Origin of the sequence: Kineococcus sp. NBC_00420 (assembly GCF_036021035.1) — a bacterium.
Classification (GTDB): domain Bacteria; phylum Actinomycetota; class Actinomycetes; order Actinomycetales; family Kineococcaceae; genus Kineococcus.
In genome coordinates this window covers 2758882-2871264 of sequence record NZ_CP107930.1, presented here as the reverse complement: position 1 = coordinate 2871264, position 112383 = coordinate 2758882, and the positions used below count along the sequence as shown (strand labels likewise).

At 71.6% G+C, this 112383-nt stretch carries 122 protein-coding genes and 1 pseudogene (2 of these 123 cut by a window edge); 70 read left to right on the top strand and 53 right to left on the bottom strand.

Features of this window, described 5'->3' with window-relative positions; genetic code table 11:
- The 4 genes from OG218_RS13980 to OG218_RS13965 all read left to right on the top strand — a co-directional run.
- Positions 1-293, top strand: partial view of a type II toxin-antitoxin system VapC family toxin gene (locus OG218_RS13980; protein ID WP_328293833.1) — the 3' portion only. It extends 142 nt beyond the left edge of the window; 293 of the gene's 435 nt are visible here — the last part of the coding sequence; the start codon falls outside the window, past its left edge; the stop codon is at positions 291-293.
- 153 nt (positions 294-446) lie between these two features.
- A complete protein-coding gene (locus tag OG218_RS13975) occupies positions 447-956 on the top strand; it encodes a mycothiol transferase (protein WP_328293832.1) in 510 nt (169 codons plus the stop codon).
- Between the two features lie 106 nt (positions 957-1062).
- Positions 1063-1539, top strand: coding sequence for a hypothetical protein (locus OG218_RS13970; protein ID WP_328293831.1), 477 nt, complete (start codon positions 1063-1065; stop codon positions 1537-1539).
- Between the two features lie 373 nt (positions 1540-1912).
- Complete coding sequence (locus OG218_RS13965) at positions 1913-2419, top strand: putative immunity protein (protein WP_328293830.1); 507 nt, start codon at positions 1913-1915, stop codon at positions 2417-2419.
- Between the two features lie 134 nt (positions 2420-2553).
- On the opposite strand, the gene OG218_RS13960 is transcribed toward OG218_RS13965, so the two are convergent.
- Positions 2554-3639, bottom strand: a complete 1086-nt coding sequence (locus OG218_RS13960) for a CDP-glycerol glycerophosphotransferase family protein (protein ID WP_328293829.1) — start codon at positions 3637-3639, stop codon at positions 2554-2556.
- A gap of 409 nt (positions 3640-4048) precedes the next feature.
- On the opposite strand from OG218_RS13960, the gene OG218_RS13955 reads away from it, so the two are divergent.
- Together OG218_RS13955 and OG218_RS13950 are read left to right on the top strand one after the other, a co-directional pair.
- The gene (locus OG218_RS13955; protein WP_328293828.1) at positions 4049-4279 is read left to right on the top strand and encodes a FitA-like ribbon-helix-helix domain-containing protein; all 231 of its coding nucleotides are present in this window, start codon (positions 4049-4051) and stop codon (positions 4277-4279) included.
- A complete protein-coding gene (locus tag OG218_RS13950; RefSeq protein ID WP_328293827.1) occupies positions 4266-4658 on the top strand; it encodes a type II toxin-antitoxin system VapC family toxin in 393 nt (130 codons plus the stop codon). Before OG218_RS13955 ends, OG218_RS13950 begins: the two co-directional genes overlap by 14 nt.
- A 287-nt stretch (positions 4659-4945) precedes the next feature.
- Here OG218_RS13950 and OG218_RS13945 read toward each other — a convergent pair whose 3' ends face one another.
- Positions 4946-5725, bottom strand: coding sequence for a TSUP family transporter (locus OG218_RS13945; RefSeq protein ID WP_328293826.1), 780 nt, complete (start codon positions 5723-5725; stop codon positions 4946-4948).
- 177 nt (positions 5726-5902) lie between these two features.
- Between OG218_RS13945 and OG218_RS13940 the strand changes: the two genes are divergently transcribed.
- Positions 5903-6187, top strand: coding sequence for a hypothetical protein (locus tag OG218_RS13940; protein WP_328293825.1), 285 nt, complete (start codon positions 5903-5905; stop codon positions 6185-6187).
- 101 nt (positions 6188-6288) lie between these two features.
- On the opposite strand, the gene OG218_RS13935 is transcribed toward OG218_RS13940, so the two are convergent.
- A complete protein-coding gene (locus OG218_RS13935; protein ID WP_328293824.1) occupies positions 6289-6663 on the bottom strand; it encodes a nuclear transport factor 2 family protein in 375 nt (124 codons plus the stop codon).
- A gap of 228 nt (positions 6664-6891) precedes the next feature.
- On the opposite strand from OG218_RS13935, the gene OG218_RS13930 reads away from it, so the two are divergent.
- On the top strand, positions 6892-7263 hold the full coding sequence (locus tag OG218_RS13930; RefSeq protein ID WP_328293823.1) for a PadR family transcriptional regulator: 372 nt from the start codon (positions 6892-6894) through the stop codon (positions 7261-7263).
- Positions 7260-8390, top strand: a complete 1131-nt coding sequence (locus OG218_RS13925; protein ID WP_328293822.1) for a hypothetical protein — start codon at positions 7260-7262, stop codon at positions 8388-8390. Before OG218_RS13930 ends, OG218_RS13925 begins: the two co-directional genes overlap by 4 nt.
- A gap of 261 nt (positions 8391-8651) precedes the next feature.
- Here the strand turns inward: OG218_RS13925 and OG218_RS13920 are convergent, their stop codons facing one another.
- The 3 genes from OG218_RS13920 to OG218_RS13910 all read right to left on the bottom strand — a co-directional run bounded on the left by OG218_RS13920 (position 8652) and on the right by OG218_RS13910 (position 9847).
- Positions 8652-8831 (bottom strand): hypothetical protein, encoded by a 180-nt coding sequence (locus OG218_RS13920; protein WP_328293821.1) that lies wholly within the window; start codon positions 8829-8831, stop codon positions 8652-8654.
- A 294-nt stretch (positions 8832-9125) separates the two neighbouring features.
- On the bottom strand, positions 9126-9368 hold the full coding sequence (locus tag OG218_RS13915; protein WP_328293820.1) for a helix-turn-helix domain-containing protein: 243 nt from the start codon (positions 9366-9368) through the stop codon (positions 9126-9128).
- Positions 9368-9847, bottom strand: a complete 480-nt coding sequence (locus tag OG218_RS13910; RefSeq protein WP_328293819.1) for a DUF2975 domain-containing protein — start codon at positions 9845-9847, stop codon at positions 9368-9370. The genes OG218_RS13915 and OG218_RS13910 overlap by 1 nt, the downstream gene beginning before the upstream one ends.
- A 127-nt stretch (positions 9848-9974) precedes the next feature.
- On the opposite strand from OG218_RS13910, the gene OG218_RS13905 reads away from it, so the two are divergent.
- A complete protein-coding gene (locus OG218_RS13905) occupies positions 9975-10370 on the top strand; it encodes a hypothetical protein (RefSeq protein WP_328293818.1) in 396 nt (131 codons plus the stop codon).
- A gap of 82 nt (positions 10371-10452) precedes the next feature.
- Here OG218_RS13905 and OG218_RS13900 read toward each other — a convergent pair whose 3' ends face one another.
- The 3 genes from OG218_RS13900 to OG218_RS13890 all read right to left on the bottom strand — a co-directional run bounded on the left by OG218_RS13900 (position 10453) and on the right by OG218_RS13890 (position 13059).
- Entirely contained in the window at positions 10453-11577 is a 1125-nt protein-coding gene (locus OG218_RS13900) for a baeRF2 domain-containing protein (RefSeq protein WP_328293817.1), read from the bottom strand.
- Positions 11578-11647: 70 nt separating this feature from the next.
- On the bottom strand, positions 11648-12043 hold the full coding sequence (locus tag OG218_RS13895; RefSeq protein WP_328293816.1) for a YchJ family protein: 396 nt from the start codon (positions 12041-12043) through the stop codon (positions 11648-11650).
- Entirely contained in the window at positions 12040-13059 is a 1020-nt protein-coding gene (locus OG218_RS13890) for a LacI family DNA-binding transcriptional regulator (protein ID WP_328293815.1), read from the bottom strand. Before OG218_RS13890 ends, OG218_RS13895 begins: the two co-directional genes overlap by 4 nt.
- Positions 13060-13151: 92 nt before the next feature.
- Between OG218_RS13890 and OG218_RS13885 the strand changes: the two genes are divergently transcribed.
- The gene (locus OG218_RS13885) at positions 13152-14147 is read left to right on the top strand and encodes a Gfo/Idh/MocA family protein (protein ID WP_328293814.1); all 996 of its coding nucleotides are present in this window, start codon (positions 13152-13154) and stop codon (positions 14145-14147) included.
- A 288-nt stretch (positions 14148-14435) separates the two neighbouring features.
- Here the strand turns inward: OG218_RS13885 and OG218_RS13880 are convergent, their stop codons facing one another.
- Positions 14436-14690: a GNAT family N-acetyltransferase gene (locus OG218_RS13880; protein WP_328293813.1), complete on the bottom strand. Its 255-nt coding sequence runs from the start codon at positions 14688-14690 to the stop codon at positions 14436-14438.
- Between the two features lie 245 nt (positions 14691-14935).
- On the opposite strand from OG218_RS13880, the gene OG218_RS13875 reads away from it, so the two are divergent.
- Both OG218_RS13875 and OG218_RS13870 read left to right on the top strand, forming a co-directional pair.
- Positions 14936-15418: an SRPBCC family protein gene (locus OG218_RS13875; RefSeq protein ID WP_328293812.1), complete on the top strand. Its 483-nt coding sequence runs from the start codon at positions 14936-14938 to the stop codon at positions 15416-15418.
- A gap of 76 nt (positions 15419-15494) precedes the next feature.
- Complete coding sequence (locus OG218_RS13870) at positions 15495-17888, top strand: diguanylate cyclase domain-containing protein (protein ID WP_328293811.1); 2394 nt, start codon at positions 15495-15497, stop codon at positions 17886-17888.
- A gap of 14 nt (positions 17889-17902) precedes the next feature.
- On the opposite strand, the gene proS is transcribed toward OG218_RS13870, so the two are convergent.
- From proS to OG218_RS13855, 3 genes are all read right to left on the bottom strand, one after another.
- Positions 17903-19330, bottom strand: a complete 1428-nt coding sequence (proS, locus tag OG218_RS13865; RefSeq protein WP_328293810.1) for a proline--tRNA ligase — start codon at positions 19328-19330, stop codon at positions 17903-17905.
- 175 nt (positions 19331-19505) lie between these two features.
- Positions 19506-20246, bottom strand: coding sequence for a hypothetical protein (locus tag OG218_RS13860; protein ID WP_328293809.1), 741 nt, complete (start codon positions 20244-20246; stop codon positions 19506-19508).
- 537 nt (positions 20247-20783) lie between these two features.
- Positions 20784-21158, bottom strand: coding sequence for a VOC family protein (locus OG218_RS13855; RefSeq protein WP_328293808.1), 375 nt, complete (start codon positions 21156-21158; stop codon positions 20784-20786).
- A 374-nt stretch (positions 21159-21532) separates the two neighbouring features.
- On the opposite strand from OG218_RS13855, the gene OG218_RS13850 reads away from it, so the two are divergent.
- Together OG218_RS13850 and OG218_RS13845 are read left to right on the top strand one after the other, a co-directional pair.
- The gene (locus OG218_RS13850; protein ID WP_328293807.1) at positions 21533-24136 is read left to right on the top strand and encodes a SpoIIE family protein phosphatase; all 2604 of its coding nucleotides are present in this window, start codon (positions 21533-21535) and stop codon (positions 24134-24136) included.
- Positions 24137-24279: 143 nt separating this feature from the next.
- On the top strand, positions 24280-24738 hold the full coding sequence (locus OG218_RS13845) for an arsenate reductase ArsC (protein WP_328293806.1): 459 nt from the start codon (positions 24280-24282) through the stop codon (positions 24736-24738).
- Here OG218_RS13845 and OG218_RS13840 read toward each other — a convergent pair.
- On the bottom strand, positions 24720-25472 hold the full coding sequence (locus OG218_RS13840; RefSeq protein WP_328293805.1) for a hypothetical protein: 753 nt from the start codon (positions 25470-25472) through the stop codon (positions 24720-24722). The genes OG218_RS13845 and OG218_RS13840 overlap by 19 nt on opposite strands.
- Positions 25473-25587: 115 nt before the next feature.
- Between OG218_RS13840 and OG218_RS13835 the strand changes: the two genes are divergently transcribed.
- The gene (locus tag OG218_RS13835; RefSeq protein ID WP_328293804.1) at positions 25588-26772 is read left to right on the top strand and encodes a hypothetical protein; all 1185 of its coding nucleotides are present in this window, start codon (positions 25588-25590) and stop codon (positions 26770-26772) included.
- A gap of 157 nt (positions 26773-26929) precedes the next feature.
- Here OG218_RS13835 and OG218_RS13830 read toward each other — a convergent pair whose 3' ends face one another.
- The 5 genes from OG218_RS13830 to OG218_RS13810 all read right to left on the bottom strand — a co-directional run bounded on the left by OG218_RS13830 (position 26930) and on the right by OG218_RS13810 (position 30671).
- Positions 26930-27466 carry a DUF1440 domain-containing protein gene (locus OG218_RS13830; RefSeq protein WP_328293803.1) on the bottom strand — a complete coding sequence of 179 codons (537 nt, stop codon included), beginning with the start codon at positions 27464-27466 and terminating at the stop codon, positions 26930-26932.
- Positions 27467-28332: 866 nt separating this feature from the next.
- Entirely contained in the window at positions 28333-28860 is a 528-nt protein-coding gene (locus OG218_RS13825) for a GNAT family N-acetyltransferase (protein ID WP_328293802.1), read from the bottom strand.
- Positions 28861-28937: 77 nt separating this feature from the next.
- Positions 28938-29549 (bottom strand): hypothetical protein, encoded by a 612-nt coding sequence (locus OG218_RS13820; protein ID WP_328293801.1) that lies wholly within the window; start codon positions 29547-29549, stop codon positions 28938-28940.
- Entirely contained in the window at positions 29546-29878 is a 333-nt protein-coding gene (locus OG218_RS13815) for an RNA polymerase sigma factor (protein WP_442906391.1), read from the bottom strand. Before OG218_RS13815 ends, OG218_RS13820 begins: the two co-directional genes overlap by 4 nt.
- A 472-nt stretch (positions 29879-30350) precedes the next feature.
- The gene (locus OG218_RS13810; RefSeq protein WP_328293800.1) at positions 30351-30671 is read right to left on the bottom strand and encodes a hypothetical protein; all 321 of its coding nucleotides are present in this window, start codon (positions 30669-30671) and stop codon (positions 30351-30353) included.
- A gap of 180 nt (positions 30672-30851) precedes the next feature.
- Here OG218_RS13810 and OG218_RS13805 point away from each other — a divergent pair, with 180 nt between their 5' ends.
- The 5 genes from OG218_RS13805 (at position 30852) to OG218_RS13785 (ending at position 34566) form a co-directional block, all read left to right on the top strand.
- Positions 30852-31127: a hypothetical protein gene (locus OG218_RS13805; RefSeq protein WP_328293799.1), complete on the top strand. Its 276-nt coding sequence runs from the start codon at positions 30852-30854 to the stop codon at positions 31125-31127.
- A 109-nt stretch (positions 31128-31236) separates the two neighbouring features.
- A complete protein-coding gene (locus tag OG218_RS13800; protein WP_328293798.1) occupies positions 31237-31902 on the top strand; it encodes an HAD family hydrolase in 666 nt (221 codons plus the stop codon).
- Positions 31903-32046: 144 nt separating this feature from the next.
- A complete protein-coding gene (locus OG218_RS13795) occupies positions 32047-33702 on the top strand; it encodes a hypothetical protein (protein ID WP_328293797.1) in 1656 nt (551 codons plus the stop codon).
- Between the two features lie 193 nt (positions 33703-33895).
- Positions 33896-34288 (top strand): hypothetical protein, encoded by a 393-nt coding sequence (locus tag OG218_RS13790; RefSeq protein WP_328293796.1) that lies wholly within the window; start codon positions 33896-33898, stop codon positions 34286-34288.
- Entirely contained in the window at positions 34285-34566 is a 282-nt protein-coding gene (locus OG218_RS13785) for a hypothetical protein (RefSeq protein ID WP_328293795.1), read from the top strand. Before OG218_RS13790 ends, OG218_RS13785 begins: the two co-directional genes overlap by 4 nt.
- A 21-nt stretch (positions 34567-34587) precedes the next feature.
- On the opposite strand, the gene OG218_RS13780 is transcribed toward OG218_RS13785, so the two are convergent.
- Positions 34588-34749, bottom strand: a complete 162-nt coding sequence (locus OG218_RS13780; RefSeq protein ID WP_328293794.1) for a hypothetical protein — start codon at positions 34747-34749, stop codon at positions 34588-34590.
- Between the two features lie 138 nt (positions 34750-34887).
- Here OG218_RS13780 and OG218_RS13775 point away from each other — a divergent pair, with 138 nt between their 5' ends.
- Positions 34888-36093, top strand: coding sequence for a Gfo/Idh/MocA family protein (locus OG218_RS13775; protein WP_328293793.1), 1206 nt, complete (start codon positions 34888-34890; stop codon positions 36091-36093).
- Positions 36094-36153: 60 nt separating this feature from the next.
- On the opposite strand, the gene OG218_RS13770 is transcribed toward OG218_RS13775, so the two are convergent.
- Together OG218_RS13770 and OG218_RS13765 are read right to left on the bottom strand one after the other, a co-directional pair.
- Positions 36154-39309, bottom strand: a complete 3156-nt coding sequence (locus OG218_RS13770; RefSeq protein ID WP_328293792.1) for a PAS domain S-box protein — start codon at positions 39307-39309, stop codon at positions 36154-36156.
- Positions 39310-39453: 144 nt separating this feature from the next.
- Entirely contained in the window at positions 39454-41613 is a 2160-nt protein-coding gene (locus tag OG218_RS13765; RefSeq protein ID WP_328293791.1) for a sensor domain-containing diguanylate cyclase, read from the bottom strand.
- A 168-nt stretch (positions 41614-41781) separates the two neighbouring features.
- On the opposite strand from OG218_RS13765, the gene OG218_RS13760 reads away from it, so the two are divergent.
- The 4 genes from OG218_RS13760 to OG218_RS13745 all read left to right on the top strand — a co-directional run bounded on the left by OG218_RS13760 (position 41782) and on the right by OG218_RS13745 (position 45127).
- Positions 41782-42468, top strand: a complete 687-nt coding sequence (locus OG218_RS13760) for a MerR family transcriptional regulator (protein WP_328293790.1) — start codon at positions 41782-41784, stop codon at positions 42466-42468.
- On the top strand, positions 42465-43436 hold the full coding sequence (locus OG218_RS13755) for an NAD-dependent epimerase/dehydratase family protein (RefSeq protein WP_328293789.1): 972 nt from the start codon (positions 42465-42467) through the stop codon (positions 43434-43436). Before OG218_RS13760 ends, OG218_RS13755 begins: the two co-directional genes overlap by 4 nt.
- Positions 43437-43447: 11 nt before the next feature.
- The gene (locus OG218_RS13750; RefSeq protein ID WP_328293788.1) at positions 43448-44446 is read left to right on the top strand and encodes a hypothetical protein; all 999 of its coding nucleotides are present in this window, start codon (positions 43448-43450) and stop codon (positions 44444-44446) included.
- A 150-nt stretch (positions 44447-44596) separates the two neighbouring features.
- Positions 44597-45127, top strand: a complete 531-nt coding sequence (locus OG218_RS13745) for a hypothetical protein (RefSeq protein WP_328293787.1) — start codon at positions 44597-44599, stop codon at positions 45125-45127.
- A gap of 468 nt (positions 45128-45595) precedes the next feature.
- On the opposite strand, the gene OG218_RS13740 is transcribed toward OG218_RS13745, so the two are convergent.
- From OG218_RS13740 to OG218_RS13730, 3 genes are all read right to left on the bottom strand, one after another.
- Entirely contained in the window at positions 45596-46324 is a 729-nt protein-coding gene (locus OG218_RS13740; RefSeq protein ID WP_328293786.1) for a hypothetical protein, read from the bottom strand.
- Between the two features lie 156 nt (positions 46325-46480).
- Positions 46481-47161: a TetR/AcrR family transcriptional regulator gene (locus tag OG218_RS13735; RefSeq protein ID WP_328293785.1), complete on the bottom strand. Its 681-nt coding sequence runs from the start codon at positions 47159-47161 to the stop codon at positions 46481-46483.
- A 134-nt stretch (positions 47162-47295) separates the two neighbouring features.
- Positions 47296-48792 carry an amidase gene (locus tag OG218_RS13730; RefSeq protein WP_328293784.1) on the bottom strand — a complete coding sequence of 499 codons (1497 nt, stop codon included), beginning with the start codon at positions 48790-48792 and terminating at the stop codon, positions 47296-47298.
- 408 nt (positions 48793-49200) lie between these two features.
- Between OG218_RS13730 and OG218_RS13725 the strand changes: the two genes are divergently transcribed.
- From OG218_RS13725 to OG218_RS13710, 5 genes are all read left to right on the top strand, one after another.
- Positions 49201-50016, top strand: coding sequence for a formate/nitrite transporter family protein (locus tag OG218_RS13725; RefSeq protein ID WP_328293783.1), 816 nt, complete (start codon positions 49201-49203; stop codon positions 50014-50016).
- Between the two features lie 287 nt (positions 50017-50303).
- A complete protein-coding gene (locus OG218_RS26650) occupies positions 50304-50627 on the top strand; it encodes a DUF6924 domain-containing protein (protein WP_442906390.1) in 324 nt (107 codons plus the stop codon).
- Between the two features lie 62 nt (positions 50628-50689).
- Positions 50690-50869 (top strand): hypothetical protein, encoded by a 180-nt coding sequence (locus OG218_RS13720; RefSeq protein WP_328293782.1) that lies wholly within the window; start codon positions 50690-50692, stop codon positions 50867-50869.
- 139 nt (positions 50870-51008) lie between these two features.
- Positions 51009-51233, top strand: a complete 225-nt coding sequence (locus OG218_RS13715) for a hypothetical protein (RefSeq protein ID WP_328293781.1) — start codon at positions 51009-51011, stop codon at positions 51231-51233.
- 219 nt (positions 51234-51452) lie between these two features.
- Positions 51453-51734 (top strand): hypothetical protein, encoded by a 282-nt coding sequence (locus OG218_RS13710; RefSeq protein ID WP_328293780.1) that lies wholly within the window; start codon positions 51453-51455, stop codon positions 51732-51734.
- Here OG218_RS13710 and OG218_RS13705 read toward each other — a convergent pair.
- Positions 51709-52977: pseudogene (locus OG218_RS13705) on the bottom strand (IS256 family transposase). The gene OG218_RS13710 and the pseudogene OG218_RS13705 overlap by 26 nt on opposite strands.
- On the opposite strand from OG218_RS13705, the gene OG218_RS13700 reads away from it, so the two are divergent.
- From OG218_RS13700 to OG218_RS13680, 5 genes are all read left to right on the top strand, one after another.
- Positions 52961-53479 carry a hypothetical protein gene (locus tag OG218_RS13700; protein WP_328293779.1) on the top strand — a complete coding sequence of 173 codons (519 nt, stop codon included), beginning with the start codon at positions 52961-52963 and terminating at the stop codon, positions 53477-53479. The pseudogene OG218_RS13705 and the gene OG218_RS13700 overlap by 17 nt on opposite strands.
- A 151-nt stretch (positions 53480-53630) precedes the next feature.
- Positions 53631-54326, top strand: a complete 696-nt coding sequence (locus OG218_RS13695) for a Type 1 glutamine amidotransferase-like domain-containing protein (protein ID WP_328293778.1) — start codon at positions 53631-53633, stop codon at positions 54324-54326.
- A gap of 176 nt (positions 54327-54502) precedes the next feature.
- Positions 54503-55084 carry a SigE family RNA polymerase sigma factor gene (locus OG218_RS13690; RefSeq protein WP_328293777.1) on the top strand — a complete coding sequence of 194 codons (582 nt, stop codon included), beginning with the start codon at positions 54503-54505 and terminating at the stop codon, positions 55082-55084.
- Entirely contained in the window at positions 55081-55914 is an 834-nt protein-coding gene (locus OG218_RS13685) for a hypothetical protein (protein ID WP_328293776.1), read from the top strand. The genes OG218_RS13690 and OG218_RS13685 overlap by 4 nt, the downstream gene beginning before the upstream one ends.
- Before the next feature lie 141 nt (positions 55915-56055).
- A complete protein-coding gene (locus tag OG218_RS13680; RefSeq protein ID WP_442906500.1) occupies positions 56056-56460 on the top strand; it encodes a nuclear transport factor 2 family protein in 405 nt (134 codons plus the stop codon).
- A 347-nt stretch (positions 56461-56807) separates the two neighbouring features.
- On the opposite strand, the gene OG218_RS13675 is transcribed toward OG218_RS13680, so the two are convergent.
- Positions 56808-57203: a hypothetical protein gene (locus OG218_RS13675; RefSeq protein ID WP_328293774.1), complete on the bottom strand. Its 396-nt coding sequence runs from the start codon at positions 57201-57203 to the stop codon at positions 56808-56810.
- 234 nt (positions 57204-57437) lie between these two features.
- On the opposite strand from OG218_RS13675, the gene OG218_RS13670 reads away from it, so the two are divergent.
- The 4 genes from OG218_RS13670 (at position 57438) to OG218_RS13655 (ending at position 58853) form a co-directional block, all read left to right on the top strand.
- Entirely contained in the window at positions 57438-57686 is a 249-nt protein-coding gene (locus OG218_RS13670) for a type II toxin-antitoxin system Phd/YefM family antitoxin (RefSeq protein ID WP_328293773.1), read from the top strand.
- A gap of 8 nt (positions 57687-57694) precedes the next feature.
- Entirely contained in the window at positions 57695-58063 is a 369-nt protein-coding gene (locus tag OG218_RS13665; protein WP_328293772.1) for a PIN domain-containing protein, read from the top strand.
- A gap of 89 nt (positions 58064-58152) precedes the next feature.
- Positions 58153-58560 (top strand): hypothetical protein, encoded by a 408-nt coding sequence (locus OG218_RS13660; RefSeq protein ID WP_328293771.1) that lies wholly within the window; start codon positions 58153-58155, stop codon positions 58558-58560.
- 113 nt (positions 58561-58673) lie between these two features.
- Complete coding sequence (locus OG218_RS13655) at positions 58674-58853, top strand: hypothetical protein (RefSeq protein WP_328293770.1); 180 nt, start codon at positions 58674-58676, stop codon at positions 58851-58853.
- 43 nt (positions 58854-58896) lie between these two features.
- On the opposite strand, the gene OG218_RS13650 is transcribed toward OG218_RS13655, so the two are convergent.
- On the bottom strand, positions 58897-59055 hold the full coding sequence (locus OG218_RS13650; protein ID WP_328293769.1) for a hypothetical protein: 159 nt from the start codon (positions 59053-59055) through the stop codon (positions 58897-58899).
- Between the two features lie 340 nt (positions 59056-59395).
- On the opposite strand from OG218_RS13650, the gene OG218_RS13645 reads away from it, so the two are divergent.
- The gene (locus OG218_RS13645; RefSeq protein ID WP_328293768.1) at positions 59396-59629 is read left to right on the top strand and encodes a hypothetical protein; all 234 of its coding nucleotides are present in this window, start codon (positions 59396-59398) and stop codon (positions 59627-59629) included.
- Positions 59630-59632: 3 nt separating this feature from the next.
- A complete protein-coding gene (locus OG218_RS13640) occupies positions 59633-60781 on the top strand; it encodes a flotillin family protein (RefSeq protein WP_328293767.1) in 1149 nt (382 codons plus the stop codon).
- Positions 60782-60806: 25 nt separating this feature from the next.
- Here OG218_RS13640 and OG218_RS13635 read toward each other — a convergent pair whose 3' ends face one another.
- Positions 60807-61829 (bottom strand): LacI family DNA-binding transcriptional regulator, encoded by a 1023-nt coding sequence (locus tag OG218_RS13635; RefSeq protein ID WP_328293766.1) that lies wholly within the window; start codon positions 61827-61829, stop codon positions 60807-60809.
- Positions 61830-61991: 162 nt separating this feature from the next.
- On the opposite strand from OG218_RS13635, the gene OG218_RS13630 reads away from it, so the two are divergent.
- From OG218_RS13630 to OG218_RS13610, 5 genes are all read left to right on the top strand, one after another.
- A complete protein-coding gene (locus tag OG218_RS13630; RefSeq protein WP_328293765.1) occupies positions 61992-62171 on the top strand; it encodes a hypothetical protein in 180 nt (59 codons plus the stop codon).
- A gap of 42 nt (positions 62172-62213) precedes the next feature.
- Positions 62214-63548 carry an MFS transporter gene (locus OG218_RS13625; protein WP_328293764.1) on the top strand — a complete coding sequence of 445 codons (1335 nt, stop codon included), beginning with the start codon at positions 62214-62216 and terminating at the stop codon, positions 63546-63548.
- Between the two features lie 251 nt (positions 63549-63799).
- Positions 63800-65350 (top strand): GAF domain-containing protein, encoded by a 1551-nt coding sequence (locus tag OG218_RS13620; RefSeq protein ID WP_328293763.1) that lies wholly within the window; start codon positions 63800-63802, stop codon positions 65348-65350.
- A gap of 530 nt (positions 65351-65880) precedes the next feature.
- Positions 65881-67461 (top strand): methyl-accepting chemotaxis protein, encoded by a 1581-nt coding sequence (locus tag OG218_RS13615; RefSeq protein ID WP_328293762.1) that lies wholly within the window; start codon positions 65881-65883, stop codon positions 67459-67461.
- A 166-nt stretch (positions 67462-67627) separates the two neighbouring features.
- Positions 67628-67777, top strand: a complete 150-nt coding sequence (locus OG218_RS13610; protein WP_328293761.1) for a hypothetical protein — start codon at positions 67628-67630, stop codon at positions 67775-67777.
- A gap of 194 nt (positions 67778-67971) precedes the next feature.
- On the opposite strand, the gene OG218_RS13605 is transcribed toward OG218_RS13610, so the two are convergent.
- Positions 67972-68535 carry a hypothetical protein gene (locus OG218_RS13605; protein ID WP_328293760.1) on the bottom strand — a complete coding sequence of 188 codons (564 nt, stop codon included), beginning with the start codon at positions 68533-68535 and terminating at the stop codon, positions 67972-67974.
- Entirely contained in the window at positions 68532-69074 is a 543-nt protein-coding gene (locus OG218_RS13600; RefSeq protein WP_328293759.1) for a hypothetical protein, read from the bottom strand. Before OG218_RS13600 ends, OG218_RS13605 begins: the two co-directional genes overlap by 4 nt.
- Positions 69075-69391: 317 nt before the next feature.
- On the opposite strand from OG218_RS13600, the gene OG218_RS13595 reads away from it, so the two are divergent.
- The 3 genes from OG218_RS13595 (at position 69392) to OG218_RS13585 (ending at position 72424) form a co-directional block, all read left to right on the top strand.
- Complete coding sequence (locus OG218_RS13595) at positions 69392-69775, top strand: hypothetical protein (protein ID WP_328293758.1); 384 nt, start codon at positions 69392-69394, stop codon at positions 69773-69775.
- A gap of 214 nt (positions 69776-69989) precedes the next feature.
- Entirely contained in the window at positions 69990-71141 is a 1152-nt protein-coding gene (locus OG218_RS13590; protein ID WP_328291581.1) for a tyrosine-type recombinase/integrase, read from the top strand.
- Complete coding sequence (locus tag OG218_RS13585) at positions 71138-72424, top strand: tyrosine-type recombinase/integrase (protein WP_328291582.1); 1287 nt, start codon at positions 71138-71140, stop codon at positions 72422-72424. The genes OG218_RS13590 and OG218_RS13585 overlap by 4 nt, the downstream gene beginning before the upstream one ends.
- A 58-nt stretch (positions 72425-72482) precedes the next feature.
- Here OG218_RS13585 and OG218_RS13580 read toward each other — a convergent pair whose 3' ends face one another.
- Entirely contained in the window at positions 72483-73394 is a 912-nt protein-coding gene (locus OG218_RS13580) for a cyclase family protein (protein WP_328293757.1), read from the bottom strand.
- 86 nt (positions 73395-73480) lie between these two features.
- Between OG218_RS13580 and OG218_RS13575 the strand changes: the two genes are divergently transcribed.
- Positions 73481-73933 (top strand): MarR family winged helix-turn-helix transcriptional regulator, encoded by a 453-nt coding sequence (locus OG218_RS13575; RefSeq protein WP_328293756.1) that lies wholly within the window; start codon positions 73481-73483, stop codon positions 73931-73933.
- Positions 73934-74218: 285 nt separating this feature from the next.
- Here the strand turns inward: OG218_RS13575 and OG218_RS13570 are convergent, their stop codons facing one another.
- On the bottom strand, positions 74219-75529 hold the full coding sequence (locus tag OG218_RS13570) for an MFS transporter (protein ID WP_328293755.1): 1311 nt from the start codon (positions 75527-75529) through the stop codon (positions 74219-74221).
- A gap of 258 nt (positions 75530-75787) precedes the next feature.
- On the opposite strand from OG218_RS13570, the gene OG218_RS13565 reads away from it, so the two are divergent.
- A complete protein-coding gene (locus OG218_RS13565) occupies positions 75788-76819 on the top strand; it encodes a GGDEF domain-containing protein (protein ID WP_328293754.1) in 1032 nt (343 codons plus the stop codon).
- A gap of 26 nt (positions 76820-76845) precedes the next feature.
- Here OG218_RS13565 and OG218_RS13560 read toward each other — a convergent pair whose 3' ends face one another.
- The 3 genes from OG218_RS13560 to OG218_RS13550 form a co-directional block, all read right to left on the bottom strand.
- On the bottom strand, positions 76846-77730 hold the full coding sequence (locus OG218_RS13560) for a MerR family transcriptional regulator (protein WP_328293753.1): 885 nt from the start codon (positions 77728-77730) through the stop codon (positions 76846-76848).
- A 530-nt stretch (positions 77731-78260) separates the two neighbouring features.
- Entirely contained in the window at positions 78261-78494 is a 234-nt protein-coding gene (locus OG218_RS13555; RefSeq protein ID WP_328293752.1) for a hypothetical protein, read from the bottom strand.
- A 72-nt stretch (positions 78495-78566) separates the two neighbouring features.
- Complete coding sequence (locus OG218_RS13550; protein WP_328293751.1) at positions 78567-79001, bottom strand: MarR family winged helix-turn-helix transcriptional regulator; 435 nt, start codon at positions 78999-79001, stop codon at positions 78567-78569.
- A gap of 71 nt (positions 79002-79072) precedes the next feature.
- Between OG218_RS13550 and OG218_RS13545 the strand changes: the two genes are divergently transcribed.
- Complete coding sequence (locus OG218_RS13545) at positions 79073-79999, top strand: NAD(P)H-binding protein (RefSeq protein WP_328293750.1); 927 nt, start codon at positions 79073-79075, stop codon at positions 79997-79999.
- A 19-nt stretch (positions 80000-80018) separates the two neighbouring features.
- Here the strand turns inward: OG218_RS13545 and OG218_RS13540 are convergent, their stop codons facing one another.
- Together OG218_RS13540 and OG218_RS13535 are read right to left on the bottom strand one after the other, a co-directional pair.
- Positions 80019-80639, bottom strand: coding sequence for a pyridoxamine 5'-phosphate oxidase family protein (locus OG218_RS13540; RefSeq protein ID WP_328293749.1), 621 nt, complete (start codon positions 80637-80639; stop codon positions 80019-80021).
- 38 nt (positions 80640-80677) lie between these two features.
- Entirely contained in the window at positions 80678-81922 is a 1245-nt protein-coding gene (locus OG218_RS13535; protein WP_328293748.1) for a multidrug effflux MFS transporter, read from the bottom strand.
- A 269-nt stretch (positions 81923-82191) separates the two neighbouring features.
- Between OG218_RS13535 and OG218_RS13530 the strand changes: the two genes are divergently transcribed.
- The 3 genes from OG218_RS13530 (at position 82192) to OG218_RS13520 (ending at position 84217) form a co-directional block, all read left to right on the top strand.
- The gene (locus OG218_RS13530) at positions 82192-82371 is read left to right on the top strand and encodes a hypothetical protein (protein ID WP_328293747.1); all 180 of its coding nucleotides are present in this window, start codon (positions 82192-82194) and stop codon (positions 82369-82371) included.
- 72 nt (positions 82372-82443) lie between these two features.
- On the top strand, positions 82444-83130 hold the full coding sequence (locus tag OG218_RS13525; RefSeq protein ID WP_328293746.1) for a hypothetical protein: 687 nt from the start codon (positions 82444-82446) through the stop codon (positions 83128-83130).
- Between the two features lie 88 nt (positions 83131-83218).
- A complete protein-coding gene (locus tag OG218_RS13520) occupies positions 83219-84217 on the top strand; it encodes a phosphotransferase family protein (RefSeq protein WP_328293745.1) in 999 nt (332 codons plus the stop codon).
- A 297-nt stretch (positions 84218-84514) separates the two neighbouring features.
- Here OG218_RS13520 and OG218_RS13515 read toward each other — a convergent pair whose 3' ends face one another.
- Complete coding sequence (locus tag OG218_RS13515; RefSeq protein ID WP_328293744.1) at positions 84515-84727, bottom strand: hypothetical protein; 213 nt, start codon at positions 84725-84727, stop codon at positions 84515-84517.
- A 333-nt stretch (positions 84728-85060) separates the two neighbouring features.
- On the bottom strand, positions 85061-85567 hold the full coding sequence (locus OG218_RS13510; RefSeq protein ID WP_328293743.1) for a TetR/AcrR family transcriptional regulator: 507 nt from the start codon (positions 85565-85567) through the stop codon (positions 85061-85063).
- A 174-nt stretch (positions 85568-85741) separates the two neighbouring features.
- On the opposite strand from OG218_RS13510, the gene OG218_RS13505 reads away from it, so the two are divergent.
- The gene (locus tag OG218_RS13505) at positions 85742-86416 is read left to right on the top strand and encodes an SDR family NAD(P)-dependent oxidoreductase (RefSeq protein ID WP_328293742.1); all 675 of its coding nucleotides are present in this window, start codon (positions 85742-85744) and stop codon (positions 86414-86416) included.
- Between the two features lie 74 nt (positions 86417-86490).
- Here the strand turns inward: OG218_RS13505 and OG218_RS13500 are convergent, their stop codons facing one another.
- Positions 86491-87114 (bottom strand): hypothetical protein, encoded by a 624-nt coding sequence (locus OG218_RS13500; RefSeq protein WP_328293741.1) that lies wholly within the window; start codon positions 87112-87114, stop codon positions 86491-86493.
- Positions 87115-87192: 78 nt separating this feature from the next.
- On the opposite strand from OG218_RS13500, the gene OG218_RS13495 reads away from it, so the two are divergent.
- The 3 genes from OG218_RS13495 to OG218_RS13485 are packed head-to-tail and all read left to right on the top strand — an operon-like array spanning position 87193 to position 89019.
- Complete coding sequence (locus OG218_RS13495; protein ID WP_328293740.1) at positions 87193-88359, top strand: hypothetical protein; 1167 nt, start codon at positions 87193-87195, stop codon at positions 88357-88359.
- Positions 88328-88600 carry a hypothetical protein gene (locus OG218_RS13490; protein ID WP_328293739.1) on the top strand — a complete coding sequence of 91 codons (273 nt, stop codon included), beginning with the start codon at positions 88328-88330 and terminating at the stop codon, positions 88598-88600. Before OG218_RS13495 ends, OG218_RS13490 begins: the two co-directional genes overlap by 32 nt.
- A 53-nt stretch (positions 88601-88653) precedes the next feature.
- Positions 88654-89019: a hypothetical protein gene (locus tag OG218_RS13485; protein ID WP_328293738.1), complete on the top strand. Its 366-nt coding sequence runs from the start codon at positions 88654-88656 to the stop codon at positions 89017-89019.
- A 165-nt stretch (positions 89020-89184) separates the two neighbouring features.
- Here the strand turns inward: OG218_RS13485 and OG218_RS13480 are convergent, their stop codons facing one another.
- Positions 89185-90735, bottom strand: coding sequence for a glycoside hydrolase family 43 protein (locus OG218_RS13480; RefSeq protein WP_328293737.1), 1551 nt, complete (start codon positions 90733-90735; stop codon positions 89185-89187).
- A 123-nt stretch (positions 90736-90858) separates the two neighbouring features.
- Positions 90859-91875, bottom strand: a complete 1017-nt coding sequence (locus OG218_RS13475; RefSeq protein ID WP_328293736.1) for a LacI family DNA-binding transcriptional regulator — start codon at positions 91873-91875, stop codon at positions 90859-90861.
- A 174-nt stretch (positions 91876-92049) separates the two neighbouring features.
- Here OG218_RS13475 and OG218_RS13470 point away from each other — a divergent pair, with 174 nt between their 5' ends.
- The 6 genes from OG218_RS13470 (at position 92050) to OG218_RS13445 (ending at position 98179) form a co-directional block, all read left to right on the top strand.
- On the top strand, positions 92050-94212 hold the full coding sequence (locus tag OG218_RS13470; protein WP_328293735.1) for a beta-galactosidase: 2163 nt from the start codon (positions 92050-92052) through the stop codon (positions 94210-94212).
- A 111-nt stretch (positions 94213-94323) separates the two neighbouring features.
- Positions 94324-95667: an ABC transporter substrate-binding protein gene (locus OG218_RS13465; RefSeq protein ID WP_328293734.1), complete on the top strand. Its 1344-nt coding sequence runs from the start codon at positions 94324-94326 to the stop codon at positions 95665-95667.
- Complete coding sequence (locus OG218_RS13460) at positions 95664-96602, top strand: carbohydrate ABC transporter permease (protein ID WP_328293733.1); 939 nt, start codon at positions 95664-95666, stop codon at positions 96600-96602. The genes OG218_RS13465 and OG218_RS13460 overlap by 4 nt, the downstream gene beginning before the upstream one ends.
- 17 nt (positions 96603-96619) lie before the next feature.
- Positions 96620-97537, top strand: coding sequence for a carbohydrate ABC transporter permease (locus tag OG218_RS13455; protein ID WP_380162311.1), 918 nt, complete (start codon positions 96620-96622; stop codon positions 97535-97537).
- An 86-nt stretch (positions 97538-97623) separates the two neighbouring features.
- The gene (locus OG218_RS13450) at positions 97624-97869 is read left to right on the top strand and encodes a hypothetical protein (RefSeq protein WP_328293731.1); all 246 of its coding nucleotides are present in this window, start codon (positions 97624-97626) and stop codon (positions 97867-97869) included.
- An 88-nt stretch (positions 97870-97957) separates the two neighbouring features.
- On the top strand, positions 97958-98179 hold the full coding sequence (locus OG218_RS13445; protein ID WP_328293730.1) for a hypothetical protein: 222 nt from the start codon (positions 97958-97960) through the stop codon (positions 98177-98179).
- A gap of 152 nt (positions 98180-98331) precedes the next feature.
- Here the strand turns inward: OG218_RS13445 and OG218_RS13440 are convergent, their stop codons facing one another.
- Together OG218_RS13440 and OG218_RS13435 are read right to left on the bottom strand one after the other, a co-directional pair.
- Positions 98332-100248 (bottom strand): SpoIIE family protein phosphatase, encoded by a 1917-nt coding sequence (locus OG218_RS13440; RefSeq protein ID WP_328293729.1) that lies wholly within the window; start codon positions 100246-100248, stop codon positions 98332-98334.
- 241 nt (positions 100249-100489) lie between these two features.
- Positions 100490-101134: a GNAT family N-acetyltransferase gene (locus OG218_RS13435; protein ID WP_328293728.1), complete on the bottom strand. Its 645-nt coding sequence runs from the start codon at positions 101132-101134 to the stop codon at positions 100490-100492.
- 99 nt (positions 101135-101233) lie between these two features.
- Here OG218_RS13435 and OG218_RS13430 point away from each other — a divergent pair, with 99 nt between their 5' ends.
- Positions 101234-102229 (top strand): S66 peptidase family protein, encoded by a 996-nt coding sequence (locus OG218_RS13430; RefSeq protein ID WP_328293727.1) that lies wholly within the window; start codon positions 101234-101236, stop codon positions 102227-102229.
- 61 nt (positions 102230-102290) lie between these two features.
- On the opposite strand, the gene OG218_RS13425 is transcribed toward OG218_RS13430, so the two are convergent.
- The 5 genes from OG218_RS13425 to OG218_RS13405 form a co-directional block, all read right to left on the bottom strand.
- Entirely contained in the window at positions 102291-103820 is a 1530-nt protein-coding gene (locus OG218_RS13425; RefSeq protein WP_328293726.1) for an LCP family protein, read from the bottom strand.
- 96 nt (positions 103821-103916) lie between these two features.
- Positions 103917-104327, bottom strand: coding sequence for a DUF4190 domain-containing protein (locus OG218_RS13420; protein WP_328293725.1), 411 nt, complete (start codon positions 104325-104327; stop codon positions 103917-103919).
- A gap of 44 nt (positions 104328-104371) precedes the next feature.
- Positions 104372-104533 (bottom strand): hypothetical protein, encoded by a 162-nt coding sequence (locus OG218_RS13415; RefSeq protein ID WP_328293724.1) that lies wholly within the window; start codon positions 104531-104533, stop codon positions 104372-104374.
- Between the two features lie 3 nt (positions 104534-104536).
- On the bottom strand, positions 104537-105241 hold the full coding sequence (locus OG218_RS13410; protein WP_328293723.1) for a class E sortase: 705 nt from the start codon (positions 105239-105241) through the stop codon (positions 104537-104539).
- The gene (locus OG218_RS13405) at positions 105238-105987 is read right to left on the bottom strand and encodes a DUF881 domain-containing protein (RefSeq protein WP_328293722.1); all 750 of its coding nucleotides are present in this window, start codon (positions 105985-105987) and stop codon (positions 105238-105240) included. Before OG218_RS13405 ends, OG218_RS13410 begins: the two co-directional genes overlap by 4 nt.
- Positions 105988-106056: 69 nt before the next feature.
- Here OG218_RS13405 and OG218_RS13400 point away from each other — a divergent pair, with 69 nt between their 5' ends.
- Positions 106057-106410, top strand: coding sequence for a cell division protein CrgA (locus OG218_RS13400; protein WP_328293721.1), 354 nt, complete (start codon positions 106057-106059; stop codon positions 106408-106410).
- Between the two features lie 98 nt (positions 106411-106508).
- Positions 106509-107417 carry a hypothetical protein gene (locus OG218_RS13395; protein ID WP_328293720.1) on the top strand — a complete coding sequence of 303 codons (909 nt, stop codon included), beginning with the start codon at positions 106509-106511 and terminating at the stop codon, positions 107415-107417.
- 224 nt (positions 107418-107641) lie between these two features.
- Here OG218_RS13395 and OG218_RS13390 read toward each other — a convergent pair whose 3' ends face one another.
- Both OG218_RS13390 and OG218_RS13385 read right to left on the bottom strand, forming a co-directional pair.
- Positions 107642-108466: a rhomboid family intramembrane serine protease gene (locus OG218_RS13390; protein WP_328293719.1), complete on the bottom strand. Its 825-nt coding sequence runs from the start codon at positions 108464-108466 to the stop codon at positions 107642-107644.
- Positions 108467-108518: 52 nt separating this feature from the next.
- A complete protein-coding gene (locus OG218_RS13385; RefSeq protein ID WP_328293718.1) occupies positions 108519-109043 on the bottom strand; it encodes a peptidylprolyl isomerase in 525 nt (174 codons plus the stop codon).
- A 174-nt stretch (positions 109044-109217) separates the two neighbouring features.
- Between OG218_RS13385 and OG218_RS13380 the strand changes: the two genes are divergently transcribed.
- Positions 109218-110129, top strand: coding sequence for a hypothetical protein (locus tag OG218_RS13380; RefSeq protein ID WP_328293717.1), 912 nt, complete (start codon positions 109218-109220; stop codon positions 110127-110129).
- Between the two features lie 65 nt (positions 110130-110194).
- Here the strand turns inward: OG218_RS13380 and OG218_RS13375 are convergent, their stop codons facing one another.
- Positions 110195-112383, bottom strand: partial view of a putative bifunctional diguanylate cyclase/phosphodiesterase gene (locus OG218_RS13375; RefSeq protein ID WP_328293716.1) — the 3' portion only. Its footprint extends 148 nt past the window's final position; the window shows 2189 of its 2337 coding nt (coding positions 149-2337); its start codon lies off the right edge, out of view — the gene reads right to left on this strand; its stop codon occupies positions 110195-110197.

The window sequence follows — 112383 nt, the reverse complement described above, 5'->3', positions numbered from 1 at the left end:
TGGCCTCCGGGCCGGCTCAGCAGCAACGCCTCACCGACTTCACCATCGCGCGTCGCCTGTGGCCGAACGCCCTCCCCGTGGACGACACCGTCGTGGACGCCTGCGGACAGGTGGCCGCGACCATCCTTGCGGCCGGCGGAACGAAGAAGCAGCTCCGCATCCAGGTCGTCGACGCCTACCTCGCCGCAACCGCGTACGCCTTCGACCTCGAACTCGTGACCAACAACCTGGGCGACTTCCACGACATGGCCGCCCTCATCGCCGTCACCCCGTTCACCGTCACCGCACCGTAGGAGACCCCACACCGACAACCGCACGCACATCCCGCGGTGTGCGCGATCGCCAGTGGTCCGGCGAGCTCGCGGTCAGGACGATGTCCGCAAGATCAGTGCAGCAGACCCGATGGACGTCTGGTCAGGTGTTCAGCACGCTGACACCCTCACGCCATGCCTTTCGCCGGAGAACCAGCAGCCGACAACCCCGACACCTTCACCCTGGGTGTGGCCTACCTCGCCTGGTACGGCGACGTGCTGCTGCGTCGACTCCAGGGATTGAACGCAGCGCAGCTGATCACACCGGTGGTTCCTTCCGGCTGGTCGGCTCTGGGCATGGTCAAGCACTCAGCCTCAGTCCGGCGGTACTGGATGCGGTACGTCTTCGCGGGCGAGGACGTGGACTTCTCCTGGCCAGGGACCGAAGAGCAGGAATGGGAGATCACCGAGGACGACACCCCGGAGCTCATTCAGGATCACTACCGCTCCGAGCACGAGAACTCCCTGCGCATTCTCCGCTCCGCTGTTCCTGCTGCGGTCTCGGCGCGCAGTTACGGAGACACCGATGTCCATCCGACCTTGGCCTGGGTCTTGATGCACCTGCTGCAGGAGTCGGCTCGACACAGCGGCCATCTCGACATCAGCCGTGAACTCACCGACGGAGCCACTCAACTCGATCCATGACCGGCCGTACCCAAGACTGCTCGAAGACATGGCGGCGCAGAGCGTCGTCGACCTCGCGGTCATGACGATCTGCGGGCTGTGGCTCAGGAGGTGCCACGATTCGGAGGTGCCATCCGACCCGTACCGGCCCACGGTCATCTCCATCGCTGCGGAGCACGTCGAGGACGCCTACGTCTGGGACAACTCACCAGGCGAAGTCGGTGGCCTGGACCCCTCAGTCCTGGTCGACATGGGCGCCGACGCCGCCCTGCTCGCCCGCCTGAGCGCGTGGAACGACACCTACGGCCAGCTGGCGGTCACCGACTTCCAGTGGCGGGCCGAGCAGAGCGAAGCGGAGTGGGCCGAGGAAGGGTTGCAGCTGGCCATGGAACTGCAGCGGCAGCTGCCCGGCATCGAGGTGCACTACGGGAACCACGGAGTGGATCCCTCCTGCCCGTCTCTGCGTCAGCAGCTCGGCCTGCCGCCGCTGCCCGCCGTTGCCAGGCCGGGCGACGACGAGCGCAGGTCCGACCTCTACGCCTACGCCCCGTTGAGCGGCGCCACCCACCGAGCGCACGAGGCCGGTGCGACGGCATCCGAGTGATCCCGGGCGGTGCACGACGACCGTGATCGTCGTCGACGCCAGCGTCCTCGCCCCCGCCCTGGCCGATGACGGAGCCGACGGAGACCGGGCCCGGGATCGTCTGCGCAGCGAGGCGCTCACCGGCCGCCGCTGCACCGCTGCCGAGAACTGCGCCCCACCCTCGCCAGCTACGCCGCCGCCCACGTCGCGCCGGCCGAGGTGCTGGACATCGTCTGGTCACCGCCGACGCCCGTCTGTCCCGTGCACCGGGCACCACCTGCGACGTGGACGTCGTGCGCTGACCTCAGTGCCACACGCGACGTCCACGCGACGATGACCGCCGGCTGTACCGGAAGGTCGTCCCCAGCTGCCCCGCTGCTGGCACGCTGGTCACGTGATCCTCCCGAAGGTCCGCGACCCGCGACTGGTCACGATCCGCCGTGGCGGAGAACTCACCGACGAGGACCACCGGCTCCTCGCCCTGTGGGCCGCTGACTGCGCCGACCACGTGCTGCACCTCTTCGAGGTCGAACAGCCCGCGGACACCCGCCCCCGCGAGGCCATCGAGGCAGCACGCGCCTGGGCCGGGGGCAGCGTGCAGATGATGGACGCCCGAGCTCGCGGTGGGCACGCGATGGGAGCGGCTCGCCCGCTGCGGGGGGCTGCCCGCTGCGCCGCCTACGCCGCCGGCCAGGCCGCGTGCGTGCCTCACGTGCCCGAGCACGACCTCGGCGCCGCCGCCTACGCGATCAAGGCGGCACAGGCAGCGGGCACGGCCGATCCCACCGGACGGCTGGAGCGCGACTGGCAGCGGGAGCGGCTCCCGGAGCGCATCCGGGAGCTGGTGCTCGAGGACCAAGCCAGACGCGACGCGATCTGCTGGTCCGTCTTCGACGACTGACGAGACCTCGCGGTGCGGTCTGGCCGACGGGGCGGAGGGCGGACACGCGCAGTCGGGCGGCGTGCTCGTCGTCCGGGCGCGACCCCCACGATGCCGTCGGTGCCGCGTCCGGTCGGCGAGTCCCGTCGGCGGTGTCAGCCGGGCGGCAGACCCTCGGCCCACAGCGCCTCCAGGACGCGCTCACTGGCACGGCCGTCCTCCAGGGCGCAGAAGCGCTCCACGAACCGGGCGTAGCGTCCCGCCTGCGCAGCGGCGACCGCGGGCAGGTCGAGCAGCGCCGCGGTCAGCGCCTCCTGGTCGAGCAGGACCGGACCCGGCGCCTCCGCCTCCAGGTCGAAGGTGAAGCCGCGCAGGCGGTCGCGGTAGTGCGCGAGGTCGTAGGCGAAGACCAGGATCGGCTTGCCCGTGACCGCGAAGTCGAACATCGACGACGAGTAGTCGGTGACCAGGACGTCGGCGGCCAGGTACAGGTCGGAGATGTCGGGGTACGCGCCCACGTCCTGCACCCGCCCACCGCCGGCGGGACGGCTCTGGTGGCCCATGTAGTGGTGCAGGCGCAGCAGGACGACGGCGTCGTCGCCGAGGCGCCGGGCGAGGGCCCCGACGTCCAACCCCAGCGGGGCGTCGACGCCCGAGGCGGCTTCGTCGTCGCGGTAGGTGGGCGCGTACAGGACGGCCGTCGTGCCCTCCTCGAGGCCGAGCTCGGCGCGCACCCGAGCGCGCCGGGCGGCGCGGTCGGGCGCGGAGAGCACGTCGTTGCGCGGGTAGCCGGTCTCCAGCACCCGGCCCCGGTAGGCGAACGCGGCCCGGAGCAACCGCGTCCCCTCGGCGCTCGGGGTGACGAGCAGGTCCCAGCGGGCGATGTCGTCGTCCAGCTCGGCCATGACGTCGTCCGGGGGCTGGAACGCGGCGTCGCGGTGGATGCGCTTCAACGGTGTCCCGTGCCAGGTCTGCAGGTACACCGCCCCGGGTCGCTTGCGCCACCGGTCGAGCTGGATGTGCGTGTTCGAGACCAGCACGTCCGCCGCCTCGAGCGCCGCGACGGCTTGCGGTGTCCCGATCGGCACGGTCGCCACGCCGGGCGGGAACGTCGCGGCCTGGCGGGAGGAGGCGAGCCAGAGGTGGTCGACGCCGTCACCGCCGCGGGCGGTCCAGGTCTCGTGCAACGCCCGCGGGTTGTCGGCGTAGCGGCCGTTGTCAGCGTTCCAGACGACCTTCACCGATCTCCCGCCCCCACCGTGCTCGTCCCGCGCGGGATGTCCCGCGCTGTGCGCCGACGCTAACCGCTCGACAGGGTTCGTGCAGGCCGGTGAGGACCTGGTGGTCCGACTGCAGACCGAGCTCCACCGTGGCCGAGGGGCGCGACCGCCAGAGACCTGACCCGGCGCCTCCTGCTCGGTCATCGGGTCGGGCGCGGGAAGCACGGTCTCCCCGCGCAGCGGTGCATCTGCTGGAGGGCTGCGAGGCTCACGATCGTCCTGCCCGAGCTCCGACGTGCCACCCGCCGCCTGCCGAGGACGACCGAGGACTGACGCCGCGAACGCGCGGAAGCGCCGATGACCGCGCTGTCGCGCTCGTGTCGATGGCCTCGCGATTGCACATTGGCATCGGTGGCGCCAAAATGGCGCCATGCCGAGCGTTCAGATCAAGGACGTCCCCGACGAGACGCACACCGTCCTGCGCCGCCGCGCCGCCCTGGCCCACCAGTCCTTGCAGGAGTACCTCCTCACCAAGCTCGTCGAGGACGCCAGCACCCCCACCCTCGACGAAGTGTTCGAGCGCGCCGGCGGACGAGCCGGCGGCAGTCTGTCCTTCCGCGACGCCGTGACAGCGGTGCACGACGACCGTGATCGTCGTTGACGCCAGCGTCCTCGCTCCCGCCCTGGCCGACGACGGACCTGACGGAGACCGGGCCCGGGACCGTCTACGAAGCGAGGTGCTCACCGCCCCCGAAGTGATCGACCTGGAGGTGGCTTCCGTCCTGCGCCGCGCCGCTGCGGGTGGACGCCTCCCCGATCGCCGCGCCGACCTAGCGTTGAACGACCTCGTCGACCTGCCCCTGCGCCGCGCCGGTCACCGGCCGCTGCTGCGTCGTTGCTGGGAACTGAGGCACACCGTCACCAGCTACGACGCCGCCTACGTCGCTTTGGCCGAGGCCCTGGACGTCGTCCTCGTCACCGCCGACGCCCGCCTGTCCCGTGCACCGGGCATCACCTGCGAGGTGGAGGTCCTGCGCTGACCCCAGTGCCCCACGTACCGCCGAGCAAGAAGTCATCGACATCCGCACATGCCGATGGCTGCGCGTTCAGCCCTGGCCGTCGCACCCACCGCTGTCACCACATGAGGTCACCCGTGGGTGAACCGAAACCGTCACCCGGGCGACCAGATCGGCGCACCCACGTCTTCCCCCACGACGGGGGTCGCCCCGCTGCACCGACGTCACGGTCATCCCGCGGTGTGCGCGGTCCGGAGCCGGCAGCGACGTCGCGGGCTTGACGATGTCCGGTGAACCGCCGAATGGTTGGCTCAGGTGAGGGCGCGGGTGATGAGCAGCACCCCACCGACCGCGGCGAGGACGAGAACGAGACTGCGCACCGTGGCAGCACTGATCCGCGCCACGAAGCGCCACGCACACGCGGCCCCCACCACCAGACCGACCCCGGCTCCCAGCAGGCTGCCCAGCTGGACCGCGGGCAAGCCGAGGACGGCGAGGGTCACCACGTTCAGAGGCAAGGCGTACGCCTGCAGGGTCGCGGTGCTGACCTTCGGCTCCCAACCACGATGGGCCACGAACAGGGCCACCGGCGGCCCGCTGACCCCACCGAGGACGTTGAGCACCCCGCTGCCCGCCCCCGCAGCCACCGCACCAGCCGGCCCGTCCACCCACCCCGCCCGTCGCCCCGAAGCGATCAACCCCACCCCCACCAGAACCGCGACCCCAGCCGCCACGGACGTCCACATCCCGCCCAGTCGCGCGCTGAGCAGGTGCGCGGGCAGGACCAGCAGCGCCGCGGGTACCAGCAGGCGCAGCGCATCACCGCCGCGCACCAGGCGCCACGAGCCGGCCAAGACGACGACGTTGAGGACGATCGACAGGGCCACGCTCAAGCGCACCCCGTCAGAGGTACCCAGGGCCAGTGCCAGCAAAGGTCCGGCGAGCAGCGCGAACCCCATACCGCTGAGGACCTGCGCCGCTGAGGCCACGCCGACGCAGACCACTACCGCCACGATCAACCACACGGCCTCGCCCATCAGCACCGCGGGATCGTCCCAGACCGCGCAGCGGCCGCTGTCCCGCACGGTCATCCCGCGCTGAGTGCGCAATCACGCCCGGACGGAACGTCCGCTCGTGCCGATCTGCGGATGGTCCCTAAGCGACTGCTGCGCGCCAAGACGCAGTGGCAGAGTGCGGTCATGAGCACGGTCTCAGAGTCCGCCCTCCGACCAGGCACACGGCCGCGACGCGGTTCGAGCGTCCGTGTCGTGGCTCAGCCCCACTGGGTCAACGCTTGGCTGCTGAGGTCGACAGCGCGGCCGTACCTACGTCTGGACGGCACCGAGCACGCCCTGACCTGGTCCCACGCTCAGACCTTCCCCTTCGACCCGGGCCAGCACCACCTGGAGACGTTCTGGCGCTACCGCGGCATCCGGGCCGCGCTGGGCACCGGCTCCTTGCAGTTGTGGATCGGCGAGGGTGAGGAAGCCATCGTCGTGGCTCGCAACGGCCCGCTGAACCAGCAGCCACTGCAGCCACGTCTGCAGGCGTGAGCCGCGGGGCGAAGCGCACGGTCATGCCGCGACCCGAGCGCCCTCACCGAGAGTCGCTCCCGCGGAAGGCCACACCGCAAGTCCACGCCGGAGCCCACAGCTCACTGGACCACGACACCCTGAGCCTGCAGGACTCGCCAAGCCCCTTCCTCCCGCACCCACGTCCGCGTGTACGCCATGACCGCATCCAGCCTCGAACCCCAGGCTTCACCCCTCAGGTGGAGCCGAACGCGGGTGAGCCCGACATCACCCAGGTCCGTGACCGACCGGTCGATCTCGATGACCTCACGCAGGCGGAGCGCGCCAGAACGATGAGCCTCCAAGTCGGCTTCTTTGCCCACCTCAGCGCCATCTGGCCCCACGAAGACGACGTCGGAGTGCAGGAGCGCGTCCAAGGCCGTCACATCACCCGCCCGCAGGGCGTCCTGAAGCCTGCTCTCCGCAGCGCTCAACGTCTCGTCGGTCAATATGGTCACAGCGGCCAAGGTAGTGGCCAGCGCCAGGTCAGCCGTATCGCGACGACGTCCCGCACATGTCGCCGCTCCATTGCTCTTGACGATGTTCAGACGCGACCATGGTGGGCCGCGGCTTTACGGTCATCCCGCGTTGTGCGCGGTCGGCGACGTCGCGGTCATGGCTCCAAGTGCGGGAGGTCGCTGAGCTGTCACAGCCAGCCGGGCATGTGAGGGACACGCCATAGTCAGATGACCGGTATGCACCGAATGACTGACTATCTTCAAGTCATGGCATCGAGCGAGATGCGCGAACCGACCTTCCTGCTGCTGACCGCCCTCGCCGGTCAACCGCACCACGGCTACGCGCTCATCCAGGAAATCGAACACCTCTCCGGCGGACGGGTCCGCCTCAAACCCGGCACCCTCTACGGCGCCCTGGACCGCCTCACCAGCGAAGGACTCATCACCCAAAGCGGCGAGGAAGTCGTCGAGGGCCGCCTACGCCGCTACTACACCCTCACCACCACCGGCGCAGGCACCCTGGAACGCGAAACCCAACGACTACGCGCCAACGTCGAAGCCGCCACCACCCGCCTGCGCACTCGAGGAGCAACCTCATGAGCGCAACCGGGCACCACGAGACAACCGGGCACGACGCCGCCGGACACAACGAGGCAACCGGACGCTACGAAACCCGCTGCCGACAGTTGCTGCGCGCCTACCCCCGCTCCTGGCGGGCCCACCGCGAACAAGAGATCCTCGGCGTACTGATGGCCATGCACGACCAGCAGGACGAACACCCTGCCCGATCCAACAGCCACCCAGCCACCCACCGGCCGTCCTGGGGAGTGCACCTGGACCTGCTCACTGCAGGACTGGAAACGCGCTGGGAGCGCATGTTCGCCTTCCTCCCGGCGCTGGTGCGTGACCGGATCTCGATGCTGGGCCTGGTGCTGGGGGCCGCGGTGAGCACCGTCATCATCGCCTTCGGCGAGATCGCCTGGCCCTGGCGGGACATACCGAGCGCCACGCTGGCTGACGGTTCGACCTACACCTACACCGCCCCGTTGCTGCAGACCGCCGGACCTGCCGTTTACGGGCTGTGGGTGGCCGCCCTGATCGCCGTCCTGGCCGGCCATGCCCGCCTGGGCCGCTGGCTGCTGGCCGCCACCGCCGTTGGCGCACTGCTGCTGGTCACGGTGCACGTCATCCCCCGCCCGCCCATCTATGCGCTGGTACCGCTCGCACTGGCGGCGGGGCTCAGCACGGCGGGACACCTGCCCACCGCACGCGCTACCCGCGGCTGGATGGCCGCGGCCTACATCGGACTCACCGGAGCCCTGGCCGCGACCCAACTCAGCCACGGTGACGGCTCCTCGGTCTGGAACCCCGTCTCGCACTTCTACCGACCCGGATACGCCGACCAGGGCATGCACTCCCTCAGCGTCGCCCTTCTCGCCCTGGCCGGGCTCTGCGTCATCACCGCCGCTGTCGCCTCCCTCACCGGCCGCCACTGGTTCCTGGCCGCGCTAGCGAGCGCGCTGCCCTACCTGTACCTGGCGCTCTTCTCTTTCAGTGATTTCAGCGGCCACCAGATGCTGTCCGGCGGGGCGCTGTTCACAGCGGTCCTCGTTCTGGGAATCGCCCTGGTATTGGCGGGGGCGAAGTGGGGACGAACATCGGGTCCGCAATCCGCAGCCGGAAACGATCCGGCCACTTCCGCTGAGCCCCCAGAGCCGCTGCTGTAGCCCGTTCGGCTCCTGCTGAGGGCGGGGCATGGACTGCGCGAGGGGACAGTCCATGCGCTGCTTCATGCCGGGGTGACCCTGAGACGACTCACCGGTCATCCCGCGATCCGGTGCGCACGGGAAGGCAGTCGTAGCCCACCCCACGCGTTCGCCGAGTGCGCACCCGATCCTCGACCAGCCGCCATCGGGTCCAGCCCGTCGACGCCCTCGACACGAGAGGGCGAACGTCGACAGCGGGTGCTCAGGCTCATCGCCCGGGCTTCAGCGGGTCTTCTGCCCGTCCCGGGCCAGGAAGTAGCCCACTGGGCCCGCGACGACGGCCTGCCCCACCGCGAGGGCGACCGCCGCTGCCGTGGACCGGTCGCCGGTGTAGAGCAGCAACCCGACGACGAGACCGACGACGGCTCCGATGAGGGTGTAGGTGCGCTGCTTGCTGGTCATGGATGCTCCTGGTGGCGAGAAGGCGACAGGCCGAGCTGAGGCACATCGTGGCGCTGATGATCACTGCTCGTACCACCAGAGCGCACCCGGACGACTTCGGCGCTCAGCAGGCCCCGCGCAGGCACCACCGACCGCACGGTCATCCCGCGCTACGGGTGGTCCTGACTGCTGGTGACGTCGCGCACGTGCGATGAGCGAGCGAGTCCAGCACGACGATCACCCGCACACCGCCGGGGAGCGGATGGTCACTCCGCCAGCGTGGGACGTCCTCGACGGTGCGACGAGTGATCGGCTTCAGCCGACCGGTATCGCCTCTGCGACCTCGTCGACAGCGTCCGGGACCCAGCGCAAGACGTCACCCGGCTGGCACTCCAGCACCCGGCACATCGCATCCAGGGTCGAGAACCGCACCGCCTTGGCCCGCCCGTTCTTCAGCACCGCCACGTTCGCCGGCGTCAAACCGATCCGGCGGGAGAACTCACCCACCGACATCTTCCGCCGCGCCAGCATCACGTCGAGGTCGACGACCACCGCCATCAGACGACCTCGGCCATCTCGCTCTGCAGCACCGTCGCCGAAGCCAGCAGACCGCGCATGACGATCATCAGCAGGACGAAACTCACTCCACCGACCAACGACGCGGCCTGGACCAGCACCGCGAACGGACCGCCGACCCCGACCCAGCTGATCAGGTGAGTCACGGTCGCCACCGTGATGACGGTCGCTGCTGCCGCCGAGACGATGATGACGTCCACCCACCGCAGGGCTTCCGGGTTGAAGATCCATCCGTGCTCGACCATCGCGAGCAGCTTCCCCACCGCGATCAGTGCAGCCTGCACGCAGACCAGGACCACGATCATCGCGATCGCGTAGGGCACCGCCAGGTAGGCCAGCTCGGGGTGCTCCTGCGCTGACTGCGAGGCGGCGACGGGGACGTAGACGACCTGACCGAAGAGGGCACCCAGACCCAGGACGACGAGACAGAGACGCAGGGCGTTGATGACGCGGCCGTTCACCTGTCGATCATCACTCGGTATCTATCGAAGAGCAATAGATGCAAGCGTCGGTGGCGTAGATGGCCCAACCTGCTCGCGCACGATCGTTTCCCCGGTGGACCGGCTGCCGTCCTGCCACTCTGCTCACGTGGACCACCCCGCACGCCGCGCGCTCCCGCTCCTGCTCCCCCTGCTGCTGATCGCCGCCTCGGCCGGTTGTTCGGGGAAGAAGACGGGCGAGGTCACGGTGGAGACCACCCTGCACCTGTGCCGCCAGCAGGAATGTCGAGACCTACCGGCCGCGGGGGCAGAGGTCACCTTCTTCGCCGGCGGCAGCGCGGTCGGGACCGCGACCCTGGACGACGCCGGCCGCATCACCAAGACCTTCGGCCCCGGCACGTACACCGTGGACGTCTCGATGCCCGAGTTCGGCCTGCACATCACCCAGGACGAGGTGACCCCCACCAGCCTGGAGGCCGATGGGGGCGTCACCTTCGCTCTGGCCTTCCCCGGCGCCCTGGACCTGACCGCCGACGCGTCGTAGCCCGACGTCGCGGTCACCCGCGAGCTGCGTGCTCCCGCGTTCCGGGCAGGATCACGGCTGTCCACGATCCGCAGGACGGGCCCTAGTAGCGCAGGAGGGCGCCGATGCCGTCGGCCATCGTGACCAGGGGCGCCTCACCGTCCTCCTCCGGGAGCGGGACGAGGTGGATCTCGGCGTCGGAGGCGGCCAGGGCGCGGACGAGGGCCGCGTCGGCGCGCACCTGCACGGCGTCTTCGATACCCATGGCGTGCAGGTCCATCGTCGTGGTGCTGATCTCCAGCGGTCCCCGGCCGGCCCAGAGGAGTTCCGTCGAGCTCGGGTCGTCGAGCAGCAGCATCGTCGCCACCTGCCCCTGGCGCAGGGCGGAGACGACCGCGGCCATCCCCTCGACGGCCCGGCCCGCCCGGCCGCGTTCCTGGACGAAGTCGTCGACGACGGTCTGGCGCCGCGCCGAGCGGACGACGTCGAGGACCTCGGCGACGGCGGCCGTGAACGCCTTCTCGTGGGTGCCGGCCGCCCGCGAGCCGCCCTTGACGTCGCGGAGCAGGGCCCGCAGCGGGGCGGGGGCCTTCTCGCGCAGCGCGGCGGCGGCCTTCGCGTCACCGGTGAGCAGCACGACCTCGGGGTGCTCGCGGCGGACGAGGTCGGTGAGGTCGGCGGCGACGGCGGCGGCGTTGTGGTCCCAGGAGTCCTGCACGGACCGCTGGTAGCGGTGCTCGGCGCGGTTGTCCCCGGATCCCTTGTGCAGCAGGTCGTGTCCCCCTTCGACGGTGTGGACCTCGGCCCCCTGGACCGCACCGGTGCGGGTGAGGGTGACGTCGGCGCCGGCCCGGTCGAGCTCGACGAGCACGTAGCAGACGTCGTCGGCCCTCGACCGCACGAGCGGCATGAGGTGCGCGACGGGACCGGTGCTGACCTCCTCGCGCAGCGGCGGGGCGGGCAGCACGACGTCGAGCTGCAGCCCCTCCTTCGTGGCGAGCATCGCGCGTCCGACGTGGCCGCCGACCCCGGTCGGTTCGGTGGCGACGGCGTCGAGCGCGCTCAGCGCGGTCTCGGGGGCGCCCTGGCCGGCCAGGGCCGACCGGGCGTCCTGCCAGCGCAGGTCGATGTCGTGGGCGCCGGTCGCCCGGTCGCGGGTCGCGTCGACGTAGACGGACACGTGCGGACCGGGGTCCAGCGCCAGATCCTTGAGCCAGTCCAGCTTCACGGGACTCCTCCTCATCGCGGATGGTGCTCAACGCTCTTACCCGTGACTCAGAGTTTCAACCGGAGCGCGATCACGCGACCAGGTTTCCCACCGGCCCCACGTAGAGCCAGACGCCGGCGACGCGGGTGAAGGCCGAGTTCTCGTGCTGGACACCGCGGCGGCCCGCCTGGCGGTAGTGCGCCTCGAACTCGACGGTCCCGGTGTCGTCGAAGGGGCTACCGCCCGTGGTGGCGAGCACGAGGAGGCGGCGCCACTCGACGCCGGGGTCCAGGTCGAGCTCGTCGGGTCGGGTGGCGGGGTCCCAGGTGCGGAGCAGGTGCTCGCGGTCGCCCACGGCGAAGGCCGTGTAGCGCGAGCGCATCAGCGCTTCCGCGGTCGGCGCCGCCCGGCCCCCCAGGTACCGGCCGCAGCACCCGGCGAACGGCTCGCCCCAGCCGCACGGGCACGGTCCCTCGGGAGTGGTCACCCCGTCATCCTGCCCGGCGGCGGGGCCGTGGTGGAGCGCACGACGAGACGCGGGGCCACCAGCCGCAGGCCGACGGGCAGCTCGGGGTCCTCGAGGCGGGCCAGCAGGCGCTCCCCCGCGATCCGGCCGACCTCGCGGGCGGCGTTGTCGACGCTGGTCAACGACACCGCCCGCAGCCGGGCCAGCGAGGTGTCGTCGTAACCGGCGACGGAGACGTCGGCGGGGACGTCGAGGCCGAGGTCGGCCGCGGCGGCGAGGACCCCGACGGCGCAGGCGTCGTTCGCGGCGAGCACGGCGGTCGGCCGCTCGGCGGCACGTCGGGCGTCGCCGAGCAGGGCCAGACCCGCGCGGTGACCGGCGTCCTCGGTCATCTCGGCGACGGCCACCAGGGGTGTCCCGCCGCCGGCCCGGACGGCCGCCTCGAAGGCCTCGCGGCGCAGCCGGCCGACGGGCCCGGACCCGCCGACGTGGGCGATGCGGCGGTGGCCGAGGGCGAGCAGGTGCTCGACGACGAGCCCCACCCCGGCCGGGTCGTCCCCGGCGACGACGTCGAGGTCGGTCCCGGGCGGGGTGCGGGTGCCGGCCAGCACGACCGGCAGGTGCACCGCGACCTCCTCGACGAGGGTGAGGTCGGGCAGGGTGCCGATGACGACGAGCCCGTCGACGCGCAGGTCGGCGAAGGTCTGCGGGGCCTCGGGTTCGCTGCGGACCTCGGCCAGCACCGGCCGCAGCCCGGCCGCGCGCAGCACGGGCCGCAGGCCGTCGAGGACGTCCACGAACCACGGGTTGCGCAGGTCGTCGAGGACGAGCCCGACGGCCCGGGTGCGGCCCTGCGCGAGGCTGCGGGCGGTCGGGTCGAGGCGGTAGCCGAGCTCGTCCATCGCGCTGAGCACGGCGGCGCGGCGCTCGGGCGAGACCTTGGGGCTCTCCTGCAGCACGAGCGAGACCAGCGACTTGGAGACCCCGGCGCGCGCGGCGACGCTGCGGATCGTGGGTCGTCCCCCCGGATCGCTCACGCCTCTACGCTCCTTGACATCGGGTTGGTGATGGGTCGATCGTAGAGGGCGTTGGACCGGTCCAACGACGATGACGTCCTGAAGGAGTCCCCTTGTCCGACCTGCACCTCGGCCTCGCCGGCGTGGGCCGCATCGGCGTCATGCACGCGCGCAACGTCGTCACGACCCCCGGCGTGGGCCGGCTCACCGTCGCCGACGTCGACGCCGTCCGCGCGCGGTCCGTGGCCGACGAACTCGGGGTCGAGGCCGCCGTCGACGTCGACGCCCTACTGGCCTCCGGGATCGACGGTCTGATCGTCGCGACCGGCACCGCGCAGCACCCCGAACTCATCCGGGCCGGGGTCGAGGCCGGCATCCCGGTGTTCTCCGAGAAACCCGTCGCGCCGGACGTCGCGCTGTCGCTGCCCGTCCTGGACTTCATCGCCGCCCACGACGGTGTCGTCCGCATCGGTCACCAGCGCCGCTACGACGCCGGCTACCTCGAGGCCAAACGCGCGCACTCGACCGGCGAGCTCGGCTGGCTGCACGCGATCCGGGCCGTGACCTGCGACGCCACCCCGCCGCCGGTGTCGTTCCTCGCGACCTCGGGCGGGTTGTTCCGCGACTGCTCCGTCCACGACTTCGACGTCATCCGCTGGATCACCGGCCGGGAGGTCGTCGAGGTCTACGCCCGGGGCAGCAACAACGGCGACCCCGAGATCGGGGCCGTGGGCGACGTCGACACCGCCCTCGCCGTCTGCACCCTCGACGACGGGACCCTCGCCGTCGTCACGGCCTCCCGCTACAACGGGGCGGGCCACGACGTCCGGCTGGAACTGCAGGGCTCCGCCGGGTCGCTGCTCGTCGGCCTCGACGAACGGAGCGCGCTGCGCTCGGCCGAACCCGGCGTCGAGTTCCCCACCGGAACCCCGCACACGACGTTCGCCGAACGCTTCGCCGACGCCTACCGCGCCGAGATCGCCGCCTTCGCGGACCTCGTCCGCGGGATCGACGGGGAACTGTGCCGGCCCGAGGACGCCGTCGCCGCGTCCCGGGTCGCCGACGCCGCGCAGGAGTCGCTCGCGAGCGGGACGCCGGTCCGGGTCTGACCGGACGCCCGACGGGTGGTGCGGTCCTGGAAGTGCCGCTCGACGCCGAGGCGGGCGAGGTCCACGAGCAGGCCACCGTCCACCCGGACCGGGGTCTCGGCGGTGTGGTCGCTGCTCAGCCGGAGGGGACACCGCCACGGCGGCCGTGCCTGGCTCACCCCGCCGTCCTCGTCGTGACAGGACGGTCCGGGCGTCACCGTCGACGGTCCACGGGTCCGCCGACGACGTCCGCGGCCCCCGGCAGCACCTTGGAGAACAGCGTCGTGCCCAGCAGCTCTCCCCGGGGACTCACCGCGTGGCCCTCGATGGTCCCGGCCCGCCGCCACCCCCAGCGCTCGTACAGGCCCTCCGTCGGGCGCCCGTCTCGGTGTCCAGCACGAGCAGGGTCCGACCCGCCCGCACCGCCCCTCCCTCGACCGCGGCCATGAGCCGGGAGGCGAGTCCACGCCCGCGGAAGTCGCGGTGGACGAGCAGCTCGGTCAGGTCGGCGCGGTGCGGGGCGTCCTCGGGCTGGTCCAGGCGCAGGCTGACCGTTCCCGCCACCCACGTCCACCCGCCCTCGAGGTACCGACGAAGCCGACGCTGGCGCCGTCCGGGACGACGTCACGCAGGACGTCCACGAGGCCGGTGAGGAGGTCGGCCGGGACGGGGTCGCGGACACGGAGGGGATCCACGCGACCACTCCGCTGCGCCCCTCGTCCCGCGGGGCGAGGGCCCCGAGGCGGGCGGACGCGGTCCGACCCGGCGAGGACGTGCGGGGCAGGCCCCCGAACGCCACGCTGGAGGACGTGAGCGCCCACGCCGTGGTCCGGCAGGTCCTGCCCGTCCCCGCCGACGTGGCCTTCGACGTCGTGCACGACTACCCGAACCGGCTGCGCTGGGACACCCTGCTGCGCGCGGCGTACACGGTCGGCGGTGCCGCTCCCGACCGCGGCGTCGACGCCGTCTGCCAGGCCCGCTGGACCCTCGGTGGGCTGACCTTCCGCACGCGCTACGTGACCTTCCGCCGCCCCGACCTGGCGGCGGTCACCCTGACCTCGCGGTCGCCGTTCTTCGCCGCGTGGGCCGCCTCGATGCGCCACCGCGACCTCGAGGGCGGGCGCAGCGAGGTCGTCTACACGCTGACGTTCACCGGTGCCCCCGCCCCGCTGTCCCGCGTCGTCGAGGCCGTCGCCGTGCGGGCGTTCCGGTGGGAGACCGGGCGGCGGCTGCGCGCCCTGGCCGCGCACCTCGAACGGTCCGCGCCGGCCGCGCCGACCGGTCACGGGTGATGGTGGCGGCACCGGGAGCACGCCGTCGCGGAGGTGCCCGCCTCAAGCGGTGGGGGTCCGCTGCCGACGTCAGGGTGTGGAGAAGCCCGCGCCGCTGACCCCGAGCGCCCCCGGCACCGGGGACCGGATCGACGCCTCCGTCGTGACGTGGTGGCGGGCGCACCCCGCGGCGATGCACCTGGCGTTCGCGGTGGCCTACGCCGGGGCGGTCGTGGCGGGCCGGGCGACCCGGTTGCCGGGTTCGACCCTGTCGCTGGTCTGGCCGGCGGCCGCCGTCGGCTTCGTGTGGGTCGCCTGCTGCTGGCACCAGCGCCGTGGCCGGGTCCTGACCGTCGCGGCGGTGGCCGTCCTCTCGGGGCTGCTGAACGCCGCGACCGGCGCCGGAGCGCTGCTGGGGGCCGCGTTCGCGGTGGCCAACGGCGTGCAGGCCGCCACCTCGTGCCTCGTGACGTACCGCTGGCACCGTCGCGGCGGCAGCGCGCCGTGGCGGTTGCGGAACCCCGCGGACCTGACCGCCCTGGTCCTGGGGTCGGTGGCCGGGTCGGCGGCGGCCGCCTGCGTCGGACCGCTCGCCCTGCACCTCAGCGCCGGTACCCCGCTGCTCCCGGCGGCCGGGGCGTGGCTGGTGCGCAACGCCGCCAGCACCTTCGTCTTCGCCGCCTTCGCCCTGCGACTGGCGGACCGGGGCCGGCGCTGGCGGACCGGCTGGCGCAGCGGCACGGAGATCGTCGCCGCGACCGTGGTGGTGGTCGCCGCGTACACGGTGGTCTTCACCCAGACCGAGCACCTGCCGCTCGCCTTCGCGCTGCTGCCGTTCAGCATGTGGATCGCGCTGCGCTTCCACACCACGACCACCACCGGCCACGTCCTGCTCATCGGGATCTGGGTCGTGGCCGCGACCATGGCCGGGCGTGGGCCGTTCGCGGTGGACTCCCCCGCGACCCGGGTGCTGCTGGCCCAGGCCTTCGTCACCGTCATCGGGCTCGCCGCCCTGGTCCTGGCCCTGATCCGGGACGAGCGCGCCGACCTGGTCGCCGGCCTGCGCCGGGCCCAGCAGGAAGCCGCCGAGCAGGCCGCCCTGCTGCGGGAGGTCTTCGAGACCACCGGCGACGGGTTGAGCGTCTACGACGCCCGCGGTGCGGCCCTGCTGCGCAACCGCGCCGCGATGTCGCTCTTCCCCGACCTGCCCCTCGACCTCGCGCAGGAGCGGTGGACGGAGTTCTTCTCCATGCGCCACCCCGACGGCCGGCCCTGGCCGGTGCCGGACCTGCCCGTCTCGCGTGCCCTGCGCGGGGAGACGGTCGAGAACGCGGACGTGCTCGTCACGACGCCGGCCGTCCCCGCCGGCCGGCTGCTGAACCTCAGCGCCCACCCGCTGCCCCCGGCCACCGGGCAGCGCTGGGCCGGGGGCGTGGTCCTGGCCGCTCGCGACGTCAGCGCCGAGCGGGCCGCCGCGGCCCGCCTGGCCGCCTCCGAACGCCGGTTCCGCGCCGCGTTCGACACCGCACCGATCAGCATGATGATCGTCGGGCTGACCGGCCGGGACGCCGCGCAGATCCTGCAGGTCAACGCCACGTTGAGCGAGTTCACGGGCTTCGCCGCGTGGGAACTGCTGCAGCTCGACCACCACGCCCTGACCCACCCCGAGGACCGGGGCGAGTGCGTCACCGCGTTCGCCCCCTTCCTCGACGGCCGGGCCCACGAGACCCGGGTGGAGAAGCGCTACCGGCACGCCGACGGCAGTACCCGCTGGGGCCTGCTGTCGGCGACCGTCCTCACCGACTCCGGGTGGAACGCGGCCACCAGCGGTGGACCCGACGACGAGCCCTACCTGCTGTGCCTGATCGAGGACATCACCGTCCGCAGGGCCGCCGAGGACCTCCTGCGGCACCAGGCCCTGCACGACCCCCTGACCGGGCTGCCCAACCGGACCCTGATGCACGACCGGCTCACCCACGCCCTGGCCGCCACCAGCCGGGACCGCACCCGGGTGGGGGTCCTGTTCTGCGACCTGGACGGGTTCAAGGCCGTCAACGACGCCGCCGGGCACGCCACCGGGGACGACCTGCTGCGCGAGGTCGCCGACCGCTTCTCCACCTGCCTGCGCCCGGGAGACACCCTGGCCCGCCTCGGCGGGGACGAGTTCGCCGTCGTCTGCCCCGGGCTGACCGAGGAGCAGGACCTGTCGGCCATCGCCGAACGCCTGCTGGCGAGCCTGCGGGCGCCCGTCGTGCTGACGCGCGGCACCTTCACCGTCGGGGCCAGCATCGGGATGACGTCGGCCTGCGTCCCGGCCGGGGTGCACGCCGTGACCCCGATCGGCGGCAGCCAGGACACCGACGGGACCGACGGCGTGGGTGCGCTGGCCGAGGCGGTCCTCGCCGAGGCCGACGAGGCGATGTACGACGCCAAGCGCGGCGGCAAGAACCGCGCCCACCGGCACGGGAACCGTCCGCTCAGCCACCCCTGACGGCTCGGTCGCGGTCAGTAGCTCCGGGCGACGACGGCGACCAGGTCGTCCTCGTCGTCGGCCTCGGGCAGGGAGCCGTCGGGCCGTTGCAGGCACCGCACCGTCACCGCGTTCCGGGCCAGCTCCGCCTCCCCGTCGACGCCGAGGGTGCGCCACGGGATCCGCCCGAACCCGGTCCGTGCCGCCTCCGCCGCTTCCGGCACCGAGGACACGTCCGCGGTGCGGTCCCGCAGGCGTTGCCGGCCGCGCTGCAGCAGGTCGCCCTGCACCTGCTGCAGCAGCGCGGGCACCAGCGAGGCGACCGCCTCCAGGGTGGGACGCCGTCGTTCACCGCTGTCGCGGCGGACCAGGGTCACGACGCCCTCGCCCACGTCGCGCGGTCCGACCTCCAGCCGGACGGGCACGCCCTTGAGCTCCCAGCCGGTGACCCGGCGTCCGAAGCCCTGATCGGTGCGGCGGTCGACCTTCACGCGCACCCCGGCCGCCGACAGCTGCTCCTGGATCCGCCGGGCGGCGCCGAGGCTGGCCTCGTCCTCCTTCACCACCACGACCACGACCTGCGTGGGGGCCAGCGCCGGGGGAACCACGAGACCCCTGTCGTCCCCGTGGCCCATGACGAGCCCGCCGACGACACGGGTGCTGAGACCCCAGCTGGTGGTCCAGCACAGGGGCCTCCCGCCGTCGGCGTCGGCGTAGCGGATGTCGAAGGCGGTCGCGAAGTTCTGGCCCATCTCGTGGCTGGTGGCCACCTGCAGCGCCTTGCCGTCGCCCATCATCGCCTCGCAGGCCAGGGTGTTCACGGCGCCGGCGAAGCGTTCCCGGGCGGTCTTGAGCCCGACGTGCACGGGCAGCGCCAGGACGTCGTGGAAGAAGTCGCGGTAGACCTGCAGGTGGATGCGGCGGGCGTAGGCCGAGGCGTCGGCCCGCGTGGCGTGGGCGGTGTGCCCCTCCTGCCACAGGAACTCGGTGGTGCGCAGGAACAGGCGCGGGCGCAGCTCCCAGCGCACGACGTTCGCCCACTGGTTCAGCAGCAGGGGCAGGTCGCGGTGGCCCTGGATCCACCTGGCCATCGACTCACCGAAGACGGTCTCGCTGGTGGGACGCACGACCAGCGGCTCGGGCAGCTCCTTGCCCCCGGCGTGGGTGACGACGGCCAGCTCGGGGCTGAACCCCTCGACGTGCTCGGCCTCACGCTGCAGGTAGCTCTCGGGGATGAGCAACGGCAGGTAGACGTTCTCGGCGCCGGCCCGCTTGATCCGGGCGTCGACCTCCGCCTGGACCCGCTCCCAGAGGGCGTAGCCGTAGGGCCGGATGACCATGGTGCCGCGGACGGGACCGTTGTCGGCGAGTTCCGCCTTGTCGACGACGTCCTGGTACCAGCGCGGGAAGTCCTGGGCCCGGGGGGTCAGGACCGGACCTCGCTCGTGGGTGACCGGTGCCATGGGCAGCGAGCCTAGGTCGGACGCGTCCGTCGTCGCCCGGGTTTTCTCGCGGGACCGTGGCGCAGGTCGGCCGCGAGCACCGCGCGGGCCCTGGAGCTGCCACCGGCTGACCGGGAGGAGACCGGGGCGGGCGGGCTGGCGATCGCTGAGTGCGCGTCGCCGGCCGCACCGGGGTTCAGGTGGGCAGGTCCACCCCGTCCGCCAGCAGGGCGACACCGGCCACCGGGTCGCCGGACGTGTTCACGCTGACGTCGAAGACGTGGTCGGCCGCGGTGCTGCGCCAGGCCAGGTGGGTGTCCCCGGAGTCCACGTACTGGACCCCGAGCACGGTGCCGCTGCGCCACCGCAGACGGGTGAAGTCGGACCGGGAAGGCTCACTCGTCGCCGCAGCGGTCGGCGGCTGGGCGGTGTCCCCGCCGTAGAGGATCGTCATCCACACCAGTCCCTCGCTGCGGGCCTCGGCGAAGGGCGTGCCGTCGGCGTCCACACCCGGGGGCAGGTAGGCGACGGTCACGCCGTGGACGTCGGTGGCCGGATCCGCCGACGGTGCCGGTGGATCGGCCGCCGAGGGGACCAGGTGCTCGAAGACGGCGGCACCCTCGGAGCTGCCGCAGACGGGGGTGAAACCGCGTTCCTGCAACGTCGGGAAGCTGGGGACGGGGACGTCGAGGTGCTCCGCGACCTCGTCGCACGCCAGGGTGGTACCCACGAGGTCGGCGACGCTGTCGAGCAGCGCCAGCGGGTCCCCGCGACGGGAGAACTCCGGCGCGGTCAGCGCCGCGACGGCGCTCTCCTGAGCAGGCGTCAGCACCAGCGCGGGTCGGCTGCCGTCCTCGGGGGGAGGGGAGCTGCCCGGGGTGCTTCCGCAACCGCAGAGGACGTACGCGGCCGCGGTCAGGCCCGCGACTCGCCGCACCGCTCGTGCTCGTCGACCCATGCCGTGCCTCCTCGCCGGTGATCGCGTCGGTGGGGGACGCACCCGCAGTCTCGCCGTCGTCGGGGGTGGTGTCTCGTGGCTGGTGTGCGGCCAGGGCTCGGCTGGAAGTGGGCTGGTGGGCGCGGCGTACCGGTTCGACGCAGAGAACGCGTGGATGCTCGGCGGGCCTTCCCCGGCGAGCGAAGACCTGACACTGCTCCACCGCATCGGAGCCGTCCAGAGAATCCAGCTGTCGGCCGCCGCGCCGGTGGAGGACCAGCGGATGCCCCCACCTCGACGGGGGCATCCGCGTCCCGACGCTCGATGCGGGTCTCGAACTACCTCCGCGGTCCGTGCGGGAGGGTGGATGAGTCTGACCAGGCGTGTCTGGTGACGCTCCCGGCGCCGTCCGACGACGCGGGGACGTCAGCTCCGCCGGAGCGGGTGGTCGATCGACCGGGGGACCTGACACGCACTGGTGACGAAGGCCTCGTGCGCCGGACCCCGCACCGGAGGAGCCACGGCTGGAGGAGAGCGTCAGCTGCTGGGCGGTTGCAGCACGCACAGCTCGTTGCCGTCCGGGTCGGCGAGAACGTGCCAACGCCAACCGTGCTCGACGACAGCCTCGGACGTCAGGAGCACGCCGCCGGCCGCTTCGACTCGGGCGACCTCAGCTTCCAGGTCCTCCGTCCGCAGGTCGAGGTGCACCCGGTTCTTCTCGGTCTTGCGATCCGTCGTGCGCTGCAGGAGCAGTTCCACGCCCTCTCCACCGGACGGACTCAAGCTCAGGTAGGGCCCTCCTCCGTAGCTGTCGCGCCGGTAACCCAGGACCGTCGTCCAGAAGTCCGCCGATCGGTCGAGGTCACTGGTGTCCAGGACGATGACGAGTTCTCCCTGCGGATAGCGCTGCACGCAGCGATCTTGACACCGCGCGAGCGTCGCCTCCTCCGGCGGTGCCGGAAGACCGCGACGTCCTGTGAGGAGCAGGACCTGGCACAGCCGAGCCGAGGTCTCGCCGCTCCTGCTCCGGGCGAGTGCACTTCGACGACCACAGCGGTAGCGGCGCCGCAGTCGGTGCAGGGAGCGAGGGTCGGCGGGGGCCAGGGCGGTGGAGCCGCAGCGGATGCCGTGGTGGCGGGTGAGGAAGTGGTGAGCGCTGGAGGGACGGGGCGGGCAAGATTGCTCCGGTGACTCAGTGCGACGCTCTTCGCCCGTACCGCGGGCGCGCTGAGTCCGGACCCGACCTCTGGGCACGACGAGGTGCACGACACCGGACGGGAGGCAGCGTGGACGCAGCACGGACCGCCGCGCAGGAGGCTGCGCGGGAGAGCGTGAGCGACCTCGTGCTCGAGACCAGCGGGGTCGGCACCTTCGTCCTGCACCTGCCGAGTCAGGAGCTGGTCGTCGATGACCGCCTGTTGGATCTGGTGGGCGTGGACCGGGCCGACTTCACCGGCCGGGGCGGTGACCTCCTCGCCCGTCTCGACGAGGACGAGGCCACCGCGGCGACCACCGCTCTGACACGAGCGGTGGTGACGGCCGGGACGTGGAGCGGCGAGTACTCGATCTCAGGTCGCGACGGAGTGCGCCGTCGTGTCGCCGTGCGAGGGCGCAGCGTGGTCGGCCAGGACGGCGACAGCAACGGTGGCACCGTGACCGCGGTGGTCGGGGTGGTCGAAGGACGGGAGGGCGGGCCCGCGGCGGTGGGCGCACCCGGCGCGGCGGGCACGCAGGCCGAGTCCGCGCGCACCATCCAGATCCTGGAGACGATGTCGGCGGCGTTCTACTCCTTGGACCGCGACTGGCGCTTCACCTACGTCAACGGCCCGGCTGAGACCTTGATCGGGTTCACGCGTCAGGAGGCGGTGGGGCAGGTGGTGTGGGACCTGTTCCCCCAAGCGCGGGGCACCGTCATCGAGGCCACCTACCGCGATGCGCTCAGCACCGGGGAGCCGGCCGTCTTCGAGGCGTACTACCCCCGGCCGCTGGACGCGTGGTTCGAGATCCGGGTCTGGCCCAGAGCGGAGGGTCTGTCGGTCTTCTTCCTCGACATCACCGCCCGCCACGCGGCCCAGGAGGCCGCTGAGCGCAGCACCCGCCGGCTGGCTGCGCTCGGGGAGACCGCCTTGGCCTTGGCCGACGCCGAGGACATCGGCGATGTCGTCACCGTCATGACGCGCCGGGGTCTGGCGGCGTTGGACGCGCAGGGTAGTTCGATCGCCGTTCCCGACCCCACCGACCCTGCGTACCTGTTGTCCTACATCACCGACAACCTCGTCGAGGACACCCGCTCGGACTTCGCCCGTCTCCCGGTGGACGCGCAACTGTCGGTCGCGGTGACCGCCCGGACCGGGCAGCGGATGCTGCTGGGCGACCAGGCGGCGTGCGAGGCCTTCTCCCCCCACGTGGTGGCTGCGAACGTGGTCACCGGTTGCCAGGCGTGGGCTTCGCTGCCGCTGCGTGCCGACGGGGCGGTCATCGGCGTGCTCACGCTGGGCTGGCGCGAGGCGCAGTCGTTCGACGAGAGGCAGCTGGAGCTGCTGGAGACCTACGCCGCCCAGTGCGCCCAGACCCTGCAGCGCCTGGCCGCCCGGGAGGCCGAGCGGGCCGCGACCGCGCAGCAGGCGGCGCTGGTCGCCCTCGCCCGGGCCCTGGGCGAGGCCGACAGCGAGCAGGAGGTCGTCACCGTGCTCACCGAGCGGGCGGCGTCGTTGCTGCAGGCCGACGGCGCGGTCCTGTGCCTGCGTGAGGCGGGGGACTCCCACGTGCGGGTCCTGACGACCACCGACGCCTACGACCAACGCATCCGTGACCGGTTGCGGCGTCTGCCGGTGGACTTCGACCTGCCTGCGGTCCGCACCGCGGTCACCGGGGTGCCGTTCTTCCACACCGACCGGGCCCAGAGCCTCGCGGCGGTCCCCGGCGCGGCGCACTCCTACGCCGCCGGTGGCGTCGAGGCTTCCGCCGCGGTCCCGCTGCACGCGCGCGGTCAGCTGCTGGGCTGCCTGTCGGTGACCTACCCCCACCCCCACCCCTGGCCGCAGAGCGATCGGGACCTGCTGGCGGCCTGCGCGACGCTGGTCGCCCAGACCCTGGAACGCATCGGGGCCCGGGACGCCGAACGTGAAGCCGGTGCGGAAGTCGCCCGCTTCTCCGAGACCTTGCAGCGTTCCCTGCTCAGCGGCCCCACTGCGCCGGCCGACCTGCAGGTCGCGGTGCGCTACGTGCCCGCAGCCAGTCAGGTACAGGTCGGAGGGGACTGGTACGACGCCTTCGTGACCTCCGAGGGGATCACCAGCCTGGTCATCGGTGACGTCACCGGCCACGACCGCCACGCCGCGGCCGCGATGGCGCAGTTCCGCAACCTGCTGCGCGGGATCGGCTACGCCCTCGGTCGACCGCCCGCCGCGATCCTGAGCGTGCTGGACCAGGCGGCCCACGACCTGGGGGTGGTCGAGATGGCCACCGTCGTCCTCGCCCAGGTCCACCCGAGCCCCCCGCAGCAGGCAGCGGGCCTGCGCACCCTGCGCTGGTCCAACGCCGGTCACCTGCCCCCGCTGCTCCTCACTCCCGATGGCACCACGTGCTACCTCGACACCGCACCGGACCTGCTGCTGGGCCTGGACCCCGCCACCTCCCGCGCCGACCACGAGCTGCTCCTGGCCCCGGGATCGACCGTGCTGTTCTTCACCGACGGCCTCGTCGAACGGCGTGGGGCCTGGCTGCAGGACGGCCTGGACTGGTTGGCGCGTGCTGCGGCTGAAGTGGCTCACCTGCCCCCGGAGCAGATCTGCGATGCCCTGCTCGCCCAGGTCGGCGACCGCGTCGAGGACGACGTCGCCCTGCTGGTGCTACGGCCCGACGCCGAGGAGTCCGAGCGTCCACGATGAGTTCGACCGGTCGTGGCCACACCGAGGTGCTGGACGTGCTGACCACCGAGGGCGGTGTGGTGCCGGTGGTGGACGGGCGGCCAGTTCGGAGGGGCCCGGCGAGCAGCTTCCGAGAGGTGAGAGCCATGACCGAGGAGAGATCTGTGAGTGACAAGCCGAGTGTGATCTTCGTCTGCGTGCACAACGCCGGCCGTTCGCAGATGGCCGCGGGGTTCATGACGGCCCTGTCGGGTGGGGCCGTCGAGGTCCGCTCGGCCGGCTCCGCGCCCGCCGACCAGATCAACCCCACCGCGGTGCGGGCCATGGCCGAGGTCGGCATCGACATCACCGCCGAGCAGCCCAAGGTCCTCACCCCCGAGGCCGTGCAGGCCTCCGACGCGGTCATCACCATGGGCTGCGGCGACGCGTGCCCGTTCTACCCGGGCAAGCGCTACGAGGACTGGGTCCTGGAGGACCCCGCCGGGCAGGGCATCGAGGCGGTCCGTCCGATCCGCGACGAGATCCGCGCCCGCGTCCAGGCGCTCCTGGCTGACCTGCTGCCCGCCGGCACCGCCACCTCGACCGTGGGGTCGCCTGCTCGAGGTCAGACGGGTCGGGTCTGACCCTCGGCGAGGACGGCGCCGGCGTGGTCCAGCGCCTGCCAGGTGCCCTCCTGCGAGCGGGCCGCTACCGCTTCGTCCACCACGGGTGCGGCCCACCAGACGTGACCCTCGACCGCAGCGAGGTGCCGCCGGCCGTCGGGTGTGGTGACGACGACGTGAGCGACGTCGTCGGAGGCGTAGCCGTAGTAGTCCACGACGTTCTCACCCGGGCTGTACCCGCCGCCGGCGCCGGCCACGGTGGCGATCACCGAGGTGGCGGCCGGGACGGGGATGACGGCTGACATGGCTCCGCTGGAGTCTTCGCGGAGGGTGTAGCCGATGCAGATGAAGATGCTGTCACCGTCGTCCTCGCGGTAGGCGGTGGCGTCGGAGACGTCGGTGGAGGCTGCGAAGACCCGGCGCAGGTGGTCGGTGGCTCCTGCGGGCAGGGCGTGGGGGTCGGGCCCGTCGTCACCGGCGCGGTGGGCGGCGCGTCCCTGGCCCATCCGAGCGCACCCCTCGCCGTCGGCTTCCACGGTCGCGTCGGTGCTGGTGGTGCTCGCCGGTTCCAGACGCGGCGCGTCAGGGTCCTGGACGGGTGGGGTGGACGCGGTGGTGGGGGCCGGGCTCGTAGCAGCTCCGGTGGCGGCCCCCTCGGCTGCGGTCCGGGTCGACGACGAGCAGCCCGTCAGCAGGGCGATCAGGACGACGGCGACGCCGGCGCAGCCGCCCGCGGTCTTGACGCTGGGGTTCACGTGTCCACAGTGCCTCACGGGGACTCGGCCGAGCGCAGCACGTGGGCCGATGCGGGGGGTGGAACCCGACGCCGCCGGGTCTCGTCCACTCCCCATGAGGTGGGGGCGAGGTGTGGTGGCGTGGTCGCTGGTGTCGCTCCTGGTGGTGTCCCTCACGGGCTGCCGCGGCGAGCAGGAACTCGCAGTGCCGCCGGAGCCGACGTGGGACGTTCCCGTCCTGAGCGGCGCCTGGACGAAGATGGCACCGGCGCCGCTCAGTGCCCGAGGTGATGCCGCGAGCACGGTGCGGGACGGGCAGTTCGCCGTCGCCGGTGGCTACGTCTACCCCGATCCCACCCCGGCACCCTGCGGCGACGGAGGCAGCTGCGCGGGACCGGTCCCCAGCTTCCGCGACGACGGCGCGTCCTGGTCGGCGGCGACCGGTACCTGGACCCCGCAGCCGGCACTGCACGGGGTGGACAGCTACGGCAGGGGCCCGTTCCTGGAGCCGTGGCTCGGGCCCACGGGTTTCGACGTCGCCCAGGCACCCTCGCCACTGCCCTTGACCCCCGGGGAGAGCGGGCGCTGGGTGGGTCGCACGTTCGTCGTCGCCGGCTGGTCGAACGCCACCGAGGACGACCGTGTGCGCAAGCCGGTGGCCGTGGGTTCCTTCGACGCCGACACGGGGCGGTGGAGGGTGGATCCGTGGCCGTTGCCCGACGCCTACCAGCAGGAGCTGGTCAGCGTGTGGACGGGGACGCAGTTGGTGATCATCGTCAAGGCGATCGGTGCGGGCTGCTCCGACGAGCAGGCGTGCCGGCGAGTGGTGACCTGGTCACCGCAGGGCGGGTGGGACCAGGTCGCGGAGTGGGCGATCGGACCCGCCGCCGGCGTCGACGGAGACCCCGGCCGGGCGGTGGACCGCTCACCGGGTCACTGGGTGGGCTTCGACGAGTTGTTGTGGGACGGGCGGCGGGTGGTCGGGGTCACCTTCGGGCAGGACGTCGTCCTCGCGTCGGTCGCCGTGGACACCGCTCACGTCGAAGAGCTCGCCTCCCTGCCCGGTGAGGGGTCGATGGCCGAGCCGGTGGCCTTGACCCGTGGTGGTGGTGACGTACTGGTGGTGTCGGATCGTCAGACCGCGCTGCTGGGCCCAGACGGGGAGTGGGCGAAGCTCCCCGCCGTGCCTGGTCCGCGGGAGGTGGGGCGTGCGGTGGGACTCGTCGGTGACGTCGTGGTGCGGTGGGGTGGGCGGGTGCTGCCCGGGGCCGAGGGCAGTGTCGATTCCGCCGACGGATGGTTCTTCCGGTTGCCGAGCTGAGCCCACCCAGCACAGCGCGCCCGCGCACCGCGGGACGACCGTGAGGCTGCAGGCTGTTCGATGTGGGGGGTGAAGTCGCCAGGGGCATGCGTGGCGCGAGGAGCATCACGCCGGAGCCCATCGCCGACCTCAGCCGTCGACCGACGAAGGATCGCGGCTAGCCCGTGACGCGCCGGACCGCCCCCACGACCACGTCCACGGCGACGCCGAACACCACGTGCGACCCGCCTTCCCAGACCCACCACGCCCTCGGCAGGTCCGACACCGGGGCCTGCACGCCCATCACGGGCAGCAGCGTCGCGTGGAAGGCGCCGAACAGCGCGGCGCCGCCGAGGGTCCCCGCCCCGGCCCGCGCGAGCGGCACCCGCCGCGACACCACGGAGTAGGCGACGGGGTAGCCGTAGGCCAGGGCGCGGTGGAACCAGACGGCGCCCGCCTCCAGGTCGTCGCCCTCCAGGGCATCGCCGTTCCCGCCGCGCAGGTCGACCAGACGCCGGTACAGCACCGAGGGGGGCATGCGGTCGCCGTGGCCCGCGGGGTCGGCACCGGGGAGTTCCTTCTGACCGGGTGCGGGCGGGAGGAGCTTCTCGCCCCAGCCCTGCAGCGTGGACTCGGCCTTCGCCTTCGCCCGCACCGCCACCCAGCCGGCCAGGAAACCCGTCGCCACGTCGAGCGCGAACCGCGATGTCTTCACGAGGTGTGGCTACCCGATCGAGGCAGCGAAAGCAATTTCGTGGATCCCCGTGGATCTCGGGGCGCGGCGGTGTCGGCCTGGACGGCGGCGCGGTGAGCGTGGACGGCGATGAGCGCTTCACCGGTGACGTTCCTGCATCCCGTGCCCGATCCTCCAACCCCTCGGCGTACGCCGGGTCCGGGCCCCGGTGCCGGGGAGCAGTGCTGCCGCACCACGTCCCGGCGTGAAGCGGCGCGGGCCGCAGGATCATCCGACCGTCCACGACTGCGCCCAGATCGCGGGATGACCGTGAGGTTGCGCGGCAGCGGGCGGTTGCCGTCGTGGGGGACGACGTGGGTGCGCTGATCCGGTCGCTCTGACGACCGGATCGGCGCACCCACGGGTGACATCACGTGGTGACAGCGATGGGTGCGACGGCTTGGGCGAACGCCACGACATCGCCATGACCGAGCGTCCCGCGACCGACCACCCATCCTGAGTTCGGGTCGACAACTCATCGCTCAGCCTGGCGAGCAGCAGTACCGCTGCATCGCGGTCGACTCCTGAGCGCGTCTGGAACTCCCACGCTTCGATGGCTTCCGGTCCATGGAGGACTTCGTTCAGCGCGTTGCAGAGACCGCTCAGGTCGGCGCCGTTGACGTGCACGTCCGCTACGTAGCCGCGTGTTCAGACGGCGGTGAATGCCCACGAACGAGACGGTGAGGTCGGCGACGTCCTGGTCAGCGGGGTGACCGTGAGGTCGTTGGTGGGTCTGGTCCTGCTGGCGGGACCTCGACCAGGCCCTGGGGCGGTACGCCCTGCCACCGCGTAGTGAGCCGTTGCTGTGGATCGCGGCGGGTGCGCCTCGACGCCCTGGTGTCGGTCGTTCACCGATCCAGCGGCTCGTCCAGCACCTTGCTGAACAACGTCGTGCCCCTCACGTCCCCGTCGGGGTTCACCGCGTATCCCTCGATGGTCCCGACGCGGTGCCAGCCCCACCGTTCGTAGATGCCCTCCGCGGGGCTCCCCGTCTCGGTGTCCAGCACCAGCAGAGTTCGCCCCGCTCGCACAGCTGCCTCTTCCGCCGCGGTCACCAGGCGGGAGGCGAGCCCCCGCCCCCGGAAGTCGCGGTGGACCAGCAGTTTGGTCAGCTCGGCGCGGTGCGGGGCGTTCTCGGGCTGGTCCAGGCGCAGGCTGACGGTCCCGGCGACCCGTGTCGTTCCCTGCACCTCCTCGACCGCGACCCACGTCCACCCGCCCGCGAGGTACCGGCGCCACCACTGCTCGGCGTCCACGACGTCGGGGACGCGGACGAAGCCGACGCTGGCACCGTCCTGGACGACGTCCCGCAGCACCTCCACGAGGCCGGCGAGGAGGTCGGTCGGGACGGGGTCGGGGACGCGCAGGAGATCCACGCGCCCATTGTCCCGTGCTGCCGACACGGACGCGGGACGACCGTGGAGTCGCCGGCGTCCACGGCCTGAGGCGTGGTTCAGCCGTCGCCGTTGTCCTGGATGAGCCAGGGCTCCTGGTCGCTGTCGCGCATCAGCAGGTAACCCCACGACGTGGGGCCGTCCGGCATGGTCTCGTCACCCGCGCCGTGCAGGGTGAAGGTCACGGGGACGAAGACGGCTTGGGCGTGCCCCTCGGCTGCGGTGCCCGTGGGGTCTTCACGGAGGCTGGTACCCACCTCGACGTCGTCGATCCGAGGGGGATCCTCGGCCCAGTCGCTCCGGCCGGCGAACCTCGAGGTCTCCAGCGCCCGCGCGGTGGACTCGTCGTGCCGCTGCAGGGCCTGCAGGTACGTCCGCACGACGTCTTCCGGTGACGTGGTCGCCGAGGGCGTGTAGGACGGTGCGCTGGAGGCGGGCAGGAGGACGGCGTTGCTCCCGCCGACGAAGTGCAGCCCACCGGTGACCGCAGCCACCACCACCGCTGCTGCCAGCGAGCGGGGCAGGACCTGGTGGCGCAGCTTGCGGCGTCTCCCGCCTCGGGTGACCCCGGCGGGGGTGATGCGCGAGGCCGGCGGGGGTGCCGCGGCCAGGGCCGCGCGCAGCTGCGCGGCGACCTCGTCCGGTCCAGGTCGGGTGCCGGGAGGGTTCATCGGGGACTCACCTCGTCCGTGGGTACGAAAGGTGCCGAGGGTGGCCGCAGCCGCTGCTGCAGGGCCCGCCGGGCGTGGCTGGTCTGACTCTCGACGGTGCCTTCGCTGCATCCCGTGATCTCGGCGACCTCGGCCACGTCGACGTCCTCGACGAAGCGCAGCACGGCCACCGCCCGCTGTCGTGGGGGCAGCGCGGCGAGTGCGGCCAGCAGGTCCAGACGCTGACCGGTGTCCACGTCGGTGGCCGCGACGTCGTGGTCCTCGACACGGCCGGTGGAGTGCTCGCGCCGTCGCCACGGGCGGCGCTGTTCGCTGATGAAGCGGCGCACCAGGACGACTCGTGCGTAGCCGAAGACGTCACGTGCCGGATCACCCGGCCCCAGACGACGTAGAGGCGTTCGAGAGTGTCCTGGACCAGGTCGTCGGCTCGGTGCCAGTCGTGGCAGCAGGCGTAGGCCACCTGCCGCAGCCGCGGGACCGAGGCGACGACGAAGTCCTCGAAGGACTCACTCGTCGTGGCGTTCACGCACCCACCTCCTACCCCCTTGCACGCACGGGCCGACCGCCAGGTTGCACGCCTCCGCGCTGTTCGCGGTGGTCGTGGCGCTGGTGGGAGTCGCGACCGTGGTGCTCGTCGCACCGGATGATCGTCGTTCTCTCGCACCGGGTTCGATGTCGGTCCTCCTCGGCCTGAGTCTCCTGCTGATCGCTCCGGGCAGGTCACGACCCGGCGATCACAGCGTCGTTCCCGTCGTCCCTCGAGGTGCGGCCGGGCGACCGCACGATGACCGCGCAGTCGGCTCAGTCGTCGGCGCGGGTGCGCAGATCGACCTCCTGGTCGTGGATGACGACTTCCTGGTCCGGGCACACGGGGCCCGCGAGCGTGACGGTCCTGCCCGAGGGGAAGGTGACCAGGACGTCCCCGTCCGTGCATCCCGCGTCGAGGATCACCATCCCGCCGTCCGCGTCGACGGTGGAGGTCTGGCCGTCGGAGACGACGCTCACGTCGTCGGGTCCGTCGTTGCGGAAGGACAGGTCACCACCCCCGCCGCAGCCGGTCAGAACCACCGCCAGGACCGCCCCTGCCGCGACACCGAGCCAGCTCCCCGGTGTCCGTCCCACGAACCGATCCTGCGCTGAGCCCGACGGCGCTGCCCGGCTCAGACCAGAGACTCCACGTCCTGATCACCGAACCGCCGCCCGGCCGGTCGTCGCCTGAGCCCGCGCGCACCGCGGGATGACCGAGGAGTCGCGACGTGTCGAGGTAGCAGCTCAACGTGACGGAGGGGTGGCGAGGAACTCATGAGCGATGAGGACCTGGGCGGGCTCGCGGTGGGTGACGCTGGGGGCGTGAACCTGCTCCTGCCGCGTGGGCCCGGTCGACGGTGGCTGCTCGCGGTGCCGTTCGTACTGGCCTTGCTCTTCGCAGCCGTCACCCTCTTCGCGCTGCACTTCTCCGTCGAGCAAGCCGTCCGCCTGTCGCTGTGGATCTTCTGCCCCTCGCTGATCCTGGTGACCGCGGAGTGGCAGCGACGCAGGCGCCAGGCCCGCCGGAAGCCGGCGGTGGGGAGTCGGTAGGGCGACTCTGGCCAGAATCCGAGGAGTGCCTCAGGTCGCCCTGATCGGCGTGTGCGGACGTTCGCCAGGCCGGCACAGGTGCTGTCGATCTGGTCCGTAGCCTCCAGACGTGGTGCGTGGAGCGGTGTTCTTCGACGTCGACGGGACCCTGGTGCCGCGGACCAGCAGCGGGCAGCACCTGGCGGACCTGCTCGGTCATGCCGATGTGGTGCGCGAGGCGGAAGCGGGCTACGCCGCCGGGACGTTCAGCAACCAGGAGGTCTCCGTCCGCGACGCCCGCGGCTGGGCCGGTCACACCCCGGCGCAGGTGCACGGCTTCCTGGGGTCGCTGCCGCTGGTCGAGGGCATCGCCGAAACCGTGGCCTGGTGCCGAGAGCACGACCTGGCCCCGGTCCTGGCCACCCTCGCGTGGCAGCCGGTCGGGACCTACCTGTGTGGGCGGTTCGGCTTCACCCGCGCCAGCGGGCCTGTCCTGGAAGTGGTCGACGGGCGCTACAGCGGTGAGGTCGCCGAGCACTTCGACGAGGAGGGGAAGCGGGACTTCGCCCTCACCGTGGCCGCCGAGCTCGGTGTGGCACCGGTGGGCTGTGCCGCCGTCGGTGACAGTCGCTCCGACCTGCCCCTGTTCGCCGCGGTCGGTCTGGCCATCGCCTTCAACGCGACCCCGGCAGCCTCCGCTGCCGCTCACGTGGAGGCTGAGGGAGGCGACCTGCGCGCCGTGGTGCCGCTGCTCAGCACCTGGCTGGACGCCCCGCACCCGCCGCCACGGCGCTGAACGTCCTCGACCCGTCCTGACCGTCGGGTCGTCGACCGGCCGTGGCGGACGGCCGTGGCTGCGGCGTTGGAGTGGTGCCGCGTGGATCCTCAGCGTTCAGGGGCGGCGGTGCTGCATGATCGGCGCGGTCCACCGTGGGGTGCGGTGACGGTGTCAGGTGCGGAGGTCGGCGTGCGCGTCGTGTTCGAGGGACGCATGCACGTCTCCTACAGCCAGGCCTACGTCTCCTCGGGGGACTCCTACGGCACCTACGACGGCGCGTTCGACGGGCAGGTCAACGGACTCCTGGGAGCCGGTCTGCCCGGTGCGCTGACCATGATGGTCGGCGTGCACACCGGCGTCGTCGGTCTTCGTGTCCTGGTGACCGACCAGGCCCCGCCGATCGGTGAGGAGTGGGAGGACGCCGTCGAGGTCTCCTTCCACCCCGACGATCCGGACGTCAGCATCGCCGGGTGCCTCTCGGACGCGGTGTGCACCTTCCGGCTAGAGGAACCCGGCTACCGGGTGCGGCTGTGCGCCAAGGGCATGGACGCCGGCAGCGCCGCAGACGTGGTGATGGAGGACGAGCCGCTCCTGGACTCCTACGAACTCGTGTTCTGGCCCGCAGCGCCCGGTCCGGACGTGGTCCTGCGGCAGGGCAGCGAGATCGCGGCCTACCGGCACACCACGCAGGACCCCGTGAAGGCCAGGGCGATGCACGTCCAGGCGGTGTGGGGGGACGACCCGCCCAGCGAGCGGCTCATCGACGTCTGGGGTGCGCCGTGGCTGGTCGAACGCGACCGGGACCTGGCTGAGGCTCTGGGCGCCGCGCAACCCGGGGTCCAGCGGGCCGTGGCGTACTGGGCCGCGCAGCGCACGTGCCGCGAGGCGGGCCTGGACCGACTGGACTGGATCGCGGCCGGGCTGGCCGCCCTGCACCGGGACGAGGAGCTTCCCGCACCCTTCGACGAACCTGCCGCGATGTACGCCCGGCTGGATGCTGATGATCGCGCTCCGCGGCGCACGGTCACCGCCCACGGTCACTCCGACACCGAGCAGGGCGGCCAGGCGCTGTTCACCCTCCTGCACGCCACGTGGGGTGGTGCTCTGGACGCGGCGGTGAGCACCTTGTCCGCCGCTCACAGCGTCTTCGGCGACGACCGCGTCGACGTGCTGGTCCGCGAGGCCGGGGAGGCGCTGCGCGCGCTGGAGGCGGAGTCCACGGCTCGTCACGGCCAGGGCCCGGTTCCCGACCCCCGTGTGCCGGCCGGGGAGCTGGAGGAGGTGGTGCCGGACGGTTTCGACCCCGAGCACTACTGGATGCACCGCTCGTTGTGGGAGGGGGAACTGCCCAGCCCCCGGCTGTTCGGGGTGCAGGCGTGGGCGTTGGGAAACGCCGACCGTGCCCTGGCCGAAGCGATCGCTTCGGCCGACCCCGAGGTGCAGCGCGCGGTGGCGCGCTGGGCGGCGCGGCGGGCGTGCGAGAACGCCGGGCTCACCGTTCTCCCGCAGGTGGTGGCCGCTCTGGACGCGGTCGATCGGGGCGGTGCGCTGCCGGCCCCCTTCGACCGCGAGGGCGGGGAGTGGGCGCTGATCGGGGACGACCCGCGCGTCAGCGACCACCTCGTCGTCGTCGACGGGATGGCCAACTGCTCCGGGTGGCACTTCACGCTGCCCGTCATCCGCCAAGCCGTCGACGACGATGCCCTCCGCGCGGCGACCGAGACGCTGTGGACGGCTGCCTTCACCGCTGGTGACGATGAACGTGCAGGTGTCCTCGCTGCCGCCGCGGCCCGGTTCTTCCCGAGTTCGCCGCGCTGAGCCCTTCGCCACCGAGGACCGGTCTTCCGCTGCGGCGACGGCCCCACCTCCCCCTCCTGATCCGTGATCTCGCGGGGATTCCCAGCGAGATCACGACACCGTGGTCTGGGCGTGCCTGCGGACCGGAGAGGTGGTCTGCCGGGTGGGAGAACTGGGGAGCGCGGTGGCTGGGCGGATTCGCTAGCGTCGTCTCGTGATCCGACGTGGAGACGGTGAGCCCAGGGTGTCGCCGCTGGTGACGTTGACGGTGGTCCGCTGGGCGGCAGCGGTGGCGGGAGTCCTCCTCGTCGGGTTCGGCGCCGGCGCCTGCGTGAGGGGTGAGTGGGGGCAGGGGCTGCTCCCGCTGGTGGTCGGGATCGTCCTGCTGTCCCTGCCGTTGAAGCGTCGTCGGGTGCTGGCTTCCCTGCAGGCCGCGCAGCAGTGGTCGCCGCAGCGGGTCTCCGAGACCCTCGCTGCGGCCGGTGCGGGCAACGCTCCGCGGGTGGAGCAGGTGCGCGCGCTGCGCCGGGCCGACCCGCGGCTGGGGCTGGCCGACGCCGTGGGTCTGGTCCAGCGGGGCGCGCCGGTGGACGGGGCGGAGCGGTGAGGGTCGCGCGTCAGGATCCGGGGGCGAGCACCGACGGGGACCACCGCCCGCGGCGCCGGGCCCGGACGACGCTGCTGCTGGTGGCGGGGGTCGTCCTGACCGTCGCCGGGGTGGCCTTCCACGGTGTCGCGGCGGCCCACCGACCCTCCGGTCCCGGCGGCTCCGACACGTGGGACGTGCTGCTGAGCCACGTCGCGCTGCGCTGGGGGGCGTACGGGGCCGTGGTCGGGGGTCTGTTCCTCGTGGTGCGCGGCGGGAACCGGCGACGTCCGCACTGAGCCGGGGCGTGCCCGGAACCGTCAGCGCCGCTCCCGCACCCCGGTGGGAGCCGCGTCGGGCGGGTCGAGGTACCTGAGCTCCCGCGCCACCCTCGTCTGCTTGACCGGCCTGGTGCGCGCCGGACGCAGCGCCCGGACGAGCCGCGCGACCCCGTCGGGCAACCACCGGGCGAACCCGCTCACCGCCACCACCGTCCGTCCACGAGCGACACGATGCTCTCCGCAGCGGCGCGCCGCCCGCCCCCGACCTCGCCGCCGGCGACGGTGTGGATCATCCTGGGGGTTCACCGTTCGTCCCCTCGGCTCACAGGAGAGTCCTTCGTGAAGATCGCTGTCATCGGCACCGGCCAGTTCGCCCGGAGCTTCATCGCTCTGTGGCAGCTGCACCCCGACGTCGAAGAGGTGTGGGTCACCGACGTCGTGCCCGAGCGTGCGCAGCAGCACGTCGAGACCCACGGCCTCGCCGGGTCCTTCGAGAGCTTCGAGGACGCGCTGGCCTCCGACGTGGACGCCGTCGCCATCATGACCCAGCGCTGGTCGCACGGTCCCCTGGTCCGCCAGGCGCTGGCCGCCGGCAAGCACGTCTACTCCGCGGTGCCGATGGCGACGACCGTCGACGACGTCGAGGCCATCGTGGCCGCGGTCCGCGAGACGGGGCTCGTCTACATGATGGGCGAGACCAGCTACTACAACCCCGCCACCGTCTGGGCCCGCGAGCACATCGCGGCCGGTGAGTTCGGCCGGGTGTTCTACGGCGAGGGCGACTACGTCCACGACATGGACAACGGCTTCTACGCCGCCTACCAGTACAGCGGCGGGGAGGACTGGAAGGAGACGGCCAGCTACCCGCCCATGCTCTACCCGACCCACGCCATCGGCGGCGTGCTGGGCGCCTGGCCGACCCACGCCGTCAGCGTCAGCTGCACCGGCATCAGCGACACCCGCGACGACGGCGTCTTCGACAAGGCGGTCTCGCGCTGGGACAACGACTTCTCCAACATGTCGGCGCTCTTCACCCTCGCCGACGGCGGGGTCATGCGGACCAACGAGTTCCGTCGCGTCGGGTACTGGAACGGTCCGGAGTCGCGGTTCCGCTTCTACGGCACCGAACAGGTCATGGAGCAGTCCGTCACCAGCACCGTCGTCACCGTGAAGTCCGACGGCGAGGACTACCACAAGGGCAGCACCGTCGACATCAGCGACGAGCTGCGGGCCGGTGAGCACTCCGACGTCCCCGAGGACATGAGCGACATCGACCCGGCGCTGCTCAGCAGCTTCCGGTCCGGCACGGCGAAGGTGCATGACCGCAGCCGGCTGCCGAAGGAGTTCGAAGGGGCCCCCAACGGGCACGAGGGAGCCCACCACTTCCTGGCCGACGACTTCGTCGTGGCCGTCCGCGACCGCGTCCACCCGCCGGTCAACGCGTGGGTCGCGGCCCGGTTCACCCTCCCGGGGATCGTCGCCAACGAGTCGGCGAAGCAGGACGGCGCGCGCCTGCCCGTCCCGGACTTCGGCGACCCGGTCTGAGCGGTGCCACCTCCCACCCGGGCGCGCGTGCGTCCGGGTGGGAGGTGGCCGCACGATGCGTCAGGACGTCCCGAGCGCCTGTTCCAGCGCTCGCCGCGGGTCCCCGCTGTCGTCGCTGTCCGCGGCGTCCACGGTGAGGGCGTTGAGGGTGAGGGTGAAGCGGGCGCCACCCCCGACGGCGGGCTGGTAGGTGAGGTTCCCGCCGTTGGCGTTGGCCAGGGCGCGGGCGATGTAGAGGCCCAGCCCCGTGCCCTTCTTGTCCACCGCGGCCCCGGTGGTGGCGCGGGCGAAGCGGTCGAAGAGGTGCGGCACGAAGGACTCGGGCACTCCCGCACCGGCGTCGACGACGTCGAGGGCGACGAGCTCGCCGCGGCGGCGGGCGACCAGGCGCACCGGCGTCGCGCCGTACTTGACGGCGTTGGAGACCAGGTTGGTCAGCACCTGCTCGAGGTGACCGCGGTCGGCGAGGACGGTGAGGTCCTGGACGCCGGTGCTGTCCACCGTCGACCCGTCGTGGCCGCAGCGGTCGAGGACGTCGGCGACCAGGCTCGGGACGTGGACGCGGGTGGTGCGGGGGGTGGGTGCCCCGGCGTCGAGCTGCGCCATCGTGAGGATGTCCTCGAGCAGGTCGTTGGCCCACCGGCCGGCCTTCTGGATGCGGGTGAGGTACTGCCGCTTGTCGGCCTCGGGCAGCTCCTGCCAGTCGTCCAGCAGCAGTTCCGCGAACCCGATGGTCGTCGACAGCGGCTGGCGGAGGTCGTGGCTGAGGGTCGCCACGAGGTCGTCCTTGAGGCGGTTGGCCTCCTGCAGCTGCTCGTTGGAGGCGGCCAGGGCGCTCTGGGCGCGCAGGCGCTCGGAGAGGTCGCGCACCAGGGTCAGGGTGGCGTGCCCGCCCGCGTCGGGCAGCGGCACGGTCGTGACCTCCACCGGCACGACGGTCCCGTCGCCGCGGCGCAGGGCGGTGACCAGGGGTGCGGAGGCGCCGACCTGCCCGACGGTGGAGGCGCGGCGCGCGGTCCAGGCGTCCTGCTCCGCCTCCGGTACCAGCAGCAGGGACGTCGGCAGGGCCAGCAGACCCGGGGTGCGGCGACCGGTCAGGCGCGCCATGGCGTCGTTGACGTAGGTGATCTGCTCGCCGTGCTCGACCAGGACGCCTTCCCCGAGGTCGCTCAGCGCCCGTAGCAGGCGGGTGGAGACGTCGCGCTGACGGCGCACGCTCTCCTCGGCCGCCGCCCGGTCGCTGACGTCGAGGAGCTGGCTGGCCAGGTACGCCGGCTGCCCCGCGGCGTCGCACACCACGACGGTCGAGGCCTGGGTGTGGACGGTGCGCCCGTCGCGGTGCAGGTAGCGGACCTCCCCGTCGACGGTCGCGGCGGGGATCGACGCGACGTCGCCACCGTGGGCCGCGGTGTCGGCGGCGCGGCGGGCGGTGTCGGCGATGAGGTCGCGCAGGACCCCACGGCGCACCTCGCGGTCCTCGGGGTGCAGGTGGGGGCTCCAGTCCTGACCCACGAGCTCCGCGGGGGTGCGACCGACCAGGGCGGCGGCTGCGGGGTTGACGCGCAGGACGGTGCCGTCGAGGGCCAGGTGGAGGTTGCCCACCATCGACGCCTCGAAGGCGGCCTGCAGCAGCGTGGCCTGCTCGTCGGCCCGGCTGCGGGCGGCTTCCAGCTCGCGACGCAGAGCGCGGTCGGCGCTGACGTCGGTCATGGCCACCACCGCCCCCAGGGCGCTGCCGTCGGCGCGGTGCATGCGCCGTCCCGAGCAGGTCACGGTGATCGCCGGGCGGCCGGTGGGCGCGACGACGATCTCGGCCGACCGCACGCCGCCGGTGCGCAGGACCTCGGCGAGGGGGACGTCCTCCGCCGCCAGGGGCGTGGTGCCGTCGCCGGTGAAGAGGTCGTAGCGCCCGGCGTGCTCGGCGGGGTCCAGGCCGGCGTCGGCGTCCAGGCCGTGCCAGGTCTGCGCGGCGCGGTTGAGCATCGTGAGGTGCCCGTCGGCGTCGGCGACGACGATGCCCACCTCGACGGACTCCAGGACGGCCTGGGCCAGTTCCCCGCGGGCCTCGGCCTCGGCGGTGGCGCGCACCGCCTCACGGCGGGCCTCCTCGGCCAGGGCACGCGCCTCCTCGGCCAGCGCGCGCTGGACGGCGGCCTCGGCGGCCAGCTCCCGGCTGGCGGCGGTGGAGAGGGTCATCCGTGCGAGCAGGACGTCCCGCTCGTCGCGGCCCATGGCCAGCGACAACCCCAGCACGGCCAGCATCACCACGTAGAGCTGCACCACGACGGCCCGGGTGGCGTCGTCGGCGATCATGGCGAACGGGCCGTTGCCGGCCAGGGTGAGGACGACCGCCACCACCCCCATGGCCAGGTCGTGGACCACGACGATGGTGGTGTCGAAGCGCAACGCCACCCAGGCCGAGAGGGCCACCAGCGGGAAGGCGATGGGCAGGCCGTCGTAGCGGCCGAAGATCAGCGCGTAGGCCACCGCCGAGCACGCCAGGGCGGCGGCCAGCTCCACCAGCTGCCACCCCCGCGGCCAGCGCACCTGGACCAGGACGCGCGGGGCGGCTCCCAGGGTGTCGTCCCGGGCGTCCCGGGCGTCGCGACGGGCGGTGAGCACGCAGCCGACGCGGAAGGCGACGGCCGTGACGAGCAGGACGCTGGCGGTGTTGCGGGTCATCCAGACCAGGGCCGTCAGCCACGACCAGTTCCCCGTCAGCACCCACACCGACGTCGGGCCCAGCAGGGCTCCGGCTCCGGTGGCCAGCACCGCGGCGGCGAGCATGCGCATCAGCTGCGCGATGCCGGTGAGCGGCTCACGGCCCCCCGCGCCCCAGGCCTGCGGGCACCAGCGGGCGAACAGGACGGCGAAGGTGAGGACCTGGGCGAGGTTCGCGGCGACGAAGCACACCGCGAGCACCGGAGGGGCGCCGGTGAGGGTGTTCAGCACGAACGTCGTCACGGACAGCAGCGCGACGTCCAGCCCGCGGGTCCCGGCGCGCCGTTGGGCGCAGAACCAGGCCGCGGCCACCCCCGCGGCGGGCCACACCAGGCTCAGGCTGGTGCCGTCCATGAGGGTGAGGCGCCCCAGGAACACCGAGAGGCCGAACACGACCGCGAACGCGACGCTGCGCAGGACCGCCCCCGTCGTCAGCGGGACCCCGCTCGCGGCAGCTGCGCCCGAGCGGCGCGGTGCGACACGAGGGGTGGACACGGGGGCCTCCTGGCTGAGCGCGCCACGCAGCCGGGATGCCGGTGGCCCTCACCCCTTCGGCCTCCGCGCCCCTGGGCTGTAGGGGTGTCCGCCACCGGGTCCACCTCGACGGGGAGTGACGGAAAATGACACCGGTTCCGGCCGCTACGAGCCGGTCGGAACTCCCGCGGTGTGGACGACGGTGGCGTTCCGCCCGTTCTGCTTGCCCCGGTAGAGCGCTTCGTCGGCGTGGGCGATGACGTCCTCGGCCAGCAGCCCGGGCTGCCACTGCGCGACGCCGACGGTGCAGGTCTGGCGTCGCGGGACCGCGGCGCGGATGCGGTCGGCCACCACCGCCGCGGCCTCCGCCGTGCAGCCGGGCAGGGCGACGACGAACTCCTCCCCGCCCCACCGGGCCAGGGTGTCGACCTCGCGCAGGCAGTCGCCGGCGGCGGCGGCGAACTCGCGCAGCAGGGCGTCCCCGCCGAGGTGGCCGTGGGTGTCGTTGTAGTCCTTGAAGTGGTCCAGGTCGATCAGCACCAGGCTCAACGGTTCACCGCTGCGGGCGGCGCGGGCGACCTCGGTGGTGATCGCCTCGTCCCAGCGGCGGCGGTTGGCCAGCCCCGTGAGGCTGTCGCGTTCCGCGGCCGAGGCCAGGCGCTGCACGAGGTCCGCGCGCTCCAGCGCGTGGGCCAGCTCCCCGGACAGGGTCTGCAGCACCGGCAGCACGTGCTCGGGCAGGTCCGCCAGCGGGGTCCGCCAGAACACCCCCAGGACACCCACGGTCCGCTGCCCGGACAGCACCACCGGGTACCAGAGCCCGGACACGACCCCGGTGGAGGCGACGACGCGCAGGGCGGTCCGGGGGTCACTGCCGACGTCGGCGACGAAGACCTGGGTGGCGGTGGCGAAGCAGGTCGCGGCCAGGGAGGACTCGGCGTCGCGGTAGAAGACGCCGCCGGCCCCCGCCCCCGCGCCGAGGGGCGAGCTGAGGTCGGAGGCGAAGCCCGAGGTGACGACGGCGCGCAACCCCGCGATGCCGTCCCGGGTGTCCGGGCGCAGCAGGTAGGCCGCGTCGGCGCCGGTGAGTTCCTGCAGCGACCGGCAGACGGACTCCTGCGGGTCGGCGGCGACGGCCAGGGCGCGGGAGGCGTCCGCGAGGGCCTGCACCCGTCGGCTGTGCCGGGCCAGCGCGGCGTGGGCCTCCTCGATGGTCGTGTGCGCGGCCGCCCGGTCCGCGTGGGCCGCGGCCAGGGCCTGCTCCCGTTCCCGGGCGTGGGTGACGTCGTTGACGGCGACCACCGCCCCCAGCGGGGTCCCGTCCATGCGGCGCATCGCCCGTCCCGAGCACACCAGGGTGCGGCGCGGCTGCCCCGGCGCGGCCAGGACGATCTCGGCGCCCTCGACCGCACCCTCGTGCAGGGCCCGCAGCCACGGCAGCTCCCGGGCGCTCAGGGGGGTGGTCCCGTCGGCGGCGAAGAAGGTCGCGGGAGCTTCGGAGGGGGTCGCGGACCTGCCCTGCCACTGGCGCATGGCCCGGTTCAGGGAACCGACCTGCCCGTCGGCGTCGACGACGACGAGGCCGACCTCGATGGTCTCGGCGACGACCTCGCTGAGTTCCCAGCGCGCCTCGGACTCGTTCATCGCCAGCATGGCCAGCTCGCGGGCCTCCGCGGCCTGCTCGCGCTGCTCGAAGGCCTGGCGGCGTTCCTCCACGGCGCGCCGGGCCTGGCGGCGACGCTCGAAGAGCGCGACGAGGACCCCGGCGAGGTCGCGCAGGACGCCGAGCTGCTGCTCGCTGAGCCGGCCGGTGACGGTGTCGAAGACGCAGAGCGAGCCCAGGGCGTGACCGGCGGGGCTGACCAGCGGGGCGGAAGCGTAGAGGCGCACGTGCGCCATCCGCCCGTCCACCCACGGGTTGCGTGCGAACCGGGGGTCCTGGGAGGCGTCGGGGACGTGGACGACCTCGCCGGCCTCGAAGTGCAGGGCGCACATGGAGTCCGTGCGGGCGGAGTCCGCGCCGTCGAAGCCGACGGTGGTCAGCTGGCACTGGCGGTTCTCGTCGATGAGGTTGAGCGTGGCGTGCGGGACCCCGGCCACCAGCGCCGCCGCCCGGACCACGGCGGAGAGTTCGTCGTCGGCGGGGGCGTCGAGCAGGCCGTACTCGTGCAGGGCCGCCAGCCGCGCCGCCGCCGGCGCGGTCGTGAGGGCGGACAGGACGAGGGGGACGACGGGAGGGCCGGGGAGCGCCGGGACGGCCTCGGAGCGGGCGACGTCCTCCTGCACGCTCGCCTGCGCCAGGGCCAGCCAGTCTTCCCGGTTCACCCTCAACTCATCGGTCGCGGGCGATCCCCCCTTGATCCTGCCCCGGGCGGGAACCGGTCAGCCGTGGGGTGCCGAGCCAGGACGACCACGGGTCCACCGCGCGGGCCGTGGTCGCGGTCCACGCCAGGAGACCCGCAGACCTATTATGGATAGTGCTACTATCCGATAGTGCGAATATCTGTTCTGGCCGACCGAGCCGGTGTCCCGCTCTCCGCCGTCAAGTACTACCAACGCGAAGGTCTGCTGCCCGCGGGCGTCCGGACCGCACCGAACCAGGTGTCCTACGACGACTCCCACCTGCAGCGCGTCCGACTGATCCGCGCGCTGCTCGAGACCGGCAACCTCTCCGTCGCCGCCACGAAGGACGTCATCACCGCCCTGGACACCGACTCCGCCCCCCTCGCCGAGACCTTCGGCGTGGCGCAGCACGCCATGAGCGGCCCCCGCACCCAGGACTCCGCCCCCAGCGACGACGCCCGGCGCGCCGTCGAAGCCGTCGTCGCCGCCCGCGGCTGGGCCGTCAGCGCCGACAACCCCGGCTACGACGCGGCCGCGCGCGCCCTCGACGGACTGCGCGCCATCGACTTCGACGCGCCCGACACCTACCTGCACGCCTACGCCGACGCCGCGGCCACCGCGGCCGAGGCCGACCTGCGGGCCCTGACCCACCGCGAGGGCCGCGACGCCGTCGCCGAGCTCATGGTCGTCGGGACCGTCCTCGGCGACCCGCTCCTCGCCGGCCTGCGCCGGCTCGCCCAGGAGAACGCCACCCACCACCTCTTCCCGGTCGCCGCACCAGGACCGGTCTCCCCCGAGCCCGACCCCGCCCCCCTCACGGAACGAGCCACGCCATGACCGCAGCCACCCACGTCGTCCTCGGCGGCAACGGCGTCGTCGGCCGCGAGACCCTCCGGGCCCTCGTCGCCGCCGGCCACACCCCGACGTCCGTCGGCCGGCACCCCACCAACGTGGACGGGGTCGTCCCGCTCGTCGCGGACCTCCTCGACCACGACGACGTCCACCGGGCCCTGCGCGGCGCCGACGTCGCCTACCTCGTCGCGGGACTGCCCTACTCCTCCCGGGTCTGGGCCCGGCAGTGGCCCGTGATCCTGGACAACGTCGCCGCCGTCGCCGCCGAGCAGGGCACCCACCTCGTCTACCTCGACAACGTCTACGCCTACGGCCCCGTCGACGGCCCCATGACCGAGGACACCCCCGTCCGACCCGGCGGCAGGAAGGGCCGGGTGCGCGCCGCCGCGCTGGACCTGCTCGCCCGGGCCGCCGCCCGCGGCGTCGACGTCACCGTCGGCCGCAGCGCCGACTTCTACGGCCCCGGCGCCACGACGAGCGTCTTCAACGGCTTCGTCCTCGACAAGGTCGCCGCCGGCCGCAGGAGCACCTGGCTCTACGACGCCGACCAGCCCCACTCCCTGACCTACACCCCCGACATCGGCCGGGCCCTCACCGTCCTCGGCACCGACGACCGGGCCCGGGGACGCACCTGGCACCTGCCCACCGCCCCCGCCCTCACCGGCCGGCAGTACGTCCGGACGGCCGTCGACGTCGCGGCGGGCACGACCGCGCCGGCCGACGTCCCCCTGGGGGTCATGAGCTCCACCACGATGCGGATCGGGGCCCTCTTCATCACCTCCGCCCGGGAGACCCTGGAGCTCAGCTACCAGTACCGCGCCCCCTACGTCTTCGACTCGACGGCCTACGAGACGACGTTCGGCGTCTCCCCCACCCCCGTGGTGGACGGCATCACCGCGAGCCTCGCCGCAGCCCGCCCCACCGCATCGTCACGGACGGCGTCGCTGTCGTGACCGTCGCCGTCGTGCGCGTCGCTGTCGTGAGCGTCGCCGCCTGGCGCCGCGCCCACGCGTGGCACCCCCCGCTGATGACCGTCGCCGCCCTCATGGGCGTCTGCGCGCTCGTCAGCGCGGTCGGACTCGTCGTGGACCCGCGCGAGATCCTCGGCGCCCCGGCCTGGGCGAAACCGCTGAAGTTCTCGCTCTCGATCCTTTTCTACACGCTCACCTGGGCCTGGCTCATCGCCCACCTGCCCCGGTGGCGCTCGCTGACCCGCGCCCTCGGCACGGTCATCGCCGTCACCCTCGTCGTCGAGCAGGTGCTCATCGTCTGGGCCGCCGCGACCGGCACCACCAGCCACTTCAACGTCAGCAACGGCCTGCACGCCACCGTCTGGGCGGTGATGGCCGTCTCGATCACCGTCATGTACCTCGCCACGTTCGTGACCTCCGCGGCCGTCTTCCTCGTCCGCTTCGAGGACCCGGCCCTGACCCTCGCGCTGCGGGCCGGGGTGCTCGTCGCGCTCGTCGGCATCGGGGTCGCCTTCCTCATGACCGCCCCGACGCCGGCGCAGCTCAGCGCCCCGACCGGGATCATCGGGGCCCACGCCGTCGGCGTGCCCGACGGCGGACCCGGCCTCCCGCTGCTGGGGTGGAGCACGAACGGCGGTGACTTCCGGGTCGCCCACTTCGTCGGGATCCACGCCCTGCAGGTCCTCCCGCTGCTCGCCCTCCTGACCCGCGCCGCGGGCCGGCGCGTGACCCGGCCGGACTCGCCCACCACGCGGCGGCACCTGAGCCTCACCGCGGCCGTGGTCTACGCCGCCGCCACGGTCCTCCTCACCGTCCAGGCGTGGCGGGGGCAGTCCGTCGTCCACCCCGCGGGGGTGGTCCTGGTCCTCGGGTGCGGACTCGCCCTGGCCGCGGTCGTCACCACGACCGTCCTCGTGGTCCGTCGGCCCCACCCCGCCCTCCTCCCCGCGACCCGACCCGCGCGGCCCGCAGCCACCTCGAGGCCGACGTGATCTCGCCGGGGACCGGAACCCCTGCGGGGTCGGTCCCCGACGTCACGGTCGTGGAGTGCACGGTCATGGCGAGGACCACGACCGCTCACCCGCAGGGAGCACTCAGGCGGCACCCTCAAGCACCGAGACGCAACGGTCGAAGAGGCACGCATGCTGAGCGCGACACGCACCACGACGACCGTCGCCGCCGCCCTCCCCCTGCTGTTCCTCTCCGGTGGACAAGTCCAGCAGGACATCTCCACACCGGCGCTCTCATCGCTGCGGGCCTCCGCGGAGTACATCCCCGCCGACTGCTACGTCACGAGCATCCTCGACCACGACTCAGACACGGTGGGACTCATCTCAGACCTGGACGCGGCCCAGGCAGACCTCGCCCTCCAGGCGAAGGAACTCACCGCTCACCTCCCCGAAGCCGGGACCCTCGACGTCTGGCAGGTACGCGCCATGGCCAGAGCCGCCGACGTCCTCAGTCGACCCGATGCGCACCGCTCCACCCGGGGCAGCTCCGCCTACCTGACCGCCTACGACACCCACGGCCAGGTACTCGCCGAAGCCGGCTACGGAGCCCCCACTCAGGTGTTCCTGAACCCCACCCCCGCCGACGGCTACCTCCTGCAGAGCTTCACCTTCCCCGTGGAACCTCAGCCTGGACGGAAGAGCTGCACCTGGTCCAGCCGCTGAACCCTGGGCCGCAGCGCCAGCTGGTCCGGGTCGTGGGCGCGGTGCGCGAAGCGTCAGGTGGCCAACGCCGCGGTCACGGAATGAACTGATGACCGGCCCGCGCCTCGCCCCCCTCGGGTGTGGGCCAGGGGCTGGTCGTGACGTGTCGACCCCGACACGACCAGCCCCCCTCGCACCGGTGCTCGCCGGTCCGAGACGTTCGGTCAGGGCGTTCCTCTGGACGAAGATCGACAGCCGGCAACGTCCTGACCCGCCGGTGACCGGGGCGCCACCGGCAGGTGGCGCGTCAGGCCGCAGTCGTTGATCGAGTTGAGTTTCCTGGCGCTCCGGTGCTGACGGCGACGCAACAGATTGCCCGAAGTGGCCGTGCTCGGTCACCACGTCATCGTTCCCGACGACCACACCTGCGGCCGGGGCACCCACGCGCAACCGACAGCCGCAACGACCGGACAGTTCCGCGGCGGCCCGTCAGGACACGCGGGCTGAGGGTTCCTCGCAGCCCTCGATCCTCCCGTGGCGTGCTGAGGTGGTTCTGTCAACGCCGCCGAAACTCGTGACCCGCCCGCTGAACAGGACTGACGTGGCTTCCACGACGATCTCGAACGTTCGCGTCTTCGTCGGCGAACACGTGCTCGAGAACCAGACGGTGACGATCGAGGAGACCAGGATCGCCTCGGTTCGTCCCTCGTCCACGGACGACGAGGCGCACACCGTGACCGGTGCGTCGATCGACGGGACCGGCAAGACCCAGCTGCCGGGACTCATCGATACCCACACGCACTCGTCCCGGAAGCTGCGTTCCCCGGCCAGGGGGAACCAGGGTCCGGCGACATCGTGATGCCGCTCTCCACCGATCCCGAGCAAGCCGTGTCCTTCATCCCGAAACTGATCGCGTCGGGATCGGACCACATCGAGTTCCTCATCGAGTTCCTCATCGAGGACGGGTCCACAGCGAGCGCTCCCGGGCTTCCGATGCTCGACCAGGCCACGCTGAACGCCGTCGCCGGGGCTCGACGCCTCGGCATGATGACGCTGACCCACACGCTCACCGTCCGCGCGACGCGGACGGCCCTCGAGGCGGGGATCGACGGTCTCGCGCACCTGTTCGTCGACGAGGCGCCGACGCCGGAGATCATCGATCTCGTCGCGTCCGCAGGGGTGTTCGTCGTTCCGTGCATCCATCGAGGCGAACAGCACCGAGGGGTTTCCCACGGATCAAACTGCGCCGGCGGCGAACCTCCGAGGCACTGCGACGACCGCCGCCGGGTGCGTCTCGAGACGTCCTTCGCGCGACGTGGGACGCAGCGCGACCACGGTTCGGACGGGGCGGCAGGCGCACCCTGCGCTCGCTGCCTACTCTGCGAGGCGGTCGAGCCAATCGCCCAGGAGTGCGCGCTCGTTCGCGGTCAGGGCTGTCGTCTCGGCGATCTGGTGCCTGAGCTGCATGGCGGCTCCTGAGCGGTCGCCGTTCGCGTCAGGGGCACTGAGGATCGTGCGGAGGGCCGACTCGCGACCCCGCACCGACAGACGCAGGTCGCGGTGTTCCTCCGGCATGGCGAGAAGGGTGAACACGACCCCCACGCCCACGGCCCGCACCACGTGCACCGCGTCGTCGACGGGGACGGCGAGCAGGCCCTCCTTGGCCGCCTCCCGGATCTGCACCCGCAGGATCTCGTCGATCGCGGACGCGGCCGACGTCGACGTGCCCAGGTGCGGTTCGCCGTAGGCGATCGAGTAGACGTGCGGGTTCAGCAGTCCCCACTCGACGTGCATGTCCCAACCCTGACGGATCGACTCGACCGGGTCGGAACCCGGTTTCCACCCGGTCCAGCTGGCGAGGTGGTTGGAGAATCCGTGCAGGGCCACCGCATCGAGCACACCCTGCTTGTCCCCGAAGATCCGGTAGATCGTCGGGGCCTGGATGTGCAGCGCCGAGGTGATGGCGCGCGTCGTGACCGCGTCACGACCGCCGTCGGTGAGGAGCGCGAACGCGGTGTCGAGGATGCGGACTCGCATCTCGTCAGAACGGGTCAACGCGCTTCCTCTTCCGCCGGTGACGACATGACGGCCGGTGGGACGACGGCCATCCACCATCATCCCACCGGTGACGTCCAGCCGGCGCAGCCGCTCCTCGATCACGGGCGAACGCGCCGGAGCACCGGAAGGGCTCAGTTCTGCTCGATCGCCCGACCGACGCGGAACAGCACGGCCTCGTCGAAGTGGCGTCCGATGATCTGGAGTCCCACCGGGAGTCCGTCCAGCGTGCCGCACGGCACGCTGAGAGCAGGGTGGTGGGTGATGTTGAACGGGGTGGTGTTCGCCGACATCTCGATCGACGCCCCGATGGCCGCGCCGGCGCCGTGCGCCGGGTCCGGCAGCGGGCGCGCGGTCTGAGGGGTGGTCGGGGTGATCAGGACGTCGAAGCGCTCCAGCGCCTGGTCGTAGGCCGCGCGGAGGGTCCGGGCCCGGTTGACGGCCTTGGCGTAGTTCAGGCGACCCTGCTGCTGGTCGACGTAGCGACCGACGAGGGTGAACAACTGCACGTTCGCGGGGTGCTCCGCGGCGGCCGCACGGTGGTCGAAGAGGTGCTGCATCATGTCGACGGGGTAGTGGTCGGGACGACCGAACCCGAAACCCTGGTTGCGCAGGACCGTCTCGGCCATGCCCTCGATGGCGATGGCCGTCCAGAGCGCGGGAGCCAGCTCGTGCAGCGGCACCGACACCTCGTCCACGATCGCACCACGCTCGCGCAACGCTTCCGCCGCTGCGACGACGATCTCGTCGACGCCGGCTTCGGCGTGGTCGCCGCCGAACCCTTCCGTGAGGATGCCGATCCGGAGTCCTCGGACTCCTGCGTCGAGGGCGGTGAGGTAGTCGCCGACGGAGATGTCGCGTTGGCGCGGGTCGATGCCGTCGGAGCCGGCCAGGACGGTGAGGAAGCGTGCGTTGTCCTCGACCGTGCGGGTCATGGGGCCGACGTGGTCGAAGTAGCCGTCGAGCGTCGCGATGCCGGTGTAGGGGACGAGTCCGTAGGTCGGTTTCAGGCCGACGACACCGGACCAGGACGCCGGCATCCGGATGGAACCGGCCTGGTCGGCGCCGAGGGTCATGTCGGCGTCGCCGGTGACGAGCGCGACGGCGCTGCCGCTGGAGGAGCCACCCGAGGAGAAACCCCTCCGGTGCGGGTTGTGCACCACGCCGGTCGCTGCGGTGTGGCTGCCCCCGGACATGCAGAAGTACTCGTTGGTGGTCTTCCCCACCACCTCCGCGCCGGCGGCGAGGGCTCGGGTGACGACCGTGGCATCAGCGTTCGGGACGAAACCCTCGAGTTCCTTCGAACCGTTCCGCATCGGGAGACCGGCCACGAGGATGCTGTCCTTGACCCCCAGGCGAACTCCGGCGAGGAGACCCCCCGCGGCTCCGCGGATCGACGCACGGACCTCCCACGCGTGGTGGGGGTCCTCCTCCGCAGAGGGGACCGTGTGCTCGACCGCGTCGCGGCCGGCCAGCACCTGTGGCTCCGGGAACGCGTCGAGAGCGTCGTACACCCCGAGCATGCCCGAGATCATCCCGGTGTACTCCTCCGGTGCTGCGGCGATCGAGGAGTAGCCGATCTCGGCGGCGAGGCCGGCGATCTGCGCGGGCGAGGGTTTCTGGATCGGCACGGGTGCTCCTGGGGTCGGGGATGAACGTTTGACTTAGACGCTAACAGAAAAATGTTAGCGAGTGAGGTCGGTGGTCGAAACCGAGCCGAACGGGTGGTCGCGGCGTTGCACGACGCGCGGGTTCGGACCCGGACCACCACCACCACCGCTCCGGTCGTCGTCGAGAACCAGGCACGGTCGCTGCACAGCAACGTGAGGATTCCGCCGCCGGCGCTGATCGTGGGCTGACCCCGTGAGCGTGCACGTTTCGACCTGTCGCCGGCCTCTTGGTCGCAGCGCGTCGGTCGGGGGCAGGTGGTGGCTGCCTCCGCCTGACGTCCGGCCGTTCCGTCGTCCCGGGACCAGCACGGTCGAAGCCGTCCAGAACTCCCACTGGCGGGCCTTCGCCGTCACATCGACAGTCGTGACATGGACCAGACGGCATCAGACCTTCCCGGCGCGGCAGACCGCCCCGACGAACCCGAACACGAAGTGGAAGACGCCTTCGACCGCCTCGTCGAAGAAGGCGAGGACCGTCTGCGCCGCCCGCTGCTGCCGCTGCTCAGCGTCGGCCTCCTCGGAGGAATCGACGTCGGAACGGGTCTGCTCGCCTACCTCGTCGTCAAGCACGAGACCGGCAACGACCTGCTCGCCGGTCTCGCCTTCTCGGTGGGCTTCGTCGCACTCCTGCTGGCCCGCAGCGAACTGTTCACCGAGAACTTCCTCGTACCGGTGATCGCCGTCGTCGCCCGCCGGGGCACCCTCGCCCAGCTCGCCCGGCTGTGGGGGACGACCCTGCTGACGAACCTCCTCGCCGGATGGGTCATCACCTGGATCATCATGACCGCCCTCCCCGACCTCGCGAGCACGGCGGTGGACTCCGCCCGCCACTTCATCGACCTCGGCGTCGGCAAGGAGTCCTTCGCCCTGGCCGTGCTGGCCGGCGCCGTCATCACCCTCATGACCCGCATGCAGCACGCCACCGAGGCCGTCGGCGTGAAACTCGTCCCCGCCATCCTCTTCGGTGCGCTCCTGGCGGGGACGCAACTGCTCCACAGCGTCCTGGACTCCCTGCTGATGTTCGCCGCCCTCCACGTCGGTGCGCCGTTCGGCTACGCGGACTGGGCCAGGACAGCCGCGTGGGCGGTGCTGGGCAACGTCGTCGGCGGCCTCGTCCTCGTCACCGCCGTCCGCCTGCTCCGTGTTCCCCACCGCGTCGCGGAAGAACGAGACAAGGTGGAGTGAGAGCCGAGCACTGGGCGACGGCGTCAGTGTCGAGCGGCGACCGACGTGCCTGACGGGGCGCTGACAGCCCAGGGAATCTGCCCCGGTCCGGTCCTCCCCGAGGATCCGCGTTGGTGAGGAGGATCGGTTGAACGGCCCTCGACGGGTCGACGTCGGGCGTCTCCACGAGTTCCCGGAGTACTCCCGCCGGAGAACCACGAGGAGCCGTTCCACCCGGACGACCGCCCCTTCCCCGCGGGGAGAACGCACCGGACACCAACCTCTTCGAGGCGTTTCCCGACACGGGGATGCGCGTCACAGCCGATGCCGAAACGCTGTCCGCCCCCGAACCACCCCTGCTCGTGCTGCACGTCATCGACGACGTGGCCGTGGAGGTGCGGGTCGTGGCGAACCGGGCGGTGGCCACGGAAACGAACCTGACCCTCGGCAACCGGGACGGGGAGGAGTACCTGGATGAGGTGGACCGGACGGGGTCCACATCGGTCGACAGCGTCCGCGACAGTTCACGGTCACCCCGCGTCGTGCGCGGTCCCGAGCTGGCAGCGACATCGAGGTCGTATCGATGTCCGGATGCAAGCCCAGCACGAAGATCGCCCGCACATCGTCGATGAGCGGTCACTCACAGGCGCACCGCGAGGTGCCCTCGCGGGGTGCACCAGCAAGGATGCAGATCATGTTCCGACCGTGGAGCAACGTCGTCCTCATCGTTGCCGCTCTGGCACTCATCGCCGCCGCCATCGTCGAGGTCAAGCGGCGGCGACGGCGCGGGGAGCAGGGGTGGACCACAGGTCACGAGCTGGGGGTCGTGTCCATGTCCCTCGTCGTCTTGTCGCAGGCTCTACCCCTGATCTGATCGTCGCTGGTGCTGCCGCCATCACATCGATGTCCCCGCGGTCTTGAGGAGAGGTACGGGCAGCACCGGGCCTCCACCGCCCAGCTTTGATCAGCTCCAGCGGTGTCAGCAGTTGGCGATGCATCTGGGCGGGTGGTCAGTGACACTGCTCAGCATGTTGACCGGACGACAACGCATCGCAGGCATGGTGATCGCGGCAGTCATCGTGGCCGGCGTCGCGATCGCGATGAGGTCCTGGATCCCTGTCGTCATCGTCGTCCTGGTCGCCGTCCTGCTGCGGCTGACCATGCCTTCGATCGTGCGCCAGCGCGAGAAGGATGCCGAGTGGATCGAGAAGCGGAAGCGTCCAACTCCTCAGCCCTGACGCGGCCGTTGAGCGCTCGGCCAAAGGGCCCAGTCGGCATGTGGCTGGCGAGCAGCGCGGAACGCAGACGCACGGTCATCCCGCGATGTGCGCGGTGCTGAGCTGCCGGCGGCGTCGCGGTCTTGACGATGGTCGCGATGTCGCCTTCATCCCGAAAGACTGAGCCAGCGCGCTGAAACTCGCCTGCGCTCGAAGCCACGACCCGGGCAGGATCACCAAGTGCTGTCCCACTCAGACCTGCCCGGTCGAACCATCCACGTCATCGCACCACGACAGGTGAACCCGAGCTGGCCCGACCCCATCGACCGGGCCCGGGCCGTCGTGGCGACCCTGGACGTCCTGCGCCCGGTCACCGCCAGCCTGGTCATCGACCTCGCCGCCGACCGCTGGGTCGAGCACGGCTCCTCCCTGTCCCCCATCGAGGTCAAGTCCACTGAGGTGGTGTACGACGTTCGCCGCGTGATGCTCCGTGCGATCAGGCCGTCAAGGCCTGCATCGTGAGGTCAGAGTTCACCTCCACCACGGTCTCCACGGTGCCCTCGCCTTCGCCAGCGACGGAGGTCATCCGGCAGCGAGCAAGTAGGTCCAGACCGAGGTAGCGCCGGCCCTCGGTCCACTCATCGTCCTGCTCAGCCAACACCGCCCCGACCAAGCGGATCAGGGAATCACGGTCGGGGAAGATCCCAACGACGTCGGTGCGGCGGCGGATCTCCCGGTTCAACCGCTCCTGCGGGTTGTTCGACCAGACCTGACGTCACACCTCCTTCGGGAATGCCGTAAACGCGAGGACGTCGGCGCGGGCGGTGTCGAGGTGGGCGGCGACTTTCGGCAATTTCTGCTCGACGGCGTCCAGCAGGCGGTCGAACTGGGCGTGCACCGAGTCTGCGTCAGGCTGGTCGTAGACGCTGTGCAGCAACGTCTTCACCCAAGGCCAGGACGTCTTCGGAGTCACCGCCATCAAGTTCGCCGCGTAGTGCGTCCGACACCGCTGCCAGGACGCGCCGGGCAGGGTCGCGCCGATCGCGGCGACCAGACCGGCGTGGGCGTCGGAGGTCACCAACCTGACACCGCTCAGGCCCCGGGCGGTCAGATCCCGGAAGAACCCCAACCAGCCGGCCCCGTCCTCCGCGCTCGAGGTCTGCAGGCCGAGGATCTCCCGGTGCCCATCAGCATTCACCCCGACCGCCAGCATCGCGTGGACGTTGGCGACCCGGCCGTCCTCGCGGACCTTCATCACCAGCGCGTCGGCGGCGAGGAACGTGTAGGGACCGGCGTCCAACCTCCTCGTCCGGAAGGCTTCGACCTGGGCGTCGAGGTCTTTGGCCATCTCGCTGACCTGCGACTTCGACAACCTTGTGATCCCGAGGGACTCCACGAGCTTCTCCATCCGGCGGGTGGAGACGCCGAGCAGGTAGGCGGTGGCGACCACAGTGGTCAGCGCCCGTTCGGCCCGTCGGCGGCGCTCGAGGAGCCAGTCGGGGAAGTACGACCCCTGACGCAGCTTTGGGATGGCGGCGTCGATGGTGCCGAGGCGGGTGTCGAAGTCGCGGTGGCGGTAGCCGTTGCGGGAGTTCACCCGCTCCGGGGACGAGGCGCCGTAGGTGGCTCCGCAGACGGCGTCGGCGTCAGCGGACATGAGGGTGTTGATGAACGTGGACATGAGCTCGCGCAGCAGGTCTGGGCTGGCTTGGGCGAGCTGCTCGTCGATGAAGTGGGCAGGGTCCATCATGGGGTTGGCGGTCATCGCGTTGTCCTTCTTCGGTCTCGAGCGGGAACTCAGGTCGAAGCATCACGCGGTGGCCGCCTCACACGTTGGTGGACACGCCCTCACTCACCGGGGGCGCCGTACACCACTCTGGTGGACTCCACTACCCGCCACCGCACCCAGCGACATCACTGATGCAAACAACACGCGGCAACCCTTCGACGCGTCCCGGCAGGGCGAGATCATCGTTGCTTCCGAGGAGCAGCGCGGTCACATGGCCGCCGCCCTCCAGGGCCCCCTGTCACGGGTCGGCTCCTGCCTCGGGGTGCACGACATCCTGGTGATCTGGTCGGCGGGAACAACATGGGACGCCTCAACCTCCACACTCACCCTCGCTGACGGCAGCACCACCCAGCTCGGCGATGAGATGCAAATCGGTGGCGGCAACTCCACAGCGGAGATCGCCGACCTGTCGGAGGAAGCGGCCCAAGCCCTGACGGAGTGCGGAGCTTCTCCTGGACAGGACATCTGGATCATGTGAGTAGAAGAGATCTCTACCTCGCGGTCATCCCGCTCTCCGGGCAGTTGCCTGGGGCCGACGACGTCGCGCTCGTGGCGAATTGCGCGAGGTCTCGCAGCACCGCCAGAAAGTGGCTGGACTAGCCAGGTACCACCTCGGCACTGTGATCACCATGACGGGGATCTACCTTGGCGGCGGCGGCAGCGAGCACGATGAAGCAGCGCTGTGGGACGAGGCGTTCACCCCTGGCCAGCGCGTGAGCATCTGGTCCTTCGCGATGCCTCTCGGCCCGGCCCGAACCGGCAGCGCCCAGTGGCTCTCCAACGCCCTGCACACCCGAGGGGACTTCACCCTCGACGCCTGGGGCCTGGAGAAGACCGATGACGACCACAGCGCCCAGCGTCTACAACGCAGTCAGGTCGTCGCCATCCCCGGCGGCAACACCTTCGACCTGCTGCACCACCTACAGCAGCACGACCTGCTCAGCGCACTGAACGCCTTCCTCAACGACGGAGGCCAGGTGTACGGCGGCAGCGCCGGCGCGATTCTGCTCGGCGCGGACATCGCCATCGCCGAGGCCGAGGACCCCAACGACGCTGGCGTAAGCGACACTCGCGGTCTGAACCGCTTAGCCGGGGCAGTGGTACGACCGCACTACCAACCGGAGCAGGACACCGAGCTGCAGCAGTGGGCCACGGTGCACCAGCAGGTGGTGCTCGCCCTGCCCGAACGCAGCGGTGTCGTCGTCACCGACACCGCCGGCCGCGTCATGGCGCGCAACGTCGGACCTGAGGCAGTGCAAGTCTTCAGCCCGACCGGCCTCCAGGCTCGACCAGCAGGCATGGCCTGGGACCTCAGCGAGTCCTAACGCCCATCTCGCGTTGTGTGCGCTGTCGCTGGCGGCCGGCGACCTCGCGGATCTGCCGAAGAGCGGAGGAGACGGAACTCGAGCAGGTACCTGAGCCACATCAGGGTCTGCCCAGAAACACCGCCTCGACGTGCAACCAGATCTTGACCCTTCCGCGTCAGGGCAGTGTGGACGACATGAACCGGGAAGAGCACTTCACCTCCTGGGCCAACGAGGCAACCCCGCAGCTGCGGCGCATCGCCCGACTACTGGCCGGCGACTTCCACATCGGTGAAGACCTCCTCCAAGACGTCTACGCCAAGATGTACGCCCGCTGGCCACGCATCCAAGACCCCAGCGCCTACGCCCGCCGCGCCCTAGCCAACGCCGCCACCTCACGCTGGCGCAGCCGCTCACACCGCTACGAAGCCGTCCGCGACGTCGACGACCACCTCGCCGGATCCGAACCCTCCCAGCCGCTGGTCGACCTCGAACAACGCGCCGACCTCCTCGCCATCCTGCGCCCCCTACCACCACGCCAACGCGCCGTGATCGTCCTGCGCTACCTCGACGACCGCAGCGACGAACAGGTCGCTGACCTGCTCGACATCAGCGTCGGCACCGTCAAAAGCCAGGCCTCACGCGCGCTGGTCCGGTTGCGCCAGACCCTGCCCGACCTCGCGGCTGAGCAGCGATCTCAGCCGGACCGGTCGAGTCCGGACACTCCCTCCTCCACTGTCTCCTCTGCTGCCTCTTTCGTGGATTGGAACCGCTCGTGAACACCGAGACCCACGACCCCTTCCCCGCCGCCCTACGTGCTGACCTGCACGCCGCCGCCGGACCCGTGGGGGACTCCTCCGCGTTCATCGCCGAGGCCACCGGCCGCGGCCGCACGCGACTGCGCCGTCAACGCCGGACCCGCTGGGGCGTCGGCTCCCTGGCCGCTGCTCTGTTGACCGCCGGGGCCGTCGGTGGGGCGCACCTGCTGGAACCCACGCCGTTGGGCCTGTCCGTGGCCGGTCCCATCCTGGGCCAGTCTGACCCGGCCCCGACGCCGCTGAAGACCCTTGAGCACGGCGGGGTGCAGGTCGATCCCGCCGTGACCGCCGCGGCCGCCGACACCATGGACACCGTCGTCGAAGCTCACCTGCCGGGTTGGTCCGCCGGCGGTGTCGTCGAAGGCTGGCGATTGCCTTCCGTCACGCTGGTGAACTGGAAGGCGACCAGCACCGCTACCTCCCCGGCGGTCACCCTCCAGATCGAGGTGAGCCGGGACGCTACGAACGAGCCGGTCGACAAGGACGCGCTGTGCCACGAGACCGCTTCCTGCTCGCAGCAGACGCTGGCCGACGGCAGCTTCCTGACGGTCGGCACAAGCCAAACCCTCGTGCAGCTGGGGTCGATGCCCGAGCCTGCGCGACCGGTCGAACCGTTCGCGTCGCTCGACCTCCCTGATGGCCGGAAGATCGCCGTGGTCGCCTCCATCGCTGCTCCCGACATTCCCGTCGACAGCGTCTACCCGGCGGACTCACCGGCCACGGCAGATGCCCTCCGGGCGATCGTGACCGACCCGCGTCTGCAGGCAGTGACGATCCCCGCACCCCAGTAACCCCTCCTGCTTCACGGGTGCGCTCATTTCGTAAAGCGGGCCCCACGCTGCGCGTGGCGTCACGGTCATCCCGCGGTGCGCGCGAAGCACACGGTCATCCCGCGTTGTTCGCGTGACTGGCGATGGCCGTGCGGGATCATGATGGCTGTGGACAGTGTCGAGACGCCTCCCGCCACCCAACCAGCCCTCCTGACGGTGCAAGCCGAACTGCAAGAACGGGAGCCCATCTTCCACCGCCCCGAGCTGGGGACCAGCGCTGAGGACCTGGAACAGCAGATGGCCCCCGACTTCTGGGAAGTCGGCGCCTCGGGTCGCTGCTACAGCCGCCACTACGTCAAAGACGTCCTGTTACGCCGCTACGCCGCAGGCGAAGACGACCCGTGGGAAACCTCCAACTTCCACTGCCGCGACCTGGGCTCCAGCACCTACCTGCTCACCTACACGCTGCGCCAGGATCGACGCCTCACTCGACGCGTCACGGCATGGCGTCGGGCCGAGACGGGCTGGCAGGTCCTGTACCACCAGGGCACCATCGTCACCGAATGAACCGCTGAGCCGACCTACCGGTCATCCCGCGATCCGGTGCACTCAGCCGGCCGCCCCGCAGCGCGCGGACTGCACCCCCGCGTGAGGCGAGCTGGGTGGCGGTGAACACGCGGCCAGCGGGACCGGAACGACCATGGCGAGCACCACCGGGTGAGCCGTCAACGGCTCACCCGCACCGCCTCGACTCCACGGTCACGAACGTCACGGTCAGACGAGATCCGGTCGGTCGCGGAGTTCCGTAGCGCCCCATCGGACGCCACGCCAGGATCAGACCGCGCGGCCAACTCGCTTCCTGCGCAGTCGTTCGGGATCGTCAACGGGCCTTCGTAGCGATGAGCAAGCGGCAGTCACCAGGCGCTGAGGTCCGTGGTGATGTCCTTGGAGGCGGGGAACACCGTGATGCTGTCGCCCGCCAGGGGCGCCAGTTCCAAGTAGCTGAGTCGGTCCTCGTCGACGAAGAGCATCAGCACTGCCCCGGGAGCTTCGGCTTGCAGCACGACGCGACCGTCGACGGTGGCCGGGGTGTGGCCCTCGGCGTCGGTGAGCTCGATCGAGGGACAGATGCCGCACTCGCACGAGCGGCCGGCCAGGGTGTGGGGCACCTGACTCAGCCACCGGGCGCGGTCGGCGGTGGTGATGGGAAGCTTCCTGATGTTGGTGCCCCGATCCAGCACGGCGATGATCGCCTCGCGCTCACGCAGGGTCAGTGCCCTGGTCAGGTCCGCGGGGGAGGAAGTCGACACGGGTTCCATCTTTGTCCGGTAGGTGCTCGTGCAGCCACCACGAGGGTGAGGCCGCCACAGTGTTGAGCCGTCTGCCGCAGCAGTGCAGCTGGTCGGAGTCCTACCGGGCCTGTCCTGGCCTGGCTCGGTCTGCAGGCCGGGTGGTCGCGTGCCAGAACGTCCGGTCATCCCGCGGTGGCTGCGCGCTACGACGGACCGAGGCCTGTCCGGTAGCACAAGTGCTACCCTCAGTCCATGACAGTCGTCGGTCTTCGCGAACTGCGCCAGCAAGCCTCCGACCTCGTCCGCCGCGTCGAAGCAGGCGAGGAGGTCACCATCACCGTGGCCGGCCGAGCCAGCGCCCGACTCGTACCCGCCAGCAACAGGTCCTGGCGCACCTGGACCGATGTCGAGGAACTGTTCTCCGGCCCCGCCGACCCGACCTGGGAGCAGGACCGCGACCTCATCGACTCCGAGGTCCGCGACCCCTGGGAACCACGGTGAGGGCGGTCATGGACACCAGCGTCGTCATCGCCGGGGACATCGGCCCACTCCCCGGGGAACTGGCGATCAGCTCTGCGACCTTGGCCGAACTGCACTTCGGAGTCCTGGTCACGACCGACCCGGCAGTCCGCGCCGAACGCCTTCGCCGGCTGTCCCTCCTGCAGCGACGGTTCGACGCCCTCCCCCTGGACGAAGCCGTCGCCGCCAGCTACGGGCAACTGGCTGCCGCAGTCGCCGCCGCAGGACGGCAACCACGCGGTCGCACGATGGACCTGCTCATCGCCGCCACCGCCCACGCGCACGACGCTCGCCTTTACACCCGCAACGCAACAGACCTCAAAGGGGCAGACGAACTCGTCGAGGTCATCGCCGTCTGACGGGCTCGTCACTGCGGCTGCGACGTCACGCACATCCCGCGTTGTGCGCGGGCGTGGACCGCTCTCCCCACCCCTGCCACACTGAGCCCATGCCGTCCAGGTGGGCCGACGAACCACGTTGGACACGCCTCGCCGTCACCACTCTGGTGCTCCTGCTGGCCTGGGGGTGCCTGCAGCACCTCCTCAACTTCGCCACCGACGGCCCGCGCCCCTACACCGACGCCCCGACCTGGCTGGCCACCTACTGGAGCGCGCTGACCGCGCTGGATCCCCTGGCCGCGGTCCTGCTCGCCTTCCGCTTCCGCACCGGCGTCCTGCTGGCCCCGACCATCCTGCTCACCGACGCCGCGGCCAACGGCTACGCCATCCACGTCCTGGACCTGGGTGGGTCGCTGGCACCGATCGGCCAAGCCGTCGTCAGCTTCCTGGCCCTGGCCAGTGCAGCCCTGGCCCTGCACCTGCTCCGTCCGGCCTCCTCGAGCCCAGACGTCCGGTGAGGTGACTCGGAGGCAGTTCGTGGCAGTTCGCGGCCACCGACCCGACGGTCCTACTGAGGTGCGGATGCCGTTGAACACCCCACGACGATCGCCACCAGGGCATGCTGGACGCCGTGAAGACGTGGAAGAAGTTCGTGATCGTCGGTTTCCTCGCGGGCCTGGTCCTGCAGATCGTCGGCATCTACAACGACACCACGCCGCCACGTCTCATCGGGGCCGCGCTACCTCTCGCGGCCTTGGCGCTGGGGCTCGTTGTGGAGAACCGTCGAAAGAGCGAGCCACGCCCCGACTGATGCGCTCGGTCTGCCGCTGTCGTAGACGCCGATGACGACGCCCTCACCGCACCTGGCTCACGCGACGGTGCCTGGACTTGCGCACCGCGGTGATCGAGACGTTGATGACCGTGTCCAGGAAGGACGCCGGCGCGAAGCACTGGATTCCCTGGGCCCCCACGTCCTGCAGATCCGCGGTGAACAGCACCACGACGTAGACCACCCACACCGGTGTCGACGTCCACGACGGAAGTGTGCCCACTCGTCGAGCCGCCGGGTGACCGGGTGCGGATCCGCGTCGCCGTGAACGGTCCGGGAATCCGTGGTGGTAGTGGCGTTCCGGGAACTTCCGCGGAGCCGAACTCCTCCGTGACGTCGTGACCACCGGCACCGTCCGGAGTTTGCTGGGAAGGATCCGATGGTTCCCTGGAACCTTCGCGTGCGGTTCCGGTGGGGGCCCCGAACGGGACCGGCGGCGAAACTCCCGACCACACCCCGCGAACGCCGGCGGATCACTAGTGTGTGCTTGGACGAACGGAGTGGGGGAACCGGTGGATCGCGAGGTGGTGGGTCGACAGGGGCGGGTCACCGTCCGCATCCGCGGCGCGGGCCGGCCGGGAGAGGTGACCGTCGAGGTCCGCGGCGCCAGTGAGAGTTTCATCGCCTACTGCGACGGCGAGGTCCAACTCGGTGAGGCCGTCCTGGTGGCCGCCAGCCGAGGCGACCGCGCCGTCGAGGTCTACCCCGTCAACCACCTACGAGTGCCGCCGCGCAACCCGCCGGCCGAGGAGATCTGAACGATGTTCGGGTACCGCATCCCGCAGCCGGACGAGGCGCTGCTGATCTCCGGCCGCCGCGCCCGCGACGGTGGAGAAACCCCCTTCCGGATCGTCACCGGCCACGGTGTCTTCGTGGTCCCCGTCCTGCGTCGCGCCAGCACGCTGACCCTGGCGATGCAGGAGGCGGAGGTCGACGAGGACTGCTACACGACGCAGGGTCTGGCCGTCCACGTCCGCGCGGTGATCGCGTTCAAGGTCGGCGACGACCCGGAGAGCATCACCAAGTCCGCGCGGCGTTTCCGCCGCGACCAGCGACAGATGCCGGCCCTGGTCGGTCGGATCTTCTCCGGGCACCTGCGTTCCATCGTCGGGAGCATGACGGTGGAGAGCATCATCCGCGACCAACAGGCGCTGGCGGAGAACATCATGAGCGCCTCCAAACCCGAACTGGCTCGGATCGGCCTGATCGTCGACTCGCTGCAGATCAGCCAGATCGACGACAAGGACGCCGGGTACATCGCCGCGCTGGCGAAACCCCACCAGGCGGAGGTCAACAAGGCCGCGGCCGTCGCGGCGGCGCGGGCGGCGCAGCAGGCGGCTGCGGCGGAGCAGGAGAGCGCGCGCAACCAGGCCGAGTACGCCCGCCAGACCGCGATCGTGCGCGCCCAGTACCAGGCCGAGGTCGACGCCGAGCAGCGCAAGGCCGCCGCCGCCGGCCCGCTCGCCGACGCCACGGCCCAGCAGGCGGTCATCGAGGCCCAGCAGGAGGTCGCCCGCCGCAACGGTGAACTCCGGCGGGAACAGTTGACGGCCGAGGTCGTCCGGCCCGCCGAGGCGGAGGCCGCCCGGGTCCGGATCGCCGCGGAGGCGGACGCCGACGCGATCCGCCGCCGCGCCGAGGCCGCGGCCAGCAGCGACCGGATCGCCCTGGAACAACGGCTCATCGAGTTGCTGCCCGAGATGGTCCGCGCGGCCGGCGCCGGTCTGGGCGGTGCGAACGTCACCGTCCTCAACGGCGCGACCGGGCTGAACGAGGTCGTCGCGCAACTGGCCGGCCAGGGTTCCGCGGTGTTGCGGTCGGTGCTCGAGGGTTTCGAGTTCAGCGACCGCGCGAAGGACGGGTCCCGCGAGGAGGCCGAACCCCGCACCCGGGCCCAGCTCGAGCCGTGACGACCCGGGCGGAACGCGCCGGGTCCTAGCGGGTCGTCCCCCGAGGCACGAACGTGTGGTGCACGAACTGCTGCCGATCCTCCGCACCGAGCGCCGCACCCGTCGACCACCGCAGGGCCGCGTCCACGCTCACCTGCGCGACGACCTCCGGGTCCAGCACCACCGTCGACAGGGCGGGGGCGGTGAACTCCGCGACGGACAACCCGTCGATGCCGAGCACCTGGGTCTGGTCGGGAACACCGATCCCCCGCTCGGCGAGGGCGGCGAGGGCGCCGATGGCGATCGGGTCGTTCCAGACCACGACCACGTCGGGAACGCCGCGCCGCAGGACCTCGTGGGTGGCGCGGTGTCCGTCGCGGTACCCCGGGCCACCGGCGGGGTGCGTCACGGCGTGCAGGCCCGCGCGGGCCAGGGCCTCCAGGACGATCTCGGTGCGGCGGTCGGGCCCGGCCCAGGCGTTCAAGACCACCGCGTGCACCGACCCGCTCGCGCGCAGGTGCGCGGCCGCGGCGGCCAGCGCCGTCGTGGGGTCCGGGGTGATCCGCGCCCCGGTGGTGGGCAGCGGGTCGCCGGGCGCACCGACCCAGACGGTGGGGACGTCGGAGAGGACGTCGGTCCAGCTCTCGTGGCGGCCGAGGTAGGCGATGACGGCGTCGACCTGTCGGGTCAGACCGGTCAGCAGCCGGACGGGGTTCTGCGACGACGCGACGTCGACCAGGACGACGTCGTGACCCGCCTGACCGGCCCGGCGCATCGTCGCCGCGGCCAGGGGTGCGTAGAAGGGGTCGGTCAGGTCGCTGACGGCGACGCCCAGGGCGTCGTGACGGCCGCGGGCCATCGCTCGTCCCGACCGGGACGGGCGGTAGTCCAGCTCCGCGGCCGCGCGCAGCACGCGCTCCTTGGTGACGGCGCTGATGCCGGTCATGTCGTTCACGGCGCGGGTGACCGTCTGCCGGGACACGCCCGCCGCCCGCGCGACGTCGTCGATGGTCGTGGCGCTCAGGCGTGGGCGTGGTCGTCGTGCTCTCGAGGTGCCGGCGCCGTCCACGTCGCGATCATCGTCCCGACCGGGCTGACGGGAGCGCCGGGGTCGGCGGATCGACGGTCACCACGCGACGAGGTCGGCGGCGCGCACCAGGGTGCCAGGTGCACGCCCCGGCAGGCGTCGGGTGTGCCAGGGTGGAGGTTCGTCGACGCAGAGGAGCAACTCGTGATCCTGGCTACGGTCATCGCTGTCGGTGTCGTGCTGGTGGCTCTCGTCGTCCTGCTGGTCCTGCGTGATCGCGGCCGGGACCGCTCGGCCCGCCGGCAGCCGGAGCGCGGTGACTTCGACCGCGCCACCTCCGAGGGGGTCGCGACCTACCGCCACGAGCAGTTCCCCAGCTCCTGACCCCTCACCGGCGCTGATCGGCGAGGCCACCGGACGGCGCACGTGAACGAGTCGGCGGACGCGCAGCCACGGTCGTTGCGGGAGTGCCGCGGGTACGGGCGGCTGTGGTCCGCCGGGGTGACCTCGGCGTTCGGCTCTTACATCACGGCGCTGGCGATCCAGGTCCTCGTCGTGGAGACCCTCCACGGCAGCGGCGCCGCGGTCGGCCTCGTCAACGCCGCCCGGTGGTTGCCCTACCTGGTCGTCGGTCTGCTCGTCGGGGTCCTAGTGGACCGGGTGCGGCGGCGCCCGCTGATGGTCGCCACCGACCTGGCCTGCGCGCTGGTCCTGACGTCGATCCCCGTGCTCGCGGTGACCGGGCACCTCGACCTGGGCCGCCTCGTCGCGGCGATGGTCGTGTTCGGGACGGCGACCCTGGTCGGCGACGCCGCGTCCCAGTCCTTCCTGCCCCGGGTCGTCCCCCGCCCGCTGCTGGGCGCGGCCCACGCGCGCATCGACCAGGCCGACGCGGTCGCGCAGGGCAGCGGTCCCGCCGTGGCCGGCGTCGTGGTCTCCCTGCTCGGGTCGGCGTCGGCCGTCCTCGTCGACGCGGTGAGCTACCTCGGCTCGGCGGTCCTGGTGGCCACCGTCCAGGTCACCGAACCCGTCGCCCCGGAAGCGACACCGCGGCAGGGCGACGGCCTGCGGGGCGGGGCGCGCGGTGTCGTGACCGACGTCGCGGAGGGCCTGCGGTGGGTCTACCGGCACCCGACGCTGCGGCCGTTCGCGATCTCGACGCACCTGTGGTTCGCGGGCTCGGCCGTGGCCGGGGCGGTGCTCGCGCCGATGGCCCTGCGCGACCTGGGCCTGAGCGCGGCCACGCTCGGGCTGGCGACGACGGCCGCGGGCCTGGGGGCGCTGGCGGGGGCGACGGTCGCGGTCCGCCTGGGCCGACGCTGGGGGGCGGGGCGGGTGATCATCGCGACCCAGGCGGGGACGGGACTGGCGTGGGCGGTCATGGCGCTCGCCCCTTCGGTGGCGCCCGCCGGTGGCGGCGACGGACCGTGGGCCGGCGGGATCGCCTGGGGCGTGTTCGCGCTCGGACAGCTGTTCCTGGGGTTGTGCATGGGCGCGTCGAACGCGAACGAGATGAGCTACCGCCAGGTCGTGACCCCGGACCGCTTGCAGGGTCGGATGAACACCACGATGCGTTCGTTCAACCGGGCCGCGGTGGTGGTCGCGGCGCCGTTGGGTGGTCTGCTCGGCGACGCGGCCGGTTACCCGCTCGCACTCGTCGTCGCGGCTGCGGTGGTCATCGGCACGGCTGCGGTGATGACGACCTCCGCGCTGCGCGGTGCCCGACTCGACGACGAGCACGTGGTGGCGGGCCCCGCCTGACGCCACGACACGAAGGGTTGCGGGTCGCGAGCGCCACCCGGGACGCCGCTCTGCCGACGGACGCGGCCGGCCCTGGGTCACGGTTCCGCCCGCGGGACGTCGGCCACGGTCCGGCGACGGCTCGGAATCGGTGCGGGCGGCTCTGGACCGTCGGAACGACTGGCTCCAGGGTGCCCTGCGAGCTCCAGATCACCTTCGGGGGTGTCGATGCAGCGCCGACGGACGATTACACCCAGCGTGAGGAACCCTCCATGTTCTCTGCCCAGCGGCTTCGCGCAGAATCGGCCGAACTGGCTCGAGACGAAGCCCTGGCCGACCTCAGCGCTACGGCTCAGGTGCTGAAGGCCGTGTCGACGACCTCGTCCGCCGGTGAGGCCGTGGGGCGCGCGCTGGACTCGGTGCGGGAGGCCTTCGGGTGGGAGTACGGCTCGTACTGGGCCATCGATCCCACCGCCGGCGTGCTGAGGTTCGTGCAGGAGTCCGGCACGGCCGGGCAGGAGTTCCGCGAGGTGACCCTGGCGGCGTCCTTCGCCGAGGGGGTGGGACTCTCCGGACGGGCGTGGAAGACCCGTGACCTCGTCTTCGTGGCCGACCTGGGCACCATGACGGACTGCGTGCGCGCCCCCGCCGCCCAACGTGCGGGAGTCAAGTCCGGAGTCTGCCTGCCACTCCTGGTGGACGGTCGCGTGGTGGGCACGATGGACTTCTTCTCTACCTCCACCCTGACGCCGACGGCGCAGCGCCTGGACGCTCTGCGCAGCATCGGGCTCATGGTCTCCCAGGCCGCCGCGCGGATCGCCGAGATCGAACGGCAGTCCGAAGCGGCGGTGAACAGTGCGGCCCTGAACGCCGTACTGCGTGACGTCGCCAGCGTCCCGGACCAGAAGCGGGCCGTGCAGGCTGCCCTGGACGCGATCCGTCGCGAGTTCGGGTGGGAGTACGGCTCGTACTGGGCCATCGATCCCACCGCCGGCGTGCTGAGGTTCGTCCAGGAGTCCGGCACGGCCGGGCAGGAGTTCCGCGAGGTGACCCTGGCGGCGTCCTTCGCCGAGGGGGTGGGACTCTCCGGACGGGCGTGGAAGACCCGTGACCTCGTCTTCGTGGCCGACCTGGGCACCATGACGGACTGCGTGCGCGCCCCCGCCGCCCAACGTGCGGGAGTCAAGTCCGGAGTCTGCCTGCCACTCCTGGTGGACGGTCGCGTGGTGGGCACGATGGACTTCTTCTCCACCTCCACCCTGACGCTCACTCCGGAACGACGTGACGCGCTGCGGAACACCGCTTTCCTGGTCGTCAAGTCGATGGAGCGCGTCCTGGAGTCGGGCAAGCTCAGCGCGGCCGGTGCCCGCCTGATCGCTTCCATCAACGACGTGGAGCACAACGTCGTCCAGGCCACGGCGATCGCCGCGGATGCTGCGCGCCTGTCGGCCGAGGCGAACGGGAGCGTCGACCGGCTCTCCTCCTCGTCGGTGCAGATCAGCAACGTCGTCAAGGCCATCACCTCCATCGCCGAGCAGACGAACCTGCTGGCGCTGAACGCGACCATCGAGGCGGCCCGGGCCGGGGAGATGGGGAAGGGCTTCGCCGTCGTGGCCGGGGAGGTCAAGGAGCTGGCCCAGCAGACTGCCCGCGCCACCGAGCAGGCGATCCAGCAGGTGCGGGCGATCCAGGAGGACGCCAGCGAAGTGGTGATCGCCCTGTCGGGCATCGACGCCGTGGTGGCGCAGATCAACGACACCCAGAGTCTGATCAGCGGCGTCCTGACGCAGCAGAGTGCGCTGACCCACGAACTGCTCAACTGAACCAGGGGCCACGGTCACGCACGAGACGTGGACGAGGGACGGGGCGCGACAGCTGTCGTGGGGGCCGGACGGTGTGTCGGAGAAGCCGAGAGGCGCCCCGGTGTCCCGGTGGACCACGGCGAGACGCCGACGCGCTGGGTCGGGGAGCACGCCGAGGTGGGCTGGCTCCTCCTCGCGGCGGTGGAGCCGGCGGTGACACTGCTGGGAGGCGCTGCGTCCTTCGAACACATCGGCTCCACCTCGGTCCCCGGCCCGCCGACCGAGAACTGCGTCGATCGCTCGGGGTGGACCAGGTGTCGGCCGCCGCGCACGACGGCGACCACACTCGTGCCGAGACCGCGTCCTTCGACGAGGTGCAGGACGAGTTCGAGGCGTGGGGCGCGAACGCTGCTGTGTCCCGCCGACGCGTGCTCGGAAACCGTTCAGTTCTCCCCTGCGACCGCCGATCTCCTACGAGTCACGCAGACGTCCTCGAGCATCGGGGAGGCCGTGATTGCCCGGGCTCGACCCGGCGCGAGAAGGGTCGGCACATGCCGCGACTGCGTTGGACGATCGGCAAGCGACTGGCAGCGGGTTTCGTCATCGCCGCCCTCCTCCTCATGGCCGTGGGCGGGGTGTCCTACCGCAGCTCGGGCCAGTTGTCGAAGAACGAGGCGGCGGTGAACCACACCTACGCCGTGCTGGCCGGGATCGACGCGGTCGGTGAGGACCTGAAGAACGCCGAGACGGGGCAGCGCGGCTTCGTCATCACCGGGGTCGACGACTACCTGCAGCCGTTCACCACCGCCACCGCGGCGGTCGGTGGGCACCTGGACACCGTCGCCGAGCTGACGAAGGACAACCCGGCGCAGCAGCAGCGGATCGCCACGCTGCGTCCGCTGATCCAGGCGAAGATCACCGAGATGCAGCAGACCATCGACCTGCGCAGGGCGCAGGGCTTCCCCGCCGCCCAGGCGGTCGTCCTGACCAACGCGGGCAAGACGGTCATGGACCAGATCCGCGCCCTGACCACCCAGATGAGCGACGACGAGGACAGCCTGCTCACCGTGCGGGCCGCGGCCTCGGCCAGTGCGCACGCCACGATCGAGCGCACCGTCATCGGTGGCACGGTCCTGGGCCTGATCGCCTTCCTGGTCATCAACGTCGTCGTGACGCGCAGCATCGTGGTGCCGCTGCGGGGGGTCAACACCCGCCTCGCGGGCATCGCCGACGGCGAGGGGGACCTGACCCAGCGTCTGCCCGAGGACCGCGCCGACGAGTTCCAGGACACCGCCACGGCCTTCAACCGCTTCGTCGCCAAGGTGCAGGCCACCGTGCGGGAGACCGCGCAGGCCGCGGAGGACCTGACCGCGGCCACCGGCGGGTTGCAGGCCACGGCGGCGCGGATCGAGGCGGCGTCGGAGGTCGTGACGGGCCGGGTCTCCTCCGTCGCCGCCGCCGCCGGGCAGACGTCGGCGAACGTGCAGTCCGTGGCAGCCGGCGCGGAGGAGATGGGCGTCTCCATCGAGGAGATCGCCTCGAACACCACGCAGGCCGCCGGGGTGGCCGGGGAGGCCGTGGCCCTGGCCGACACGAGCACCCGCATCGTCACCGCGCTCGGGGAGTCCTCGCGTCAGATCAGCGACGTCGTCAAGGTCATCACCGCGATCGCGGAGCAGACGAACCTGCTGGCGCTGAACGCGACCATCGAGGCGGCGCGGGCGGGTGAGATGGGCAAGGGGTTCGCGGTCGTGGCCAGCGAGGTGAAGGAACTGGCGCAGGAGACCGCCCGCGCCACCGGGGACATCACCGGGCGCGTCGCGACCATCCAGCAGGACACCGACCGGGCGGTGGAGGCGATCGGCGGGATCAGCGAGATCATCTCGCGGATCAACGCCTTCCAGACCACCATCGCCGCCGCGGTGGAGGAGCAGTCGGCGACGACGCGGGAGATGTCGCGCAGCGTCGCCGAGGCCGCCACGGGGTCCTCGCAGATCGCGGTCACCATCGAGACGGTCGCGTCCGCGGTGCAGGAGACCAGCGCCGGGGTGCGCTCCACGCGCGAGGCCTCCGAGGACCTGGCCGGGATGGCGGAGCGCCTGAAGACCGTGGTCGGCCGCTTCCGCTACTGACGGTCCGCCGACGCGCGGACCGCTGAGCCTCGGCGTGCCGACTGTCGTCCTGCGGTGGTGGAGCACGAGGCAGTCGTCCGCACGCGGCCGATGAACGCGACCGTGGGGCTCGGTCTGCTGCGCGGGGTGGAGTGCGGCGCCGAGGGTTGCCGAGGACCCGTTCAGCGTGTTCCTGATGGGCTACGTCGCGGGATCGCTGCGCTGGTGGGGGGCTGTGGTGGGCCTGCTGACCTCGGCGGCGGCGATGGTGCAGACGCTCGTGCCGGGTGTCGGCGCCGCCGCGGTGGCGTTGTGGCAGGTGCGTCCCTCGCCGTGAGGGGACACGCTCCTCGCGATCGGATCACGGACCGGTGCGGTTGTCACGGAGGACACGTGAGTTGCCCGTGAACGATCCCCGGTCGAGGCCTGCCACGGCGGGTGTGGCAGCTCGCCGGCGTCCTGGAGACGAGCCGCAGGAGTTCTCCGTGCGCGCGCAGTGCGGGACGACCGTGACGTGGGTGCCGGCCCGCGTCAGGTCGCTGAAGACGCCGGCCCGTCCTTCACGAACGAGACCGCCGACGCCGCGACCTGGCGCACGCCGGGCAGATCCAGGGTCGTGGAGGTCGGAGCCAAGGCCGGTCCCCAGGACACCTCGAACCCCAGCTCGTCGTCGGTGGGCAACCCGAAGATGCGGACCGCGCAGGACAGGCGCCGCACGCGACCGTCGTCGGAGGTGTCGATGCGCTCACCCAGGGCCAGTCGCTGCGGCACGTGATCGAGGAAGGCGTGGACGAGGGGGTCGTTGAGCTGCCCCGGCCACACCGCCTCCAGGTCCCCTCGCACCCTGGCCTCCGCCTCGCTGCGCGGGGGAAGGACCTGGGGGATGAACGCGAGGTCCGCGCGGGCCACCAACCAGGCGGTGAGGCGGTCGGGGTGGGCGAAGACGCAGCGCAGCCCGATGACGATGCCCGGTACTCGGGCCAGGACCACCGGTCCGTGGACGACGGCTCCCAGGCTGCGCCAGGTCTGGTCGGAGTCCTCGATCTGCCACGGCTTCCACGGCTGCTCCCACGGTTGCGGGTACTCGCTCGTCATCCCAGCCTCACCACGTGCCCAGCCAGCTGGTCGAGGTTCTCCATGACCAGCACGGTCGTGGTCATCGGGGCTCCCACCTCGGGCCAGCCGGCTTCCAGAGGTAGACGTCCGTCGGCGGGTAGGTCCGGCCACCACACGTCGAGGTCGTGGACGTAGGCCGGGGTGCCCGGGTCGTGTTCGGAGTGACCGCGGGCAGTGTGGGACGTGCTGCTGTGGTGGTGCTCCAGGCGCAGCCAGAGCTCGCCGTCTGGTCGAGTTCCGGCGGCCGAGGCGGGCACGCTCAGGCGGGGTGAGCTGTGCGGGCGTGAGGGGAGGTTCCGTCGACCACCGCGGCCGCTGCGGGGGTGGGTGTCGGATTCGTAGGCGTCCCGGGCGGCCTGGCCGATGGCCTTGACCTCGACGGAGAGCAGCAGGCCTTCGTAGTAGGCGAAGACGCAGCGCAGGCCGATGCCGATGCCTGGTCCCGCGCTGAGGACGCACGGGCCGTGGGCGAGGGCTCCCATGCCTTCGGTGAAGGGATAGGACACGTCGCTGGTCACCTGCTCAGAGTGCCGTAGATCGAGGATCTGGTCATCAGCGGCACGGCGCGATCGTGCTGCTGGCCAACGGTCTCGCGCAGTTCGCCGGACGCATGCACTCCGCGGGATGACCGTGCGGTTGCGAAGTCGTCGAGCCCTCCGGCCCGCCGTGACGCCTTCGACTCGTACCTGGCCGCCCTCGAACTCCCCGAACTCCTCGCCGCCCGAGCCCGCGGCGGTCACTGAGCACCGCCGGGTGCCGCACCTGGATGGCAGCGGACCCTCGAGTGCATCTTCGTCGGCGGGGGCACGATGACCTGGGACGAAGGAGAGGGCGCATGTTCACTGCGGTGTCAGCGGGGTGGGGCTTGCTGGTCGTAGCCATCCTGGTGGCCGTGGTCGTGTCGATGACGAAGAACGGCACCTTGAGCCTCGAGGGCGGGATCGGTCTACGTACCCCCGCGACGCAGCACTGCGACGAGTGCTGGATCGCTGGTCACCGGGCCGCGTTGCCCGTCATGCGCTGGGTGGCCCCGGTGGCTGTCGTCGTCGCGGTCGCGGCTGTGCTGCTCGTCGTCCTTCTACCGCTGCGTGGGGATGCTCCCGAAGTGGTGGCCGGCGTGGCCGGCGTGGTCGACGGGGTGGGGTACGTGCTGGTCGTGGGGTTGGCGTTGTGGGCGGCCCTCCGGCCGGATCGCGCCGCACTGTGGGTGCACTCCTGAGGCGAGCGAGTCAGGTCAGGTTGAACGCGGTAGAGGAGTTTTCAGCGATCGTGCGGCCTTCAGGCAGATGAGTGACGTCGTCTGCAGCTCAGGAACGCGCTCACCGCGGGATGACCGTGCGCTTCGCGCGCACCGCGATGATATGTGGGTGATCGGGGGCTAACCTCCGGTCTGAGCCTCACCGGCTCGACGTCCTCAGCGTGGAGGCACCCTCATGACCGTTCTGGATCTTCGACTCACCCAAGGTTCAACGCCCTCCGGACTGCCCGCCGTGCGCCTGGGTGAGCCCTGGCTGGACGCCTACCTCGACTTCCTCACCGCCCGCTGTCGACCCAACAGCGTCCTGGCCGCCGGCTACGACCTGAAGGTCTTCTTCACCCTCATCGCCAAGACCCCGGCGGAGGTCACCGCCGCCGACGTGCTGGGTTTCATCACCGCCCAGCGAACAGGATCAGCGGAAGTGCTCGGCCCGGTGATCGCCGTCGTCGCCGACGCCGACGCTGCTGGAGGGGTCAGTGCCCGCACCGTTCGACGCCGGTTGTCCAGCATCAACGGTTTCTACACCTTCCTCCTCGCCCGCGGCGACATCACCGCCAACCCCGTCCCCCTCGGCCTGCCGACACGGCGCGAACACGACGAGCCCCACGACCGGCCTGGCGGCAGTCGCGGATCGAGAACCCCACTGGTCCGCTCCCCGCGGACCCTGCCGGTCATCCTCAACCCCGACGAAGCCGACGCCCTCACCACAGCACTCCGCACCCACCGCGACCGCGCCATGGTCGCCGCGATGCTGCTCGGGGGTTTGCGTCGCTGCGAGGTCCTGCGCCTGCGCCTGGAGGACCTGAACGTCGGGGCACGGCGGGTGTTCATCGCCGAAGGCAAAGGCGGACACCAACGCCAGATCCCGATCTCCAGGCGGTTCTTCACCCATCTCGGCGACTACCTCAGCCTCGAACGCCCAGCCGAAGCCGACCAGTTGGGGCACGGACACGTCTTCTGCGTTCTCAAGGGTCCCCGCCGCGGGCACCCACTGTCGGCCTCGGGACTCGACGAGGTCCTCGACGGAGCACGGCGCCGCGCCGGCCTGGCGCACGTCACCTGCCATCAGTTGCGTCACACCTGCCTGACCCGGCTGCGCGAAGCGGGCATGGCCCTGGAAGCGATCCAGGCCCAGGCCGGTCACGCGTCCATCGAATCCACCCGCATCTACCTCCACCTCGGCGATGACTGGCTGGCGGGGCAGTATCGCCGCGCCGCCGAAGCCATCGATGCTCAAGCGTTCGCTGGCCACCGCACTGCTCCACCCACTCCCGAGGTCATCTCACCGATCACGTCAACGGTCATGGGACTGCGAGGTCGGCGATGAAGCAACCCGACCGCTTCCTCAGCTGGGCCGAGATCGACTCTGAGGCAATGGGTGACGCAACAGAGCTGACCGTTCCCATGCACGCCTACCTGAGGCAGATCGCCACCACCTTGCGCTCCGGCAGTGTCCGTAACTCCGACATAGCGCTGCGCTGCTTCACCCAGTTCATGTTCCAGGAACACCCTCAGATCACCCGCTTGGCTGACGTTCGTCGCGTCCACATCGAGGACTACAAGCCCTGGCTGGCCACCCGCACCAACCAGCGCGGGAAACCCGTCACCGCCGCCACCCGCGCCCACCGCCTGGGCAACCTACGCACCTTCTTCATCCGCATCCGCGACTGGGACTGGCCGCAGGCCCCACCCACGGTTCCCATCCTCTTCGGTGACCTGCCGCGGCAGGAGAAACCCCTGCCGAAGGCCCTGGACGATGCGGCGGCGGCGAAGTTCCTGCGCGCCGCGCAGACCCGACCGCGTCTGCTCGAGCGGGTCATCTGCGAGGTCCTGATCCGCACCGGACTGCGCGTCGGGGAGTTCACCGGTCTGCGCCGCGACGCCGTCCGCCAGATCGGGGCTGGGCACTGGCTGCACGTTCCTGTCGGCAAACTCCTCGACGATCGCTACATCCCGCTGCACCCTCAACTGGTCGAGCTCATCGCCGATTACCGTGACCGCTTCGTCGACCCTGCCCACCCGCTGCTGCTGCCGCGGGAGAACGGCACACCCATGGACCGTTACAGCGTCACCCGCTGCCTGAACAACGTCGCCACCGCCGCCGGCATCGGCCACGTCCACCCCCATCAGATGCGCCACACCCTGGCCACTCAGGCCATCAACCGCGGCATGAGTTTGGAAGCCATCGCTGCCCTGCTGGGGCATCACTCGATGGACATGACCCTTCGCTACGCCAAGATCGCGAATCGGACCGTCGCTGATGAGTACTTCGCCGTCACCGAGAAGGTCGAAGCGCTCTACGCCGCCCACGACCCCGACAACCTCGACGGCGAGAACACTGCGTTGCCGGCCTCCGCGGCCGGCCCGGAGATGGCCCGCCTGCACCGCGAGATGCATCAGCGGATGCTGGGCAATGGCTTCTGCACACGACCTCCGGCGCTGGACTGCACCTTCGAGTCGGTCTGCGAGACCTGCACGTTCTTCCAGACCTCGATCGCCTTCCGACCGACGTTGCAGGCCCAGTACGACCACGCCGCCGAACATGATCAACAAGGGCGTCAGCAGCTCTTCGCGGGCCTCCTCAGAGGCCTCGACCAGCCCGCGTCCTGACCCCCTTGACACCGATCACCCACATAAGCGGGATGACCGTGAACTCGGAGGCGCCCAACTAGAAGATCGCAAGGGGGTTCACGGGCACGCCGGTGGCCCCGCGCAGTCGAGGCGGTGCGACGGTGAGCAGGAAGGCGTAGCGACCGAGTTCGGCGCACAGCGCGGCCAGCTCATCGACCTGGACGCCGTCGATCAACGGCATCCCCAGGCGGGTCAATCCGACCATGTGCAGCGGCATCGGGACCTGCGGGTCCACCGGCGGGAAGGTGTCGCTGATGTCGCCTGCGTAGAGGGAGACGTCGCGCTGCTGCATCCACGTGACGGCGTCCATGGTCATGCCGGGTGCCGGGGTTTCCCCGTCCCAGGAGAATGTCCAGCCACTGCGCACGACGAGTGCGTCGCCGGGCTCCAGGTGCACCCCGCTGCGCAGCTCGGCGGCCTCGAGGACGGCGGCGGTGATCGGGTGTGCGGACGGGAGCCGATCACCGGGAGCCAGGTCGAGCAGCACCCCTCGGGTGAGCACACCGTCGGCGAACGCCGTGCTCGAGCCGTGCACGACACCACCTGCGGTCACGGCTTCGGTCAGGGGGCGGCCTGGGTAGACGAGTCCGTCTACCGGCATGTGTGCGAAGGCATCGAGGTGGGTCAGCTCGGGGTGGTGCGGGTTCAGGACGAGCAGTTCAGCCATGCCCATGGGCGGGGTACCGGTGTAGAGCAGGGCCTGCTGGACGGGCGGGGACGGAGGCGCGGGAGGGGCGAACGGTCCACCGAGCATCGAGGCCGGGTCGACGGGCATCGCCAGTGACACCCACCGGCCGGTGCGGGCCTCGGCCACGGCCCGCGCGCGGACCTCGTCGGTGATCAGGTTCAGGGTGCCGAGTTCGTCGTCGGCACCCCAGCGGCCCCAGTTGCTGGGGAGCGAGCTGCTGCTGTCACTGCTGGTGCTGTCACTGCTGGCGACGTCGATCACCGAAGACATGGTGGTCACTCGATCCTGAGGGGAGTCCATAAAAGCATAAGGAGCCTTATGCCCATCAGGGAACTTACACTCACTTCATGTCCATCGCACCCACGGGCTGGAGCGGCGGCGACCCCGAAGCGTTCACGGCGCTGACCCTGGTTCGCGCTTCCTTGGCCATGCGGCGGGTCTTCATCGCCACGCTCGCTCCCCACGACCTGACCCCGCAGCAGTTCAACGTGCTGCTCCACCTCGTCCAGGACCCCGGGCGCAGTCAGGCCGACCTGGCCCGCGAGGTGATGGCCACCCCTCAGTCGGTGGGCGAACTGCTCCGGAGCATGGAGGAGGAGGGGATGGTTGAGCGCACACCTCCCGCCGGTCGCGGCCTGCCGTCCGCGGTCTACGCCACCGCGACCGGTCGCGCGCTCCTGGATGAGGTCACCCCGTTCGTGCTGGCCGCGTTCGCCCCCGAGGCCCTGGGCCTGGACCCGACCGCGTACGCCCGGCTCAACCTCGACCTGCACTCGATCCTGGCTGCGCTCGGGACCTGAGCGAGCACCTCGAACGTCCTCGAGCGGCAGCGCTCCTCCACCTCGTGGGGTGACGGCGTGCTCAGCTCTCGCTCGGACATCGCCAGAAGCGTGAAGTCGCCGGCCGCCGAGGATCGCGCCACGACCGGACGCATGCGCAGTGCGCCATGGGTGTGAGGCGAACTGTCCGCGGTGGTGCAGCGGGCACCGGCCCACGTCACGCCTCCTGCTCCGAACCGAGTAGACGGATACCCAGAACCGCGACCACCGGCGCCAGAGCGGCGCAGACGGTGTCGTCAGCGAGCCTCACCGTCCTGACAGCTCGACGGAGAGCGGAAGACGACGACCCAGCAGGACGGCGCCACCGGCCGCGACGAGCATGCCGATCGTGACCACGCCGACCCAGGAGTTCGGTGTTCCACTCCCGATCAGGACTCCGGCCAGGGGCGGACCGATGAACTTGGAGACCGGGTAGGTGGCCGAGTTCAGCGCGTTGTACCGACCGCGGAGGTGATCTGGCGCCAGAGCGTTCGGCACGGCGTTGATGACCGGGCTGAGGAAGGTCTCCCCCACCCCGAACACCCCCAACGCCGACACCAAGAGCGTTCCCGCCACCGTCGCCGGAAGTCCGGGCAGGCTCGCGATCCCGGTCAGCACCCACGCCAGAGCCCCCGAGAGTGCGCACGAGGCCAGCAGCCGGCTGCGTCGCAGTCCCCTGGTCCAGCGTTCCACCGGCAGTTGGAACACGACGATCGCTGCGGTGTTGGCCGCGAAGCCGAGACCGATGACCCGAGTGGACCCGCCGGGCGTCAGGGCGACGAACGCCGCCCACGGACCCTCGGTCTGCGAGCTCCCGAAGATCGCCAAGGCCAGCAGAACCACGAGGTGGGCGACGAAGTGCCCGTCTCGCAGCACCGTCCGGTAACCGGTCGGGGCGGCCTCCCTCGTGCGGTGAGCGTGCGCCGTCCAGCCCGCCGTGTTCCGGAGTCCGACGAAGAGGATGAGCGCGAAGACCGCGGTCGATGCGCCATCGAGCAGGTAGACCACGTGGAAGCTGCCCGGACGCGCGACCGACACCGTCGTTGCCGCAGTGAGGGATCCGGCACCGAGCCCGACGTTCATGAGGCCGAACCGCACGGCGAAGGCGCGCGACCTGCGCTCGGCCGGGACCTGGTGGGTGACGAGCCCGTTCAGGCTGGGCCACACGAACGCGTTGCCCATCGACAGCACGGCCAGGCCTGCGGCCCCGGCCACCGGTTCACGCGCCAGGGCCAGGAGCGTGGTTCCGCCGGCTTGGAGCACCAGACCGAGAACCGCGACCCGTCCCAGCCCGATGCGGTCGGCGATCACGCCCCCCGCGGCGGTGGCACCCAGGGCGAGCACGGCTGCACCGGCCACGACGAACCCCACGACGGGCAGCGCGAGCCCGAGGACGTGGTCGAAGTACACGAAGGTGAACGGCAGCGTCAGTCCGAGCCCCACCGACGTGACGAGCGTACCGAGGAGGGTGGCGCGGAAGGCTCTGAGATCGGCGGTGTTCAGGGTCGAGACCGGGCCCCGGACGCGCCCGAGCGGGAAGAGCGCGGCACGCAGGGCGTCGAGGATTCGAGGAGGCACGCAGGTCGTCCGATCTGATCGTTCGCCGTCAGGCGAACCGGCATCAGAGGAGACGTGGCCTCATCGCAGAGCAGCGGGCCGTGGCGAAGCCCACGACCAGGTCGATTCCGGCTCCAGGAGCCGCGTCCTGCTCATCGTCCCCGGGTGAGCGGTCGTCGGGGAACTTCGTGACGCGGGGTCAACCCGTGCCGCCTCGTGGCCGATGCAGGAACGACACCCCGTCGGTGTCCGCCTCCTCCGCCGAGCCCTGGAGCCTGCGTGCCCACGTCCGCCGATCCGCCGGCCCCGGCACCCTCCCGCGCCCGGGTGCTCGCGGCCCTGGTGGGCGTCTCGGTCCTCATCGGACTGCTGGCCGGACTGGATTCGACGACCCTGCGCCCGGGACCGTGGACGGTGGCCTTCCACTGCTCGCTGGCCACCGGCGGACTCAGCGCGCTGGGCCTGCTCACCCTCGGGCGTCGCTGGTCGGACAGGGTGCTCGTCGTACTCATCACGGGCCTCATGGGCCTGGTCGTCCTGTCGGTGCTGGCCAACCAGAGCCGGGCCGGCGGGATGCTCAACGTCGTCCTGCTGCTGCCCAACGCGGTGTTCGCGGCCGTCTACCTCTCCCGCGGTGCGTGCCGCGTGGTCTCGCTCGTCCTGACGCTGTGCCTGGCGGTCGTCATGCGGGCGGTGACCGCGGAACCGCTGCAGTGGACGACCTTGGTGGCCCTCCCGCTGCTGGCCTTCGTCGGCACCAGCGAGGTGGTCCTGCGACTGCGCGGGGAGCTCGAGAGCGCCGCGACCGCCCTGCGGCGGCAGTCGCTCACCGATCCCCTCACCGGGTTGTCGAACCGCCGTGCGCTGCAGGAGCACCTCGCTGGATCCGCCGGCACGGGGACCTGCACGGTCCTCGCGCTGGACATCGACCACTTCAAGGCCATCAACGACACCCACGGTCACGCCGTGGGCGACGAGGTGCTGCGCTGCTTCAGCGCCGGGCTCGCGCGGGAGACCCGCCACGACGACGTGGTCGTCCGCATGGGTGGGGAGGAGTTCCTCGTCCTCTCCTCGACCCCGGTCGACCGCGCCGAGGAGTTCGCCCAGACGCTGCGCACGCGTGCGGCGCACTGGATGGCCCCGTGGTCGGCGACGGTCAGCGTGGGTGTCGTGACGGTCGAGCGTCCCGAACGCCGGGGCCTGGTCGGCTCCGGGCTGCAGGCCGCGATCGAACGGGCGGACGTCTGCCTCTACGCGGCCAAGCAGCAGGGCAGGAACCGGGTGGTCACCCAGGTGTGGCCGGAGGCCTAGGCCGGATCCCCGGACCGGGTGGCCCGTCACTCCCGGGTGGAGAGTTCCAGCACCAGTTCCATGCAGCGGCGGCGGGCCGGCGACCAGTCGTGGGGCAGGTTCCGGACGGCGTCGGTGGCGCTCGGGGAACTCCGCCTGCCGCGGGAGCCACCGGTCGCGTCCGGTCCGTCGTCGACGCCGGCGGGGTGCAGAGCGTCCCAGGAGTCGAAGAGTTCTTCCTCGGCGTCGGCCAGGCCGGACTCCTCGATGACGGCGTGCAGCGCCAGTTCGAAGGCGTGCCGCTGACCGGCGACCCGGGCCACCCGGGGGTCGTCGACCGCGACGGTGTCGTCGAGCGCCTCCTCGGCGGCGTCGAGGCGGTCCTCCTGCTCCCGCAGGTCGTCACGGGTCGCCAGGGCGATGAAGCGGGACGCCTGGACGGCCGCACCGAGCGGGCCGAAGATCCGCTCGGTGATCAACAGCGCGTCCAGGTCCGTCCGGCGCAGGGAACCCTCGGGCAGGCCCTCGAGGCGGGCGGCGACGACGTCGGAGAGCAACCCCGACCGCGGTCCGCGCCGGCGCATGCGCTGCACGGCGGTGCGCTGCCGCCGCAGTTCCGCCTCCTGGGCGGCGAGGGTCGCCTCCAGTCGCTCCAGGACGCTCTGGACGGCGTGGTCGCCGTCGGAGCGGTCCGGGGCGTCGGTGAAGGCGTCCCGGACGTCGTCCAGGGCGATCCCCGCGTCGGCCGTCTTCCGGATCCACAACAGCCGCAGCACGTCGTCGTAGCCGTAGCGGCGGCGGTTGTCGCTGCCCCGCTCGGGCTCGGGGAGCAGGCCGATGTCGTGGTAGTGCCGGATGGCGCGCGGCGTGGTGCCGACGAACGCGGCCGCGTCACCGATCGTGACCTGACGCCGGACGAAGGACGAGAGCATGGGCGGGCCTTCCTCGGTGCGGGAACGTGGGCCCACCGCACCACATGACGCTGCGGGAGGTGCAACTCCCGCAGTTCACGCCTCGGTCCGGTCGCCGGGCGGTCAGGTTCGGGCTCCGGGTGGAGACGCTGGAGTGCGACGACTCGTTCCACGAACCCGGCGCCGTCGATGCGTGCGTGTTCCTACGCCCCACTCGTGATCCTTCTGTGTTTCCCAGGAAGAGCACGGACGGGGGCGGGGCGCAGTCGCGGATCGGGGTCTGCGGGGTCTGCGGACCTCCTCCCGCTCCCGGCCGGATCAGCGGTGGGTGTCGAACTCGGACGTGCGCTGGCGTGCCGCGCACGGTCGGCCACAGACCCGTCACCAGGGCGAACAGCGCTCCCCCGGTCATGGTCGAGACGGCCGCGAACCGCCGCTCGTCGATCGAGCAGTCGTACCGGCCGCCGATCCGAACTCGAGGCGGACACCGCTGACCGAGGTCGAGGACCATCGAACGGAGCGGGGTGGTTCTCGCGCTGCTCTGCGCCCGGTCAGCCGGTCTTCCGCGGTGATCCTGCGCGCCGCCCGCTCCACCGCTCGAAACCCGCGGGGCCGGTCACGACGACGAAGACGAGGACGGCCTGGACGGCGGATCCGCCGGTGCTGTCGCCGAAGCCGAAGTGCCACAGCAGCCACGTGACGACCGCGGCACCCAGGGCCGCCAGGACGACGCGTCGGAGAGAGGTCCGGGGCCCGGCGCTGGGGGGCTCTGCGGAGGACGTCACGTCGCTCAGCGTGCCCACTGCGGGCGGCGGTGTCGAGAGGGTGCGGGTTCCGGGCCGAGGCGGGCCACGGCGTCACCCGTCCCCGTCGACCATCCGCAGCAGGACCCCGTTGAGGGCGGCCACCTCGGCCGCGCTCATGTCCAACCGTTCGGGCCGGTTCGCGGCCTGGACCGACGGCCAGACCTCGGCGAGCAGGTCGCGGCCGGTGGGGGTGAGGGCCAGCGGGTTGCGCCGTCCCCTGGTCCGCTCGGAGTCCCGGGTGATGAGGTCGCGGGCCACCATCCCGTCCAGGACCCCGCTCAACGACTGCGGTCGCACCAGCACCTTGCGGGCCAGTTGGGCCTGGGTGAACTCGGCTCCGGTGCCCAGGTGCGAGAGCACGCCGAACTGCACCGGCGACAACCCGTGGTGGGCGAACACGGCCGTGAGTTCGCGCTGGGCGCGGTGCGCGGCGCGGATCAGCGACCACGTCACGAGCGCGTCGATGTCGTCCTCGGTCACGTCCACGGTCGGCTTGCCACCTCCTCGAGAGGAGTGCAGTCTCTCACCAACAGGTTCCTGCTAGTGAAGAGGTCGACGTGACTCTCCCCACCCCGCCCCGTCCCGACGACACCCCGGCCCGGTCGCTGGTCATCGGCGCCACCGGGGACGTCGGCACCCACCTCGTGGACGACCTCGCCGCCCGGGGCGTCCCGTTCCGGGTCCTGGCCCGACGGCCCGGACAGGTCCGCGCCTTCACCGAGCGCGGCCTCGACGCCGTCCTCGGCAGCTTCGAGGACACCGACAGCCTGCGCGCCGCGATGCGCGGGTGCGACCAGGTCTTCCTGAACACTCCCCCGGGCCTGGAGCAGTTCCGGCAGAACCGCGACGCGATCGACGCCGCGGTCGCCGCGGGGGTCCGCCACGTCGTCAAGGTGTCCGCCTCCGACGCCAACCCCCGCTCGGCGATCCCCTGGGCCCGCGACCACGCCCTGGCCGACGAGCACCTGCGGCGCAGCGGTCTGGCGTGGACGCGCCTGCAGCCGGGTGCGTTCACGAAGAACCTGCTCGTGGAGGCGGCGGCCATCCGGCGCGGGTGGCTGCCGCAGACCAGCGGGCACGGGGCGACGGCCTGGATCGACGTGCTCGACGTCGCCGCCGTGGGCGCCCGGGTCCTCACCGATCCCACCGTCCAGGGTGGCGCCGGGGACGACGGACGGGTCTACCGGCTCACCGGCGACCGGCCGCTGTCCTACCCGGAGGTCGCCGGCGTGCTGACCGCCGCGCTCGGGCACCGCGTGCGCTACGTCCAGGTTCCTGCGCCGCTCTTCTACGGCGTGCTGCGCGCCACCGGTGCCCCCGCGTGGCAGGCCAGGGGCCTCGTCCACCAGTTCGTGGACGTGGTGCGCCGCGGTGCGGACGACGGCCGGCTGTGCACCACCGACGTCCCCGACCTGCTGGGACGCCCCGCCGTCACCGTCGCCGACTTCGCCGCGGCCCACCGCACCGAACTCCGCACCGCCTGAGCCGCGCGGCGCCCACGGGTCACTGTCCGCGGTACAGCCCGTCGGCGTAGCTCGGACCGTAGTAGTCCTCGAGGTCCGACAGCGTCGCGTCCGGTCGTTCCAGGGTCTGCGCCAGGACGGCCCGCGGGGGGACGGCCTGCGGCGCCCAGGTCTCCGGCTGCCACAGCTGCGAGCGCAGGAACGCCTTGGAGCAGTGGTGGAAGACCTGTTCGACCTCGACCACGATCGCCAGGACCGGGCGGTGGCCCTTGACCACCATGTCGTCGAAGAAGGGGGCGTCGCGCACGAGGCGGGCGCGACCGTTGATGCGTAGGGTGTCCCCCCGTCCGGGGATCAGGTGGATCGACCCCACGTGGGGGTTGGTCAGGATGTTGCGCAGGCTGTCCACGCGACGGTTCCCCGGGCGCTCGGGGATGGCGATGGTCCCCTCGTCGAGGACGAGGGTGTACCCCGCCGGGTCGCCCTTGGGCGAGACGTCGCAGGAGCCGTCGGCGCCGGCGGTGGCCAGCAGGCAGAACGGGGACGCCGCCAGCCAGGCCCGGTCCAGCTCGTGCAGGGACGTGCGTTCCTTCTCCCACGCCCGCGGCAGCGGTTCGCCGATGAGCTCGCGCAGTTCGGTTTCGTCGGTGATCTCCTGCATGCCCGCAGTCTTGCCGATTCCCGCCGTCCGCGGGTGGTTCAGCCCCGGTGGGCGCGGGCCGCGAGGCGGGTCGCGACGAGCTGGATGACGACGGCGACGCTCAGCCCCGACGCCATGACCGCCCCCATGGCGACGGCGGTCCCGCCCAGGGCCCCGGCCAGCGGTGTCCCCAGACCGCCGACGCCGAAGGCCAGACCGCCCTGCAACGCCGCGGCCGTCCCGGGGAGGGCCTGCCCGAGGGCCTGGGTCCGCGTCGCGGACCCGGTGATCACGAACCCCCAGGCTCCGGTGACCACGGCCAGGCAGGCCCAGACCGGTCCGGGTCCCGCGCCGAGCAGGGCCGCGGTCAGGACGCCCAGCGACCCCACGGCGGCGACGCCCAGCCCGATCGAGAGCAGGACGTCCTCGTCGTGGCGGCGCACGAGACGACGGAAGACCAGCGTGCTCGCGATCATGCACGACGCGTTGGTGGCGAAGACGAGCGTGTACGCCGGTTCCGAGAAGCCGAACTGGCTCTGGAAGACGAACGAGCTCGTGGCGATGTAGGCGAAGAACCCCGCGGTGGCGCAGCACGAGGTCACCAGGTAGGCGCTGAAGCGCGGGATCCGCAGCAGGGTCCCCATGCGGGCCGCCGAGGCGCGCAACCCGACCCCGGAGGCCCGGCGGTGCGGGGGGAGCGTCTCGTGGAACGTGAACTTCACGCTCGCGGCCAGGACGAGCCCGAGGCACGCCAGCGCGACGAACATCAACCGCCACTCCCCCACCAGCAGCAGTGCCGCCCCCAGCAGCGGGGCCAGGACGGGACCGAGGGCGTTGATCGCGGCGAGCGAGCTGATCGTCCGGGCGCGGGCCGCGCCCTGCAGGACGTCGGTCACCACCGCCCGCCCGACGACGGACCCGGCCGCGCCGGCCAGACCCTGCAGCAACCGCGCCACGACCAGGGTCACCGGGTCCGGAGCCAGCGCGCAGACGACGGAGGCCACCGCGAACGTCGTCGTCCCGGCCAGCAGCAGCGGTCGGCGCCCCACCGCGTCGGAGATCGGTCCGATGAGCAGCTGCCCGACGGCGAAGGCCACCAGGAAGGCGGTCAGGGACAGCTGGACGGCCGACGTGCTGGTGCCCAGGTCGGCGGCGATCGCGGGCAGCGCCGGGATGTACATGTCCGTGGCCAGCGGCGCGATCCCCACCACCACCGCCAGCGGCAGCAGCGGGGGCAGCCCGACCGCGGTGTCCCGCCCGGCGGGTGGGGAGGACGTCTCGGCGGTTCCTGCGGTGTCAGCCATCCGGACCAGCTTCACACTCCGGCGGCTCCACCACCCGCCGGCGCGGCTACGAGCCCCGATGGCCGGGAGGTGCAGCCCTTCGGACCGGAGCGAAGCCGCCCGGTGGCGGTCGCTGCTGCGGCACGGTGAGTTCGTGACGCAACCGCTCCACGGCCTCCGCCCGCCGCGCCGGTCCGCACCGGTCGTCGTCGGCGGGCTGGTGGTGCTGCTCGTCGTGGTGAGCGCCCTGGTCATCTGACGCTCCACCGGTCCCTGCGGCGCCGGGGCGGGTGACCCCCGGGAAGGCGGTGCGGGGGGTGCTGGCGGCGCTGCACGACGACGACGAGCGGGGCGACGAGCAGATTGGGCAACCTGCACGTCCTGGTCGCCTCGTCGGACGGTTCCAGACGATCCCCGGTCAGCGCGGAGCGCTGGTCGTGCGGGCCACCTCCTCGGACACGACCTGGTGATCCCGGCGCGGTCCCCCTGCGGTCTCGCGGGGTGACACCGTCGGGGGCCGGCCCAGCTGGGAGGTCGTCGCCGTGAGGACGGGAGGTCTGGAGATGCCGGACGGAGAACGACCGGAGCAGTTGCCGAGCGAGGTGGTCGAGGCCCTGCAGGGGTTGAGGCGTGGTGAGGAGCTGACGTCCGCGCTGCGGCCGTTCACCCGCGCGCCCGGTCACCTGCACCGGTCCTGGGTTCCCGTGACCGCGGACCGCCTGCACCTGCTCACCGGCTCTGCCCCGGTGCGCCTGCCCGGCCGCCTGACCACCGGTCAGCGGGAAGTGCTGGCCGTGCCGGGGCGAGACGGTGAGCCGACCCTCGACGTCGACCAGGACGGGCGGGAGGTCACCGCGCTGTTCGCGGCCTTCTACCTCCCCCGGCAGCTGGACTGGCGTCAGGCCAGCAGGTCCTCCGTGCTGCGATCCGACGTCACGGCGCTCTACGTCCAGGAAGCCGACGACCGGCCCTGGCCGCTGTCGATGGTCCACCGCCGGCAGCACCTGGACGTCGACGGCTCGCTCGTCCCTGCACAGGCGGGGGGTGACTGCACCGTCGTCGAGGTCGGCGGGACCGCGGTCGGGGTCCAGGCCGACCGCAGTGGAGCGGTCAGCGTGGGGTGGTCGGTCTCCCGCTCCGCGGAGGGGACGGATCGTCGGTGGAACGTCACGATGCTCACCCGGCGATCAGCGGTGGACGCGGTGCAGCTGGCGCGGGACGCGGGATGACCGTGCGCACCGCGGCACGAGCGCGCGTCCTGTTCGCGGCACGGACGTGGCTACGGTGGTCGCCTCACCAGCCCGTCGGAGGAGCACCGTGACCACTCACCCGACGACCCCCCTCGAGCCGACTCACGATCCGGTGCTGTCGAGGACGCTGGAGGCCGCCGGTCTACCCACGACGGGACGGTTCCACCCGAAGTCCGGCTGGGTGAGTCGCGCCTGGGTCGGCGATGGATGCGTCGTGCGTCTGAACACCGACGCACGGCACCGCGACGCCTACCGCCACGAAGCCGCAGTCGTCAGCCTCCTCGCCGGTAGCGACGTCCCCCACGCACGACTGCTCGCCCACGGCGACGGCCCGGACGGGCCGTGGTCCGTCTCCGAACGCCTGCCCGGGCAGACCCTCCACGAGGCGTGGCCGACGGCGGACCCACCCACCCGCCGATCGATGATCGAAAGCCTCGGCTCAGCGTTGCGGGCCCTTCACCGCATCCCCGTCCCGGCCGGCCTGTTGCCGCCCTGGTTGGTCGGAGCGCTCGATGGTCAGCCGTGGCCTGCGTTCCACCCGCCCGTGGTGGGTGCCACGCTGGCGTTGGTGGAGGCGGCCCGACGGCTGCCCGGTCACGATCCGCACCTGCTCGTCGACGTCGCCGGTTGGATCGAGCAGCGGCTGGCCCTCTTCGCCCCTGACGTACCCGTCCTCGTCCACGGTGATCTGCACGGGTCGAACGTGATCGTCGACCAGGGACGCGTCACCGGCCTCATCGACTTCGCTGAGGCGTTGGCCCAGCCGGTCGACGTCGAGCTCGACACCGTCCTGCGCTGGTGTGCGCGGTCGCGGGAGTTCCCACCCGCGCCCGACGAGCGAGGGCTCGAGGAGACCTCGCTGGCAGAGGTCCCGCGGTGGCTGCGCGGCGCGTACCCGGAGTTGTTCGAGCGGGAGCACCTGCGCGAGCGTCTGAACTTCTACGACATGTACGTGGAGCTCGCCCTCTACGCCCATCATCCTCAGCCTGGGGTCCGTGAGATGGCGCGGAACCGCATCACCGGTCTGCTGTCCGGTCGCAACCACCTCGACGGACTCACCTGGTGAGTCGCAGGTCATCTCCGCAGGGTCAGCTCGATCACGACGACAGCACCTCGCGGACATCGTCAGATGAGTGAAGTCGGGTCAGGTGCCGGAGCCAGGTCGGAGTCGGCGTGGCAGCGGGTTTCGCCGCGGTGGCGGGCGAGTCCGGTTCGCGGGGCGGGGAAGGCAACGTGCTGGCCAGGTACTGCAGCTCTTCGATCACGTGGCGCTCCCACAGCGGTGGACGGCGGCTGAGGGCGGTGATGAAGTCCTTCAGCTCTCGCCGTGAGGTCGAACCGTCGTGCAGCGGGACCCAGTCGTTCAGGACCGGCCCTGAGGCTGGACTCGTCGCGGCGCCAGGACGGTCTGCTCGATCAGCTGGTCCAGCTGGGCCTCACCCAACCGCGGACGCCCCGTCGGAGGTGCCGGAAGCGGGCGCGGGCGGCGCAGCAGCCCCCGCGCAGCGTCCTCGAGGTGGTCAGCACCGCGCCAGCGCAGCACACGGAGCGCCTGCCGGGTCTGGTCGCTGAGCACGGCTCCATCGTAGTCGCCGGCGGATCCCCGCGCGGGGTGCTCGGTCAGCCGTTGACCGGACCTGGTCTCGTGCGACTCGCCAGGGGTGGGGGTCCAGGGGTGGTCCGAGGCGACAACGACGCACACGACTCCGGGATGACCGTGAAGTCCTGCGAAGACACTGCGACCAGTGCTGCTGCAACTCTTCTCGTCGCCAGGGTCGACGCGCACGGCGTGTAGAACAGCCCCACCGTGGCGTGGAGAACGACACGATCCGGCGGGTCTGTCGTCATCACCGGCGGTCCTGGCTGCGCGACCACCGCCGAGCGCGACGCCGGGTCCGGCCGGCCTGAGTCATCCGGTCCACGCGGCGGAGATGCTGCGATCCACGACTCGACGCCAGCCGTCCGGAGCTGCGGGGTCGTGGCTCGCCATTCCTGCCATCCACAACAAGGCCATGAGGTCGTCGGGAGTGAAGTCCGGCGCGAGCACGCCGGCGGAGTGGGCGTTCTCGACGAGCTCTGCCCCGAGGGCCATGGACCGCTCACAGGCGTTGATGAGGAGCACGGCGTCGGGGTAGCGCCGCAGCATGGCGTCGTTCATGGCCGGGTCGCTGAGCTGCAGGTCGATCATCTCGCGGATGAACGTCTCCAGCCGTGCGCGGGGCGAGTCCCGGCTCAGCGTCCGCTCCCTGAGCGTGCGGAGCTTCTCGCCGGCGATGTCGTCCACCACGGCGTCGATGAGTTCCTCTCGGGACCCGACGCGGTTGTAGAGGGTTCCGATGCTCACCCCGGCTTCGCGGGCGATGTCCTCCAGAGGAGCGGACAGTCCCCGCTGCGAGAACACCGCCAGGGCCGCCACGCGAAGCTTCTCGAGGTTCGCCTGTGCGTCTCGACGTAGGCCAGGCGGGGGGGGCACGGCGACTCCAGTGGAAAGTGAGGCCGGTCTCAAGTTAAGCTCGGCGGAGTTGGGAACGGTCTCAACTTACCGCACCCGAACGCACCCGGCCCTGCGGTGGCCACGGAAGGACGCACCATGCCCCTCATCACCATCATCGGAGCCGGTCCCGGTCTGGGCCTGGAGATCGCCCGGGCCTTCGGGCGCAAGGGCTTCGACGTCGCCCTCGTGGCTCGCGACCAGGCCAAGCTCGACACCCTCGCCCAGACCCTCGCCGGCGAGGGGATCCAGGCTCGCGGGTTCGCTGCCGACGTCAGCGAGCCCGACACGGTGCGGAGTGCGATCAGGTCGATCCGGGAGACGCTGGGCCGGATCGACGTCCTGGAGTTCTCCCCGGCGGACCGGACGCTGGAGTCCGTCGACGCCCTGGACGTGACGATGGAGAACCTGCAGCCGCAGATCGACTTCTACCTGGGGGGCGCCCTCGCTGCCATCGGCGCGGTCCTGCCGGACATGATCGCGGCCAAGTCCGGAACGGTCCTCGTGACCACCGGTGGCGGGTCTCTCGCCCCGACGCCCGTGCGCGGCAACGTCAACATCGCCGCAGCGGGACTGCGGAACTGGACGCTCAACCTGCACGCCGCCCTCGCGGAGCAGGGGGTCTACGTCGCCTTCGTCGCCATCACCGCTCTGATCGGTGGTGGTCGCCCAGACGCCGAGCCCGCGGTCATCGCCCAGTCGTACGTGAAGCTGCACGAGGAACGAGAAGACGCGGAGCTGCACTACGTCGCCTACGACGGCTACAACGGCTGACGCGCTTCCCGTCCGGGGCCTCCGGTTCCGGACGGGACAGTGCCGCAGCACCCCGTGATCCCGGCCGGCAGGGTTCAGGCGGCAGGACCAGCGGCAGCAGCAGCCGCGGCCGCGAGCGTGCGGAGCGTCGCGACCTGCGCGGCGGTGCTCGGCGGGGAGTCGGCCATCTGCCACGTGGACACGAGCGCCACCATCCCGCCGATCGCGAAGATCCGCGCATCGCCGGTGAGGGCGATGTCCGAGCGACGATGATCACTACCCGACCCCGTCAACCAGGTGGTGACGGCGGCTGCGATGACCTCGCCCACCCGCTCGCCGCGGGGGACGGCGCGGAGCTTGTCGAAGAACTCGCGATCGGCTCGCCCTGCGGTGAGCAGTGGTTCGATCCCGCGCTCCGCGACGGCGTCGGTGAGGGCCTGAGCGAGGTTCGCAGCGCTCTCGTCGAGGGGCAGCCAGTTCTCCAGCAGGCGACTGATCCACACGTCCGTCGCGAGGTCGCCCACGTTGGCGTAGTGGTTGTGCAGCGCCTGCCGGCTCAGGCCTGCCCGCTGCGCGACCGCGCTCATCGAGATCGCCTCACCTCTCGGCGACTCGGACACCAGAGCCGCCAACGCGCGGATGAGGGCGGCGCGGGTCCGGGTGACGCGTGGGTCCACCCGGTGCGCCTCGGGCGGGAGTGCGTTCGTGGCCTGCGACATGGGCGCATCTTGCCAGAGTCCGACCACTAATGTACGTTTGTCATCTACTGGACAATCGTAAAGGACATCATGACACACGTGATCGAGTCGACACCTCGGCGGGCAGAGTCTGCACAGCACCCGGGATCGGCCCACCGCTACCGGAACCTGATCCTCGGCGCGGTCGCGATCCTGTTCCTCGCGATGGCGATGCTGACGAGCTACTCGAGCGCGTTCGGCAACCCGACACCCAACAACGTCCACCTCGCGGTCACCGGTGACGCCGGCGCGATCGTGGCGCTCGAGCAGCAGGGCTCACTCGAGCTCACGATCGTGGCCTCTGCTGCGAACGCCCGCGACGCGGTGCTCGACCGAGACGTGGACGGCGCGCTCGTCCTGCCCGCTCCGGGAGGGAACGCCGTGGTGACCACCTACATCGCCAGCGGTGGGGGTCGTGGCCTCGGTCAGGCGATCTCCGGCATCGGCACCTCCATCGCAGCGAAACTGTCCGCCACCAACACGACCACCGACCTCGCCCCCCTGCCGGCGAAGGACCCGGTCGGGTCGGTGGAGTTCTACGCGATCCTCTTCGTGGGCCTGGGCGCAGCGCTCGGCGCGACGGTGTTCGGGCGCATCCTCGGCTCGGTCGACACGGCGGCGACCTTCGTCGAGCGCAGCGTCGTCCTCGTGCTCTACACGGGAGTCCTCGCCGGACTGATCACCGTGTGGATCGACTCCGCTCTCGGCGCGGTGACCGTCGAGCCCGGGGCGGTGTTCGCGGTCCTGTGGCTGACGGGCGTGGCCATCGGAGGAGCCGTGACGGGAGTCGCTGCTCTCGGAGGGATGAACGCGGCGCTGGTCATGACGCTCGCTCTGGTGATCCTCGGCAACACCTCTTCCGGAGGCCCGCTCGGCATCCACGTCCTCAGCGACTTCTTCCAGGCTCTCTACCAGGTGTTCCCCCAGGGTGGGGCTCTGGACCTCCTCCGCTCCGTCCAGTACTTCGACGGCGCGGCCGTCTCGGCTCCCATCATCCGGCTGGGGATCTGGGCAGCGGCGGGCATCCTGTTCACGCTGGCCGCGATGCTCCTGCGGAACCGACGTGAGGCGGCGACTCGACCGAGGGGAGGCGCCGGCATCGAGCTCGGCCACTTCCCGCCCGCCGCACCGACGGGCTCCCGCCCGCAGCCCGCAGAACTCACCACCGGTTCGGCATCCGTTCCAGTGACCCGACGTGGGCACGACACCGGCACTGCTGGAGGCTGAGACGCGAGAGCGCCCGCTGAGGGCCGACTTCGCCGAGGTGGTGCGCGAGATGGTCGTGGCCACCATCACGGCGCCGCTCGAGGAGGCGGGACAGGGCTTCGCGACCCGCGGGGAGGTGAGTGCCGGCTCCTCGCTGCTGCGCTCGGCGGTAGCCCTCGCGGCCGGCCTGCCCGAGGTGCAGGACCGCTTCACCCCGGGCGAGTTCACCCTGCTGAAGGAACTCCTGGGACGTCTGAGCTGACCCCACGGCCGTCGCAACCGCGACCCGACGGGTCGGGGTGGCAAGGTGTGGGGGTGCGTCCGCGGATCTTCCTACCTCGTCCGGAGCTGGCGGCTGGTGAGCAGGTGCTGCGCACCTGGCACGCCAACTGGCTGCGACGGGGCATCGCGCGGGGTGGAACCTTGAACCTCACCGACCGTCGGCTGCTGTTCCAGCCGAACACCGTGGAGGCGCTGATCGGACTGCGCGCCAGGTCCTGGGACAGGGCGCAGCTCAGCGGGACCGAGCTGGTCCGGGGTCGGCGCCGCATCGCCACCTGGCAGCGGAGACTGGGTGTGGTCCTCACCGACGGCGAGGTCGTGGAGTTCGTCGTCTGGGAGCCGGAGGCTGCGGTGCCTGAGTTCGCTGCCCTGCTGACCGACGGGGCGCCGTCTCGCTGACGCTGGAGCCACCAACTGCGGCCATCGACGTGGTGACGAGACGCACCGACTCTCCTCCTGGCTGAACCTCCTCGAAACACTGGTTCGTCGAGCTGACGACGAAGAAGTTGCAGCGATCCACTCACCGCTCGGTGACCACTGCCCACGAGACATCGACTCACGACACTAGCTGCTGGGCGTCAGCTCCACGTCGTCGAAGTTCAGCCACTGGCCTGCCGAGGCGTTCGACCAGAACCCGACGGTCGCCTGACCGGCCGTCACCGACACACCCGGAATCGTGACCTGGGTCCACTTCCCGGCGGGGCCGATCGGGAGGTAGTTCTTGCTGCCATTGCCGGCGTAGTCCTTCACCTCGACACCAGCCTCGGCCTGACCACCACTGGATTTCACCCAGGCCGTCAACGTGTAGTTTCCGGCAGGCAGGTCCGGGATGGTCTGGTAGGTGTAGACGCGGTACGGGCGTGCGGCCCACTGGGTTCCCTGGAATGCGCCCGTGTGCCCACCAGGCTCGGTGTAGAACGCAGACTGGTCACGGTCGGTCGTGGTCCAACCGCTCGGGAGCGAGCGAGCTCCCCGGTCGCGCTCGAATCCCGCGTTGCGGACCAGAGCATCGGCCCCGACGTCCCAGGCCGGCGTCTGCAGACCGGTGGAGGCCGGGGTCGGAAACACCGGGGCTCCGTCGGTTCCCCACGTCAGACGCTGCACGCGGGCCGTGCGGTGGTTCCCGCAGCCCTGCCCTGCAGCAGAGTTCGCGTGGTAGACGACGTAGTCCTCACTGCCGTCCGGGGACGTCGTGAACGAGTTGTGCCCGGGCGCGAAAACCCCTGCCGTGGCGTTCGTGCTCATGACCGGACCATTCGCCTTCGTCCAGGCCGCTGGGTTCAGCAGATCGCCGCCCTGGTCTGCGCTCACGAGGCCCATCGAGTAGTCGTCCGACCCACAGTCGTTGGCGGAGTATGAGATGAAGACGCGGCCGTTGCGGACCAGAACGGCTGGACCTTCCGTGGTCCACTGCCCCTCCCATGCCTGCGTCGGGCGGATGATCTCGACCGGCGTCGTGCTCAAGGTCCAGGGGTTGCTCATCCTGGCGATGTAGACGTGGTTGCCGTTCTGGGAGTAGACGAAGACGAAGTACCGAGAACCCCCGCTCTCGAAGATCGTGCCGTCGAGGGACCCGATGGACGTGTCGATGCCGTTGACCGTCCCGAGGTTGGTCCAGTTCCCGGCCAGCGGGTCGGAGGAGGTGTTCTGCAGCACCTGGATCCGGTTGCGTCCGACGGCCGGGTTGCCGACGGTCCCGTAGTCCAGGTCCGAGGCGGTCGTGTAGATGTACCAGACCCCGTCGATCCGGTGAAGTTCCGGCGCCCACACGTCCTTGTTGAAAGGGGCCGGCGGTACGTAGACGATCTTCCGGACGGCGCCACGCATGTCCGTCAGCGAGGCCGAGCGGATGATCTCGATCGAGGAACTGGTGGTGGTTCCCGTGAGGTAGTAGTACCCGTCGTCGCCCAGGGTCACCTGGGGATCGGGCAACCCGCTCGCGGGGTAAACAGGGTTGTCGTACGTCACCCCGCCACTGGCTGCGTTCCGGGTGCGGTCGGTGGCGGTGGCGGGAGGGGCGGTCGCGAGGGTTGCGACCAGGCCCAGGCCCACGAGGAGGGTGGCGGCCCGGGCCGGAGTGCGCCCGACGCGGCGGCGGGAAGGGATGGTCGTCATGGTGTTCTCCTTCGAACGACGAACCAGGGGGCCGGCGGAGAGAGCCTCACGGCCGGTTGATGTTTTCGAGAACATACAAGGGTCCACGAATCGTGGTCAAGGGTTTCTCGCGATCTGACCCCGTCAGGCGCGGGTGGTCGACCCTCTGACGACGAGCAGTGGGGCGGGCACCTGGCTCGGCACGCCCGGGGGTGCGACACCCTCGATGCGGTCGACGAGGGCGTCGACGACGTGGCGTCCCTCGGCTGCGTGGTCCACGGCGACGGTGGACAGACCTGGCCTCGCGTACGCGGCCTGCGGAAGGTCGTCGACCCCGATGACCGCCAGGTCCTCGGGCACACGGACGCCCGCGTCGAAGAGTGCGGAAAGAGCACCGAGAGCCATGGCGTCGTTGGCGACACCGAGCGCGGTGGCGTCTCGCAGACCGGCGGAGAGCATCCGAGTGGTCGCCTCGTAGCCAGAGCGGGGAGACCAGTCGCCCGTCTCGACCAGCACGACCGAACCACCCCCTCGTGTCAGGGCTGCGCGAAACCCACCGGCACGACTACCGGAGGCGGCCCAGGCAGCCGGCCCCTCCAGCAGGGCCACCCGCCGGTGGCCCTGCGCGAGCAGGTGCTCGGCTGCGATCTGGCCCACCCACTCGTCGACCGGCGTCGACGTCCCGGCGACGTGGAGCTCGAAGTCGTCGACCACGGGTACGGAGAATGCGCGCCGGGTCAGGACGGAGCGGGCGGGCTCGGTGCGGCCAGACAGGACGATCCCCGCGACCCGTTCGCGTCCGACCAGGTCCACGGCGGCGTCGACGGACATCACCCCTTCCCCGGTCGGGACGACGTCGAGGATGTAGCCGCGGGCCCGGGCGGCCGACAGAGCACCGAGGAGCAGTTGTGAGGGGCCGTGCTCATCGAGGCGGTCGGCGAGGTAGGCGATGCGGTCGATGCGTTGCAGACGCAGGCTGCGTCCCATCGGGTTCGGCGTGTAGTCGAGTTCAGCCACCGCAGCGGCGACCCGCTCGCGGGTCGCTGCGCGCATCCCGCTGAATCCGCTGAGGAACCGGCTGACGGTGATGTGCGAGACCCCGGCCAGCTCGGCGACGTCGTAGATCGTCGCCGGTTTTCCCCGCGCCGCATCCGCCGCCATGCCGTCCTCGCTCCACCTCGCCTGCGTCCTCCAGCGAGGAGAACCCTACGGCGACCTCGGAGCCCGGCTGCGGGTCGCCGTGGCCGGCAAGAGGTCCACACCGCTTGTTATCGAGAACATTGACGTCTACGGTGCTCTCACCTGGACGCCCGACGACGAAGTGAGCCAGCCCCGATGTTGCCTCCTCCCCTTCCCGACACCGACGGGACCGCAGCGCCACCCGGTCTCCAGCTCGGCGTCGCCTACTACCCCGAGTACCACCGCAGCCCCAGGACCGAGCTCGACCTGGATCTCATGCACCGGGCCGGCATCACCGTGATCCGCGTCGGGGAATCCGTCTGGTCGACCTGGGAACCCCGTGACGGTGAGTTCGACCTGGAGTGGCTCTCCCCCGTGCTCGAGTCCGCCCACGACCGCGGTGTCCGAGTGATCCTCGGGACGCCCACCTACGCGGTGCCGCCGTGGTTGCAGGTCTCCCATCCCGAGATCGCCGCGGAACGCCGAACCGGCGAGCCGGTCCCCTGGGGCGCGCGACAGGAACTGGACTACACGCAGCCGGCCTTCCGCTTCTACGCCGAACGGGTGATCCGGTCCATCTTGGACCGCTACGCCCGCCACCCGGCCGTGGTGGGTTTCCAGGTCGACAACGAGCCGGGCCTGGAACTGCTGCACAACCGCGCCGTCTTCACCCGGTTCGTGCGCTGGCTCCGACGTCGGTACGCGACCGTCGATGACCTCAACGCCGAGTGGGGTCTGACCTACTGGTCGCACCGCCTCGATGACTGGTCGGAACTGTGGCGACCGGAGGGGAACTCCTTCCCGCAGTACGACCTCGCCTGGCGCACGTTCCAGACCGAGCAGACCACCGAGTTCATCGCCTGGCAGGCCTCCATCGTGGACGACTACCGCACGCCAGGTCAGTTCGTCACGACCTGCCTGCAGTATCCCCGGCCCGGGCTGGACGAGCGCACGGTCAACGAAGTGCTCGACGTCGCGGCGGGAAACCCCTACTACGGCGTTCAGGACCACCTCGAGATCGGTGTGACCAAGGACCAGCCCAACCGCTGGACCACCACCGGCGTCGCCGGCCTGCTGCGTCAGGCCGACCGTGCCTACGCCTCGCGCCAGGCCCGCTTCCTCGTCACCGAGACCAACGCCCAGTCCATCGGCACCATCGACGACGGTCGCCCGCCGTACCCGGGCCAGCTGCGCCAGATCGCGTGGACGTTCGTCTCCCGCGGGGCCTCGATGATCGAGTACTGGCACTGGCACACGTTGCCCTTCGGAGCCGAGACCTACTGGGGTGGTGTGCTTCCGCACAGCCTACGACCGGGTCGGGTCTACGCCGAGATCCAACGGATCGGCGCCGGCTTCGCGGCCGCCGGCAACACCTTCGACGGATACGTCCCGCACTCCGACGTCACGATCCTCTGGTCGACCGCGAGCCGGCACGCCCTGCAGTTCCAACCCCCGTTCCAGACGAGCGGGGCGCCGGACCCGGAGTCCTACGAGCACCTCGTCGACGCGTTCCACCGGGGCACCGTGGACTCCGGCCGACAAGCCCGCCTCCTGCACGTGGAACAACTCGAGGAGATCACGAGCGATGTCGGCATCGCCCAGATCGTGTCCCACCACCCCCTGCTCGTCGCCGCAGGAACCTACGTCCTCACCGACGCGCAGCTCGATCTGCTGCGCCGCTACACCCTGGCCGGCGGACACCTGGTCCTGACGCCCCGCACGGCCTACGCGGATCAGGAGGCGCGAGCCCGCACGGAAGTGGCCCCACCGGGACTGACCGACCTCGCGGGTGCCTGGTACGAGGAGTTCTCGACGGTCGACGGGGAGATACCGGTGATCTCGACCCACACCTCACCCCAGACCTCGATCCGACCCCTTGCCGACCTGCCGGAGGGATCCACTGCCCGATGGTGGATCGACGGCCTGATGACCACCGGAGCCGATGTCCTGGCTCGTTACGACCACCCCCGGTTCGCCGACTTCGCCGCCGTCACCACCCACCGGGCCGGCGACGGGCGGGTCACCACCGTGGGATGCGTGCCGTCCCCCGCACTGGCCGCCGCGCTGATCGAGCAGGCCGCCGCCGCTCCTCCCCTCGCAGCGGCGTTCGTACTCCCCGTGAGCGAAGCCGTCCGCACCACCAGCGGGTCTCTGCCCGACGGGCGGATCGTCGTGGTCGTCACGTCCTGGGGATGGCAGGAGGGACGCGCACGGCTGGTCCTGGACGCCGACGACCTGATCGATGGAGCTCGGATCAGCGCCGGCACCCTGCTGGAACTCCCCGCCTGGTCGGTCCGCGTCCTCATCTTCGACGCCTGACCCGCAGGTCCCACCCCTCTCTCGCGTTCACCCGCGCCGTGCGGCGCCGCGCACCCTCACCCACCTCGCCCGCCCCCACCGGTGCGGACCCTTCTCGATGGAGAGACGACCATGAACCCCACCCGACGCGCAGCCGCGGCGATGTTCGCCGGCACCTTCCTCACCGGTCTCGCGCTCAGCGCCTGCTCCAGCGGCACCGACGACACCGAACCGGTGTCCAGCGACGACGTCCGCAAGGCCCTGGACACCGACACCCAGCTCACCTTCTGGACATGGGTGCCGGACATCCAGAAGGAAGTGGACCTGTTCCAGCGCAAGTACCCCAAGATCAAGGTCAAGGTCGAGAACGTCGGCCAGGGCCTGGCGCACTACCAGAAGGTGCGCACGGCGGTGAAGTCCAAGGACGGTGCCCCCGACGTCGTGCAGATCGAGTACCAGTACCTCAGCTCCTTCGAGGTCAACGACTCCCTCCTCGACCTCGGCCCCCTCGGCGCCGGCGACCTCTCCGCGGACTACGTCGACTGGGTCTGGAAGCAGGTCTCCACCGGCGATTCCGTGTGGGCGATCCCGCAGGACACCGGGCCGATGGGGAACCTCTACCGCAACGACCTCCTCCAGAAGGCCGGGGTCGAGACACCCCCGGTGACGTGGGCGGACTACGCCGCGGCCGCGGAGAAGGTCCGGAGCACCGGTAGCTACATCAGCAACTTCGCCAACAACGACTTCGGTCCGTTCATCGGCCTGCTGTGGCAGGCCGGTGTGAAACCATTCGCCTACGACGGCGACAAGGGCGTCTCGATCTCGGTCAACAGCACCGGAGCCAAGAAGGTCATCGCCTACTGGCAGGACCTGATCCAACGCGACCTGGTCTCCGTCGACGCCGACTTCAACGACGCCTACTACCAGGCGTTGAACTCCGGGAAGTACGCCGGATGGCTCACCGCCGCCTGGGCCCCGGTGTTCCTGCAGGGCACGGTCGAGTCGACCACAGGGTTGTGGCGGGCGGCGCCACTGCCGCAGTGGTCGGCGGGACAGAACGTCTCGGGCAACTGGGGCGGCTCCTCCAACGCCGTGCTGTCCACCACCCAGAACCGCATCGCCGCCTACGAACTGGCGAAGTGGATCAACCACGACCCGGCCTCGACGACGAAGCTGGCCCTCGAGCAGTCGTTGTTCCCAGCCGCCGAGGGCGTCTTGAAGGACCCGACGTTCACAGACCAGTCGGTCGACTTCTTCGGCGGCCAGAAGGTCAACGAGCTGTTCGCCGAGATCTCCGGGACCGTCGACACCGAGTTCGCGTGGCTCCCGTTCACCGACTACGCCGCCTCGCAGTACACCGAAGTGGTCGGCAAGGCGATCGGGGCCAAGGGCGACCTGTCGGCCGCCTTGGACGACTGGCAGGGCGTGCTGGAGAAGTACGCGAAGGACCAGGGATTCACGGTGACAGGTCGATGACCTCCGACACGGCCCTCACTGGCTCGCCGGCCCGGCCTCGCCCCCCTGCTCGGTCGGCCGGAGAACGCCGCCGGGCGCGAGCCGCGTACCTCTTCCTGGCACCCTTCTTCGTCGTCTTCCTGGCCATGCTCGTCATCCCCCTCGGGTACTCCGGCTACCTCAGTCTCTTCCGCACACGGCTGATCGGCGGCACCTCGTTCGTCGGCGCGCAGAACTACCTCACCGCTCTCACCGATCCGGAGTTCCTCGCCGGGGTGGGCCGGATGGGGTTGTTCCTGCTCGTCCAGGTACCCGTGATGCTGGGCGGCGCCCTCTTCCTGGCGCTGGCCCTGGACAGTGGCCGGGCCCGGGGGGCCGGAGTTCTTCGCCTGTTGTACTTCGTCCCGTACGCAGTGCCTGGTGTGGTGGCGACGATGATGTGGGGATACCTCTACGGCCGCGACTTCGGCCCGCTGGCCCAGGTGTTCAGGGCCTTCGGAGCGAGCGCCCCCGACGTCCTGGCTCCGGGCACGGTCCTGGGGTCGATGATGAACATCGTCACGTGGGAGTTCGTCGGCTACAACATGATCATCATGTACTCAGCCTTGCGGACGATCCCCGCCGAACTCCTCGAGGCCGCCTCGATCGACGGCGCCGGGTTGGTCCGACAGGCGTGGAGCATCAAGATCCCCGCGATCGGACCGGCGATCGTCCTGACGGTGATCTTCTCCATCATCGGGACGTTCCAGCTGTTCAACGAACCCGCGCTGCTCAAGGGCATCGCGCCCACCGCGATCTCGAACGGCTTCACCCCGAACTTCTACGCCTACAACCTGGCCTTCGTGAACCAGGACGTGAACTACGCGGCTGCGGTCGCGTTCCTCCTCGGTCTGGTCATCGCTGTCATCTCCTACCTCGTGCAGTTGCGGGTCAACCGCGGCGGCACCGCGAACTGAGGCGCCCCGTGAGCACCCTGAAGACCCTGCGGACCCGCCCAGGCGTCCCGTCCGCGACCGATCCAGCCGCGAGGTCCCGACGCAGCTCCACGCGATCAGGGAACCGACTGCTGAGCGTCCTGCTCTGGCTCGTCGCGGCCTACTTCGTGCTGCCGCTGCTCTGGCTGCTGATCGCCGCGACCAAGGACAACTCCGACCTGTTCAGCACCTTCGGGTTCTCGTTCGGGCACCACTTCGCGCTCTGGGACAACCTGCGCGACGTGTTCAGCGCGGGCGACGGGATCTTCCTCCGCTGGTCGGTGAACACCGTGCTCTACGCCGGGACGAGCGCAGCCGGCGCCACCCTGCTCGCGACCCTCGCCGGGTACGCCTTCGCGAAGTACCGGTTCGCCGGGGACAGGTTGTTGTTCAGCATCTCTCTGGGTGCGGTGATGATCCCGTTGACGGCACTCGCACTGCCGACCTACCTGCTCTTCAACTCACTGGCACTGACCAACACCCCGTGGGCGGTCATCCTGCCGTCCCTGGTCAGCCCGTTCGGCGTCTACCTCATGCGGGTCTACGCCGCCGACGCGATCCCCGACTCCCTCCTGGAAGCGGCCCGCGTGGACGGGGCCGGTGAGTTCCGCACCTTCGTGCAGGTGTCCCTGCGTCTGCTCGCCCCCGGCATGGTGACGGTGTTCCTCTTCTCCCTCGTGGCCTCCTGGAACAACTACTTCCTGCCGCTCATCATGCTGAACACGTCCTCGCTCTACCCCCTGACGGTGGGGCTGGCCCAGCAGCAGGCCGCCAGCGCCGCCGGGGGTGGTTCGCAGGCGCTGTTCTCGACGGTCATCACCGGCTCGGCCGTCAGCGTCATCCCGCTGGTCGTGGCGTTCGTCGTGCTGCAGCGGTTCTGGCAGAGCGGCCTGTCGAGCGGCAGCGTCAAAGAGTGAGCACGTGGCCTCCGGACCGGGCACCCCGCTGGTGGACGATGTGGTCGGGATGGCCTGCCGGCGGGAGGGGACGCCGACGAACGCCGGTGTCCTGGGTCGGTGGTCCGTGGGTCGGGCGCTGCGAGGTACCCGGCGAGGCGGTCGAGGATCTCGTCGACGGTCGTGCCCCAGACGTCGGGGTGGGGATCCTCGTTCCAGTTCGCGATCCACTCGCGGACGTCGGATTCGAGGTCGATCACGTCGGCGTGCTGGCCGCGGCGAAGGACACGGGATTCGGCGTCGGCGAGCAACCGTTCGACGAGGCCGAGCGAGCTGGGGGGAGGTGGGGGTGAAGCGCAGGGGGCCGGGATCGTCGAGCGGGCGCAGGAACTGTGCACCACCACCCCCGCACGCCGAAGCCGCTCGCCCGAGACCGCACGGTTGATCTCTGAGGTCGCCCCGGCCGGGCTGGAGACGGTCTTCTCCACCAACGGCGGCGCCGACGGGATCGAGCACGCCGAGCGCATCGGGCATGAGGTCCTGGGAGCCGGCCTCCGTGCTCTGCAGGACGAGCACCCCTCATCGGGGAAGTCAGCCGCCTCGGAGTTTCCGGGCCTCGACCTGGGTACCGACCGTGCGAGCGAGGAACCGATCGCGCCCTGAAGCGGGGCCAGCCTGACCATGGCTGCCCTCGTCACCGCCTGCGAGGACCAGGGCGTACCGCCCTTCAGCGTCGGGTCGGGACCGCTCCTCGACCCGGACCGTGCGGTGGTTCGCGTCGTGGCACGGGGGGACGGAACGGCTCCGACGTCGCCTCACCCGTCGGGGTGGCGGAAGGACTGCTCCGGCACGTCGATCCGCACGGCGAGGACGGCGATGTCGTCCAGGCCGGTGGGTCCCATCCGTCGCAGCAGTTCTCGGGGCAGGTCCTGCAGCGGGGTGTCGGAGAGGTCCTCGCCGGCCGCCAGCAACCGCTGGAAGCTGACGGTCAGGGACTCGTCCGGGTGTTCCACCAGACCGTCGCTGTACAGGACCAGCGTGTGCGCCTTCGATCCCGGCGAGCGCCCGCCGGTCCCCGGGGCGGGGGGACCGTCTCCGGCGGGGTTCGGCGGTTCCGGGGTGAAGCGCAGTCGTCCCGTCGTGAGCAGGTGGTGGGCGTCGGTCCGCTCCTCGTTCTCGTCGACGCCGAGCGGGAGGTCCACGACCTCGTCGAGCAGCCGCGCGGGTTCGCCGGCCCGCAGCAGCAGCGGCGGCGGGTGCCCCGCGTTGGCCCACTGCAACGTCGTCCCGGCTGTGTCGCTGTGCAGGCGCGCGTAGACGAGGGTCGCGAGGTCGTCGGGGGCGAAGCGGTGCAGGATCCGGTCCAGACGCGCGATGACCTCGGACGGCGGTGCGATGCGGTCCCCGGCCAGGGCACGGAGCTTGTGCCGGATGGCGCCCATGCGGGTGGCGGCGTGCAGGTCGTGGCCCGCGACGTCGCCGATGACCAGGGCGACGCTGCCGTCGGGCAGGGCGAAGGCGTCGTACCAGTCGCCTCCGACCTGGACGAAGTCGTTGGCGGGCTGGTACAGCCCGGCCAGGTCCAGTGCTCCGATCCGCGGCGCGAGTTCGGGCAGCAACGCCCGCTGCATCTGTTCGGCGCGCCGGGCCTGGCGCTGCAGGACGCGGGTGGTGTCCAGCAGCGCACCCGCGCGGACGGCGAGGTCGGCGGCGAAGTCGGAGTCCTGCTGCCGGTAGGGACGGGAGGGATCGGTGCGGACCAGGGTGATCGCGCCCAGGGTGTGCCCCCGGGCGCGCAGCGGAGCGGTGACCCACTCCGACGCGCCGAGTTGCCGGGCCAGTTCGAGACGGTTGCCGGCGAGGGCGTCCACGGCCAGCGTCCACGCCTGGTCCGGCGCCGGCATGCGTTGGTGCTGTATCCCCGCACCGTGCAGGACCTGCGCCAAGCGGCTGGTCATCCCCGGTTCCAGCGACGGCAGGGGACCCAGGTTCGCGGCGGCCGTGGCGTGGAGGCCGGGGTCGCGGTGGGCCAGGGCCACCCGCTGCAGGCTGGTCCCGTCCTCGGCCAGGACGTCGACGCTGACCCAGTCGGCGAGCGCCGGGACGAGCAGTTCGGCCAGGGCGGTCAACCCGGCCTCGACGTCGTCGGCCCCGCCCAGGACCCGGGAGGCCTCGGCCAGCAGGGCCAGGCGGACGTTGGCCTCCTCCAGCGCGTCGAGCCGTTGTCGCTGACGGGTGGCCTCGGCGTGCTGGGCGGTGGTGTCGGACAGGGTGAGGACACCACCGACGAGGGTCCGGGCCAGGACGGTGGGGGCGAAGGCCCAGGCCAGGACCAGGGCGGAGCCGTCCCGGCGGAGGAACACCCCCTCCCCGGCGGCGGGACGCGCTCCCCGGAGGGCGAGCAGGATGGGGCTCTCCGCGGGCGCGACCGTCCGTCCGTCGAGGTGCTGGTGGTGCAGGTGCTCGTGCAACGGGTGGGTGACGAGTTCGGCCTCGCCGTAGCCCAGAAGACGTTCGGCCGTGGGGGTGACGGCGGTCACCGCGCCGTCCTGGTCCAGGGCGAGGACCGCCACCGGGGCGCCGCTGAACATCGACGGCAGGAGCACGGCGTCGACGGCGACCCGGGTGTCACGTTGTCCCGATCGTGCCGGCCCGGGCTCCCGGGGGAGTTCACCGTTCAGCGGGACGCCCGCAGGTACGGGTTCACCGTGACCCAGCCCGCCGGTGTCCATGTCTCTCCCTCGCACGTGCGTTCCCGAACCGCGACCCCCGGGTCCGTGCGCGGGTGCGCCGGGTCAGCCGGGACCTGGGGTGGATGGTCGCCGCGGGACCACTCCTCCTCGAGCTCGTCGCACGGCACGGGGCGCACCAGGTTGCGTCTCTCCGACGGTCGTCACTGACGCTACAAGGGCGCGCACGTTCCGTGCCACGTGAGGGAACGCGGGGCGGCGGTGGGTGAGGCCGGCGCCCGCGTCACGGCGCCGGCGGACGACGATCCCCCACGGGTCCGGGGACGCTCACCCGCTGCGACGGCGTCGAGAGCCGGAGCGACAGGTCGCTCGTGAGCGAGGTGAGCACCAGCAGGGTCACGTCGCTGTCCGGACCGCGGAACGAACCGATCCGGACCAGACCCCACCGCTCGTACATCGCCACCGCGTCCTCGGCACTCTCGTAGACCCCGATGAGCACCCGTGCCTCGTCGCGGTCCCGCAGGACCTCCCGCAGCAGGGTGCGTGCGACTCCCCGGCCGCGGAACCCTTCGTGGACCGCCAGCTCGTGGACGACGAGGGCGTCCTCGGGCCGGTCGAGGGCGTCGACGGCGGCCGGGTGTGCGGCCAGGGTGGCCAGGATCGCCTGCCACGGCTGGTCCTCGACCAGACCGTGGACCAGGGCGAAGCCGGCGCACTGCGCACCCTGCCGGGCCACGGTCAGTCGTCCGCCCGGGTGGGACAGCTGGGTCGGCCCCCAGGTCCGGATGCGCGCCAGCTCCTGCGGGTCCTCCCCGTAGGGGGCCGCCGCGAACGCGGCCACGAACAGTGCCGTGACCTCGGCCCACGTCCCAGGAGGCGCGCTCCCCTCGTAGGTCGCACAGGTCGTGGAGGGGTCAGCGCCGGGCACGGGCGCAGTCTCGGGCACGGCGCGTCGTCGGGCGACCGGTCCGACCCCGACGCGGCAAAGGCGTGGCGTGCGGACGGAGGGGCCCGCCAGACTGCCTCGGTGATCACCGACGACCCGCCCGCGGTCCTGCGCCCCCGTGCCCTCGCGCGGGGGGACCTCGTCGTCATCGCCTCGCTGTCGGGACCCCTGCACGCCCGGTACGAGCCCGACCTCCGGGAGGCCGAGGCGGTCCTGGAGCGGATGGGGTTCCGGGTGCGGCGCGCCCCGTTGCTGCGGGTCGGGCTGCAGCACTGGTGGAGCGCGGCCCCACCGGCGGAGATCGCCGCGGAGCTCAACGGGCTGCTGCGCGACCCCGAGGTCCGCGCGATCGTCGCCCACGACGGCGGCCAGACCGCCTTCGGCTACCTCGACCTCCTCGACGTCGACGCGGTCCTCCGCGACCCGAAACCGATCCTCGGCTACAGCGACGTCTCGCTGCTGCACCTCGTCCTGCACCAGCGGACGGGTCTGGTCGGCTTCCACGCCGACCTGGCCACCCCGGGACTCGGCGGCGCGTGGCGACGCTCCCCGCCAGGACGTCGGACCGAGCTCGAGGACCTCTACCTCAGGCTGCTGACCGGGACCGAGGCGATCGGTGCCCTGCCCACCACCCCGTCCTGGGAGTGCTGGCGCCCGGGACGGGCGGAGGGCCCCCTCCTCGGCGGGGTCGTCAACCGCATCGCCCTCGTCCAGGCCACGCGGTACGCCCTGCCGGTGGATCACTTCACCGGTGCGGTGCTGTTCTGGGAGGAGATGGGCGGGCACGCCTCGCACGTGTGGAGCTACCTGCACGTGCTGCGCCACGCCGGAATCCTCGACCGCATCGGGGGGATGGTCGTGGGTGTCCCCCACCTCGTCGACGGGCTCGAGGGACCCGATCCGTCGCCGTCCCTGCGCGAGATCGTGCTGGACGTCCTCGGTGACCGGGACGTCCCCGTCCTGGGTGGGGTGGAGTTCGGCCACGCCGGCCCCAACCTGCCGATGCCGGTGGGGATCCGGGTGGCTCTCGACGCGGGCGACCGCGAGCTGTCGCTGCTGGAGCCGGCGGTCCGCTGACCTCCGCGTCCGCCCCGGTCCGGTCGCGCCGTTCCCCCGCGGGCGCCTGAGCGACGGGTCCTCAGGCGCAGATGTCGTCGGAGGCGACGCGGCCGGTGACGGCGGGGCTCGGGGCCGCGGTGGGCACGGTGCCGGTGACGCGGGCCCGGACGTCGGTCACGGTCACCGCCGCCGTCGAGACCTCGACGACGATGGTCTTGCCGAGGCTCGCGTCGAGCTGGGTCTTCGCCCCGCCGAGCGCGGCCGCGACGGTGTTCGCGGAGTCGCCCCGGCCGGTGCCGTAGCGGACGAGGACGTCGGCGCCCGGGTCGGTCGCGGGCCCGTCGCTGGTGGAGGCGCTCGCGAACCCGACCCCGGTCAGCTGGTCGGCGACGTTGGCGGCCGTCCCGGCCGGGGCGCCGACGTTGAGGACCTGGACGGAGATGCCGGACGGTGCGACGAGCAGTTCGGAGCTGTCGGAGGGGTCCCCGGTGGCCGTCGCGGTCGGGGTCGCCGACGTGGGTCCGGCGGTGTCGGTGGCGATCTGCTGCCACAGCCCGGCGGCGGCGGCGGTCCACTGCACGCGGTTGTGGTCGGCGGGGTACTCCTCGGTGGGCACCGTGACGAACTGGACGCCCTTCGCGGGCATCTTCTGCAGGCTCTGCGCGAGCGAGGCGATCTCGCTGAGGCTGGCGAACCCGGTGTCGGTGGTGACCGACTTCGTCGCCGCGTCGAGGAAGGAGAAGAGCTTGGTCGGGGACAGCAGGATCTGCGAGCTCGTGACCTTCTGGACCACCGAGCTCATGAGGGCCTGCTGGCGGGAGATGCGGGAGAGGTCCGAGCCGTCGCCGATGTGACGGACACGGGCGTAGGCGAGGGCGGTCTGACCGTTGACGTCGTCGTGGGTCCCCGCGGTCAGGTGCAGGTTGGAGGCCTTGTCGTCGATGTCGTCGGGCGTGCAGATCGTCACCCCGCCCAGGGCGTCGATCATCGACTGGAACCCGGAGAAGTCGACGACGACGTAGTGGTCGACCTTCACGTGGGTCAGCGACTCGACGGTGCTGATCGTGCAGGCCGCGCCGCCCAGGGAGAAGGCGGCGTTGAAGATGCCCTTCCGGGCCTTCGTCGTGGAGCCGTCGGCGAGCTTGCAGGCCGGGATCTGGACGACGGAGTCGCGGGGGATGCTGACCATCGTCGCGCTCTGGCGGTCCGCGGCCAGGTGCACGAGGACGGTGGTGTCGGAGCGCGCACCCGGGTCGGCGGACTCGCCGCCGTACTCGTCGCCGGTCCCGTCGGAGAGATCACGGGTGTCGCTGCCCATCACGAGGATGTTGACGGCGGACTGCCCGGTCGTCGGGTCCACGGTGGACTGGTCGGTCGGACGGTTGCTGAGCAGGCCCGTCACGTCCTGGGCGTTGATGTTGCCCTGGAGCCTGTAGTACGCGTACACCCCGCCACCGGCGCCGAGCACGGCGAGGACGACGACGGCGACGAGGAGGCCGCGCAGCACCCGGAACGCCGCACCGTGGGCGTGGCTGGAGTGCTGACCGCGCGCGCGGCGACCGGCGCCGGGGACCTCGTGCTGCGAGCCGGGGTCGGTGGAGGTGGGCACGTCGTCACGGTACGGCGCGTCGCACCCGTTCCTTGAGCCCCATCCGCACAGTTCCGCAGCGTGTGCGCGAGGCCTTCACACGTGGTGCGGCGGTGGTCAGCGGTCGAGGTCGAGGCGGTAGGTGTCCGCACAGGCCTGGACGGCGGCCTGGCTGCCGTTGGTGTCCAGGAAGCAGTTGACGGCGTCACCGCCGCCGTTGGACCAGATGGCGCCGAAGGCCACCGCGTAGATGGTGGTCAGGACGGCCGCGATGAGCAGGGCGAGGACGTTGACCACCAGCCCGGTGATCGCGACCCCGCGGTTGGTCGCGCGCCGCTTGCCGATGCGACGGAAGCCGATGATCGAGAGGACGAGCCCGATGATCGCGAGGGGCAGCCCGATCACGATCCAGGACAGCAGCAGGGCGACGATGCCGAGGACGAGTCCCGCGACACCTGCGCCGTTCTTCGCGACGGTGCCGGACTCGCCGTAGGAGCCGTAGCTCCCGGGTGCGTACTCGCTGGACATCGTGTCCTCCCTGGTCGTGGGCTGCGATCCTCCCAGACCCGGCGCTACCGCCCGTCCACCGTGCCGTCGTTGATGGCCAGGTGGTCGGCGATCGCCGGGAACACCCACACGAAGCAGACCAGGACGACACCGGCCGCCACGACGAGGCTGATCAGCAGCCGCAGCCACCACGGACCGGGCAGGGTGCGCCACCAGAACGCGTACACGAGCTACCCCTGTCCCACGGCGGCGAGCGACGCCGGCGGCCCGGCGCTGCGGTCCTGCACCGACTCCAGCAGCGCGTGCACGACGTAGCGCTGCCTCGCCGAGTGCATCGGGTGGCAGGCCGTCATCGTCAGCCAGGCCTGGGTCGGCGTGGCCCCCGGCTGGTCGGGGACGGGGGCGATGACGGACACCTGCTTCGGGCTGACGATCTCGTGCGACTGGACCCGGTAGGTGAACCACTGGGTGGCGGTCGCCACGACGACGGCGTCGCCGTCCTGCAGGTCGGCGATGAGGTTGAACGGCTTGCCGTAGGTCACGCGGTGACCGGCGATGGCGAAGTTGCCGACCTGGCCGGGGAGCGCGGCGTCGGCGTAGTGCCCGATGCCCTCCTGGAGCTCCGCGGTGCCGGTGCCCTCGACGACGGGGACGGCGTAGTCGCTGCCGAAGCGCGGGACGTAGACGATCGCGAACGCGTCGCCCGTGGGCGGGGTCTGGTCGACGTCCACCGTCGGGGCGGCGGCCGGGGCGGACGCAGAGGCACTGGGCGCCGGGGTCGCGTCCCACTGCTGCTCCAGGGACGTGACGGTCGCGGCCTGCACGCGTCCGGAGGTCAGGTCGGTCCAGTACAGCTGCCAGACGACGAAGAGGAGCGTGAGCACCCCGGCCGTGACGAGCAGTTCCCCGACCACCGAGGTGATCCGGCGGATCACCCGGCACCGGCCTTCGCGTAGGTCGTGCTCGTGGTCCCGTCGAAGGCGGGCAGCTGCAGGTCCTTCCCGGCGGAGACCTGGTAGCCGAGACCGTAGGCGCTGACGTACTCCTGGTAGATCGAGATCGCGCTCGAGCGCGCGAGGCCGGAGCGCAGGGCGTCGACGTCGCCGATGGCGCTGATCCGGTACGGCGGGGAGTAGGTGCGACCCTGCAGGACGAGGACGTTGCCGACGCAGCGCACGGCCGAGGTCGACACGATCCGCTGGTCCATGATCATCATCGCCTCGGCGCCACCGGCCCACAGCGCGTTGACGACGGCCTCCACGTCCTGCTGGTGCACGACGAGGTCGTCGGGGGCCGCGCCGGCCGGTCGCGGTTCGCTCGTCGGGGCGTCGTCGAGGGTGACCGTGACCCCCGGCCCGGTGACCGCGAGCGCCCCGGAGGTGGTGCCCAGCCCGGTGTCCTGCAGCGGGTCACCGCCGGTGCCGGCGCTGCTGCCGGCGTCGCGGGTGAGGGTGTCGACCTCGCCGCGCAGCGCGGAGACCTGGGCGGAGCGCTGTTCGTTCTCGCGGGAGCGCTGGGCGACGAGGGAGCCGAGGTCGGCGTTCTCGGAGCGCAGGTCGGTCCCGCGCGAGGTCTGGGCGCTGGTGGCGAAGAGCAACCCGGCCAGCGCGAAGACGCCGGCGACGGCCAGTCGCCGGGCGGTCGGTCGTCGAGCGGACCGTCGCCAGGGTGGACCACCCACCACGTGCACCCCCCAGTGAACCGACCGCACACCGATCGTCGCACTACGCTAACCAGAGGGGCGCACCACGTGTCCCGGCCCCACCCCCTACTGGAGGTCGACGTGCCCCGCCGCAAGGAGTCCGACGACACGGAGTCGAGTGTCGACGCCGTGAACGACACGCCGGCCAAGGGTCGCAAGGGCCGGAAGGGCCAGGTCGACGCGGTCGCCGACGCCGACCGGGCCGTGAAGCGCAAGAACCAGCTCACGCCGCGCTGGTGGATCTGGACGATGGTCGGCCTGATGGTCGTCGGCCTGCTCTGGATCGTCGTGTTCTACCTGTCGGGCGCGCTGCTGCCCGTGCCGGGCTGGAACAACTGGAACCTGGTGATGGGCTTCGGGCTCGTGCTCGTCGGGTTCGCGATGACGACACGCTGGCGATAGCACTCGTCACATCGGGTGACCCCCCTGCACGAGCGGTGAACCCTGACGGCGCGTGACGGTTACGATCGCGGTCCGATCGTGACCGAGCAGGGGGACCAGTGCTGCACGTCGTCTACCGATCCCACGGCGGGGAGAACGCCAAGGGGCGACCGGCCTGGTACTCCAAGCAGGTCGCCCTGCTGTCGTTCCTGCGCGCCGCCCGGGGCGCCGAGCACGCCGACCTGGTGTTCCTCAACGACGGTCCGATCCCGCAGGAGCGCCTCACGCTCATGCGCGAGCACGGCCGGGTCTCCGCGATCACCGGCGGCAGCAACCGGGCGAGCTACCTCGCCGCGCTGCGCCTCGCCGTCCGCTCCGACTGGGCCGACGACGACGTCGTCCTGTTCGCCGAGGACGACTACCTGTGGCGCCCGGACGCGCTGACCTCGCTGGTCGCGACGGCCGCCACGGCGCGCGCGGAGTACTTCGCGCCCTACGGCGTCGGAACGCACGACGACATCGAGGGCCGGGTGCCGCAGTGGCGCCGTCCGCGCACCTCCCGCGGGGAGGACAGCCTGCCCGCCGACGTCGTGCGCTGGGTGCCGCACGAGTCGACGACGAGCACCTTCGCCGTCCGCGTGGGGGCGTTGCGCCAGGACCACCGGCTGCTGGTCCTGTGCTGCTTCTCCGGGGGCGACTTCGACCACACCAGCCTGCTCGCCGTGCAGGGCATCCCCCGCTTCCGGCTGCGGGACCTCGTCTCGCACCACCGGGGTGCGTCGTCGAACCCGGCGGTGCGGCTGGCCCGTGCCGCGTACCTGACGACCGTCCGCGGCGCGGTCGACGTCGCGTCGTTGCGCACGCCGGCGCGCCGTCGTCGCCTCGCCGCCGCGGACCCCGCGGTGTGCACGCACATGGAGGACGGCTGGCTCGCGCCCGCCCCCGCCGGACGCCCCCGCTACTGGGAGGACCTCGCCGCGCAGACGCTGCGCTGGGCCGCCGGGCGGGAACCGTCGGCGCTCGCCTGACGCATCCGGGCGGTGGACCGTTGTCCACTGCCTGGGGATGACGTGTGGACAGCCGGGGGATGACGCCGCGGTTGTCCACAGAGTTTGTCCACCGCTTCATCCACACCCTGTGGATAGATGTGGGAAACGAGCCGTTCCATCCACAGAGGTACCCACACGCGGTGGATGAACGTGAGGCTGTTCGCACACCTGTGCGAACAGCCTGTGGACGACGGTGGGCGTCCTCAGAAGCGCGAACCCGTTGCCGCGTAGGCCAGCAGGCCCACCACGACGACGGCGACAGCACCCGTGCCGGCCCACTGCAGAACCGGGTTGCCCTTGCGTCCACGGGCCATCGCCCAGGCGACGACCGCCCCGGCGAGCAGTCCACCGAGGTGGCCCTGCCAGGAGATCCCGGCCACGAAGACGCCGATCAGGAAGTTGATCACGATCAGGACGGCGATCTGGCTGGTCTGACGACCGAGGTGGCGGTTGACGACGAACATGGCGGCGAAGAGGCCGAAGATGCCCCCGGACGCCCCCACGGTGACGGTCAACGGCGCGGCGAGCAGCAACGCCCCGGCGGCGCCCCCCAGCACGGAGACCAGGTAGAGCGCGGAGAAGCGCAACCGGCCCAGCAGGGGTTCCAGGTACTGCCCCGTGATCCAGAGCGCGTACATGTTGAAGAGCAGGTGCACGGTGTTGCCGTGCAGGAAGGCCGCCGTGACCGGCTGCCACCACTCCCCCGAGGCGAACGAGCCGCCGTACCCGTCCCCCACGAGGGCGAACTGGTAGTAGAAGGAGTCGGGCACGACCTTGCCGCCGAGGAAGGCGAGCACGCAGAGCGCGATGAGCACCTTGGTGACCACGGTGTCACCGCTGCGCAGGGCGCCACCGAAGCTCGTCCGGGCGGTGCGGACGTCGCGGTTGCCCGCTGCCACGCAGTCCACGCACTGGACGCCGACGGCGGCAGGGCGCTGGCACTCCGGGCACGCGGGCCGGTTGCAGCGCTGACAGCGCACCCACGACTCGCGGTCGGGGTGCCGGGGACAGACGGGGACGTCGCTCACGTGGGGTCCAACGTGCGGGACGCCCCCGTCGTTCGTGCTCAGAGCTGTGGTCTCAGTCGCGTTCGACGTCGACGCTGGTGATGACGACCGGTTCGCGCGGGGCGTCGCCAGGGCCGGTGGGAACGTTCTCGATCGCGTCGACGACGGCCTTGCTGGCCTCGTCGGCGACCTCACCGAAGATGGTGTGCTTGCCGTTGAGGTGCGGCGTGGTGGTCACGGTGATGAAGAACTGCGAGCCGTTGGTGCCGTGACCGGCGATCTTGCCGGCGTTGGCCATGGCGAGCAGGTACTTCTTGTCGAAGCGCAGGTCCGGGTGGATCTCGTCGTCGAACTGGAACCCGGGACCGCCGCGGCCGTCGCCGCGCGGGCACCCGCCCTGGATCATGAAGCCGTCGATGATGCGGTGGAAGGTGAGCCCGTCGTAGAAGGGCTCGGACTTCTTCTCGCCGGTGGCGGGGTCCTGCCACTCCTTCGTGCCCTCGGCGAGGCCGACGAAGTTCGCCACCGTCTTCGGGGCGTGGTTCTCGAACAGTTCCAGGCGGATGTCGCCGTGGTTGGTGTGCAGGGTGGCGTACATGGCGGCCATCCTTCCACGACCCCTGCACGCCTTCCTGCGGGCGTCTACTGGCGGTCTGCCTCCACCTGCGGTGGGATGAGCGGTGGTGATCGTCGCTCTCCGTGGTCCGGGGCACCTGCCCGGGACGCCGGACGTTGGCGACGACAGAGCACGACGACGCAGGAGGAGGATCGGATGTCGCTGAGCAAGAGTCGTACCGAGAAGCTGCAGGCCCAGGGTGCGGCGCTGGCGGAGAAGGTCGGACCGGCCGTCGGGAGTGCCCGCGACTGGGCCACGCCCAAGGTCGAGGCCGCTGTCGACTGGGCACAGCCCCGCCTCGAGAAGGGCTGGAACAGCTCCCTCGAGGCCGCCGCGCCGCGCGTGGAGGCCGCTGCCCAGCGGGTCTCGCCCGCGGTCGACAGCGCCCGCGACAAGATCGTCGACGACCTGCTGCCCAAGCTGATCGAGGCCGTGCAGGACGCCGCCGGAACCGCGCGGGACTCCGCGCAGCACGCGGCGGCCCCCGTCGTCGCCGCCGCGACGGCGGCGGCCGCGTCGACGTCGGACACGGTGAAGGACGCCGTGAAGGACGCCGTCGGCAACGCCAAGGACGCGCAGAAGTCGGTCCAGAAGCCCCTCAGCCGCTCCGCGAAGAAGTCGGCGAAGAAGGCCGCACGTCGGGCGGCGGCGGCTGCGGCCGCCGCCAAGGGCGCCAAGAAGGTCGCCCGGAAGACCGCGAAGACCGCGAAGAAGCACCCCGCCGCCACCCTGGCCGTGGTGACGAAGGCAGCGGCGAAGAAGAAGCAGAAGAAGGGTGGCGCGGGGAAGAAGTTCCTGGTCCTCACCATCCTCGCCGCCGGTGGCACCGCCGTGTGGGCGGCGACCCGGGGCAAGAAGGAGGACCCGTGGGCGGCGCCGGGCGCGGCCTGGACCCCCGCTCCCGCGGCGAGCACCCCCGTGACCCCGAAGACCGAGGCCTCGACGGAGAACCTCGAGAAGGCGACCGCTCCGGAGACGACCCCGGACACCACGCCGGAGACCACGCCGGAGACCGTCACCCCCGGGACCGTCACGGACGCGACCCCGGACGAGCTCAAGGGCGACTGAGCGTGTCCTGACGGAGGGTTCGGCGTGCCGGGGACCTACCCGGTCCAGTCACGCCGGACCCTCCGTCACCTCGTGGCGGGCACCTCCGGGGTGACGACCCACCGTGAACGGAGCAGCTCGTCACTGGTCACCGGACGCGACCACAGGAAGCCCTGACCCTGGTCGCAGCCCAGGCGGCGCATGACCTCCGCCGTCGCGGCGTCCTCGATGCCCTCGGCGACGAGGCGGAGTCCGAGGGCGTGGACGAGACCGACGGTGTGGCGTACGACGGCCTCCGCCGCGGGGTCGCTGCCGATGCCGATGGTGAAGGACCGATCGAGCTTGACCTCGTCGACCGGCAGCCGCCGCAGGTAGGACAACGACGAGTAGCCCGTCCCGAAGTCGTCGAGGCTCACGTGCACCCCGAGGGCCCGGACGGACGCGAGCACCCCGGCGACCCGTTCCGGGTCGGTCACGAGGCTGTCCTCGGTGAGCTCCACGGTCAGCGCCGACGCCGGCAGACCGAACTCGCCGAGGAGCTGCGCCAGGCGGGCGGCGAGGGTGAGGTCCTGGACGTCGACGGCGGACAGGTTCACGGCCACGGGGACGTCCAGACCCCCGGCGGTCAGGCGCCGGGCGGCGTGCAGCGCGGCGTGCAGGACCTCCGAGGCCAGGGCCGGCAGCAGACCGGCCCGGGCCATGAGGGGCAGGAACTCGCTGGGTGGCAGCAGGGTTCCGTCGGCGTCGCGCCAGCGGGCCAGGGCCTCCACGCCGCTGAGGGTCCCGTCGCCGAGGTCGATCTTGGGCTGCAGGAGGACCTCGACGTGTCCGGCGGCGGCGCGCCGGGCGGGGTCGCCGGTGAGACCGTCGCGCAGGCGCGAGAGGAGGGCGAGGTTGAACTCCCCCACGTGACCGGCACCGGCGTCGGCAGGGGTGCAGACCCGACGTGGGCTGCCCTTCGCCGCGTACATCGCGACATCGGCCATCCGCAGCAGCGCGCCGCGGCTCTCGGGCCCACCGGACGTGCCGGCGACGCCGACGGAAGCGTCGACGGTGATGCGGGCGGTGCTCAGGGTGAACGGTTCCTGGGCCGCGCGCACGACGTCGGCGGCCAGGGCCACGCCGTCGGCCTCACCGGTGCCCGGGAGCAGCAGGGCGAACTCGTCACCGCCGAGGCGGGCGAAGAGCTGACCCGGTCCCAGGACGCGTTCGACCCGACGGGCGAAGGCGACGAGGAGTTCGTCGCCGGCGCTGTGACCGAGGCTGTCGTTGACGTCCTTGAACCCGTCCAGATCGACCAGGAGCATCGTGGTGCTCGTGCCCTCCCGGGCGGCGGCGCCCAGGACGACGTCGCACTCCTCGTAGAGGGCGCGGCGGTTCGGCAAGCGGGTCAGGTCGTCGGTGCGGGCCTCCCGGTGGACGTCGGCCAAGCGGCCCAGCTCCCGGAACGTCATGGCGGCGCGCAGCCCGGCCCCGGAGACGCAGGCCGCGGCGAAGGCGCCGGCGACGGGCGGGAACCGGTCCCCCTGCCCGAGGAAGAGCAGCACGAGGCTGGCGCCGGCGCTGAGCAGCGGGACGAGCAGGACACGCAACGAGCCACCCCGGCGACGGGTGAGGACCTCGAGGGCGTCGACGGTGCGGGCCCGGTGGCTGCGGTGCGCCCCGAACGCCATGAGGACGATCCCGGCGAGGAACCCGACGTCCCCCCAGCCGCCCTGGACGTAGCTGCCCTCGACCGTCCGGGTGGACAGGACGATGTCGCTGGCCGTGGTCACCGCCAGCCCGGCGGTCAGGAGCAGGACCCAGTCGCGGGTCGCGGTGCGCAGGATGAAGAGCACCCCGACCAGCAGGACCAGGAGCAGCAGGTCGAAGACGGGGTAGGCGATGGAGGCCACGACGGTGAGCAGGGGGGCGCTGGGGTCGACCGCGGTCAGCGGCCGGAACCACAACGCCGCCGCGACGGCGGCCACCCCGGCGCCGGCCACCAGACCGTCGAGCCACACGCTCAGCGGGAACCGCCCGACGTGGGCGGTGAGGACCAGCACGATCGCCAGGTAGCAGGCCGGGTACCAGCACAGGTAGAACGCGTCCGAGAGGGAGGGGTAGGGGACGACGGGCAGCTGGGCCAGGACCAGGGAGAACCACACGTTCCCGACCGCGGTGCAGAGCATGCCGACCGCCAGGACGCGCCAGCCGACGGCGTCGCGCCGGGACGGGGAGGCGTGCAGGAACAACCCGGCGGCGGCGCTGACGTAGACGACGTTGTAGAGGACCA

Coding starts and splice junctions, on each gene's coding strand:
- OG218_RS13660 (WP_328293771.1), top strand. CDS start 58,153: ATGCCGTCCAGGTGGGCCGACGAACCACGTTGGACACGCCTCGCCGTC.
- OG218_RS13720 (WP_328293782.1), top strand. CDS start 50,690: ATGTTCCGACCGTGGAGCAACGTCGTCCTCATCGTTGCCGCTCTGGCA.
- OG218_RS13755 (WP_328293789.1), top strand. CDS start 42,465: ATGACCGCAGCCACCCACGTCGTCCTCGGCGGCAACGGCGTCGTCGGC.
- OG218_RS13380 (WP_328293717.1), top strand. CDS start 109,218: ATGTCGCTGAGCAAGAGTCGTACCGAGAAGCTGCAGGCCCAGGGTGCG.
- OG218_RS13560 (WP_328293753.1), bottom strand. CDS start 77,730: ATGCTCTCGTCCTTCGTCCGGCGTCAGGTCACGATCGGTGACGCGGCC.
- OG218_RS13725 (WP_328293783.1), top strand. CDS start 49,201: ATGGACCAGACGGCATCAGACCTTCCCGGCGCGGCAGACCGCCCCGAC.
- OG218_RS13820 (WP_328293801.1), bottom strand. CDS start 29,549: ATGAACCCTCCCGGCACCCGACCTGGACCGGACGAGGTCGCCGCGCAG.
- OG218_RS13745 (WP_328293787.1), top strand. CDS start 44,597: ATGCTGAGCGCGACACGCACCACGACGACCGTCGCCGCCGCCCTCCCC.
- OG218_RS13665 (WP_328293772.1), top strand. CDS start 57,695: ATGGACACCAGCGTCGTCATCGCCGGGGACATCGGCCCACTCCCCGGG.
- OG218_RS13505 (WP_328293742.1), top strand. CDS start 85,742: ATGCCCCTCATCACCATCATCGGAGCCGGTCCCGGTCTGGGCCTGGAG.
- OG218_RS13585 (WP_328291582.1), top strand. CDS start 71,138: ATGAAGCAACCCGACCGCTTCCTCAGCTGGGCCGAGATCGACTCTGAG.
- OG218_RS13695 (WP_328293778.1), top strand. CDS start 53,631: ATGACGGGGATCTACCTTGGCGGCGGCGGCAGCGAGCACGATGAAGCA.
- proS (WP_328293810.1), bottom strand. CDS start 19,330: ATGGCACCGGTCACCCACGAGCGAGGTCCGGTCCTGACCCCCCGGGCC.
- OG218_RS13930 (WP_328293823.1), top strand. CDS start 6,892: ATGACCGGTATGCACCGAATGACTGACTATCTTCAAGTCATGGCATCG.
- OG218_RS13590 (WP_328291581.1), top strand. CDS start 69,990: ATGACCGTTCTGGATCTTCGACTCACCCAAGGTTCAACGCCCTCCGGA.
- OG218_RS13700 (WP_328293779.1), top strand. CDS start 52,961: ATGGGGTTGGCGGTCATCGCGTTGTCCTTCTTCGGTCTCGAGCGGGAA.
- OG218_RS13420 (WP_328293725.1), bottom strand. CDS start 104,327: ATGTCCAGCGAGTACGCACCCGGGAGCTACGGCTCCTACGGCGAGTCC.
- OG218_RS13500 (WP_328293741.1), bottom strand. CDS start 87,114: ATGTCGCAGGCCACGAACGCACTCCCGCCCGAGGCGCACCGGGTGGAC.
- OG218_RS13945 (WP_328293826.1), bottom strand. CDS start 5,725: ATGACCGTGCGGGACAGCGGCCGCTGCGCGGTCTGGGACGATCCCGCG.
- OG218_RS13615 (WP_328293762.1), top strand. CDS start 65,881: ATGCCGCGACTGCGTTGGACGATCGGCAAGCGACTGGCAGCGGGTTTC.
- OG218_RS13575 (WP_328293756.1), top strand. CDS start 73,481: ATGTCCATCGCACCCACGGGCTGGAGCGGCGGCGACCCCGAAGCGTTC.
- OG218_RS13465 (WP_328293734.1), top strand. CDS start 94,324: ATGAACCCCACCCGACGCGCAGCCGCGGCGATGTTCGCCGGCACCTTC.
- OG218_RS13605 (WP_328293760.1), bottom strand. CDS start 68,535: ATGACGAGCGAGTACCCGCAACCGTGGGAGCAGCCGTGGAAGCCGTGG.
- OG218_RS26650 (WP_442906390.1), top strand. CDS start 50,304: ATGCGCGTCACAGCCGATGCCGAAACGCTGTCCGCCCCCGAACCACCC.
- OG218_RS13690 (WP_328293777.1), top strand. CDS start 54,503: ATGAACCGGGAAGAGCACTTCACCTCCTGGGCCAACGAGGCAACCCCG.
- OG218_RS13680 (WP_442906500.1), top strand. CDS start 56,056: ATGGCTGTGGACAGTGTCGAGACGCCTCCCGCCACCCAACCAGCCCTC.
- OG218_RS13480 (WP_328293737.1), bottom strand. CDS start 90,735: ATGACGACCATCCCTTCCCGCCGCCGCGTCGGGCGCACTCCGGCCCGG.
- OG218_RS13955 (WP_328293828.1), top strand. CDS start 4,049: ATGCCGAGCGTTCAGATCAAGGACGTCCCCGACGAGACGCACACCGTC.
- OG218_RS13620 (WP_328293763.1), top strand. CDS start 63,800: ATGTTCTCTGCCCAGCGGCTTCGCGCAGAATCGGCCGAACTGGCTCGA.
- OG218_RS13595 (WP_328293758.1), top strand. CDS start 69,392: ATGTTCACTGCGGTGTCAGCGGGGTGGGGCTTGCTGGTCGTAGCCATC.
- OG218_RS13385 (WP_328293718.1), bottom strand. CDS start 109,043: ATGTACGCCACCCTGCACACCAACCACGGCGACATCCGCCTGGAACTG.
- OG218_RS13540 (WP_328293749.1), bottom strand. CDS start 80,639: ATGCAGGAGATCACCGACGAAACCGAACTGCGCGAGCTCATCGGCGAA.
- OG218_RS13920 (WP_328293821.1), bottom strand. CDS start 8,831: ATGACCAGCAAGCAGCGCACCTACACCCTCATCGGAGCCGTCGTCGGT.
- OG218_RS13460 (WP_328293733.1), top strand. CDS start 95,664: ATGACCTCCGACACGGCCCTCACTGGCTCGCCGGCCCGGCCTCGCCCC.
- OG218_RS13915 (WP_328293820.1), bottom strand. CDS start 9,368: ATGGCGGTGGTCGTCGACCTCGACGTGATGCTGGCGCGGCGGAAGATG.
- OG218_RS13440 (WP_328293729.1), bottom strand. CDS start 100,248: ATGGACACCGGCGGGCTGGGTCACGGTGAACCCGTACCTGCGGGCGTC.
- OG218_RS13670 (WP_328293773.1), top strand. CDS start 57,438: ATGACAGTCGTCGGTCTTCGCGAACTGCGCCAGCAAGCCTCCGACCTC.
- OG218_RS13640 (WP_328293767.1), top strand. CDS start 59,633: ATGTTCGGGTACCGCATCCCGCAGCCGGACGAGGCGCTGCTGATCTCC.
- OG218_RS13805 (WP_328293799.1), top strand. CDS start 30,852: ATGAGCGATGAGGACCTGGGCGGGCTCGCGGTGGGTGACGCTGGGGGC.
- OG218_RS13535 (WP_328293748.1), bottom strand. CDS start 81,922: ATGGCTGACACCGCAGGAACCGCCGAGACGTCCTCCCCACCCGCCGGG.
- OG218_RS13925 (WP_328293822.1), top strand. CDS start 7,260: ATGAGCGCAACCGGGCACCACGAGACAACCGGGCACGACGCCGCCGGA.
- OG218_RS13475 (WP_328293736.1), bottom strand. CDS start 91,875: ATGGCGGCGGATGCGGCGCGGGGAAAACCGGCGACGATCTACGACGTC.
- OG218_RS13975 (WP_328293832.1), top strand. CDS start 447: ATGCCTTTCGCCGGAGAACCAGCAGCCGACAACCCCGACACCTTCACC.
- OG218_RS13470 (WP_328293735.1), top strand. CDS start 92,050: ATGTTGCCTCCTCCCCTTCCCGACACCGACGGGACCGCAGCGCCACCC.